This is a genomic window from Pseudomonas sp. EA_105y_Pfl2_R69, from assembly GCF_963970915.1.
GTDB lineage: Bacteria > Pseudomonadota > Gammaproteobacteria > Pseudomonadales > Pseudomonadaceae > Aquipseudomonas.
Window position 1 is genome coordinate 223,274 of record NZ_CAXAOO010000003.1, and the last position, 113,752, is coordinate 337,025.

At 57.5% G+C, this 113,752-nt stretch carries 102 protein-coding genes and 3 pseudogenes (1 of these 105 only partly in view); 37 read left to right on the plus strand and 68 right to left on the minus strand.

The window, feature by feature from the left end:
* Positions 1-179: the start of a polyribonucleotide nucleotidyltransferase gene (locus AACY13_RS10390; protein ID WP_339461269.1), read on the minus strand. The gene continues 241 nt to the left of window position 1, outside the view; only the first 179 of its 420 coding nucleotides appear in the window; it begins with the start codon at positions 177-179; its stop codon lies off the left edge, out of view.
* Positions 180-322: 143 nt separating this feature from the next.
* Between AACY13_RS10390 and AACY13_RS10395 the strand changes: the two are divergent.
* Positions 323-688 (plus strand): annotated as a pseudogene (locus AACY13_RS10395) (DEAD/DEAH box helicase); the annotation flags it as partial.
* A 194-nt stretch (positions 689-882) separates the two neighbouring features.
* On the opposite strand, the gene AACY13_RS10400 reads toward AACY13_RS10395, so the two are convergent.
* The 9 genes from AACY13_RS10400 to AACY13_RS10440 form a co-directional block, all read right to left on the minus strand.
* Positions 883-2,124 carry a three-Cys-motif partner protein TcmP gene (locus AACY13_RS10400; protein ID WP_339461271.1) on the minus strand — a complete coding sequence of 414 codons (1,242 nt, stop codon included), beginning with the start codon at positions 2,122-2,124 and terminating at the stop codon, positions 883-885.
* Between the two features lie 30 nt (positions 2,125-2,154).
* Positions 2,155-2,943: a DUF5131 family protein gene (locus AACY13_RS10405; protein WP_339461273.1), complete on the minus strand. Its 789-nt coding sequence runs from the start codon at positions 2,941-2,943 to the stop codon at positions 2,155-2,157.
* A 231-nt stretch (positions 2,944-3,174) separates the two neighbouring features.
* Positions 3,175-4,065, minus strand: coding sequence for an HNH endonuclease (locus AACY13_RS10410; protein WP_339461275.1), 891 nt, complete (start codon positions 4,063-4,065; stop codon positions 3,175-3,177).
* Positions 4,055-5,134 carry an AAA family ATPase gene (locus AACY13_RS10415; RefSeq protein ID WP_339461276.1) on the minus strand — a complete coding sequence of 360 codons (1,080 nt, stop codon included), beginning with the start codon at positions 5,132-5,134 and terminating at the stop codon, positions 4,055-4,057. Before AACY13_RS10415 ends, AACY13_RS10410 begins: the two co-directional genes overlap by 11 nt.
* Before the next feature lie 74 nt (positions 5,135-5,208).
* Complete coding sequence (locus AACY13_RS10420; protein ID WP_339461277.1) at positions 5,209-7,575, minus strand: AAA family ATPase; 2,367 nt, start codon at positions 7,573-7,575, stop codon at positions 5,209-5,211.
* Positions 7,550-8,221 (minus strand): ABC-three component system middle component 1, encoded by a 672-nt coding sequence (locus tag AACY13_RS10425; protein WP_339461279.1) that lies wholly within the window; start codon positions 8,219-8,221, stop codon positions 7,550-7,552. Before AACY13_RS10425 ends, AACY13_RS10420 begins: the two co-directional genes overlap by 26 nt.
* On the minus strand, positions 8,214-9,437 hold the full coding sequence (locus AACY13_RS10430; RefSeq protein WP_339461281.1) for an ABC-three component system protein: 1,224 nt from the start codon (positions 9,435-9,437) through the stop codon (positions 8,214-8,216). Before AACY13_RS10430 ends, AACY13_RS10425 begins: the two co-directional genes overlap by 8 nt.
* A gap of 140 nt (positions 9,438-9,577) precedes the next feature.
* Positions 9,578-10,225, minus strand: a complete 648-nt coding sequence (locus tag AACY13_RS10435; protein ID WP_339461283.1) for a hypothetical protein — start codon at positions 10,223-10,225, stop codon at positions 9,578-9,580.
* Between the two features lie 43 nt (positions 10,226-10,268).
* On the minus strand, positions 10,269-10,514 hold the full coding sequence (locus tag AACY13_RS10440; protein ID WP_339461284.1) for a type II toxin-antitoxin system CcdA family antitoxin: 246 nt from the start codon (positions 10,512-10,514) through the stop codon (positions 10,269-10,271).
* 68 nt (positions 10,515-10,582) lie between these two features.
* Here AACY13_RS10440 and AACY13_RS10445 point away from each other — a divergent pair, with 68 nt between their 5' ends.
* Positions 10,583-10,822: a hypothetical protein gene (locus AACY13_RS10445; protein WP_339461286.1), complete on the plus strand. Its 240-nt coding sequence runs from the start codon at positions 10,583-10,585 to the stop codon at positions 10,820-10,822.
* Positions 10,823-10,837: 15 nt separating this feature from the next.
* Positions 10,838-11,029 carry a hypothetical protein gene (locus AACY13_RS10450; protein ID WP_339461288.1) on the plus strand — a complete coding sequence of 64 codons (192 nt, stop codon included), beginning with the start codon at positions 10,838-10,840 and terminating at the stop codon, positions 11,027-11,029.
* 104 nt (positions 11,030-11,133) lie between these two features.
* Here AACY13_RS10450 and AACY13_RS10455 read toward each other — a convergent pair whose 3' ends face one another.
* Positions 11,134-11,802 carry a competence protein CoiA family protein gene (locus AACY13_RS10455; RefSeq protein ID WP_339461290.1) on the minus strand — a complete coding sequence of 223 codons (669 nt, stop codon included), beginning with the start codon at positions 11,800-11,802 and terminating at the stop codon, positions 11,134-11,136.
* 433 nt (positions 11,803-12,235) lie between these two features.
* On the opposite strand from AACY13_RS10455, the gene AACY13_RS10460 reads away from it, so the two are divergent.
* Positions 12,236-12,592: a DUF7673 family protein gene (locus tag AACY13_RS10460; protein ID WP_339461291.1), complete on the plus strand. Its 357-nt coding sequence runs from the start codon at positions 12,236-12,238 to the stop codon at positions 12,590-12,592.
* A gap of 101 nt (positions 12,593-12,693) precedes the next feature.
* Here AACY13_RS10460 and AACY13_RS10465 read toward each other — a convergent pair whose 3' ends face one another.
* Both AACY13_RS10465 and AACY13_RS10470 read right to left on the minus strand, forming a co-directional pair.
* Positions 12,694-15,738: a UvrD-helicase domain-containing protein gene (locus AACY13_RS10465; protein ID WP_339461292.1), complete on the minus strand. Its 3,045-nt coding sequence runs from the start codon at positions 15,736-15,738 to the stop codon at positions 12,694-12,696.
* Positions 15,739-16,095: 357 nt separating this feature from the next.
* A complete protein-coding gene (locus AACY13_RS10470; RefSeq protein WP_339461293.1) occupies positions 16,096-18,036 on the minus strand; it encodes a hypothetical protein in 1,941 nt (646 codons plus the stop codon).
* Positions 18,037-18,510: 474 nt separating this feature from the next.
* Between AACY13_RS10470 and AACY13_RS10475 the strand changes: the two genes are divergently transcribed.
* The gene (locus tag AACY13_RS10475; RefSeq protein WP_339461294.1) at positions 18,511-19,779 is read left to right on the plus strand and encodes a phospholipase D family protein; all 1,269 of its coding nucleotides are present in this window, start codon (positions 18,511-18,513) and stop codon (positions 19,777-19,779) included.
* 1,006 nt (positions 19,780-20,785) lie between these two features.
* On the plus strand, positions 20,786-21,580 hold the full coding sequence (locus AACY13_RS10480; protein WP_339461805.1) for an NYN domain-containing protein: 795 nt from the start codon (positions 20,786-20,788) through the stop codon (positions 21,578-21,580).
* A gap of 54 nt (positions 21,581-21,634) precedes the next feature.
* Here the strand turns inward: AACY13_RS10480 and AACY13_RS10485 are convergent, their stop codons facing one another.
* Together AACY13_RS10485 and AACY13_RS10490 are read right to left on the minus strand one after the other, a co-directional pair.
* Positions 21,635-23,482, minus strand: coding sequence for a UvrD-helicase domain-containing protein (locus AACY13_RS10485; protein WP_339461295.1), 1,848 nt, complete (start codon positions 23,480-23,482; stop codon positions 21,635-21,637).
* Positions 23,479-25,773 (minus strand): AAA family ATPase, encoded by a 2,295-nt coding sequence (locus AACY13_RS10490; RefSeq protein WP_339461297.1) that lies wholly within the window; start codon positions 25,771-25,773, stop codon positions 23,479-23,481. Before AACY13_RS10490 ends, AACY13_RS10485 begins: the two co-directional genes overlap by 4 nt.
* A 363-nt stretch (positions 25,774-26,136) precedes the next feature.
* Between AACY13_RS10490 and AACY13_RS10495 the strand changes: the two genes are divergently transcribed.
* The gene (locus AACY13_RS10495) at positions 26,137-26,766 is read left to right on the plus strand and encodes a hypothetical protein (RefSeq protein WP_339461298.1); all 630 of its coding nucleotides are present in this window, start codon (positions 26,137-26,139) and stop codon (positions 26,764-26,766) included.
* Between the two features lie 123 nt (positions 26,767-26,889).
* Here the strand turns inward: AACY13_RS10495 and AACY13_RS22690 are convergent, their stop codons facing one another.
* The 4 genes from AACY13_RS22690 to AACY13_RS10510 all read right to left on the minus strand — a co-directional run bounded on the left by AACY13_RS22690 (position 26,890) and on the right by AACY13_RS10510 (position 29,191).
* Entirely contained in the window at positions 26,890-27,075 is a 186-nt protein-coding gene (locus tag AACY13_RS22690; RefSeq protein ID WP_445262561.1) for an antitoxin VbhA family protein, read from the minus strand.
* A gap of 93 nt (positions 27,076-27,168) precedes the next feature.
* Complete coding sequence (gene umuC, locus AACY13_RS10500) at positions 27,169-28,440, minus strand: translesion error-prone DNA polymerase V subunit UmuC (protein ID WP_339461300.1); 1,272 nt, start codon at positions 28,438-28,440, stop codon at positions 27,169-27,171.
* Positions 28,437-28,877 (minus strand): LexA family protein, encoded by a 441-nt coding sequence (locus AACY13_RS10505; protein ID WP_339461302.1) that lies wholly within the window; start codon positions 28,875-28,877, stop codon positions 28,437-28,439. The genes umuC and AACY13_RS10505 overlap by 4 nt, the downstream gene beginning before the upstream one ends.
* 104 nt (positions 28,878-28,981) lie before the next feature.
* The gene (locus AACY13_RS10510; RefSeq protein ID WP_339461303.1) at positions 28,982-29,191 is read right to left on the minus strand and encodes a carbon storage regulator; all 210 of its coding nucleotides are present in this window, start codon (positions 29,189-29,191) and stop codon (positions 28,982-28,984) included.
* A 163-nt stretch (positions 29,192-29,354) separates the two neighbouring features.
* On the opposite strand from AACY13_RS10510, the gene AACY13_RS10515 reads away from it, so the two are divergent.
* A complete protein-coding gene (locus AACY13_RS10515) occupies positions 29,355-29,780 on the plus strand; it encodes a hypothetical protein (protein WP_339461304.1) in 426 nt (141 codons plus the stop codon).
* Between the two features lie 23 nt (positions 29,781-29,803).
* On the opposite strand, the gene AACY13_RS10520 is transcribed toward AACY13_RS10515, so the two are convergent.
* The 9 genes from AACY13_RS10520 to AACY13_RS10560 all read right to left on the minus strand — a co-directional run bounded on the left by AACY13_RS10520 (position 29,804) and on the right by AACY13_RS10560 (position 40,026).
* Entirely contained in the window at positions 29,804-30,805 is a 1,002-nt protein-coding gene (locus tag AACY13_RS10520) for a hypothetical protein (RefSeq protein WP_339461305.1), read from the minus strand.
* Between the two features lie 588 nt (positions 30,806-31,393).
* A complete protein-coding gene (locus AACY13_RS10525; RefSeq protein WP_339461307.1) occupies positions 31,394-31,750 on the minus strand; it encodes a histone-like nucleoid-structuring protein, MvaT/MvaU family in 357 nt (118 codons plus the stop codon).
* Between the two features lie 500 nt (positions 31,751-32,250).
* Complete coding sequence (locus AACY13_RS10530; protein ID WP_339461308.1) at positions 32,251-32,931, minus strand: hypothetical protein; 681 nt, start codon at positions 32,929-32,931, stop codon at positions 32,251-32,253.
* 103 nt (positions 32,932-33,034) lie between these two features.
* Positions 33,035-33,835, minus strand: a complete 801-nt coding sequence (locus tag AACY13_RS10535; protein WP_339461310.1) for a hypothetical protein — start codon at positions 33,833-33,835, stop codon at positions 33,035-33,037.
* 226 nt (positions 33,836-34,061) lie between these two features.
* Positions 34,062-34,475 carry a hypothetical protein gene (locus AACY13_RS10540; RefSeq protein WP_339461312.1) on the minus strand — a complete coding sequence of 138 codons (414 nt, stop codon included), beginning with the start codon at positions 34,473-34,475 and terminating at the stop codon, positions 34,062-34,064.
* A gap of 289 nt (positions 34,476-34,764) precedes the next feature.
* Positions 34,765-35,340 (minus strand): hypothetical protein, encoded by a 576-nt coding sequence (locus AACY13_RS10545; RefSeq protein WP_339461314.1) that lies wholly within the window; start codon positions 35,338-35,340, stop codon positions 34,765-34,767.
* A 433-nt stretch (positions 35,341-35,773) separates the two neighbouring features.
* Positions 35,774-36,655 (minus strand): hypothetical protein, encoded by an 882-nt coding sequence (locus AACY13_RS10550; RefSeq protein WP_339461316.1) that lies wholly within the window; start codon positions 36,653-36,655, stop codon positions 35,774-35,776.
* 807 nt (positions 36,656-37,462) lie between these two features.
* Positions 37,463-38,476 carry an HNH endonuclease gene (locus tag AACY13_RS10555; RefSeq protein WP_339461317.1) on the minus strand — a complete coding sequence of 338 codons (1,014 nt, stop codon included), beginning with the start codon at positions 38,474-38,476 and terminating at the stop codon, positions 37,463-37,465.
* 287 nt (positions 38,477-38,763) lie between these two features.
* Entirely contained in the window at positions 38,764-40,026 is a 1,263-nt protein-coding gene (locus AACY13_RS10560; RefSeq protein ID WP_339461319.1) for a hypothetical protein, read from the minus strand.
* A 415-nt stretch (positions 40,027-40,441) separates the two neighbouring features.
* Between AACY13_RS10560 and AACY13_RS10565 the strand changes: the two genes are divergently transcribed.
* Positions 40,442-41,146 (plus strand): hypothetical protein, encoded by a 705-nt coding sequence (locus AACY13_RS10565; RefSeq protein WP_339461321.1) that lies wholly within the window; start codon positions 40,442-40,444, stop codon positions 41,144-41,146.
* Positions 41,146-41,717 (plus strand): annotated as a pseudogene (locus tag AACY13_RS10570) (nucleotidyltransferase family protein). The gene AACY13_RS10565 and the pseudogene AACY13_RS10570 overlap by 1 nt, the downstream one beginning before the upstream one ends.
* A 26-nt stretch (positions 41,718-41,743) precedes the next feature.
* Here the strand turns inward: AACY13_RS10570 and AACY13_RS10575 are convergent.
* The 8 genes from AACY13_RS10575 to AACY13_RS10600 form a co-directional block, all read right to left on the minus strand.
* The gene (locus AACY13_RS10575; RefSeq protein WP_339461323.1) at positions 41,744-42,118 is read right to left on the minus strand and encodes an antitoxin Xre/MbcA/ParS toxin-binding domain-containing protein; all 375 of its coding nucleotides are present in this window, start codon (positions 42,116-42,118) and stop codon (positions 41,744-41,746) included.
* 55 nt (positions 42,119-42,173) lie between these two features.
* Positions 42,174-42,974, minus strand: coding sequence for an inositol monophosphatase family protein (locus AACY13_RS10580; protein WP_339461324.1), 801 nt, complete (start codon positions 42,972-42,974; stop codon positions 42,174-42,176).
* Between the two features lie 82 nt (positions 42,975-43,056).
* On the minus strand, positions 43,057-43,512 hold the full coding sequence (locus tag AACY13_RS22695; RefSeq protein ID WP_445262562.1) for a type II toxin-antitoxin system PrlF family antitoxin: 456 nt from the start codon (positions 43,510-43,512) through the stop codon (positions 43,057-43,059).
* A gap of 16 nt (positions 43,513-43,528) precedes the next feature.
* Positions 43,529-43,717 carry an AbrB/MazE/SpoVT family DNA-binding domain-containing protein gene (locus tag AACY13_RS22700; protein WP_445262563.1) on the minus strand — a complete coding sequence of 63 codons (189 nt, stop codon included), beginning with the start codon at positions 43,715-43,717 and terminating at the stop codon, positions 43,529-43,531.
* Between the two features lie 15 nt (positions 43,718-43,732).
* Positions 43,733-44,164 carry a DUF6957 family protein gene (locus tag AACY13_RS10585; RefSeq protein ID WP_339461326.1) on the minus strand — a complete coding sequence of 144 codons (432 nt, stop codon included), beginning with the start codon at positions 44,162-44,164 and terminating at the stop codon, positions 43,733-43,735.
* On the minus strand, positions 44,161-44,493 hold the full coding sequence (locus AACY13_RS10590; protein WP_339461327.1) for a helix-turn-helix domain-containing protein: 333 nt from the start codon (positions 44,491-44,493) through the stop codon (positions 44,161-44,163). Before AACY13_RS10590 ends, AACY13_RS10585 begins: the two co-directional genes overlap by 4 nt.
* Before the next feature lie 12 nt (positions 44,494-44,505).
* Entirely contained in the window at positions 44,506-44,886 is a 381-nt protein-coding gene (locus tag AACY13_RS10595) for a hypothetical protein (RefSeq protein ID WP_339461328.1), read from the minus strand.
* 13 nt (positions 44,887-44,899) lie between these two features.
* Positions 44,900-45,337: a hypothetical protein gene (locus AACY13_RS10600; RefSeq protein WP_339461330.1), complete on the minus strand. Its 438-nt coding sequence runs from the start codon at positions 45,335-45,337 to the stop codon at positions 44,900-44,902.
* A gap of 92 nt (positions 45,338-45,429) precedes the next feature.
* On the opposite strand from AACY13_RS10600, the gene AACY13_RS10605 reads away from it, so the two are divergent.
* Positions 45,430-45,723 (plus strand): helix-turn-helix domain-containing protein, encoded by a 294-nt coding sequence (locus tag AACY13_RS10605; protein WP_339461331.1) that lies wholly within the window; start codon positions 45,430-45,432, stop codon positions 45,721-45,723.
* 116 nt (positions 45,724-45,839) lie between these two features.
* Positions 45,840-48,359, plus strand: a complete 2,520-nt coding sequence (gene hrpB / locus AACY13_RS10610; protein ID WP_339461333.1) for an ATP-dependent helicase HrpB — start codon at positions 45,840-45,842, stop codon at positions 48,357-48,359.
* 194 nt (positions 48,360-48,553) lie between these two features.
* Here hrpB (AACY13_RS10610) and AACY13_RS10615 read toward each other — a convergent pair whose 3' ends face one another.
* From AACY13_RS10615 to AACY13_RS10630, 4 genes are read right to left on the minus strand one after another with little or no spacing between them, the layout of a single operon-like run.
* Positions 48,554-49,969, minus strand: a complete 1,416-nt coding sequence (locus AACY13_RS10615; RefSeq protein ID WP_339461334.1) for a tyrosine-type recombinase/integrase — start codon at positions 49,967-49,969, stop codon at positions 48,554-48,556.
* Between the two features lies 1 nt (position 49,970).
* Positions 49,971-50,567 carry a hypothetical protein gene (locus tag AACY13_RS10620; protein ID WP_339461335.1) on the minus strand — a complete coding sequence of 199 codons (597 nt, stop codon included), beginning with the start codon at positions 50,565-50,567 and terminating at the stop codon, positions 49,971-49,973.
* A gap of 4 nt (positions 50,568-50,571) precedes the next feature.
* Positions 50,572-52,644, minus strand: a complete 2,073-nt coding sequence (locus tag AACY13_RS10625; protein ID WP_339461336.1) for an integrase — start codon at positions 52,642-52,644, stop codon at positions 50,572-50,574.
* Complete coding sequence (locus AACY13_RS10630) at positions 52,631-54,886, minus strand: hypothetical protein (RefSeq protein WP_339461337.1); 2,256 nt, start codon at positions 54,884-54,886, stop codon at positions 52,631-52,633. Before AACY13_RS10630 ends, AACY13_RS10625 begins: the two co-directional genes overlap by 14 nt.
* A gap of 89 nt (positions 54,887-54,975) precedes the next feature.
* Here AACY13_RS10630 and hrpB (AACY13_RS10635) point away from each other — a divergent pair.
* Positions 54,976-57,144 (plus strand): annotated as a pseudogene (hrpB, locus tag AACY13_RS10635) (ATP-dependent helicase HrpB); the annotation flags it as partial.
* 130 nt (positions 57,145-57,274) lie between these two features.
* Here the strand turns inward: hrpB (AACY13_RS10635) and AACY13_RS10640 are convergent.
* On the minus strand, positions 57,275-58,021 hold the full coding sequence (locus tag AACY13_RS10640; RefSeq protein ID WP_445262564.1) for a substrate-binding periplasmic protein: 747 nt from the start codon (positions 58,019-58,021) through the stop codon (positions 57,275-57,277).
* Positions 58,022-58,138: 117 nt separating this feature from the next.
* On the minus strand, positions 58,139-59,230 hold the full coding sequence (locus AACY13_RS10645) for an endonuclease/exonuclease/phosphatase family protein (protein WP_339461339.1): 1,092 nt from the start codon (positions 59,228-59,230) through the stop codon (positions 58,139-58,141).
* A 111-nt stretch (positions 59,231-59,341) separates the two neighbouring features.
* Here AACY13_RS10645 and AACY13_RS10650 point away from each other — a divergent pair, with 111 nt between their 5' ends.
* Together AACY13_RS10650 and AACY13_RS10655 are read left to right on the plus strand one after the other, a co-directional pair.
* Positions 59,342-59,581: a CDGSH iron-sulfur domain-containing protein gene (locus AACY13_RS10650; protein WP_339461341.1), complete on the plus strand. Its 240-nt coding sequence runs from the start codon at positions 59,342-59,344 to the stop codon at positions 59,579-59,581.
* Between the two features lie 37 nt (positions 59,582-59,618).
* A complete protein-coding gene (locus AACY13_RS10655) occupies positions 59,619-60,458 on the plus strand; it encodes an SDR family oxidoreductase (protein WP_339461343.1) in 840 nt (279 codons plus the stop codon).
* A gap of 158 nt (positions 60,459-60,616) precedes the next feature.
* On the opposite strand, the gene AACY13_RS10660 is transcribed toward AACY13_RS10655, so the two are convergent.
* Together AACY13_RS10660 and AACY13_RS10665 are read right to left on the minus strand one after the other, a co-directional pair.
* Positions 60,617-61,051, minus strand: coding sequence for a VOC family protein (locus AACY13_RS10660; protein WP_339461345.1), 435 nt, complete (start codon positions 61,049-61,051; stop codon positions 60,617-60,619).
* Positions 61,052-61,080: 29 nt separating this feature from the next.
* Positions 61,081-61,743: a YciC family protein gene (locus AACY13_RS10665; protein WP_339461347.1), complete on the minus strand. Its 663-nt coding sequence runs from the start codon at positions 61,741-61,743 to the stop codon at positions 61,081-61,083.
* A gap of 421 nt (positions 61,744-62,164) precedes the next feature.
* Between AACY13_RS10665 and AACY13_RS10670 the strand changes: the two genes are divergently transcribed.
* From AACY13_RS10670 to AACY13_RS10685, 4 genes are all read left to right on the plus strand, one after another.
* Positions 62,165-62,644 carry an NYN domain-containing protein gene (locus AACY13_RS10670; protein WP_339461349.1) on the plus strand — a complete coding sequence of 160 codons (480 nt, stop codon included), beginning with the start codon at positions 62,165-62,167 and terminating at the stop codon, positions 62,642-62,644.
* 3 nt (positions 62,645-62,647) lie between these two features.
* The gene (locus tag AACY13_RS10675) at positions 62,648-63,265 is read left to right on the plus strand and encodes a 3'-5' exonuclease (RefSeq protein ID WP_339461350.1); all 618 of its coding nucleotides are present in this window, start codon (positions 62,648-62,650) and stop codon (positions 63,263-63,265) included.
* A gap of 119 nt (positions 63,266-63,384) precedes the next feature.
* Positions 63,385-64,713, plus strand: a complete 1,329-nt coding sequence (locus AACY13_RS10680; protein WP_339461352.1) for a mechanosensitive ion channel family protein — start codon at positions 63,385-63,387, stop codon at positions 64,711-64,713.
* 238 nt (positions 64,714-64,951) lie between these two features.
* Positions 64,952-66,289 (plus strand): DEAD/DEAH box helicase, encoded by a 1,338-nt coding sequence (locus AACY13_RS10685; protein WP_339461353.1) that lies wholly within the window; start codon positions 64,952-64,954, stop codon positions 66,287-66,289.
* 129 nt (positions 66,290-66,418) lie between these two features.
* Here the strand turns inward: AACY13_RS10685 and AACY13_RS10690 are convergent, their stop codons facing one another.
* The 4 genes from AACY13_RS10690 to AACY13_RS10705 all read right to left on the minus strand — a co-directional run bounded on the left by AACY13_RS10690 (position 66,419) and on the right by AACY13_RS10705 (position 69,948).
* Positions 66,419-66,796: a VOC family protein gene (locus tag AACY13_RS10690; RefSeq protein ID WP_339461355.1), complete on the minus strand. Its 378-nt coding sequence runs from the start codon at positions 66,794-66,796 to the stop codon at positions 66,419-66,421.
* Between the two features lie 374 nt (positions 66,797-67,170).
* A complete protein-coding gene (locus AACY13_RS10695) occupies positions 67,171-67,626 on the minus strand; it encodes a PAS domain-containing protein (RefSeq protein WP_339461357.1) in 456 nt (151 codons plus the stop codon).
* 4 nt (positions 67,627-67,630) lie between these two features.
* Positions 67,631-68,632, minus strand: a complete 1,002-nt coding sequence (locus tag AACY13_RS10700; RefSeq protein WP_339461359.1) for a response regulator — start codon at positions 68,630-68,632, stop codon at positions 67,631-67,633.
* A 74-nt stretch (positions 68,633-68,706) separates the two neighbouring features.
* Positions 68,707-69,948, minus strand: a complete 1,242-nt coding sequence (locus AACY13_RS10705; RefSeq protein ID WP_339461361.1) for a TIGR03862 family flavoprotein — start codon at positions 69,946-69,948, stop codon at positions 68,707-68,709.
* Between the two features lie 114 nt (positions 69,949-70,062).
* On the opposite strand from AACY13_RS10705, the gene AACY13_RS10710 reads away from it, so the two are divergent.
* On the plus strand, positions 70,063-71,196 hold the full coding sequence (locus tag AACY13_RS10710) for an aminotransferase class V-fold PLP-dependent enzyme (protein WP_339461363.1): 1,134 nt from the start codon (positions 70,063-70,065) through the stop codon (positions 71,194-71,196).
* Positions 71,197-71,382: 186 nt separating this feature from the next.
* On the opposite strand, the gene AACY13_RS10715 is transcribed toward AACY13_RS10710, so the two are convergent.
* The 3 genes from AACY13_RS10715 to AACY13_RS10725 all read right to left on the minus strand — a co-directional run bounded on the left by AACY13_RS10715 (position 71,383) and on the right by AACY13_RS10725 (position 74,095).
* The gene (locus AACY13_RS10715) at positions 71,383-71,826 is read right to left on the minus strand and encodes a DUF2846 domain-containing protein (RefSeq protein WP_339461364.1); all 444 of its coding nucleotides are present in this window, start codon (positions 71,824-71,826) and stop codon (positions 71,383-71,385) included.
* 128 nt (positions 71,827-71,954) lie between these two features.
* A complete protein-coding gene (gene ampC, locus AACY13_RS10720; protein ID WP_339461366.1) occupies positions 71,955-73,118 on the minus strand; it encodes a class C beta-lactamase in 1,164 nt (387 codons plus the stop codon).
* Positions 73,119-73,174: 56 nt separating this feature from the next.
* The gene (locus AACY13_RS10725; RefSeq protein WP_339461367.1) at positions 73,175-74,095 is read right to left on the minus strand and encodes a histone deacetylase family protein; all 921 of its coding nucleotides are present in this window, start codon (positions 74,093-74,095) and stop codon (positions 73,175-73,177) included.
* Positions 74,096-74,279: 184 nt separating this feature from the next.
* Here AACY13_RS10725 and tesB point away from each other — a divergent pair, with 184 nt between their 5' ends.
* The gene (tesB, locus tag AACY13_RS10730) at positions 74,280-75,149 is read left to right on the plus strand and encodes an acyl-CoA thioesterase II (RefSeq protein ID WP_339461368.1); all 870 of its coding nucleotides are present in this window, start codon (positions 74,280-74,282) and stop codon (positions 75,147-75,149) included.
* A 32-nt stretch (positions 75,150-75,181) separates the two neighbouring features.
* The gene (locus AACY13_RS10735) at positions 75,182-75,733 is read left to right on the plus strand and encodes an HAD family hydrolase (protein ID WP_445262571.1); all 552 of its coding nucleotides are present in this window, start codon (positions 75,182-75,184) and stop codon (positions 75,731-75,733) included.
* Positions 75,734-75,828: 95 nt separating this feature from the next.
* Here the strand turns inward: AACY13_RS10735 and cueR are convergent, their stop codons facing one another.
* Together cueR and AACY13_RS10745 are read right to left on the minus strand one after the other, a co-directional pair.
* Positions 75,829-76,227 (minus strand): Cu(I)-responsive transcriptional regulator, encoded by a 399-nt coding sequence (cueR, locus tag AACY13_RS10740; protein ID WP_339461372.1) that lies wholly within the window; start codon positions 76,225-76,227, stop codon positions 75,829-75,831.
* 16 nt (positions 76,228-76,243) lie between these two features.
* Entirely contained in the window at positions 76,244-78,631 is a 2,388-nt protein-coding gene (locus AACY13_RS10745; protein WP_339461373.1) for a heavy metal translocating P-type ATPase, read from the minus strand.
* Between the two features lie 151 nt (positions 78,632-78,782).
* Between AACY13_RS10745 and AACY13_RS10750 the strand changes: the two genes are divergently transcribed.
* Positions 78,783-78,995: a heavy-metal-associated domain-containing protein gene (locus AACY13_RS10750; RefSeq protein ID WP_339461374.1), complete on the plus strand. Its 213-nt coding sequence runs from the start codon at positions 78,783-78,785 to the stop codon at positions 78,993-78,995.
* Here the strand turns inward: AACY13_RS10750 and AACY13_RS10755 are convergent.
* Positions 78,982-79,626: a TetR family transcriptional regulator gene (locus tag AACY13_RS10755; protein ID WP_339461376.1), complete on the minus strand. Its 645-nt coding sequence runs from the start codon at positions 79,624-79,626 to the stop codon at positions 78,982-78,984. The genes AACY13_RS10750 and AACY13_RS10755 overlap by 14 nt on opposite strands.
* Positions 79,627-79,774: 148 nt before the next feature.
* On the opposite strand from AACY13_RS10755, the gene AACY13_RS10760 reads away from it, so the two are divergent.
* The 3 genes from AACY13_RS10760 to AACY13_RS10770 all read left to right on the plus strand — a co-directional run bounded on the left by AACY13_RS10760 (position 79,775) and on the right by AACY13_RS10770 (position 85,384).
* The gene (locus AACY13_RS10760; RefSeq protein WP_339461377.1) at positions 79,775-80,914 is read left to right on the plus strand and encodes an efflux RND transporter periplasmic adaptor subunit; all 1,140 of its coding nucleotides are present in this window, start codon (positions 79,775-79,777) and stop codon (positions 80,912-80,914) included.
* Between the two features lie 13 nt (positions 80,915-80,927).
* Positions 80,928-84,068 carry an efflux RND transporter permease subunit gene (locus AACY13_RS10765; RefSeq protein WP_339461379.1) on the plus strand — a complete coding sequence of 1,047 codons (3,141 nt, stop codon included), beginning with the start codon at positions 80,928-80,930 and terminating at the stop codon, positions 84,066-84,068.
* A gap of 107 nt (positions 84,069-84,175) precedes the next feature.
* The gene (locus AACY13_RS10770; protein WP_339461381.1) at positions 84,176-85,384 is read left to right on the plus strand and encodes a Bcr/CflA family multidrug efflux MFS transporter; all 1,209 of its coding nucleotides are present in this window, start codon (positions 84,176-84,178) and stop codon (positions 85,382-85,384) included.
* A 57-nt stretch (positions 85,385-85,441) separates the two neighbouring features.
* Here AACY13_RS10770 and AACY13_RS10775 read toward each other — a convergent pair whose 3' ends face one another.
* Together AACY13_RS10775 and AACY13_RS10780 are read right to left on the minus strand one after the other, a co-directional pair.
* Positions 85,442-85,618, minus strand: coding sequence for a hypothetical protein (locus tag AACY13_RS10775; RefSeq protein ID WP_339461383.1), 177 nt, complete (start codon positions 85,616-85,618; stop codon positions 85,442-85,444).
* A 111-nt stretch (positions 85,619-85,729) separates the two neighbouring features.
* The gene (locus AACY13_RS10780; protein WP_339461384.1) at positions 85,730-87,577 is read right to left on the minus strand and encodes a PAS domain S-box protein; all 1,848 of its coding nucleotides are present in this window, start codon (positions 87,575-87,577) and stop codon (positions 85,730-85,732) included.
* 245 nt (positions 87,578-87,822) lie between these two features.
* Between AACY13_RS10780 and AACY13_RS10785 the strand changes: the two genes are divergently transcribed.
* From AACY13_RS10785 to AACY13_RS10805, 5 genes are all read left to right on the plus strand, one after another.
* Entirely contained in the window at positions 87,823-88,209 is a 387-nt protein-coding gene (locus AACY13_RS10785) for a DUF2946 domain-containing protein (protein WP_339461386.1), read from the plus strand.
* A 222-nt stretch (positions 88,210-88,431) separates the two neighbouring features.
* Positions 88,432-89,805: a PepSY-associated TM helix domain-containing protein gene (locus tag AACY13_RS10790; RefSeq protein ID WP_339461388.1), complete on the plus strand. Its 1,374-nt coding sequence runs from the start codon at positions 88,432-88,434 to the stop codon at positions 89,803-89,805.
* Positions 89,806-89,893: 88 nt separating this feature from the next.
* A complete protein-coding gene (locus AACY13_RS10795) occupies positions 89,894-90,376 on the plus strand; it encodes a copper chaperone PCu(A)C (protein WP_339461390.1) in 483 nt (160 codons plus the stop codon).
* A gap of 132 nt (positions 90,377-90,508) precedes the next feature.
* The gene (locus AACY13_RS10800) at positions 90,509-90,880 is read left to right on the plus strand and encodes a DUF2946 domain-containing protein (protein ID WP_339461391.1); all 372 of its coding nucleotides are present in this window, start codon (positions 90,509-90,511) and stop codon (positions 90,878-90,880) included.
* A gap of 82 nt (positions 90,881-90,962) precedes the next feature.
* On the plus strand, positions 90,963-93,074 hold the full coding sequence (locus AACY13_RS10805; protein ID WP_339461393.1) for a TonB-dependent copper receptor: 2,112 nt from the start codon (positions 90,963-90,965) through the stop codon (positions 93,072-93,074).
* A gap of 101 nt (positions 93,075-93,175) precedes the next feature.
* On the opposite strand, the gene AACY13_RS10810 is transcribed toward AACY13_RS10805, so the two are convergent.
* The 9 genes from AACY13_RS10810 to AACY13_RS10850 all read right to left on the minus strand — a co-directional run bounded on the left by AACY13_RS10810 (position 93,176) and on the right by AACY13_RS10850 (position 102,759).
* Positions 93,176-94,123, minus strand: a complete 948-nt coding sequence (locus AACY13_RS10810) for an adenosine deaminase (RefSeq protein ID WP_339461394.1) — start codon at positions 94,121-94,123, stop codon at positions 93,176-93,178.
* Between the two features lie 172 nt (positions 94,124-94,295).
* The gene (locus AACY13_RS10815) at positions 94,296-95,264 is read right to left on the minus strand and encodes a 2-oxoglutarate and iron-dependent oxygenase domain-containing protein (RefSeq protein ID WP_339461395.1); all 969 of its coding nucleotides are present in this window, start codon (positions 95,262-95,264) and stop codon (positions 94,296-94,298) included.
* A 321-nt stretch (positions 95,265-95,585) separates the two neighbouring features.
* Complete coding sequence (locus AACY13_RS10820) at positions 95,586-96,668, minus strand: BMP family ABC transporter substrate-binding protein (RefSeq protein ID WP_339461396.1); 1,083 nt, start codon at positions 96,666-96,668, stop codon at positions 95,586-95,588.
* 197 nt (positions 96,669-96,865) lie between these two features.
* Entirely contained in the window at positions 96,866-97,792 is a 927-nt protein-coding gene (locus AACY13_RS10825) for an ABC transporter permease (protein WP_339461397.1), read from the minus strand.
* A gap of 96 nt (positions 97,793-97,888) precedes the next feature.
* Positions 97,889-98,986: an ABC transporter permease gene (locus tag AACY13_RS10830; protein ID WP_339461399.1), complete on the minus strand. Its 1,098-nt coding sequence runs from the start codon at positions 98,984-98,986 to the stop codon at positions 97,889-97,891.
* 11 nt (positions 98,987-98,997) lie between these two features.
* A complete protein-coding gene (locus AACY13_RS10835; RefSeq protein WP_445262565.1) occupies positions 98,998-100,569 on the minus strand; it encodes an ABC transporter ATP-binding protein in 1,572 nt (523 codons plus the stop codon).
* Between the two features lie 289 nt (positions 100,570-100,858).
* On the minus strand, positions 100,859-101,317 hold the full coding sequence (locus AACY13_RS10840) for an REP-associated tyrosine transposase (protein ID WP_339461809.1): 459 nt from the start codon (positions 101,315-101,317) through the stop codon (positions 100,859-100,861).
* Positions 101,318-101,495: 178 nt separating this feature from the next.
* Positions 101,496-102,080 (minus strand): IMPACT family protein, encoded by a 585-nt coding sequence (locus AACY13_RS10845; RefSeq protein ID WP_339461401.1) that lies wholly within the window; start codon positions 102,078-102,080, stop codon positions 101,496-101,498.
* A 13-nt stretch (positions 102,081-102,093) separates the two neighbouring features.
* Positions 102,094-102,759, minus strand: coding sequence for a TetR/AcrR family transcriptional regulator (locus tag AACY13_RS10850; protein ID WP_339461402.1), 666 nt, complete (start codon positions 102,757-102,759; stop codon positions 102,094-102,096).
* Positions 102,760-102,978: 219 nt separating this feature from the next.
* On the opposite strand from AACY13_RS10850, the gene otsB reads away from it, so the two are divergent.
* From otsB to AACY13_RS10865, 3 genes are read left to right on the plus strand one after another with little or no spacing between them, the layout of a single operon-like run.
* A complete protein-coding gene (otsB, locus tag AACY13_RS10855; protein WP_339461404.1) occupies positions 102,979-103,791 on the plus strand; it encodes a trehalose-phosphatase in 813 nt (270 codons plus the stop codon).
* Positions 103,788-105,584: a glycoside hydrolase family 15 protein gene (locus AACY13_RS10860; RefSeq protein ID WP_339461405.1), complete on the plus strand. Its 1,797-nt coding sequence runs from the start codon at positions 103,788-103,790 to the stop codon at positions 105,582-105,584. Before otsB ends, AACY13_RS10860 begins: the two co-directional genes overlap by 4 nt.
* Positions 105,566-106,951 (plus strand): alpha,alpha-trehalose-phosphate synthase (UDP-forming), encoded by a 1,386-nt coding sequence (locus AACY13_RS10865; RefSeq protein WP_339461407.1) that lies wholly within the window; start codon positions 105,566-105,568, stop codon positions 106,949-106,951. The genes AACY13_RS10860 and AACY13_RS10865 overlap by 19 nt, the downstream gene beginning before the upstream one ends.
* An 18-nt stretch (positions 106,952-106,969) precedes the next feature.
* On the opposite strand, the gene AACY13_RS10870 is transcribed toward AACY13_RS10865, so the two are convergent.
* On the minus strand, positions 106,970-107,890 hold the full coding sequence (locus AACY13_RS10870; RefSeq protein WP_339461408.1) for a LysR family transcriptional regulator: 921 nt from the start codon (positions 107,888-107,890) through the stop codon (positions 106,970-106,972).
* Positions 107,891-108,027: 137 nt separating this feature from the next.
* On the opposite strand from AACY13_RS10870, the gene AACY13_RS10875 reads away from it, so the two are divergent.
* The 3 genes from AACY13_RS10875 (at position 108,028) to AACY13_RS10885 (ending at position 112,169) form a co-directional block, all read left to right on the plus strand.
* Positions 108,028-109,374: an aspartate aminotransferase family protein gene (locus AACY13_RS10875; protein ID WP_339461410.1), complete on the plus strand. Its 1,347-nt coding sequence runs from the start codon at positions 108,028-108,030 to the stop codon at positions 109,372-109,374.
* 106 nt (positions 109,375-109,480) lie between these two features.
* On the plus strand, positions 109,481-110,977 hold the full coding sequence (locus tag AACY13_RS10880) for a CoA-acylating methylmalonate-semialdehyde dehydrogenase (RefSeq protein WP_339461411.1): 1,497 nt from the start codon (positions 109,481-109,483) through the stop codon (positions 110,975-110,977).
* 421 nt (positions 110,978-111,398) lie between these two features.
* Entirely contained in the window at positions 111,399-112,169 is a 771-nt protein-coding gene (locus AACY13_RS10885; RefSeq protein WP_339461412.1) for a gamma-glutamyl-gamma-aminobutyrate hydrolase family protein, read from the plus strand.
* Positions 112,170-112,285: 116 nt separating this feature from the next.
* Here AACY13_RS10885 and AACY13_RS10890 read toward each other — a convergent pair whose 3' ends face one another.
* Positions 112,286-113,062: a hypothetical protein gene (locus AACY13_RS10890; protein ID WP_339461413.1), complete on the minus strand. Its 777-nt coding sequence runs from the start codon at positions 113,060-113,062 to the stop codon at positions 112,286-112,288.
* Between the two features lie 98 nt (positions 113,063-113,160).
* A complete protein-coding gene (locus tag AACY13_RS10895; protein ID WP_339461415.1) occupies positions 113,161-113,709 on the minus strand; it encodes an REP-associated tyrosine transposase in 549 nt (182 codons plus the stop codon).
* Between the last annotated feature and the right edge of the window lie 43 nt (positions 113,710-113,752).

Sequence of the window (113,752 nt, forward strand, 5' to 3'; positions counted from 1 at the left end):
ATCAGGCCGGGGATCACATAGAAGAGGATGCCGATGGCATTCAGGGCCGCCACCGTCGGGTCGATCCGGCCTTCGATCTGGCCGCGGCGATCCGGAAAGAACAGGGTGCCGCAGGCGCTGAGTTGGGTGAGCAGGGTAACGGCCAGCAGGCCGCTGAGTACGCGCTTGTGGGTGGGCATCGAGCATCTCCTGAGAAAAACTGGCGCAACTATACAATCCCGGCATGGCAATAGCGCTATGCCATATTTAAGACCGCGGCAATGCTCTGCGGGTTCGCCGCTATAATCGGCTCCCCCGACTGGAGCCGTCATGACCGCCGCCTATCGATGCCCTGTTGCCCGCCCTGCGCGCGGCCCTGGCCAGCCGCCACGAAGCCGTACTGGAAGCACCGCCCGGTGCCGGCAAGACCACCCGCGTGCCCCTGGCCGTGCTGGATCAGCCCTGGCTGGCGGGGCAGTCGATCCTGATGCTCGAGCCACGCCGCCTGGCCGCCCGCGCCGCCGCCGAACGCCTGGCCAGCGAGCTGGGCGAACAGGTGGGGGAAACCGTCGGCTATCGCATCCGCCTGGACAGCAAGGTCGGTCCGCGCACCCGTATCGAGGTGGTCACCGAAGGCATACTGACCCGGCGGCTGCAGGACGATCCGGCGCTCGAGGGCGTGGGCCTGGTGATTTTCGATGAATTCCACGTTTTGCCACTTGCATAAAAATCCAAGAAGTATTGTCAATCCTTTACCCATAGATCCTAGCCGTGAGACCCCAGTCCTAGGGCCTGTCCCTGCTCCTATGGCCAAGGGTAGGTGGCCCTAAGGAATCCATCTTTCCTGTCTCGATACCCTGCTATCCATAGGTCAGTGATTGATGTCGGGTTTACCAAAGCCCACTAGGTCTTGCGCTGGAAGATCGGGAAGAAGCTCGTCTGGACTTTGAGCTTAATCGTGTCCTTGATGTCGATCTGATTCGCTTTACGCCTTGTTCCACCTGACGGAGTGATGATCTCGATGTCGGGGTTCTCAATCATTGTCACGTGAATGTCGTCGCTATGCGCAGGGGTGTGGTTGTAGATGCGGCTGTAGAACTCGCCCATATTCAGTGCGTCGCCAAACTCGGAAACTACCTTGGGTATGTCGTCGTGTAGTTGACCTTTAGCCTCGTCTCTCGCATTCATATCGAACAGATACAGCGTGCCTTCTTCCTGAGGGTCGTGAGCAAGCATGTTTAGGCCAGATCGGCCAAAGTGAGCCTGGGACTTGCTGTTCTTGTGCAGTACGTTGTTGTACACCTGCCGTGCCCGGTAAGAGCTGGCAAGGTGGATCAGCCAATAGCGCCATCCCTGAGGGTTGTTGATGGAGAAGGGACTGACAAACTGTGCGCACTTTTGGAAGGCAGAGAAAACGATATGTTCAGCCGTCCCAAGCCATTGGCGATTGCTCATCTGCTCGGATAGAAGGTCAAGGTCAAATTTGCTTATCGAGAGATGCGCGAGTTGTCGTGCGAGAACTTCTGGATTGTTTTTCTGCAGATAGGTCAGTAGTGCGGTAATCATGAAGGTGTAGAAAATCTCGGTCGAGTTGTCCGAACTCATGATGTCTCGCAATGTTTCAGTCGTGACGTGGCTGTGGCCGCATTGATCCAGATTGAACAGTACGTTTCGGAATCTACCCCTCTGTAAATACTCCTTAATGCGAGGGTAAATCTTCTCGAACTCATCGTTGAAGTATTCGATGTTGACTGTTAAATATTCGCTCGAGTCAACTTTTTCAACCAGAACTGGGGCAAGGTGAGTTTTTAGGAGCTCAAGAGCGGCAGGCTCATAGTCATTGAGTATCATCGTGCAATCAATGCGGATCGGGGCGAGGTTTTGCACAGCGCGATTTACATTGATGACATTGATTGCTCGGTTAAGCTCTTCAATGAATATCAAAGGAGAGCCTGGGGAGCCACATCTGTAGCGCCCTCCGCCCGCAAAGCCATCCACAATGGCTAAGCGAAAGCGCTCCATTCTAGGGGTCTGGCAGCGCGTTATGACGTACTCGTAGAAATACTCACGGAGGATTTGGTGCTTCATTCTCGAGTGATCGGCCAGTTCAGCACCGTCTTCCCACTCGTACTTCTTTCCTACCATCTCAATGTCCCTATCAAGTCGTTTGTATTTCTATAGGGAAGCAGCACCTACGATGTTGACTGGCATTTCATCCCAGGTTTTGCCTCGATACTCACGCCCATTCGCCTTCTTGGATCGGCGAATATTATCTTTTCCCCAGGTTCCCCATTGCTTGAAAAAGAATGCGGTATCACTTTCTAGGCATTGCGCATAGATCTCGTCAATCCACCCTTCCTTGACTTGGCGAGCCTTGTTACCGCTCTCGCCTCCAACAATGGCCCAATCTATGCCAGTTAGGTCGATTGCGCCAACAGGGCCAATCAAGGGCTCAAAAGAGATAAATCGGATATGGGCCGGCGTTTCCTTGATGTGCTGGGCTCTCTCAGCGGTCTCGCTGTTTTCAATCGAGGTGCCAAGCCAAACGTTAGGAAGAACTTCCTGAATGATGTCCTGAAGGATCTGTTTCATCCGCTCAGGACGCTTCGTTAGAATCTGGTAGTTATGCTGCGGGGTCTCCCGCATCACCTTCCAGACATCTTGGATGAAGCTATCGCTGACCTGCTCGTGGAACAGGTCACTCATAGAGTTGACGAACACCTTTCGCGGCTTTTTCCAGCGATAGGGGATCGCGAGCGACTCCCTATCCTCGATGACCTTGCCGTTCCAAACCACGCGCTTGTTTTTCTTACGAGTCAGGCCGGTGTATTTGGCCATCCCCATCGACTCCAAGCGTCGAGCCATTTCCATGGCGTAGCAGTTTTTGCAGCCCGCGCTGATGATTGAGCAGCCTGCCACCGGGTTCCAGGTGGAGTCAGTCCACTCGATCTGTGTTTCTGCCATGTCCTTGTCCTGCTCCCGTTCGTTGGCGTTCCTGGTTGGTGCACCTGAGACCCGAGCGGGTGAGATTTGGTAGCTATCTTAGAGAATGCCTGAGTGAAAAGGCAGGCCGTTCTGCGTGTTAGTGAGGTAGTCAGTACCATAGGTTGTGCTGTACGGATAGCCAGTATAGCCATTAATGCAACCTTTGTTGTGAGCGTTACTAGAGGGCTGCCCCTGATCGTGCCTTGTGCTCTACTCGTCTGACTCTTGAGCCCGAGGCGCAGGTAGACTAAGTGTTCGGTCATGCCCAATTGGCGTGTACTGCTCGTTAACACTTTTGGCGTAGAGTTCCAATGCAGCAGTAATAAATTTATTCATTTCGTCTTTCGGTAGAGTGTTGATGCCAGAGCTATTTTTCTGGTCGTCATCGCTCTCGCTAGTGGCTGCTTGCCTTATTAGGCTAATGAAGGTATCCAGGGGAATTGAATCGCCCTGGGCTATCGAAACCAGTGATGACTCGATGGCAGTTTGTGTGGATGTGCTTTGTGGCAAACCTTGTGCGGCATCAAACGAGTTGCATTCCAGCTCTCTCAGTTTAAAGAATTCGTACGTGAACTCTGTTTTGGCATCTTCTTTTCGCTTGTTGAATTTTACCAGTACCGAGGTGCCTTCTTGGAGCTGTGTTCTGCTGATAAAGTCTTCATAGACTTCGAAGTTAGGGTGGATTATCTTGTAGCTATCTTTGTCTTGGTGTGTGTCTTTGATTGTGGCCGGGTTGTGAAAAAGGCTGGTCTTGTTCTTCTTTATCTCCATGTTGCATCTTTTGCATGCAACTGAAAGATTGCTTATTTCATATGTCAGTGGCTTGCAGTGGCTTTTTGGAACGATATGCTCTCGATCAATCGTAAACAGGCCTCCGCCATAAAGATTACTTCTGCAGTAGCAGCATAGATTTTTCTGCCGCATCAGGTGGAAATATTTAATTCTATTCCTTAAAGCCTTTAGGGTGTCCCGAACTGGCTCCATTCCGACCTGCTCTAACTTCCATGAGTCATGTAGAGCTAGCGCGTGTTTGATTGCGTCAGTCTCCTCAGTTGTCAGGGCGAATTCTGAAAGAGGAGGATGCAATGGATCATGGCTCATTAGCTCTATCCTCATCTATCTTCTTCGCGAGGTTCTGGGCCGCACTGAGGAAGTTTTTCTGAGTCTCATCAAATGACGCTTCGCTGATGTTTTCAATGAATTCTAAAGTGTCATTGATTGTGGTCTTTCTTGACCACAGGTCATCAAGCTTGGTCGCTAGCATCTCACTTAGGAACCTGCTTGCAGGCGGCATTATCTCGAACTGCCCCCAGAGCAACTCTTCAATATTGGCTGTTGATGGAGGGACAACTTCTCCTCTCCTAGGATGGATGAAGCGTAGATTTGTTGCTTGGTCTAGTTGAGCGCCAGTTACGAGCAGAGGAGAGTGTGTGGCAATAAATATTTCCATGTCATAGTAGCTTATTAAGTCTAATAGAAATGGAACATACTCACGCTGCCATGATGGATGAAGGCTGTTTTCTGGTTCGTCAATGAGTAATAGTCTCGTCTCTTTTACTTCGCTTAACAGAAACATCATTGACGTGATAAGGCTGAGCTCGCCAGAGCTTGCGTTCTTGAGGGGGATGGGGCCAGTGTCTTCCTTGTAAAGAGTGAACTCTGCAGCGGTAACTAGCTTCCACTCCTTCAAGTAGTCTTCTTTGCTCAGAAAATTCATCAGTTGATGAATTTCGTGGAAGTCTATGCTTTCATTGAAATGAATGTCCGCAGATATCTCGTTTTTACCATAAAAGAGATCCTCGGCAGTCCTCACCGCTTCATAGGAGCGCGGCGAGTCTTTAAGCAGCTCTCTCATTCTGTCAAATTCATAAGCTGCTCTGATTGTGATGCTTATTTTTGGAAGATAACCGCAGTGCCTTAAGACCATTTCTATTTTGTGCAGCTCAGAATATCCCTCCAGAAGGAATTTTTTGATAACCGCACTCATGACTTGGTTTGGTCGGGAACCTCTCTTCTTCGCGGAGAATTTCTTGAGTCTGCTTAGATTTGGGGATTTATCATGAACAGTGTTGCATATAAATATAGCTTTCTCAGAGCGGTCTCTTGCGAGGTTTATCAGGTACTCGCTTTTTCCGGCGCCATTTCGGCCTACTACAAAATTTACGCTCACTACTCAGTTCCCATATGATAGTTGTCGTGCTGGCATAAATATTTATTAGCGATTTAGAGTGCCTTCACAAACCACTAGCCGTCTACTGATGGCTGATCCGTAGAGTCACTCGGAGGTGCAACAGTACGAGACAGAGACTGCATGTTGAGCGTCAGTGGAGGTAATCCTGCTCTAGCGAATCGATACCTCATATACGAAGAGATATCGTCTTCGTGTGACGAAACAATCAGCTGGCGATCCTTTAGCTCACAACGCAGCAAGTCCGTTAGAGACGCAATGTTTACTTCATCCAGAGACTGAGCAGGGTCGTCAATCATTATAATTGGAACGTCGGAGTAAACTCTATTCAATGAGAGGAAGAAGGCAAGGCTAAGCGCCGAGACTTGTCCAGAACTCATTGATAGCATGGCGTCATGTTCAGAGCGCTCGGCAGTGGCAAATCGAAGCTGATTTCCATCTTTGCTTTCAATAAATAACCCGAGACCACGCTGGTAATTTTGAATTAGTCGGCCACTGTAGATATGGAAGACAAGCTCGATTTCAGAAATCGTATGATCAGCATAGGATTTCTCTACGTTTTGCAAAACTTCGCGCAGCGACACTATTCGGTCTTTGACTTGTTTTGCTGCTTTAAGCTCACTGCGGAGTAGATTAAGTTTCTCTACGGCTGTCTTTAGCGCATTGCTCTGAGCTTCATTTGCCTTTAGGGCAATATACTTGAGCTTAGCCTGCACGCTCTGAGCCTCTAGCACATAAAAATCATTTTCGTGCTCGAATGATTCTTCGATAGCAGACTGCCAGCTATCAGGTAACTCAGCCGTGTCTTCTTTCTTCTGTGCTCGGAATAGCGAAATAAGCTCTTCAAACCGTTTTTCCTCTTCAAGAGGATCTACCGTGTGAGTATCGGGGTATGGGATTCCCTTTTGTTCGAGCTGCTCTCCTACGATTTTAATTCTTCCGATTTTCTCCTTGTGTTCAAGCAGCAATTCATGGAGTTCATGGTCGTAGTTTGATGTTTCTAATCTCAAGCTGTTCGTTAAGCGTTCAGCCAGTTTTTCTAAGTCCTTAGCAATCGCGACAGTTACCTCCAGCAGTCTCTTTCCATCTTCGCCCATCGAGTCTGAGACTTCATTTGACCTTTTTTCGATTGCATTGAGCAGTTCTTGATGTGTTCCCCAGTCTTGCGAGCACAGGGGGCAGGAGGCTTCAGTTGGGGTAAGTTTAAAGTGTTTTTCTAGTAGGTCGTTCTTAAGTCTATTCATCTCAGCTACAACTGTTGCATTCGCCGCTGCTGAGGAGCTTAATGTCATGCGCTTCGCAATATTTAGTTCGAGGTCTTTAAACTCATCAGGGTTCCAGTCTGGGATGGTTTGGATTTCTTGGAACTCAATATGAACAGCGCCTCTGTCCAGAACCCTAAGAGAAGCGGTCAGCGCATTGATTCTGGATTTATCAACTGAAAGCTCCCCTAGGCGACCAGTTGTTTTACCAACCTGAACCAATGCCCTAAGAAGATCATTTTTTGTACTAATGTAATTTTCTATATTTAAGTTAGATTTTCTAGTTTTGATTTCTTGCTTAAATGGAATTAGCTCAATAATTTTACGCGCGCCTTGGTTGTAGTTATCGTGCGCTTCTCTGCTATATGTAGTGAATAGTTCCTGCTTATCCCAGTTTGGTTGAATTTTTGCGGTGCTGAGTTTTTTGTACTCAACGCCTTCAAGACCTGACTCAAGCATTGCGCGAAGCGACTTAACTTGATCGTCAAGCTGAGTTTCCTCGGCGCGGCGCTCTTTGCTGAGCTTCTGAGTCAAGCGTCTTTCCAGCTTCCTGCATTTTTCTATTTCGGAAACAATGGCGCTGGATTGGAAGAGGCTTTCTAGTGCTGCTTTCCTGTCATCAAGGCGTGTTGCGAATAGATATTCGCTTTGGCCTTGCTCAAGATAGTTAAGGAATGAGTAATTTTCTTGAAAATTTTCTCCGAAATGCTCAGAAATAATGCTTTCGTTCGAGATTTCTAGATCATTGAAATTTACTTGTTCAAAATGGTTGAGTTCATAAAGTTTGAAAGGAGTGAAATCATTACCTCGGTTATTTTCTTTCGTCCATAAAACCTCGGGCGATGCATGTCTCGCAAGGATAAGAGATGTATCATCTTTCTTGAACTCGATCTTTATATATAGATCGTTGTTTCGGGATCGAATGTTCCAGAAAAGGTTGTCGTCGTACTTTCGCTTCCCTGCGGTCATCACGTTTTTGAACAGACGCTGAACCCTGGCGATTTTTCCGGTTAGCAACAATTCAATAGCATCAAAGATGCTGGTCTTTCCAAAGCCATTGGGGCCGTCTAAGGTCAAAAGTGAAGCGGAGTTAAGATCTAGCGATATGCTTCTGAAGGCCTTGAAGCTGGATATCTCAATTCTGGAAATTTTCCATTTCATTTTTAATCAGTTCCTTGACTAGGTCATCGAGCGCAGAATCTTCTTCTAACATGGCCTGCAGCTTTTCGTAGGTCGCACTTAAGTCAGCTTCTGTCACGGCGGTTTCTGCCTGGGCTTTCAATGGCACGAGCTCTCGAGTTTTATGTGGTAGCTCGAGGAATGGAAGCTTTATAAAAATTTTAGTTGCTAAGCTATACGCGGTTGCTGCTAGAGGCCTGCCTTTGTAATCGTCAAACTGACTTTTGTCTGAGATTGTCTCGGCCAGCTTTGCATAGTCAAATCCGTTTAGGGCCTGCTCTTCTGCTTCGCTATAATAGAGGATGTATTTTTTATAGTGATAGGCATTCTCCTCAATGGAGAATATCTCATCTTCTAGTTCTTTGAACTCTGCAAGCTTATCCAGCTTTAAGAGGCAAATTAGATCGCAGTTCTTTTTGAAAGCAGGGTTCTCGATAAAGTCTTTTGGGGCGGTCTGAGTTATTTCCTCGTTAAGCTCTTCTGGTGATTTCAGTTCACTCAGTTCATTTACAATTGCGAATCTAATCGCTTCGTCCTTGCGCCGGAGGTAATAGGAGGCTGTATCGGTTTTATGGGCTGATACAAACCCTTGTGCGATCAGTGCCTCATCAATTATCTGCTTAAGCATTCAATTTAGCCTCTGCGTCATCTCGCGTAATGATGGCTACATTCAGTTCTCTTGTGATCTTCCCGTCCTGGCTCTCTCCCTCATACCCTGGGTCAGAGCCGTCATTATCTGTGATCTTGGACTCAATGCTGAATGACTTGGGGGCTGTGTGCGCTATCAGATTTTTATATTCGAAGAGAAGGGGTAGAAGCTTTTCATTTTGCTTCATCTCAAACCTGATGTTGTCCACGCATGAGCGGCTTTCTCGCTCGCTAAGCAGAGCTAGTGCGGTGGGTAGGTAGAAGTTGTAATCGTTATCTAAATAGTGGGGGAGTCTTTCAAGGGTTGGCTCTATACAAAATTCTTGAATTAATACCGAATACCTTTCGATATCAGTACGCTGTACTTTTGAGAATCGCTCTGATGGTTTAATCAGTTGGCACAGATGCTTTAGGTCATCGGCGTGTAGATCATGAAGGTGGTCAAATAGGCCTCTCATGCGGAGGTATTCCGGATCAGTCATGTTCTCTAGAGTGGCATCAAGGAGTAACTCAAGGTACTCAAAAATGTTTTTTCGCAGCTCTATTGCGAAATACTCTACGTCGTCTTGCAATCCCTCGTTCAGGAGGTCATCTAAGAGTTCGGCAGAGCTTATGCGATTAGTATAGGCCGCTTCGTTTTCGGTCAATCCACCAACTTGGTTTTGCTTGTGGATATCTATCGCTTTGCTGCTAATTTTCTCAGATAAAAGGCAGTAGTTTTGCTCGGCAAGCTTCTCACTTGCTGGGTAACCCTTCCTGCCTTCATATACCTTCTTGAGAAGTGCCTTTGTTAGAGCCTCTATATCGCCGAGTCCGCAATACTTATTGCCGCCGTAGTCATAGAACTTAACCACTTCATTGTTAGCGTCTTTGTAGTCTGAGGAGTCGCTGATGTTTACGGAAACGTGGAAGTATCTGGCTGTTCCCTTTTGCCGGTCTCCAGAAATTTGCGCTGACTTCGTGAGAGCTTCGCTGTAATTGCTTCGATAAGATCCGATTTTTGCTTTTACTTGGTGTGCGCTGAGCAGCTTACCTTGTTGATAGATGGCAAAGTCATCAGTGCTGTCAAGCTGCAACTCAAAGTCAACTACATCATCTAAAATCAGTTTTAAGGAGTGATACAGCGCGACCTTCCCCTGGTAGACAAAACCGCTCCAAGATGAAATCGCGCTATCAGGATGACTTACTGTGTTCACTTCTGAGTCCTTCCATTCTGACTCGAATACTCAATTGTCGGTGATTCCAAAATGACACTGCTGACTAGATTGCCATCCGCTGCAGCGCTTGTCGAACAGGCCAAACGGATCCCAAGGGCTGCAAAGCAGCGCTTGCGCGCTTACTTTCGAGTGCGCGCGGCCCTACGTTCTTTGGCGTTGCTCAGATGGCATTCTTTGCAGACCGCTTGAAGCTGCGCGGTTTTATGCGCTTCAAATGTGTAGAGCATTGCAGGGCAGTTTTTAGAGAGCGCGAAGGGCTCTTCTTTCCACCAGTCGAAATTGGAGATGGCTTCATCCAAGTCCTCCTGCGTCATTGTGTCCATAGCATAGCGAGCGATCTCGGCGAACTCAGGACTCACGTGATCTATTTCAGTGGAAGGCGTCTGCCCACATTTCTCACAGACTGGAAATCTGGTTTTTCTCGCTGCGACGATGCTTTGCACCGCGTCGCGTAGGGCTGTCTCAATTATGTCCTCCCGGGTTTTGGGATCCAGGCATTGAGTCCAAGACACCTTGCGCCAATGAGAAGTCAAAAAGAGCCCCTCAAAGTCATAACCGTTAACACCGCTACCAGGCCTGAAGCGCTTTCTGAAGTGAGTTGGGCGCAGTGCGTTGATTGAGCAGTAATAGTGCTTCTGAGCAATGAGATCAGAGATCAACTCGTCCTCGAAGACTTCGTCTATCGCGTACGCCTTCAGCCTTTCCCGGATTTTTTCTCGCAAAGCGGTCTTCGCCAGTCCCGCAAAGAAAATGTCGCCGCGCCCCATTTGCTATCCCTTCTGCATGGTTAAGTAGAGGTGCTCTTAGCTTTCAAAAGTCCCGCAAGCCGTCGCTGAACACCCCGTGCTCTTCCACGTGTTCGCTGTACCCAGCTGTCGCTTCTCGGTTCTCCGCCACCCACGTCTCTTGCTGTTTATCCTTGATAACTTCAGCCAAAGCCTGCTCCAGGGTGCTTGAGAGGTTAATGCCCGATTCGCTGGCTTGGTCGAGCAGGTCGCCGTTAACTAGGAGGCGCAAGTGCTCTCTGGGCGCTTCAGGCTTGTCGGTGGCGGACATCGGCAATCTATCCACGGTTGACGATCACTGTGATGATACTGGGGCGGAAGATTACCAAGACGGCTGCGATGACTGGCGAAAAGAGAAACGTCGAAGAGTATGTACGAGCGCTCGCTTCGGCGCACGGCGTGACGCTTGATGAGGATGCCTATGACCGCTTGGCGCGGGTGCTTACTAAGCTTTCTGACGACAATGTCGAGCTTGATGAACTGGAGCGGCTGCTGGTTGCGCTAAAAAGAAAAGGAGTGATCGCGAAGACCGAGATGCTGATGTTGCAGCTTGAGTATCTTGAGGGCAAACGGGGCTAGCAATGGGAGAAAGGAATGACTGTCTACTGTGATCTCGAAATTGAGTCGGATACCGCACTTGAGTTGCTCCGCTTCCTCCAACTCCATCGAGCTTCGACGCCCGCGCTGGCACCGCTGTTCGATGAGATCGAGCGCCAAGTCACCGATTCGCTTGAGTACGAAGCCCGATTTGTCCCAGGAACACTGCGCAAATCAGAACGCCATTAATCGTAAGGCTCTTAGCCATGCAGCAGCTGCGTAAAGACAACCATTACGTGCCCAAGCTCTATCTGAAGCAGTGGGCGCAAGATGGGCTCATTCCTACCTACCGCTTATTCCCCATGCGAGATTGATTCGGATGGCAGTCCTGCAGGGCGGGGCGTCGATCTCAGCTTCGGCGTGCGGCTCACGGTAATGGCCCCATGGCAGTCAGCTGAGTAAGTCAGGTTGTATATCCCGTTCTTCAAGCCAAAATTTGGATGCTTGTCTTGCTCAATGTCGAGCCAGAGCGAAGCCGTGCGCTTGTGACCTGGGAAGGCATGAGAGAAGAAGAAAATCCAGCCGTTATCTGAGCGCTTGGGGTGCTTCAGGCGATAGTCCTCAAACTGAAAACGCTCGAAGGCTTTGGTGTTGAAGATCACCACCGGCTTGAGACCGCGTTGCGCTGATGCGTCAATGAAGGACTTGAGCGCAATCAAATCCAGTTTGTTAGCAAGCATCAGGGAAAGACGTTTCTCGGGATGGATCCCATCGAAGTCGACCCCACCTAAGCTGGCCTCCATCTCCCATTCACCTGAAGCGTGGTAGTGGCGTATCCAGCCGTACTGCCAGAACGTGGCTGTCTTGCGATAGCTGCAAGCTTGCCCAGGCTTATGGCTCCAATGCCATTCGTAGATATCGCCCTGTTTGGGTGTCAGCTGTTCGTTGCAGCTTGGGCAATGGCCGCTCTCATCGCGCGTTGCGGGGATCCGCCTACCATCTGTGGTGCGTGCTAGATACATTCGTTCGATCCGTCCCTGAGCCGAGTCACCGCACCAATCTATCACCGGTCGCTCAGCCCGGCCTAAACGGGTGTGCCTTGCAAATCATTCCTTCACGAGCGGTATCGCCGGCTTTTGTCTCAGCGTCCTGGCGGCACGGCTATTACCGTCTCCAGTGAAATTCGAAAGTGCAGAGAAACCGCCTGAGTGCGGTATTTATGCCTCTGGTTTTAGCATGGTTACTTCAGCAGTCTAAAAGTTGATAATTCATGTTGGCAATATACGAGATATTATTTTACGAAAATTCAAGGTGGCTAATTATTGGATGGTAAAGCTGCTTCGTTTATTGGCTCAATTATTTAATGACCATTAAAGTGCATATTTTTATTTCGGTACTTTTTGTTGTACGGTTATTGCTTGGGATGAGAGTTCATCTACGGTAGCCGAGGCGAAAATGAGTAAAGTTACAGATGCCACACTTGACCGAATATTCGCGGCAATACAACAAGACACCTCAACAGAAATGGATTCCGAAACACGCGCCGCGCTTGAGCGTCTGATTTGTGTAGCCCAAAGCGATACAGGCCAAAGCCGACATATTGCTGACCTACTCCTTGCCTGGTGGAGCACCAGCGAGAACGGCGGGTTCGACTTCACTTCGTTCTGGAAGATTGATGACAAGCTCGTCACAGACAGCCTCAAGCTGATCATGTGGATCAGCGACAACTGCTGTTACCCAGATGAGCTGGGGTATGGCGAACAGTTCAAGGCGATATGGAAACAGTGGCGCTCTGAGAAAACAGTCTCCTAAGCACCTTGGGCAGCTCTAACCGGTAACGCGATAGCCGCCGTTGGCGTATGGCCGATTCCCGAGAATAGCCGCTCAATACAGAGCCGAGCATGTATCTACTTTCAAGCTTGTTTTTGAGGGCGCTTCGGTAGCGCAATGTAACTCTCTTTATGCCGGCATGACCCTGGCTCCTCTCCCCGGTAGTGAGAGCAGCCCCAAAACTTTTTACCTCCGAAACCCGGTCGAAGAGATAGATCGCCGCCGCTGATCGGGCAGATGGGGATCGGCCATAAACAGGTTTTATTGCTGCAAATTCGGAAGCGCCCTTTGACTGTCATTGGAGAGAAGCAAATGGTGCAAACGCTCTCCGTATGCTCGCATCGGGGATAGTTTGAGCAGCCCATGAACCGCTGGTTCGTCGACCCATTTGTTCGGACTGAAAGCGTGCCCTGCTTGCAGACTGGGCAGTTCAGATTTTGAGCATTCAGTTGGTCTACTGATGTCGGAAACTCATCGCGCTCTAGCTCGTACTCGTTGCCGATCAGCTCATGCAAGAATCGGGAGGCCCTTGCCATATTTGCTACCAAATACACCCGATGCTTCGCTCTGGTGAGTGCCACGTAGAACAGTCGACGCTCCTCTGCGAAAGGGTGTGCTTCTCGCTGTGGCAGTAAGCTGTCAATCAGGGGATGGGTGACCATTTCTGATGGCAGACCGTGCTTACCTTGCCCCATACCAAGCACGATCACGTAGTCAGCCTCTTTACCTTTGGATGCATGAATACTGTCTGTTTTGATGCTCATGTTGGGATATTTGCGCTGCAGCTCTCCCACTTCATTTTTGTCAGGCAGGTCGAATCTGAAGCGAGCAAGAAGGTAGACGCTGGAGCCATGCTCAGCCAGCTGACAGATCCTCTCTAATACCTTGGTGACCGCGCTGAAAGTGGAGTCGGGAGTAGCGAGTAGAGAGACCGCAGGAGCGCTGACGAGCGTATGAGAAGTGATCGACTTTCGGAGTTGCTGCGGATTGACCATTACGAATCTGGACGCAGTGGCGTTGATGCTGCTGTTGAACCGAAAAGTTTTATCCAAGGCAATCGTTTGAGTCGCGCCGAAAAAATTGCTGAAACCAGAGGTCAGCTGAATGTCACTTCCGGCGAATCGGTAGATTGATTGCCAGTCATCGCCCACGCAGAACAGTGAGCCATCCGGCTGCTGACTTCGTAGGGCTTTTACGAGCTTTGCCCTCGGTCGAGAAATGTCTTGGAATTCGTCGACTAAGACAAAGCGCCAAGTGCCCTGGTATTGGCCGGACTCAACGTAGCTTAGGGCCTTGCCAATCATGTCATCGAAGTCGATCAGATCATCGCCAAGGAACTCAGCATAGCTTGCGGAAATCGGTGATAGGAGCTCCAGAGCGCATCGCAGTTGATCTGGCTGGGCGGCTGACGAAATTTTCGCATCAAGCTCCGATGGCGTGAGACTTGATCCCTTTAGGAGCGACAGCAGCTGACTTAGAACAGTCGCAAAGGTGCTTACAGCGCCAAACTCTCGAAGAGTCTCTAGTATCGCCTCTGGCGGCAAGGGCTCGAAAACCACTTGGGCAGCTCGCAGTCGCAGCTCGAGGCATTCCAGTAGATTCCCTTCTTGCTGTTCGTAGTGGAAAGTCTCAATCAGCGTAGTTTTATGTTCCTTGTGAACTGATCGCTTCCACCTCATACCTTCCTTGTATTCAACACTGTTGATGTAGGGTGCAGGATTTCCATCGCGCCCTACGCCAAAATGCTCGATGTAGATTTCATAGTCGGGAAGGAAGAAATCTGGTTTATAAGCGCGGTGGGTGGCTGACCTTTGAATAGGTTGGTAGGTAGCCTCGTACTGATAGTTCACTCCCATGCGAAACAGATAGTTTGCGATCACACATTCCGCAAAGCTTTTTACCTTTTCCCCTTTAAGCGTCCTGATGTCGTTGTCGTCGAGGAATCGGTAGTAATCGCCCAGTGACTTGAAGTCAAAAGGGTTTCGCTCGGGGTACAGCCAGTTGGTGAAGTATTTGAGCAGAAGCGCTCGATATGCTGGCTGCGCCTGGAGGCGTTGAAACTGTTCATTTACAAAGCTCGCCTTTGCCATTGGGTCTTCAGCAAGGTGAGTAATCGAGGGCTTTCTACCTTCTACCTTGGTGAGGATGTGTTGGCCCAGGGCATGAAAGGTGGTGGCCACCACTCCTTTAATACCTAAACGAGCCTCAAGCCTCTCTCTCATTTCCGCTGCTGCTTTATTTCCATAGGCCAGCAGGAGTATTTCTTCTGGTTTGGCTTGGCCACTACGGATCAAAAAGGCAACTCGGCCCATTATCGTGCTGGTCTTCCCGGTGCCCGCACCTGCGAGCACGAGGTTGTTGTCATCATCGATGACGCAAGCCTCACGTTGCTTTGCAGTTAGCGGCATCGTTTCGACCGTCTCAAAGAGGCTGGCGTACCGAGTTAATGCATCAGCTATGTAAGCTTGGCGGGATCTGTGGAGGTAGTCTTGAGGGGCTTTAACCAGAGCCCAGGCAGCGGAGAGAATTTCGATCTGCTCATTGCTCAATACCTCCCGCTCAGGAATAGGGGGCAATGTGGCACCCCAGGCCTGAAGGCTCCTGGTGAGTTCGGCCCACCTCGAGGTGCGGCAATAGCGAGCTTTTTGAATAGACAGATCAAAAGTCGTCAGGGACTTAGTTATTGCATCGACGCGCGGGGAGTACCACCCCTGATTTAGTGCCAGCAGAGCCGATCTAGCTACTTTTTTGCCGGTAAAACGAAGGTAGATATTTTTATTTATAGCTACAGGTACGCTTATTGTGTGGAGCAACCAGCCAAGGCGCAACGTTGGGTGCGATGGGATCTCAAGCCATCGAACTTGAGTGTGAGTTGCCTCTTTCTTCAGGTTCTCCTCTTTCCAAAAATCAAACTCAATATGCTGAGGTGTGAGACGCAAAGTCTTGATGCCGGCAGAAAACCATCGCCCCCAACCGGAGCAATTGAATGAGCTCATCTTTTGAACAACCGTCCCTGTCTTGGCTATAGAAAATAATGGCCATTCAAACAGACTTGGCTTGGTGGGCGCATCAACAAAAATGTCGCCCAAGCTGAACCGATAGAAGCAGTTCGGGACTTGTCGGCGCATAGGCGATTTTTATCGCGGTGAATCGTCCAGATTTCGTAGTGACTGGATGACCACCTCGGGTCGGAGGCCGCACATCGTTACTGGTTGCAATCGGCCGATTCTGTTGAAAAAGTCGGTTTCTGAGAAAGCTACTTTTCGACAGCTCAAAATACGCTCGATTTCGGCGTTGCTACTCAAAAACCAATACAGCTCCGCCTTCTGAGCGAACCAGATGTCAACGTCGCTCACGCTCTTTCATGGGCAAGAATCGCGGCGGGACTTTTTCAACAGAATCGGCCAAAGGGAGCCGTTCAGCGTGGTTGTTAGGAGGTCTTTTCGAAGCAGAGGTCGATTCAATGGGCCAGTCTGAAATCTTGTCTACGACTCGAAGATAGTTGATATATCAAGGCTGTTATTATCTCTGCCGTATGAACTGTCGGTCATCCAGCTGGGGATATAATCAGGTATTGCGTTGGGTAGTGGTACTCCTTCTTTATTGATACTGTGCGAGAGTTTGTTGCAGAGTTTACCCAGTTTAGTTAATCCCATAATTGCGCACAGCTTTTCGATACTTTCTAAACACCGCTGATGCATTATTACGATAAAGTCTCGTTTATGTTTTTGTATCACCACATCACAATAATCCGGGGACATGAACTCCAGATCAAATGGGTCTGTATGATAAGACTCGACATCTTCTAAAACAACACGCTGCCTATACATAACCTGCATTCTATGGTAGTCCCGAATGAGTCGGTCGAGGCTTTTCTCGTCAGGGAACTCTTTGTTAGAGCATGAAAGTAAAGCCGCGAGTTCGTCTCCGAAAAAATCAAAGTCTGACGCAGTGAAGTACATCAGGGCATCTTTCACATAATTAGGTGGAAAGTTTAGTGCTAACAAATTCTCGGCTATAAATTGCCGCTGTTTTTGGTCGAAGCTGGCAAGATAGTTTTCACCTAGGTTTAATGCGATAAAATCTACCAGTATTTTTGGAAGTATCGGGAGTTCAAAGCCAGACCTTCCTATGATCATCATGCTCTCTTCGTCATGTTTCTTTATATAAGTGTTTAAATTAAATTCATGATAAGTTGCTGCGCGCGACGGCGATTCAGCCAAAGCCTCGATGAATATTTTTACGGAGTCTGATTGGTGGTGCTCTATTGCGCCAATCATAAATAATTTGTGTAGTTTCTTTAGCTCAAAAAGATGCATCCCCCCAGAGTGGATGATGGAGGCCGATAAGTATCTGCGCATGCACTTTAAGAAGTGGTTTGTACCTTTGAGGTTGTCGTATTTAAGCGTTAAATAAAAGCACTCATATATATTCTGGGATATTTGGCAGGCATTGAAATCTAAGGGATTTCCGGATTTGGCAATTTTTGACGTATAAAGCCACTGTTGTTGAAATGATCCCTCCTTCGTGATGGCATGATCTTCGAGGAATAAAAGTATCTCAGATAGCTGTTTCGTGGTTAAATTATTTGTGGTAGAAGTCAGCGTATCCAGTCTTCTTTTTCGCCATTCGTCATGTGGTACATCTGGCGCTGGAATAGTCTTGGCTATCAATAAGTTTGGTGTAAGGAGTTTTAGCGCTTCATAGTTTGGTCTTGAATCAACAAAAATTTTGCTTCGCTTGTAATGAATGGCCGAGGCACGTTCCGTTGATTGAGATATTATGAACGAAATCGAGTCTGAATGAGAAAATGGCTTTCCGTTGTTTCCCGTCCACGGCTGGCTCCAGGAAGGAAAGGCTGACCTGATACTATTTCCTTGTAACTGAATCTGTATCCTCAATGCAGTCATAGGAGCATGCTGGTTAGCATATCCGATGATGTGATAATCACCATCTGAAGAGGCCAAATCGCCCGAGCTTTCAATATCTATCGCTTGCAGGGCTTGATCAATGCTGGAGATTATGTCTTCATTGCTAAAGCTCTTTGGAAATAAAGTTTTCCAGAGATATCCGGATTTATAATACGACTCTGGCATTTGAGTTATATTCGCGGCGCTCTTGTTGAATAGAATTCTCGGGAGCTTTACAGTTAGCACCTTATTTTGTAGCTCTCTCACATAGTGCCAGTCTTCGTCGTAAATGGGGTCGAAAGCATCAAGTGGTACTAGCTTTGGATGCCCTTGTAAAAAATTATGAAGTGCCCGATAGGTGTGCAAACCGCCCGCTAAAACACTAACGTCTTCTCGTTGATTTTTTGGTGATGCTCTGTCTATTCGAGTTACAAACTCTCCATCGACGATGTGTTTGAAGGCTCGCTCGTCCAGGGTGTACTCCCCATCTTTTCCTAGCCTCAGTGGAAATTTCATCCTTGCAATGCTCCATTATTGAAAAAGGTGTCGATGGGTTAGAAGTGGATGCGTGCGTGACGATTCGTGCGAGGCTTAAACCTATTTTGTCAGATGCCTAGACCCAACTATTATGGCTTCCCGACGAGTTAGGTCTGTAAATCTGAACTCTAACAACGTATTAGCCACCGTCGGAGTGGCCAGTCATAACTCAAAGCTCTTTGGGACATCGCCCAACACCTAACCAAGTATCAAGTTAGTATTGATGCTGACATGGCTGATAGCATACAACCAAACCGCACTGCTAGTCTGTTACGACAGAGTCGCGGCGCGACCCAGTATGCCAGCAGGAATGACGCGCTGAGGGCAAATTGCCGGTCTATTGTTAGACCTCCTGCTTTTGGCCGAAAGCTGAAGGTAGCGCGCTCTCTTTACATCCTTCACTGATTCCCCCCGGAACAGAGGCTTGGCAGGTTCGAGACCCGCTTCGCGTAAATGAGCCAGGAAGCTGCTGCTGGCCTATTCCTACTTATCGTGAACGACAACTTTGGGTCGATGGCTACGCCCCAAGAATATGAGGATATTATGAAGCTCGTCACTGCTGGTTCAGCATTCAAGGCACATCTCAAGCGCCTCATAACGGGCTACCCGAACATTTCCTTTGGAGTGGCGTGGGCGTCAGCAGGAACAGAACCTTTTGATCTTCTAATTGAGCACAAAGCCAAGGTTAAGATTGGGGTCATCGGTATTCATTTCTATCAGACACATCCCGATGTGTTGGATGCCTTTATTGGCTCTCAATCTGTAAAGTTTGTTCTCCAGCCTAGAGGCGTCTTTCATCCAAAGGTTTATCTCTTCTGGGATGAGAATCGCTGGGAAGCCATCATTGGAAGTGCCAATTTAACCCAGGGTGCAATGAACACAAACACGGAGCTTGGCACTCTTCTCTCTCATGAAGATGGCGATCACCTCCAAGACATACGGGCTCTCCTAGAAAATTATTCCGCCCAAGCGAAGTTTATTACCAAAGATGATGCCCAAAACTACCGTAGTCTCTGGGCGGCCAAAAAACCTGATCGCGAAAGATTATTGGATCAGTACGGTGACAAACCCGCCAAGAAATCAGCAGTTGAGAGTGTTGTCATGGGCATGGACTGGCCTACCTTTCTAACGCGGATTAAGCAGGACAAGACCCACGGCTTTAACGAGCGTCTCACTTTGCTTTATCGAATACAGCGGGAGTTTGCTACCACGCCACACTTCAAGGATATGAGTGAGCAAATCAGAAGAGGTATAGCTGGTATACAAAATACTGCTATAGAAAACTCCGCTTGGTTTGGTTCCATGATTGGGGCAGGAAAATTCAAAAATGTGGTCATCAGTAATCACCCAGCTATATCCAATGCTTTAGACGAAATTCCTCTCACGGGCACCGTTACTAAACTTCAGTACGACGCTTACATTTCTGAGTTCATCACTGCTTTTCCCTATGGAAGGGATGGCATAGGAACTGCGACCAGGCTACTTTCCATGAAGAGGCCGGATCAGTTTCTTTGCGTTGATAGCGCGAATCTCAATAGGCTGTCTAAGGATGTTGGATTTATAAAAAGTAACTTGAGCTATGAACGGTACTGGAACGAAGTTGCTTTGAGGATCATGGATGCCCCTTGGTGGAAATCTCCTCCTCCCAAGAACCCTGAAGACCTAAAGGCCTGGAAGGGAAGAGCAGCCATGCTGGATGCCATCTTCTATGAAGAAAAATGAAACCAGTGCGATGTGTCTAGGAAGTCATGGACGATTCAGGAGGAAGGTTGATTAGAGGGGCACATTGCTCGCAGTGTAATTGCTTGCTGTAGTACATCGTTGAGCTGCAATGTACGTCTCGTATCCGGGGCGGATGATAGTGGCTCTTGATGCACTGAGCCGGAATATCGTGCTGTACCACATAGCAAGGTGTTGATGACATTCTCAATGGCCGCCTTGCTCTGAGTTGGCCCCACTCGGACAGGATGCACCTAGCAAGAGCCCGCCTTTCGACTTTCGAGAACATTTCTATCGGAACGTCGACCTCGAGTACCGTGGGGATTCCAAAGTTTTTTAAGCGCTGCCGGTAGTCCTCATCGCAGTAAACACCAGTCCCAAGATGTGCCGCTAATGCGAGTAGATACTCGCTTCCGTGGATCATGTAATGGCCAAAGTCCCTGACCATTTCTTCGTCGTCCGCCGATAGCCAGATACGGCCCCGTTCAGCCGCTCCGCGATGCTGCATTTTCTGAATTGCACTATCGACATCCTGTCTCGGAACGTCGGAAAAAATCGACCTAAACGTCTCTATTATTCGTTCAGGCCTCTGACCTTGAAGCCCCAGCTCGTGATAGGTGGCTAGACTCTCTGGTCGGCAGCCATGAAATGCTTTCAGATGGCTGTAATACGAGCTCATTTGGTCGGTGAACGCAGCCAGTAAGCGCTCGTGATCCGGCAGCCAGTTCATGACATCCGACCAGCACTCTGGTCTCCGAATCTCTAGTGTCGTGCGAATTTCGGGCGTCAGTAAATTACCTGCATAAACCCGAATCGCGCTCAGCCAAGCGCGCCGATTACGCCAGTCAAGAACCCGTTGAGTCATAGCAACCCCTGTAAAAGTCTCATCAAATTTATGTCGTTAGTCAGCTATGAGTGCCTGTCTAGTCGTGAGCAAAGGCAGGTTGCTCAATCGTCATATATCGCCGAAGCTGCGCCCCTACAGCAGCTACAAGAAGTGGGAACAAGGATGAGCATTGGTGGAGCCGAAGCACGAGTCGCGGTACTGGTTGATTGCGATAACACTAGGCCTGCGATCCTGGAGCATGCGCTACGAATCGCCGCGCAGTTTGGTCGTGTAGTTGTGAGACGTGGCTATGGTAACCACGGAACCCTCACAAAGAACTGGCAGGAGTCGCTTGTGAACCTGGCTTTTTCTCCTTGCCTTCAGTACCAGTATGCAGCTGGCAAGAACACCTCCGACATTGCTCTCGCCCTCGACGCACTTGAAGCCATGTTTGATGGCAGAGCAGACACATTCTGTTTGGTAACAAGCGATTCAGATTTTGCTTATGTGTGCCGCAAACTTCGCGAACGAGGCGCAGTCGTTTACATAGTCGGCGAAGCTAAAAGTCCTGGTGCTTTACGCAATGCATGCGATCAATTCTTCGAATGGGTGCCAGAGGAAAACGCCGCAGCTGTAGTCGCGGGAACACCTCCTGAAGCTAGCCCATCCAAACCAGAGGCGGCGGTGAAAGCTGAAGCGCTGAACCCAGAGCCTCAGCGGCCAGCGATAAAAAGACGTCCTAAATTCATCGTCGACGCGGTTTCGCTTCTTGTGGCAGGTACCTCAGAGGGCAAAGTTCAGCTTGGGGAGCTAGGCCAGTATTTAAAGCGAACCGATCCGGCATTTACTCCCAATACCTATGGGCACTCTGGTCTCCTCAACATGATCAAGACGTACGACCTTTTGGCAACAAGCGAAGAGGCTGGTGGGTGGTTCGTCAGCATGGTTCAAGCGGAAAACCTTGCCCCGCAAAGATAACAGTGATTATTCAGAAGTGACTTACGTGTGTTGCTTCGTGCATGGCTGCCAGTATCAGAGAATTTCAATCTCGTTTTCTTTTAGCCAACCAGCAGCAATGACATTCTGCTTGGCTAGGGCAGGTTGGGGGGTATAGACGACAATCGCCAAGCTCTTTTCGGCCCGACTGCACGTCACGTAGAGCAGCCTACGAGTGCGTGCTAGTGCGTTATCCTTACCCTCTCTTTCATTGTCTCGATCAGTTTTTGTGGGTTCTTTCACGCCCAGCAGTTTGTCGTAGCTAAATAGAAAACCGCCTGCCTCTTCATCGTTGATTACTACCATGACTCGTGGGAACTCCAGTCCCTTTACGCCTTGGTGCGTACCGTAGGGTGAAAGGCCATTCGCATAGCTTGCAAAGGCTGCTAGCTCCGAGAATGGCCGCTGAAGGAAAAGCTGGTAGGCGTAGCTGGTCAGCGCATTCGTATCTTCCGGATCCGGAGCTTCGCTCGGAGCTTCCAAAACCATCGCTCCTACAAGACTTTCAGGGACTTCAAGCAACTGCGTTTGCAACAGAAGCGCTGCAACATTGCTTAGTGTTGGATCGTTACTCTCAAAAAGAGAGAGCAGGGTATGCGTCGCATCCTGGACACGTTGCATGTGCGCTAACTGATCCCCGGTTGATTGCATTGCCTCCTTACTTAGCAGCGGAGAGCGGGAACGTACGGCTTCCAACAGAAGGAAGTGATCATCCTTTGCGGCAAGGATGGGAAGAACGCCTTCGCTGAATACGCGAAGTGCAGGCAGGGTTCCATCCAGCAAACCAGTTTGAAGATGCTCTACTGCATATAGTGGGGCGAACAGCTTTTCGAATCCCATCCTCCGACCAGCCATCTTATGTTCGAGGATCAAGGTTTTTCGGCCTTCAGGGCCGGTTGCCCAACTCCCGTCATGAGTGATGCTGGCCATCGTCTGGGCGATGTCGTCCTCAATGTTGGGCGCTTGCTCTTGGCTTTGACCAATGCAGAACATGCGCACCACACCCTCAATTGCATCGGGCTTTGGATCCTGCTGATGGTCATCTGCAGAGCTACGGATCACATTGATGAGCTCTACAACTCTACGAGGGCAGCGACGATTAACTACCTTTTCAGGTTTCAGCCAGTCACCCGGTATTGCTTTATCAAGGCGTGTTACTCCATGGCCGTATATCTGTTGCATTGTGTCGCCTAGTAGCCCCAAGCAGAACCGTGTCTGCGCCAATTGCTGGACTCTCAGGAACGCTTCCATCACCGGCGCGTGGGTGTCTTGGCTTTCGTCGATCAATACAACGGGGTACCGGTCTACAATCACATCAAGCAGAGGGCGCTCAGAAGCGAATGCCGCAGTAATCTTGATGACCTCATCGTGATTGAGTGCTTGCCGCTCTCTGTTGTCACCTGTGGGGCTGTAGATGAACTTCGTGATGTCGTCGAGAGCCACTAGCCTGCGTGTTTTTCTTTGCAGCTTTCGTTTGTTGCCTCGAGAGGTTTTATTGTCACCTTTCGAGCGTGCTAGCTCGCCTTCAATCTTCACGATGTCTTGGGCTAGCTTGATTCTTAGCCATTCTCGGATCTCGTTGTCGAATCCCTGAATTAGTCGCCAGGCGAACGCGTGAATGGTCGAGACTTCTACTAGAGGATCAAACTCCAGCCTCCGAAGAATCTCGTCGCAGGCGGCGTTCGTGTAGGTTATCACCGCAATGCGCCGGCCCTCGAACGTCAGCCGCTCTCGCTCGCGGTTTTTGAGCTCGCGGATTGCCTCTACAAGTGAGTGGGTTTTTCCTGAGCCAGCACCTGCGTAAAGGAAGAAGCTCTTTGGGTCTTTGAGGTTCAGGCAGGCCTGCATAATGGTGTCGGCATCTGCAACAGCTGCTTCGCTCATGGCGTCACCTCCGCGACCTCGTGCGGAATTACCAGAAGCTCCTTCTGTTTGCTTCGCAATTTGGACTCAAGCCAGGTGAGACCTTCACTGATGTATTCAGGGATTTCGAGGCTGCGAAAGTTTTTGTCGCCCAAAACGAGTAACACAAACTCTGCCTTCTTGCCTTCGCGTAATTCGTTGAAAAAACCTTCCCCGACGGCTTCCGATGTTTGCGCTTCATTCAAGACTTTTACGAAAGCTTTCATCAGACCAGTGCCGCCTGTCTTCGCCGCAAAGTGACCAGCGTTGCTGAGCACAAAGCTGTCTTCAAAGGTATTTGGAAGAGCTTGAATTACTTCTCCAGTAGTGGGTAGGTGGGTGGTAACAGGCGTTTGATAGGCGATGCGTACGGAGTACAGGTCGTCAATCTGATGCTCTTTTTGGATCGCCGGCAGCTCAAGCAACTCATCCACTGTGCTGCCCAGATGCATCAGTTTCATCCAGCTCCGCAATGTCGGATTGTTCGTAATTTGCTCTGCGTTTCTTTGCACCGGTTTTGCGGCTTTATTAAGCCCTGCATCGAGGTCTGTGATTACCAGGGTGAGGATGCCAAGCGCGTCGATCAAAGGCCTTAGTCGGTGCGCATGACTGCCACCGATATCGAGGGTTGTGATGTAGCAGCGGTCAAGGAAGGGAAACTTATTCCGCAAAAAATGCGGCAACATCATCCGTTCTGCTGAACCCTCTACCAAAATGACAGCATCTGCGAAGAATATGTCTGCGTGCTGTGCCCGCAGATACCTGGTTACGAACTCCTTCGTCTTTGTTCCACCGCCGAACACGTTAGAGAGATTAGAGACCGTCGACACAGGTACGCCGATGCCATACATCCCTGCTGGGAGTCGTCTGAAATACCTAAGGGTTTGGTACTCCACTTCATGAGTTACATGGCTGGAGTGGGTGCTCACCAACAGCTGAGTCTTCAGATTTGGGTAGCGCTCAAGCAAAGCGTCGCGGCATAGCACTTGGTACGCGTGCCGCACAAACACTTGTTGCACTTGAACATGAAGGTGGGCTTCAGGCTCTTCAATGAGCACGAGGTGGATGGGCTCGATGCGGTCTATTGCTTCCGGACTAGCGGCCCTGGTTTTTCTTAGCCACTCATCCCTAAAACCCATCAGGCGGAATATCATATATATCAGGTTTTGATATCCCAGTCCGTTAGAGGTTTCTGGGAGATGAAGGGGCGGGGCTCCTGGGGCACCCTGAATTGAATCCAACTCAAACAGAACAGCCGCTTCATGGTTCATGCCGTCAGTTGCTGCCAGCCGACTTGCGACTTTGATGCGTGGGTCATTGCGACCGGGATAGCCCAACCCCTCAACTTCTCTAATAGCAGATTCGAAGCTGCTGCTTAGCCTGGTATCGAATGCCGACTGGGCTGCTTCAATTGCTCGCAACGCTTCAAGATCTGAAATATCGGGGCTGTCACCTGGATCAAGATGTCTGGAGTAATAGGATCTGAGTTGTTCCGAAAGTTTCCGAGCTCCGCTGGGTTTGGGATTGTCGCCTTGATTGTCGTCCGAATGGTCGCCAAATCCCCGCTGTGCATTGATCTCATGTACCCGAATTAGTCCGCTGAGGGGATTGCTTTCCAGGGGTAGGGCAGTAGGGCTCAACAGCTGCATTTGAGCCATTCGAGACGACTTATCAGGCTTTTGAAGTTGATGCGGATCTAGGCGGTACCAACGAACCTTGAATTTGTCTCCCAGTCGACGGTTCAAGTAATCATGAAGGCTCTGCGGCCATAGCGTCAGCGGGCTGCCAGGTGGGTCTTCGCGGCCTAGCGCTTCTTGAAGCTCTTCGACCCTTGCGCGTTCCTTGCGATAGTCCGTGTACAGGGCATTCATATCATCCGGTTCAAGCAGGAAACGCATTCCCACAAGCCCCCCGCGCCACGCAAAGCTGGGTATGAGATCGCGAATGTAGTGGAACTCTCCTTGGTCTGCCGACACCCAGATATCCAGGCTAGGGAGCCAATCAGCCCAGTCCTTGGCTGTAGGCATTTCAAAGTTTGCTGGTGGGTTCTCCCACTCCTTACCAATCCCGTCCAGCTTCGTTAGATGACACAGGGTCAGATCTTGGAGTCGAAACGCGGATGCCTTCGAAACCAAAAATCTCCTCAGGGCCAGCATGGCGGAAGATTTGCCGCTGTTGTTTGCACCTACGAGCAACGTGGTCTCGTCGGCAAAATCAATACGCACAGAAAGCAGCTTTCTGAAATTTGATATCTCTACGTGCTGGATGCGCATGGATCGTCCTTGAAGGCGTGGGGTGTCAATTTGCTATCAATGTAGCTAGCTGCTCTGGACAAGCCAATGAAAGAATCAGGAGGAGGGTGAACCGCCCCGGTTTTCCTGGGGATCTCGAAGCCTCAAAAGGAGGCAAGCTCAGGCAAGGTTTGTTCAGTCCGTTTTTGGCCGCTAGCGGTATGTCATCAAGACAAGAACACAGATAGCGGCTTGTTCGATTTAGACTTGATGACACCTCTTCTGCATGTGTGCGTATATTCGGTTGGTCTCATAGTCATCTGGCATCCCATCTTGAACAGACTTTTCCGATGCTTGGCCCGAGCGGCCTCATTTCTGAAACGCATGGTTTTCATTGCGTTGTCCTTGGCCGTTCTTTACTACGGTTTACGCACCAGTTATCGCCTGCTCGATGACGCCATGATTGAAAGCAGCGACTTCGTTACGCTGGTCATAACGGTCGTTGTCTCAAGCTTTGTCCTGGCCTTCCTAGGCGAGCTTACCGAAGTGTCTATTGGGGGCTACGTCATCAAGCTTCGAGAGGCAAAGCATGAGGCTGAGGTGACTATCAGCCAATTGCGCACGCTGCTGGTTGCCACATTCGAACCCCAGTTGGAAATGGCTATGCAGGTGGGCGGCGGATTTAGTGATGCTCGCGGGGCAAGAGATCAGCGAGTTGACCGTTTTTCACAGCTGCTTGAGTCCATTGAGAAAGCAGGCGCGACAGAGTCTCTAAAGCCGAAAATACGAGAAAAAGCCACGATCCTTGCCAAGTTCCAGTACAACCGGATCGCCGGCCTCACCAAGGCAGAGTCCATTCGATTTGAGCCTGACGCCCCTCTACCCACACCAGCAGAAACGAAAGCGGGAATGTTCAAAGAGGCGGCCCTGAGCACAGTGGCTGACGTGTACGGCGTAAGCTCTACGAAAATGCAGGAGTTGGCCGACGACTCCTTAGCTGCCTACACCAAGCTCTATGAGATCGCACACCTATAGCGAGCAGATGCAATGCTGCTAGGTGGGCTCTAACTGACTTTTTAGGAGGGCGGACAAATTGATTAGATAGGCTGGGCAGTAGAGAGGGCCAGGAGTGCCATGGCTTAGAAGATTTCGATTCGCTCAGTCATGGATTCCGTAGTGAGCCTTTGCGGCTGCTACAAGTTCAGCCGAGGAAAGACGGCCCTTCACATAGTCAGCCAGTTTCGAGGACATGAAAGAGCTCATTCGAGCGCCCGAAAGGTTGTTGGTGGCATGGACATGTGCCACGTGGGAGCGACGTTGAGTTTCTTCGAGCACCGGCATCATTTAGATCACCAAAAAGGGTAAGCGGACTTTATACGGGTAGACGCTTCAGCAACAAGATCTATGGCTGGACGAAGACCAGCAGCTTCACCAAGCCTAGCCTCGGACGCCTATAACCTCGTCCCAGCGCGTGGTGTATCGCGGGCTCAGCATTTCTCGACGCATAGCCCAAACCGGTGCCGCCGGCACCCGGCCAATGTGCACCATGCCTCTTCCTTCTCGCTTGTTAATTTGGTCGACAACCTCCATCAGCCGCTCGGATCCTGGGCGTGGTTTGGGTGCAAATAGATCCGGTGTCAGCTCACCCCGCTGGCTCAGATCCATCAGCAAAATGGAGCACTTAGAAAAGCGATAACCCGGTCGATAAATCTGGCTTAAGCCGCGTTGTGCGAGCGCCAGAATTTCGCGCGTGTCGTCTGTAGGTGCTGGCAAAGCCAGGGTCACAGCATTGGCATAACGCGGGCCATCTAGCTCCGCGAGCTGGGTCTGCAGGCCAACCTGGATGGTGCTGCAAAGCGATGCTTGGGTGCGCAGTTTCTCTGCTGCCCGGCTCACGTATGCAGCCAGCGCTTCACGGATCGGTGGCAGCTCTGTTTGGCGCACCCCAAACATTTTGCTGGAGCAAATGGCTTCCTTCGGCGGCGGCCCATGGTGAAAACCAATGCAACTCACACCACGCAATTCACGCGCAGTGCGCTCCATCGTGATGCCAAAGGTTTTTCGCAATGTACCGACATCGAACTGCGACAAATCCCAGGCGGTAGATATGTTCAGGGCCGCCAACTTGGCAGCCGAGCGATGCCCCACCCCCCATACCTCGGACACCGGAGCCAAGCGAAGCAATTTCTCCTGGCGGACAGGGTCAGTCAGATCGAGCACACCACCAGTGCCTCGCCACCTCTTCGCGGCCCAGTTGGCGAGCTTGGCGAGGGTTTTGGTACTACTGATCCCTACCCCGACCGGCATGCCAATTTCACGCGCTAGGCGCTCGCGAATGCTTCGGCCTAGCTCTGCTGGGTTAGTAACACCGGTCATGTCTCCCCATGCTTCATCGATGGAGTACACCTCGATGCCTGGCAGCATCTCGGCCATTACTCGCATCACTCGATTGCTGATGTCCGCATAGAGGGTGTAGTTGCTGGAGCATGCCACCACCCCCTGGCGACGAATCTCATCACGCACCTTGTAGTAAGCGGCACCCATACCGATTCCCAGGGCTTTGGCCTCGGCTGAACGGGCGATTACGCAACCGTCATTGTTCGACAGCACCACGACAGGCCGACGCTTTAAAGCTGGCTGACAGATGCGCTCACAGGAGCAATAGAATGAGTTGCAGTCGATCAGCACGAACACACGGGCAGTAGTCATGGCGCAACACGGCTTACCACCCACGACACGACACCCCAGACCTCAACGATCTCCCCGCCATCCAGCTGTACGTCCGGAACGATGGGGTCGGCTGCCTTCAGCCAGCGGCCTCCGAACAAGTCACGCTGAATCAGCCGCACCCGGTAGCCATCGCCACCAAGGTCTACCACCACCAGCATGTCGTCCAGGTGACTGGCCGCCCGGTTCACGATCAGTCGATCCCCCGGAAAGATACCGAAGCCGACCAAGCTATCGTCCAGTACCTGCACACCCCACATGTGCGGAGCACCAAGGCCAGTGAGACGGTCGAGAGAAAGGCCTTCCTCCTTTTCGTCCTCGGCAGGTGACTGAAATCCGGTGATGCGCAGGTCGGTGGCTACGTCGGTGAGCAGGCGTTCTCGCAAGCGCTCACCACGAGCAAGAATGGAAAGAGACATCTGAGCACTTCCGCAAAATATGTATATGCATACAGTATTCGAGAAGACTAGGATTCGGTCAACCAAAGACCAGGACAACACCGACAGGAGGTGCCGTCCGGCGATCAGGCGTCGATCAGCTCATCGCGGAGGATCAGTACCTGCTTGGGTGCGTCAATGCTGATACGCACCTGGCTGTGGCCCTGGATAGCGCCCACATGCACGGTGATCCCATCGCGTAACAGCTGCTTGAGGAGCTTCTCGGTGTCCACGCCGGGGTCGATGGTCAGGCGGATCATCTCGCCTTCTCGGCGAGTGACAGTCAGATATCCCATGAGGCAAGTCCTTTGCTGATTGGGTGAGTGCGCATCCTGCACAGCTAGTCTAGAACAAGGTGGCGCGCAGCGTGAGGAGCGAGATATGTGCGGAGGAGTAGAAGCCCGAGAGGCGGACAAGATATGGAAGATTTACTTCCCGAACCCTAAGGCGGCCCTCCCTGTGATGCTGGAAGATAGCGGCCAGCTGGATTGGATCACGTGGGGCCGGCGCAAGGAGCAGCAAGGCTATGAGCCCCAGGGCGGCTGGGCGAAGCTCAGCACGGTGCAGGCAGGTGGCTGGGATAAATACAGGCCCCGCCGTGGCTTCGGCATGGTGCAGCGTTTCATGGAGAAGGAAGGTCAGCCAGGCGAGAAGGGGCGTGTATCACACTGGTTCGATGTGCCAGAGGATTGTGCGCTGGAGTGCCTAGTGATTGGTGAGGGCGAGCAACAGCGGGTCTATGTGGTAACCACCGAGCCGCCAGTGGAGTACGCCTGGATCCATGACCGATGGCCTCTGCTTGTAGAGCTTCCAGTTGCATCCCTAACGGTATCGCCCACCGAAGGGCTCACTGTTCGGAGCGCTAGACGGGGTAAAGGAGCCTGACATAAGCCAGGCTCCTAAAGGCATCAATCTGCTGCCTCTCGGTCGTAGTGCGCTTTGATTTCCGCAAGTGCACCCTCGCTAAAGGCGGCTGTGGCGGCCAGAATCTCAGAGCTTGCGATGTCCGGGTCTCCAGCCACATCACCTACCTCAGTTATCCCTACGGATAGCTGGACGGCAACGTCGTCACTAGGAATAGCCAGAATTGCCGAACGATCTCCAATAGGTGAAGCCAAAGTCGCTCCCTCTGGCTTAGAGACGACCTTTCCTCCGAGCGGAACGTCCTTAACGGTCAACGTTGCGGTGCCGATATCGCGGAGCTTGATGTCGTTTTCTGGTAGCGTCACCACGGCTGTTCCGGTGACCGCTACGGAAATATTGATCTTCCCTTTTTCGCGCCCCAGTAGGCTGCAATCCCCTGTGCACTTGGTAAGGGAGATGCTGTTTTTGGCCATGGCGTAAATAGGCACAAGCTGCAACGTATTCAGCTTCTTTTCAACCTTCATCACGACAAGGACGTTGGGCTTTGGATCCGGCCTTGTATCAGCGCCATCTGCATCTTTTCCGGTGGGTGAAACCCCACTGCCATCGGCATGCAGCTCAATAGAGGGGCCACGGTAAGCAATGAGGCAATTAGCCGCTTTCAGATCTTTGCCTGTTACTACCGACTTGAACGCCGTCGATTTCGATGACTGGGCTTTGATTTTCTTCACGTAGTCCGCTGCCGCTTTGCCAGCCGCATCAATAACGACACGCGCAGCAATTGGGGCCCAAATAGCCGCAGATGCAGCGGCTATCGCTTTTGGAGGAGCGCAAACGTTAGCGACTTCCGAGTCGACAAGTATTGGACTCTTGTCGTCGCTTGCCGTTGGCCAGACTGGGTAGATCCCCTGCGTACCACCCACAAGTTGGAGGATTCCCACATCTGTTTTTGGTGCTGTGGGTTCAATCTTCGTGGTGGTGAGAATTTTCATGGTCTCACAGCCCGTTAGTGGTAACAGCGCGAAAAGTAGAACGATCAATCTCATGGGAAGCACTCCTTGCTGGTATCTAGGAGTCCTGAGAGTAGATTCTATGGAGGCTATGTGCCATCCAGCTCGGATTAGCTCTCTTTGTGGACGCTTTCCATGTCTATAGGCATTCGTCTCGAGCTACTGCTCATGCTTGTAGGCATGAGTCCGACCTCAAAAGCGGGCTCACATCCCAAGCTCGAGCTCCAACTTAATCTTCAGCAACTCATGCGGGACAAGTGCAGCGGGCAAGTCTGCCAGGAGGGAGAGTCCTAGTGGTTTGCGGAGATGTAGCAGTGCACGAAAATGCTCGCGGTTCATGTTGCGAAGTGTCCCAAGCGATGAGGGGGCTCCAGCTTCCATTTCGCTCAGCAGGAGCCCTACAAGTTGTGCTAACCCTTCCGCACTCACTAGAGAGGGGAGCTCCTCGCGCAGTTCGCCTTGCAGTAGCGCATTCAGGAAACCTAAGACTTTCTGTTCTAGAGACTGAGCTCCGTACTCCATCAGCCCTATGGCCCAGAGCCCTCTTTCTTCATCTCGTGTCATGTCTTGATCCGGAAACAACAAGGGCCGCGAATGCGGCCCTTCCGTATAGTTTAAACCTGCTTATTGCAGCCAGCTCTCAACCTTCTCAGCGCCGTACTGCTCTTTCCAGGCTTTCAGCACTTTGTGGTTGCCGCCTTTGGTTTCCACTACGTCACCGTTGTGCGGGTTCTTGTAGCGTTTCATAGCGCGCTCACGGCGAGCACCTTTTACAGGGGCCGCAGCACCTTTGCCGGCACTTGGGTCGAGCAGAGCGATCACGTTCCGCAGGGAGTAGTTGTAGTCAGCCAGCAGGGCACGGAGTTTGGTTTCAAATTCAATTTCGCGCTTGAGCTTTTCGTCGCCTTTGAGGAGTTCAAGGCGCTTCTGCTGCTCGGCAATTTGGGCTTCAAGGGCTTTGTATTCTGCAATGATCGACATGGCGACTCCTGAGTTGGGATTAAGTGCTTCTAGGATACATAAGTAGACCGACAGGATTCGACTAAAATAGAAAAAAACGCTAAGTCTCTGGTCGGGCCGTGACAGTTTAGATTCGCGGATGAGTAAGTATGGTGAACCGAAAAACCACTCAATGCGTTGAGTAGGTTCTCCGGTGGTGGTCGTGCCTAAGTTCAGGCGAGCTGAAAAATACGAATTTTTCAACAGAGTCGGCCTTTAGCTGCCAGCTCCTAGATTCTTCTTCAGGCCCGGATAGCTACGGTCTTCTCGACCGACGCCAGCTGGTGAACGCAAGAAATTTATCGGCTTGCTATGATGCACCAAAAGGCAGTTAGGCTGCTCTAGAATGGAGTTTATAGGCTTTTATAGTTAACTATAGAGCGATTATAGAATCTCATACTGTACGCATTATTTACGTTGTGCGCTTACGGCCAGTAGCGGTCGTTCGGAGTTTTCTACGAAGTCCGGGGCAATTCAGGGAATTACAACTGTCTAACCATGGCTTTAAGTCTATCTGACCGCAATTTTTCTACATTACCCGCAAGCTTCGGGTGGATTGCAAGCGTGAAGTAGAAAATCGACGCGTCTTGGCTAGACGCATAAATAATCGTGTCACCTTCTTGGAACACATAATGCCCCTCACTTAAAGGACGCAAAGCCGGAGTGTGGGGGGCGAGATAGACCTTCCCGTCTTTCACCAAGTCTTTATGGAAAACATAATTCGAGCGTTTATATTTCTCGTTAATACCATTAAGAACATCAACCCATCGGTCACGGTCAATAAATACTTTTGTTGCAGCGAGCTTATCGTTCTGATCAAAGTGAAAAAGGGCTTCTCGAATTAGTGGGGCTCGTGACTTATTCAAATATGTGAAGAATGGCCCGCCTGTATGGCTGTTCTGGTGTCTGTCAGCTGCTGGCAGAGTTTTCTCCATGTCACTGACCGTAGCCTGACCAAGCTCAAGGCCGAGAGGCGCGGGATCTGCTGAGACTGGAGCGCAAGCTACAAAAATCAATGTGGCTATGATTTGCCTCGCAATAGACATGATGATGTTTTCGTTCTTCACTGCTGTTCCCTTTTTCTTACATAGTCTGTCGGATAATTTAGTCATGTAGGATAAGTTGTAAATGTATTTTTGAATCGCCCCTAATTTCGTAGTCACTCGATGGCTGCTTCTGGCCGCATTGAGCCTGTCGTAACAGGCAGGAGTCGGCCAATAGCGGTCATCAAGCGCCTACAAAGGCATGGACTCTTTAGTGCCGCCTCTATACATCTATTAATTCGCCGCAGTAAATATTTTCATCCAGACTAATAAATTTAACGTTCACTCTATTCCAGAGGCGTGTCCTGATATTTCTTGTGATTTGATTTTTAGACATGATTATTATCTTAGAACGTAAAAATCCAGGCACCACCTGCTTTCGATCGACATATACAAATAGCCGCCCATTTATCCTTTCCAACTTCCTCTCGCCCTGGGCCTGCTGTAACCACCGAATTGAGTTTCCGGCGAGATTTCTTACAAAAACTCTTCCAATACTTCTTATTTCATGCTCAATGTACTTTTCAGACAAAACAATCTCATCAGGAATTGAAATTATTACGGCAAGCTCCCCGGTCTTTTCATTCACTGAGGCGGAGGAAACAATGTAAGAATCAATCCAGTCCAGATTAGCGCCTTCCAAGCCTCTTGATTTTTCTTTCAGATATTCCTTAACCCCCTCTGGCGTTCCAAAATCTATATAACTAGAACGCTGCGAGGTTAAGACTATGCTTTTCCCATCCCTGGCGAAGGAAATTTTATTTTCATTTTCCCCGTATAGATGCATAGAAGCTTCCAATGGGTATTCAGTAATTCCTCTCCGCAACTTGCTCCCGGCGAACCTCTGAAATATATCGTCCGACTTATAATATATAAGCACCCCCGTAAAAAGCATAACAGGCAGGGCTCCGTAGGGAAAAAATATAATGCCAGCCGCCGCCACCATGCCGCCAATCAAAATATATACGACCCACAAAAAGTAGCCAAGCCCAGCTGCTAAGCTAAAAGCATTACTAAGTTTCATTGTTTTCTCGCTCTTATTCAGAAAGGTGGCTAGAGCAATAATCTAGCTAAATGTGCAGAAACTCAAGCGCCACCCCAGCCACCTCGTTAATCAGATTCCCCCTCGCTCACGGCAATTATTTCAGAAACTATATTGGCTACGGAAAGTCCGTGAGTTTTAATTACCGGCTTATCACCGCTTAGTCTAGGCACCAGATTTCCACAAACGAAGGTTACCCTGAACCCATCTATCTCGATGCTTGGGGGAACTCATATTCCATTTTAGATGACACTGCTAGTGCCGTGGAATTTACCCCAGCAGCTAATGCCCCCAAAACCACAAAAGTGACTAATACCATATACCATCCACGATAAATTCGGCTGACCGAGAAACGATTTCTCATTTTCTTTGCAGTCAATGATATCAATACATGAGGAAGAGGAATGATGATAGCAAATAGACACGCGACTATAATGTTACCTAATTCCAACCAACCACCCGCAGCCAGGATCTCAAAGTGTGACTTGTTACGAGGTGACTCACCAACAGCTAGCAACCATAGGACAGCAACACTTCCTAAGACATACCACGCCACGGTGGCTTTTAAAGGAAAAATTTGCTTTTTTATGGCATCCGCGCCGAGCCTGCAAGCTTCACTCATTTATTTTTTCCTTTCCGCTATATGGGTTTTTTGCGACAAAATATAGTTGCACTAATCCACTACTAAAAATGCGGATAGCGCCGATCTCCCAGCTGCCATTAACTTAACACACATCAATTCCTGCCTCCGTCATGTGCTGTAAACAACGAATATATAGCAGGCTTTTTATTAATGTGCTTATTTTAATCCAAGCACGCATCCTGTTGCGTCAGGCTGTAGTCCACGAAGAACACACTCTGAATTTTTTAACCAGATCATTCGGCACTAATGTTATTTGTCTTTAAGTACCCTAAATATTGTTCACCCACGCTTTCGCTTCGAAATCGTACTCATAGTTAGCGAAGCCATCACCTGCAACTGAGGGGATAGCCAGGCGCGGTCGATTGTCACGCACTAAATATGAGATATCAGGCTGAATGATGGCAACTCGTACCGCCGGCAGTTCAACAAGGTATCGTGGGCTAAGCTCTGCCAGCGTGTCCGGGTAGTTGCCAGTGTCATTTTTGTACTGCTCGATGGCCTTCGCGATAGGCGTTGCCATGCTCGGTGTTAGCTTATCGGTCTGCATTACTACGGCAAGAGAAACCGCTGACACCGCCCCAATCACAACGACCCGCCTACACAGCCGGCTTCGCCACACCCTATCCTGAGTAAAGAGAAATGCAGCCAACACAGTCGGGAGTCCAAACACTACAGAAGCCAACAGCACCATCACTGATAGCGCAGAAGCGCCGAAAATCACAGCAGGTACTGTGACCACAAGCACTACCAGAGCCCACGTGAAGCGGATCTCTTTTACCCAGCGTTGCCACATATCAGCCTGCTTTCGATGTCCATCAAAATTTACTGACTCTTTCTCTCTCATTACATCCCCTTATTTATGGCACCTGCATCACCAGCAACAATGCTATCTCGTCTTACTCATATTTCTCACGCCTAATTTTGTGCAAGGCGACAGGCCGCTTTTTCTGGCTGACTCCGGGCTTTCATGACCGGTAGCTGTCGGCCGATTCTGTTGAAAAAGTCCTGTTGCGATTTTTGCCCATAAAAGAGCGTTAGCGACATTGAAATCTGATTCGCTCGGAAGACGGAGCTGTGTTGGTTTTTACGTAGCTACGCCGAAATCGAGCGATTTTTGAGCTGCTCAAAAGCAGTCCTATCAGAAACCGACTTTTTCAACAGAATCGGCCAAAAGCAGCCAGTGGCTAACGGCATAGTTGTGAGCAACGGCAGTGTTTTATATGGACTGAGTACACAAAAAACCGCCCCCCGGAGGCGGTTTTTCACTTCTATCACCCTCAGTCGAAGGTTTCTCCTCCTGCATCCTCGTCGTACTTGTACACCGTAGTCTGCGTTATCTCTGCCGCGTCCGTGAGGGATAGGTTCAACTGGTCATTGTAGGTCTTGAGTTCGGCCCAAAGCTCACTCTCGGGTAGGGGGGGGAGGTTTCTGATGTGCTCAATCTCTCTACCCTGTTCATCGCACTTCATAAGAGCATGTGGATTCTGCGCATCATCACTACCAACCAAGCAATAGCCCTTGCGATTGAAGGGCTCTGCCCCAGTAATCGTCTCAACAATGCTGTTGTGTATAGGCTTGTGCGAGGCACCGTTGAAGTAAATCGGTGAATCACTCAGGGCGTAGAAAGTGACAAGCCAGAGGGTCAGCTTGAAGGAAAGCTTTCCTGCCTGATCAGCGAAAGTCACCACGATAGGGGTGTGGTTCTGATGGCAGTAACTGATGTCATTGGGGTCAAGCGGCTCTCTGTGCTCGGTGTACTCGCCGACAGCGCTGCTAAAGCCAAAGGTGATGAATCTGGGCTTCTGAGCCACCACAGGGTCAGGCCTGGTGTAGCTGGTTACCCCATACCCGTTGGGGTTCAAGGATTGGGCGATCAGGTAATCACGAACCACCAATGGCATATTCCAAGGCGCGGCACGCCCCTGTGCCAAAAACGTCATTGGTGTTTGCCCAGGAATCTCAACCAAGGCGATCGCTGCCGCAGTTTCCTCGGGGATCGTCTCTGGAAGGCCAGCACTTGCCGCATTCCAATTACGGTAGCCCAGCAAATGGCTGAGTTTTTCTTGATGTGCAGATAGCTTGCTGCTTTGACCAAGGGCTTTGGTCGTTGAATGCAGGATTTTCGCTAGTTCAAGGATTTGCTTGCGAGATAGGGCCATACCGGGCTTCCTCAGATCTGGTTTGCATCTGCTCCCCCGTTCCAGACGATTCAAAGATCGTAGGATTGAACCAATGTATGGTTTGACGCGATCCGCTGACGCGGAGAAAGGGAGGCATTCACCGTGGCGCAAGTTGCGCTGGGGAAGGGCAGGGGCTTCCAGAACCTGCTCTCAGGTTATGTCCTACCCGACAAAGATGCAACTGCGTTACTGCCCCATCGAGATGGCCTGCTGAATAATCGGCGCAACCGTCGCCTCAGTGATACCGCGCTCCTGACAGTATCTCGAGCCAAGCCATGCCGATACTGACTTCTGCCCTTTGCTGGCGTTGCAGCCACGGCAACAGAGAGCAATGTTTTCTCTGGTGATGATCGATGCGTCGTTGATGATGTGTTCCCAGCTCGGGGAGAGCTTGGCTGATTCCTTCGGGGACAAGAAATCAGTGCTGCAGTACACGCATCTCGTATCCCTGGCCCTGACTTCCTTCTCAAGCCAGCCTGGGATGTTCCAGTTGTTTGCCACTTGGTGCCTCAGAGAGTTGGAATGCTTCCAGACTAGCCGATGACCTGAAAGGAGGGCGTGCTGATTTTTGTATAATTCAGGCGGGTTTTAGCCGATTTCAGGCTACTGAGACAGGCTCAAAGCGGCCAAGAGCAATCATTGAGCCTGCCATTTGAAAATGTGGGCTGTATTCCCGCGCTACAAAAATCGGGGGAGGCGGCTCAATGGCTGAGGCGATTCAGCTGAATTCCTCATATATTAATAGTTCTGCATTATATGGGTTTATTAATATATAACTTTGGCTGACTACCAATCCTGTATTGCGGCCAGGGCAAGGGACGCCCCTTTCTTACGATTACAACGCCAGCATAAAGCTTGCAAGTTATCCTCGGTTGTAGTTCCGCCCTTGGAGATTGGAATTACATGATCAATCTCAATTAGCAAATTTGGTTCTTCGGTAACAGATACTCCGCACTGTTGGCAGGTATTTTTGTCTCTCTTTTTTATCTTTTCACGAAGCTGCGGAGTCATCAATGCTCGCTGGCCTTTGGCGCTATTTTTGAAGCGCAGCATGTCGCCAAGGTACTTAATGAATTTCTCAAGATTTTCCATGTCAAGGATAATAGAAACCTCGTAAGAGCTATTGCCGCCCGATGACACATACTGAAACTTGTAGGCCTGGAAATTAATATCAACTAGGCGTATTGGTTCAAACCCAAGCTCTTTTGCTAAACGACTCTTGTTCAGCATGTAAAAAAAGGAAGGCAGCGGGTCTGTGAGGGTCTGCATGAGGCGATTTCTCTCTTGCTCAAGCAGTTCCCATCCTTGGTACGCGGCAAGGTAGTTATTCAGTGCTGCCTCAAGATGTGAAAGTGTTTCTTCGTTGACATCTATGTCGAAGTATTTGCAGAGATACTTGAAAGGCTGGTCGTTAGCAGCTTTGCATATAGATGCCGAGCAGTTATGAATTTTGGCGTCTCTCTTGGTTCTGGCCCATTCGTTTCTTTTGAACTTATATCGACTGGTGTCGTAACGATCTCCAAGGCCGTAGTCGTAGGAGTTGATGTCAAGCTGGGTGCTCTTCAATTCTTCGATGTGGTGATTTAGATCATTGCAGTCCGCAGTGTGATCTTTAATTCCATTTTTCAGCTTGATAAATTCTTCGTTATGGAAATACCAGAGCGCATATATTTCCCACGCAACTATTAAAAATGTCGCCAAATAAAGAGCAATTTTCCCCTCAATCGAAAGAGAAAAACTTGGATGACCAGCATTAAGAATAATTGCAATAATCAGAAATACGAGAACAAGCCTGAGCATTCGTGATCTTCCATGCCTTATTATCCTGGCCATCGTAAGCGATGCCGGTGATTTATGTCTCAAGCAATGAGTGAATGGCCCCTGAAAGCGCAGACACATGCGAACCTCAATGCTGGAGGCTGATCCACTGCGAATCAGTACGCTATTGGCCGACAGCTCTCTCCTATGACCGGTAGCTATCGCCATTAGCCGACCTCCCCTAGAATCAAAATGTCCCGTTAGCACGAAAGACTTAGGCCTTTTGGCAAGCTAGTCGAAACGCGGCGGAGCGGTTAATCCGAGCGGCTTTATCGAAGTGGAGCTATGGCTGGATCGATCTCGCCGAATCGGATTTCGACCCAGTCGTCGTTATGCTCCTCGTCAGTCTTGATGATCTTGATAGACTCCGGCAGGCGGCCAGCCATCAGATTGCGCCGTACGATGGCCTGCAAGTGATTCGGCTCCTGGGGCAACTTCCGCGCCGCGTCGACATATTTGGCACCATCGTCCTGAAGAGTCCGAAGACCCGCGAATATCTCCATGAACTCGCGCAGACCGAGGCGTACCACATTTGATCCAGACATAGAGTAGCCTCCGTGATGACCAAGGTCGTAATGGTCTTCGCGAGCCCGAAGCGCGCCGTTGACGGGCATCATCGCTGGCTTCGGGAAGTTTTTGATCATGGCCTGAAACAGACTGAACAATTCAGCACGGGCATCACAGCCATCGCGAACAAATAAGCTCGCATCGTTCTGTAGCACTGGCGGCGGGTAAGGCGCCCACCCTTGTCGACTTTCACGAACACTCAGGAGCAGGACGAAGTCGACTGATGAGAATTGCCGGAAGAACTCGCTGATGATCTGACCGACCGGCAATTCGCCCCAACTCGCCGACCGCCCCGAGAGTGCGAAACAATCACCGTCCCCAACAATGATTCCAGTAATACCGTCTGCGCCAGAGAGTTGATCGGCTTTGGCATCGAGCGCGTTATAGAGCGGATTCCGATCCTTGATCTGGGGCAAATCATACGAAGCAAAGTTAGCTGAATTGATGGGCGACTTTGTCGGGTCGATGGTGATGTCAATTCCCACATCCTCATCGTCGATTGCGATGCACAGCGGGAACACCTTGGCAGCCATCTGCTCGCGCAGCTGCGGTACGATCGTCTGTCGAACGAACTCTTGCAGTTTTCCCCGAGGTGGCAGCAGTAGTACCGTACGGGTTCCACGTTTCGTGCTTGCGCGCTTAGATCGGATGCGTAGATCGAGGCCGCCGATGGGCAGCTTTAGCTTGTTCTTGGCGGCTTCAATCAGTTCGCTCAACTCCTGATAGGGGTTGTCCTTGTCGAGACTTTCGTCCGAAACCGCCGTCACATCGGCAGTCAGCCGCATCGAACCCTGTTCGAAAAGGATATCAGGCCGACGCCGGGACGCCAGAGGCAGCTCGCTCTGGAGGAGGCCGCATTTCGACAAGCCATGAAACACGACCAACTCCCACATCGCCGCAACTCGATCCTTGCCTGGTCGGTTGAGGCGCACTGCCAGATCATCGACCGCTTCATCATCCAGCACGCCGCGAAGCTCATGGAGGCGGCGCTGAAGAGCCCGTCTCCGGTAGATCATGCCGACGGGCCCGAGCCTGTCGTGTAACAATCGGCCAATTCGCCGAGGATTCTCTCATTGTCCATGCGTAGCTCCTGGAATGGATTGATTGTCAGGCCAGAAACACGACATGAGGCGAGGAAAAAACAACGTGGCCTATTGCAGATTACGAAGTCGTTAACAGCATGTCCATGGGCTGCATTTGGCCGAAGTCGGACGCTGTGGCGCTCAAGAAAGATTAGCCTGGATCCAAAGCACCTGTGACTAGGTTGCCAGAGGCGACAGGCTGCTTCTTGCCGTCGAATGCTTGCCGTATCGATCATGGCAACTGAAACTCGCAATCGTGTATCGCGAAATGCCACCTACAGGCTACGGAAAGCAGTAAATGATCGGTAATTATGAAGGCTATCTTGATGACTCATTTGATGATGCACTAGCGGCTCTACCATTGAACTGGTGGCCATGGGTTGGTAGTAATTACCTGGCATCAGAGCTGAAGACCATTGTTCTGGGTGAAAGCATCTATCTCTACGATGGCGAATTAGGCAGCCAGAAAATCTTGCACAGAGACAGCCTTAGAAAGCGACACCTAAACCACGGCATTTTGGCTAAGTACAAAAGCCGTTTCTTACGTAACTTTGAACGTGCCGTCTTCCATAAGAAACACCCAGATGCTGCTGAACGAGCGTGGCTTTGGACAGGGGTGATTTACCACAATCTCGTCCCGCGCGTGATGGAGTCACTGCGAGACCGGCCTACTTATAATGACTACCGGACAGGCTGGAATGATTTTCTTCAGCTAGCCTTCGTTGTAAAGGCGCAGCAATGCATCGTTTATGGGTTGGAGCCCAAAAAAATTGGTGCTCTACTCGATGTGCTAGCCTCTCAGAGCACTAAGGTTATTCGGGAAAACCTCCCTGCAGTGGGGAAAAATACCCCCTGTATCCTCACCTTCCAGCACAACAATCAATCATTGAAATTGCTGTTCATTCGCCATCCAAGTGCGTTCTTTGCATGGCGTGAATGGGCAGTGATACTTCGCGAGTCGGGAGTGCTCCCTTTAGAAGTAAAAACGCTAAAGCCGCTCTGATGATTACCCAGCTCTCGCAGATACAAACCATCATCGCTGTCGACCCGGTACGTTGGCGGATACTCCGCCTGGTGCAAGAGCTAGAGCTTCCAGATTGCTGGATTGCTGGATTGCTGCGGGCTTCGTGCGTAGCGCTATATGGGATCACCTGCATCAGCGAAACGCTTCACCGCTACCTCCGGATGTCGATGTGATTTGGTTCGATAACGAGCGGTGTACTACAGAGGTGGATGCTGAGATTGAAGCAACTCTGCGGGCCATGGACAGTGCGCACAACTGGTCTGTAAAGAACCAGGCGCGCATGCATCTCCGCAACGGTGACCAACCTTATACCTCAGCAGTAGATGCCATGACTCACTGGCCGGAAACGGCTACCGCCGTAGCTGTCAGGCTTGGATTAAACGATATGATCGAGGTCGCGACCCCACTCGGCCTAGACGATCTCTTCAACCTAGTTGTCCGACCTACACCAAAGTTCCAAGCAGATAAGCAGCAGATCTATCTGAACCGCCTTCGTTCAAAGAGCTGGCTCGCAACCTGGCCTAACCTAAAAATTACCCCGGTAGGCTGATGCTCTTCACAAGGCTGCGATCTAACTTAACCTACAGCGCGTGCCGCATCGAGATATAGAAGAAGGCCATCAAGTCCACCCTGCTGGGTGAGCAAATCAATAGGCTGCCCCCCTAAAGCCAAGTTCTCGCTGCTAAGCCATCGCCTGGCCTCGTAATCATTACTCACCACACACAGCAGCCCTTCATAGATCCGCACCAACATCAGGGCATTCCGCCACTGTTCCGCCTCAGGCTCAAGCAGATGCAGACCTTTCCGCAATGCACGCAGTTTGGCTACGTCGACTGCCAGCAGCGTGGCTAGCAAGGAGTCAGGCAGGCCCAGTCGATCCCCTGCTTTAACGGCGGCTTTTCCTAGCACTAAGGACTCAGTGCTGGTGGAGCTGAGATCGGATTCTTTCATTGCCACCCTATCTGGTTGGTCTGGTACATGAGGCAGCATTGAGGTAGAGCTGTACCTATCTCGACACTAGATTGCTCCACGGGCGCACCAACAGGCTGCGACAAGCCACTGGCTCACCGCCAAAGCACCGCTCTACAGGTTCACTGAACTCCGCAGATGTGGTGTAGCGAATTGGCTTTCCGTCTTGATCAAACAGATCCCCGCCCACAGCCCTGAGCAATGCGTGGCTGGCTACTACGTCATGGGGTGATACGGGGTACAGCGAAACCCCAGCAATCCCGTCACCAGATGCGGCACGAGCCAATCGATAGGCGATGCTAGGCATCGGCTCGCAAACTGCCGGGGCACACAATAGGTCGTTCTCTGCACGCCTATAAGCCGCCGCCAAACTGACAAATACAACCGAGCCACGTAGGTCTCTATTCTTGATGGCAGGGGCGATGACCTGTCCATTGCGTAGAATCGACGACATGCCTTCCTGCCAAGCAATGCAGTCCGGCCCTCGCGGCGAGGCCGGTGCGTAAACTACGCCCAGCACGGGCTCAGCCCCATCTAGAAGCCCAACCGAAATTGCAGAGCCAGGTCGACCGGCAAGGAAGTCTGCAGTCCCATCATTGGGGTCTACCACCCAGCAATAGCGATGCCCTGACTGATGTTTGCCGGTCTCCTCACCTACAAAATCACAGCCGAGAATATGCTCAAGGCCGCGACGCAGCATGACTTCGATCTCAAGATCAACGTCGGCCTTGTAGTCGTATCCCCGTGGCCCGTTCGGTCGCTGAAGCTCTGAGAGGATTAGCGCCCCGGCCTCAACCACTAAGTCGGCTACCTGGTAAACGATCCCTGCGTCGAGCATTTATCTATTACCTCTATAGGGTTGGCCTGATGACTGACATCTAGGGCAGTAAGGGCAGTAAGGGGGGCGGTCAAAGCTGTGGCTAATGTTCCGGGGGAAGTGGAGCGCTGAGTTCTACATCGCATGTGCCCACCAACGCTTTGATACGGGCGATAAGCTCAGCAGTTAGCGGGGCTACACGATCCGGGCGTGTTTGGATGTCGCGCTCCAAGGCGTCCAGGAACATGGATAGCGTCGCTTCGCGCTCCGGTGGTGAGTCAGCAGCTGGGACTCGACCGAAGTTTTCCAAGTCGTCCTGAGTGTCATAAAACATCGTGTGCACCAATCGGTCGCGGCGCAGATCTGCAAGGCACCGCATGAAGCATCCATCGCAAAGGACGACTCTGTATCTGTCGTTAGGGTAGAACGGACTCGACACAAGAGCTCCGCAGGGCCCATTTCCAGAGTCCACGGCGGGGCTATCGCAGATGCTGCATAGCTGGGCTGGATTGTTCATCGCGCGCTCGCTCCTTCCGGCGTATCGCCGGGCTAGGCACATACTCTGGTGGTAGCAGCTAGGAGTCCGGAGGGGCACCCCGGCATGGAGTCAGCGCTAGCCCCCCGTCGACGATCTCCAGCTCTACCTTGTCCCCTATTCGCAATCCCATCGCTGAAATGACCAGTGGCGGGATCTCCACGATTAGGTCGCCGCTGCCATCACCGGCGTCATGACAAATCGCAGTTCTGAGCTCCTGCGTGGGCATGGTTAGCGAACGCAGCTAGGGTCGAATGCTGTAGGCAATGTCTTCCCGCAATTTCTTATGACGGCCATCCCCAGTCAGCACATAAATCGTGCTTTTGGTCTCGAAAAATCCATCGTTTTCATACTTCAGCTGAAGGGACGTTCGCACCCACCAGCCCGATGAAAAGCGACCAGCGGAGTCTTCGATCACTTCGTGGGCATGGACAAACTGAGGCGTAAACCCTTGTGCCTCAATCTGCTGGCGAGACTCCTCTGGGATGTCGAGCTCAACTAATACCCAATCCTTCACGATGCAAAATTGCTTCTTGGGATTTCGCCGTCGCAGCTCATCGAGAATCTCGTCTCGGCTCAGATTGGTACCGGTGATGACAGGAGCAGTGCCATAGAGGAAGTCCACTATCTCGCGCACTTTTTGATTTTCACTAATATCCAGAAACTGCGCTTTCATGGGTATTTCTCGCGATGATTTGTCATGATCCCTGTCTGGAGATAGGTCTCAGGGGCAGGGTGGGTAGACCTGATGAAGCGGGTAATTCCAGCTTGGAAACCAAACGGAAAAAGGATCCTGTTGAGAGTTAGAACGTCGGGGACGGACTGATTGCTTTCGATTGCCCGCAGCGTTTCCAGGGGAAGCCTCAGCATCGCGGCAAATCTGCGTTGGCCGAAGCCAGTGCAAGACCGAAGAGAGCGGACTGCAGCCCCAAAATCCGTAAGCTCTCCAGTGGTGAGCGCGGCTTCAAACTCATCAAAAAAGGCCCCGCGTTCGCTAACGCTCATCCTCTTTTTCATTCAGTGAAGCTGACTTGATGCGAAGACAATCGTCGACTTCATGAGATGCTGAAGCGCTATGAGCGATGGCTTGCCGACGTGACGTTTAAAGGTCACAACCATATAAACTGAGTTCTGCGTCCTAATCAGCCAGCGCCCTTTAAACTGCCGAATATTCAAGATATCGGAAGTTCTTATGAGATGGCCGTCAGCAAAACGTCCGGTGCCGTCTCGAAGGGCATGTCGGTAAACGATCCCGACAGCAACGTTCGCAACAACAAACGCATCGACCAGATAACCCGTCACCGGCATTGGATAGTCGGCCTTCAAAGCATTCGCCAGATGGCGTCTCGCGTAAGAGGAGATGACCCGAGGGGCTTGAGGAACCAGTTCTGTGCTCAACAAGAGTTCTACCTCAGCTCAGATCTGCGTGATACACGGTGCGCTGGTTCGTCAGCTCCCGAAGTTCAGCCAGTGTCCGCGAGGGGTCGCAGTAGGTCTTTCCGCTCTCAGTTAGGTAGATGTGGATCATCTCGTCATCAGCGGACAAGGCAGTGTCAATTTGTCTAATTGGTTCGAGCAGCCATCGCTCTGCGCCGTTCATCCAGGCTGGACTCATAAGCTGGAGTTCGCTTACGCGGGCACCCGAGTCTTTTGCGTTGGCTACCTCTAGAAACGTGTGCAAGTCACTGGGCATAACCGTGCTGGCATACTCAACATCGTCCTCGGTCACCAGCATCGTCGCGTGCAGCCATGGGGTTGCGATCTCGCGCTCAATCATCCGCCAATGGTGATGGCCAGGCCCGAATACCGATGCCAGGTCTTGATAGGCGCTCTCGTGTGTTTTGAACATTCATCGACTCCCGAAAATGCGTGCAATAGCACGTAGTGCTATTGCACGCATTCTGTCTTCATCCTTTCTTTTCTGCAACGGGAAGAATTGGGATGGATTACAGGCAAGCGCTGGGTTCGAGTATGCGAAAAATTCGCAAGGCTCGCGGGCTCAGCCAGGAGTCGTTTGCGGACGTTAGCAGCCGTGGGCACATCTCAGAGCTTGAGAGAGGAGTAATTGGGATAACGGTCGAGAAGCTGATAGAGCTGGCTGAGGTTATGCAGGTGCATCCCATGACCGTTTTGCTCGATTCATTCAGCCAGTATGACGACGTTATGCCGGCGAGACTTTTGGAACAAATTGCCGAGGAGCTCAAACAGGTTGGCGGAAAAGAGTCCGAGGCTTGATGCTGTTTGAGAGCTCGTCTATCCGCGAAGCGGCTATTTCTGCTTCTGGTTGAGAGCCAACTGCTTTCGTCTACGCAATGATCCACATTAGCCCCTATTTGTGATTCCAAATTCACATGACATTTCTACCAATCGATGATGCTCTACCTGCACTCCGCTCCGCGCTGACAGAGCGTAATGAGGCTGTTCTTGAAGCTCCACCAGGGGCCGGCAAAACCACACGTGTGCCCCTAGCTCTGCTCAACGAACCCTGGCTAGGAGAACAGACCATCCTGATGCTTGAGCCTCGTCGTCTGGCTGCTCGAGCTGCTGCTGAGCGTTTGGCTAGCGAACTTGGTGAGCGAGTAGGGGAAACGGTTGGCTATCGGATTCGACTCGAAAGCAAAGTCGGGCCTCGCACACGTATTGAAGTGGTTACCGAAGGTATCTTGTCACGACGGCTGCAAGAGGATCCCGCACTAGATGGCGTAGGACTCGTTATCTTCGATGAGTACCACCTTCGAACACTGGATGCTGATCTAGCCCTGGCGCTATGCCTTAATGGCCGTGAGCTTTTAAGAGAGAAAAACCAGCCTCTAAAGATCCTTCTAATGTCTGCAACGCTCGAAGGGGATCGTCTTTCGAAGCTCTTGGATGGCGCGCCAATAGTGAGCAGTGAAGGCCGCATGTTCCCAGTCTCTACGTCATGGGGCCGACCGTACCAACTAGGTGATTACGTTGAGCCAAGAGTGGTTCAGACCTGTATGCAAGCTCTCGCTGACCAAAGCGGAAGCATCCTGGTCTTCCTACCTGGCCAGGCTGAAATACGTCGGGTACACGATCAACTGAAGGAGCAGCTGGAAGGGCAGAGCAGCGTCATGCTGTGTCCGCTCCATGGTGAGCTCGACCTATCTGCGCAGCGCGCCGCCATTGAACCTGCACCGGCTGGTAGGCGGAAGGTGGTACTGGCAACCAACATCGCCGAGACAAGCCTTACCATTGAGGGTGTGCGAGTAGTGGTGGATGCAGGCCTGGCTCGAGTTCCGCGCTTCGATCCAGTCAGCGGCATGACCCGTCTCGATACCCAAAGAGTTTCTCGTGCAGCTGCAACACAGCGTGCCGGTCGGGCAGGGCGACTCGAACCTGGTGTGTGCTATCGACTGTGGTCGGAGTCCCAGCATGATCAGCTTGCTGCCTTCGACACTGCAGAAATCCTGCAAGCGGATCTCTCTGGCCTCGCTCTGCAACTCGCACGGTGGGGGGTAGAGCCCAATGAACTCGCATGGTTAGACGCTCCGCCTGCTGCTGCATTTGCCCAGGCCCGAGACTTGCTCCTTCGGCTCGGCGCTCTCGATAAGCGTGGCTCCATCACCGCTCACGGACAGGCGATGGCTGAGCTGCCGACCCATCCGCGAATTGCTCACCTGTTGCTTCGTGGGCAGGCTCTCGGTCTTGGACGCCTGGCTTGCGATGTGGCCGCTCTTCTCGGTGAGAAGGACATATTGCGTGGTGCCGGTGCCGACCTTCATGACCGCATCACCGCAATGGGCCATGAGTCCAGCTCTCGAGCTAGTCGTGGAGCAGTACAGCGTGCGCGTCAGCTCGCAAGGCAATTCCGAGGCTACCTAGGAGGCGCAGCATCAGAACCGATTGCCGACCCTGATCATCCTCGCTGGTTGGGTGCTCTCCTGGCATTTGCCTATCCGGATCGCGTTGCACTTCAGCGTCGTGACAGCGGGGGCAACTACAGGCTTGCGAATGGTCGCGCTGCACAGTTTGGTGAGCCAGATGCGCTGATGAAAGAGCCCTGGCTCGTGATCGCAGATTTGGGGAGCCGACAAGGCCAGCGTGAAGAGCGCATCTACCTTGCGGCAGCGCTTGATGCTTCTCTCTTCGACACTGTTTTGGCAGAGCAGGTAACTCAGCGAGACGAGCTCGAATGGGACGAGCGTGAAGGCGTGCTCAAGGCGGAGAGACAACGGCGAGTGGGCGAGCTTGTTCTCAGTCGCGCAGCACTGCCTGGCCTGGATGAGGAAGCTCGATCAAAAGCATTGACCGGCTTGGTTCGCCGTAAAGGAATTGAGCTGCTGCCGTGGACACCAGAGCTCCGGCAGTGGCAGGCGCGGGTGGCTCTTCTGCGCAAGCTAGACCTGGAGCAGAAAGGTGAGAGCGAGTGGCCTGATCTGTCCGATGCTGTGCTATTGGGTTCGTTGGAGGAGTGGCTCGCTCCATACCTAGGAAAGGTGAACCGTCTCAGCCATTTCGCCAATCTGGATCTGCCGAGCATCCTGCTGGGCCTGTTGCCCTGGCCGTTGCCGCAACGTCTCGATGAACTGGCTCCGCGCAGCGTCGAGGTGCCGTCGGGCTCACGCATTGGGTTGGACTATTCGGAGCATCCACCTGTGCTCGCTGTTCGCTTGCAGGAGCTGTTCGGGCTGGCCGAGACGCCGCGTATCGCAGGTGGGCGTCAGGGCGTTCTACTACACCTGTTATCGCCCGCGCGGCGGCCTGTGCAGGTGACCCAGGATCTAGCGAGCTTCTGGGCGAACACCTACGCCGAGGTGAAGAAAGATCTGAAGGGCAGGTACCCGAAACATTGGTGGCCGGATGACCCAATGGAGGCCGAACCGACCGCTCAAGCTAAGCCAAGACGCTGACCTTTAAGTGCTAAGCAAAGTTGTCTTGAGCTTTCTTACACTAGAACCTGAGCAATCTATCCCTTAGTTGGCTCACCAACCCAATTTATTGCATACGCCGATGTGAAGAAAGGTCTGGGGGCCGAAGCATTGGCAACCGGACGATCCGATGGAGACTGAGCGTATTGCTAGCGCAACGTCACGAGAAAGTGAGCCTAGGACTCCCGCTCACTAGCTATCAGGAGGTCTTCGTCCCTTAACCTCACCAGCTCATCGTATCGGCTTTTGTACTCCGGAACGGGCATGCCTTGCTCCAGCTGCCGTAGAAGCTCTTCATGCTTCTGGTCAAAAATCTCAAGCACTTTTGACCTGTTGATTGAGGCCATGACATTCGTGAAGCCTGACAGCTGTTTAAATGCCAAGTGGATGTACGGGACGAGCGACCAAGGATCTTTATGGCCTGTTATTTGCCGAATCTCCTCGAAAAAGATGGCATTCATGATCATCTCGTGTCGAAACGCACTAGCGTTCTCGAGGTGATGTCTAGTGATAAGCGCTATGAAAAGATTGGTGATGAAGGTATGTCGGAACATATGAGCACATGCTTGCTCTTCAATTTTTGCACGGTGACGCATTAGCCCCATCTCATTCGTGAGATAAGCCATTGTTAGAGGCTTTCCTGTTGTCTCGGAGATCAACAAGAAACCATGGTCAGGTTGTCGATGACGTCTAATTATTGCTGCTCTGTAAATGTCAATGTATCTAATGCCTTCACTTAAGAGTAGCTTGGTAACGGGTATTAGTCTTTCTGCGGGATTTCCTCGTTTAAGTGTGATCATTCTCAACTTGGGTTGCTTCATTCGAATGGCAATTCGAATGTCTGAAACAGTGAGGTTCGCGATTTCTCCTCTACGTGCTCCGGTATGCTCAAGCAAAGATATGAATAGGGAGCGCCTATTTTTAATGTGAGAGCTCTGCGTGAGCTCTGCTGCTGCAGCGCGCAGCATTGAGATTCTCGTAGGCGTGATGGGGTTTCGTGTATGCGTTCGAGCGGTAGCTCCAAAAGAGTGATGATCTAAGCTGTAGCCTCTTAAGGGGCCAGGTGAATTCTTCGAAGCTGGGAGCCGACGCTTTGTGATACTGATAGTCCCATGCTCCGCTACGAAGTTATCATCCCCGTAAAACTTGCCAACAAATTCTAGGAATTCAAGGCATGCCTTTCCAACAGCTATCACGTTGTTTGGTGTGGTTTGTTCTCGCTCAGGAAATCTAGTGGATTTTTGAGTCCTGAGCTTGTGGATGAAGTCAGTGAAGTTGCTATCGGTGAGGTCTATGACGGCAATTTTTCTATGGTAACAATAGTTAAGCAGTTGGCCGAACTGAAGGGCATATTGTCCTAGCGTTCCGCATTTGCTACCTGTTCTCGAAAGCTCACCACCGCCTCTGCCTCTCCTCTTGAGCAGCTGAAGAATATAAAGATTTGCAACTAGGCAGGGGACGCCGTCTGGCCAGCTGATAAAGGGGATGTTATCGCCGTTTTTTGTGTGTAGTTCATCCGCTGAAAAGAAATCATAGATACGAAAATTTCTTAAAGGAGTGAAAAGTTGCTTGTGCTGAAGCGTAGAGTCCATGTTAACGGCCTATGATGGGAGTGACATTTGAGTTGTCTGGGAGCTCGTCATAAGGCGTGGAGTTCATGCTGACAATGGCGCGTATGGTCTTTATGTATTCATCGGCTCTTTTATCTTGCAATTGTTTTGTTGATGCATTTCTAATGCTGGCAATTGCAGTGAGCGACTGTGACAGTGCTTGAAGGAGTATGAAGTTAGCTTTCCTGCTTTTGTCTAGGGTATCTTCAAGCTCTTGAATTCTTAGGTTCATGCCTTTTAGCGTGCGCTTGTTGGATGTGTCCGGGCGAGTCTGCGCGACGGTGAGGGCATCCAAAGCTTCTTTTCTTAAAGTGTCAAACTTTCTGAAACCGCCAGTAATGTTGAGGTCACAGTAGTGCTTTAGCGTATTTAGACTCATTGGTGTAGAGGTGGCGTGAACGCCGTTAACAAACCAGGAGTGCCTAAGCGACGCAAGTGTGCCTTGGCGTTTGAGTGCTGCTTGAAGAAGGCTGTCATCCGAATGTGCTGTTGGGTTTGAAGCTACTTCTCTCAACAGCTCATAAAGCTGGATCACTGCTTCACCAAAATTACTCTCAACATTAGAGGGTGCGTCCGTCATATTATCATTCCTTAATGATAACGATAATTTTAACGTATTCCCCATCGCCAGCTTTGAAGAAGATAGGTTCGACTTCGACTCTACCTTCCTCAATTAGCTGGAAAATGGAATTCTCTAGGTCAGTCGTGTCGACAAGAGAGTGACTGTCCACACCATATTCCGCCCGGATGAGTTCTGCCAGATCTTCGTATGCGCTGCCATGATTCGGATCGGTCATCACTTCCGCGATGTGCTGCGCTTCGGCACCACATATTGTCGCTCCGTCAACATTCTCTTGGATGTAGCGCCAGACTTGGCGCAGTTCGGTGTGTCCAAGCATCCAGCGCAGTGTATCCAAACCTGCAAAGTTGTTGCACTTGAAGAATAGAAGAGCAAAGAACCTGCGGAACTGATGCTGGCGAACGTAGTAGCGACGCCCTAACGAGTCCAGTGGTGTCTGAGTGTAGTCACAGAACAGGTCGAGATTTCGATTGAATGTTGTGGCGCTGGCCTCAATGAAATGGAAGCTGCTTTTGTGAGGAGAGGAAAATAAAGACTTCATTCTTCTTCTGCTGATTTTGCATAAATGGCTGTGGAAGTAAATAAGAGTCTCAATCATCTCCGCCGCTATAGGCGGAACTGGTCGGGCTTCTTCTGCACGTATTCCATGAAGGGATTTCGTGCTTTTTCTAAGTATAAAAATTAGCCATGATTTGGTTTCATCTAGGCAGTCGGCTAGAAGCAAGTCAATGAGTTCGCCAATTCTGCGAGCACATAACATTCCCACAGTTATTTGAACACATGCTATATATATTCTTAGCATCTCAATAAGGCCGGCGTTTCTTCTTAAGTCATCGAAATAGCTGGCTCTACTCCCCTTTAATGTCGTATGAAATTGCCCAGAAGTTCTTGCGGATAGCCCAATCTTTGAGAGTCCGACTTCAACTGCGTCGGGCTGATGAGTATTTAGTTTTGCATAAGTTTCCTCATTAAGTGTCGAAACTTTTGTTTGAAATACCTCGCAGTACAGAGAGATCCTCTTGATGTGTAATTTTAAAGTTTCAGCGTGCTGATAGTGGAATTCAATAGCATTCCGAAGTGAGCTGAATGCTACCTCGGTTGGAAGCGTGCGAAACCTGCCGGTGCCGGAGTGTTCAAATCTAATTCGGGAAATTTCAGTAAGGCATTCCATAGGCGGAACAGGAAGGTTGTAATCATGCAGGATTGCTAGGTTAGAAAGAGCTCGCTGATAATTACTAAACGCGCTGGGCCCCATTGGTGTGCGAGCCCCGGTTGTTACGGGAACTGCCTCGTACTCACGCTCAAATGGTTCTGCGTGCAAAAAGAAGCTCAACGATGGCGCGTTAGGTTTCGCATCCATGCGACCGGAAAGAGTATTCGTATATAAGCGCTCTGAGATTTTAACTGAGTTGATCTTATGCTCGCTGCGATCTGGGCGTCTATAAAGGCCAGCTGCGAATAGGCAGGCCCTGACTGTAGATAACAGTTCAATCGGGAAGTTTAAGTTGTGCTGCTCGGCTTGGTCTGGCGTCACGACAAGAATTTCTGGGTACTTCGAATGAACGCTTTCTATTATTGCGGTTGGGGTGTTCTCAACAAGATCCATACAAAAGCTGCCAAGACTGGAAGTCCAGGAATAGATGGACTCGCAAGTGTTCTTATCTGAGGAAATTTTCTTGAGGATCGATTTTAGGTCGTCCGAGGAGAGACCCTCGATTCCATATTTGTAGAGCGCATACTTTGCGTCGTTAATAAGTAAATAGTCGATCAGCTTAAGTGTGCATCTGAACTGAACGTGCTGTGTCTTGATGGCATTACTGGTTAGGCCGCGAGCGCTGCAGTTCATGGTAGAAACAATGAGGAAAGAGCGGAGTGTATTTAATGTCTGAGCGTGCTGAGAATCAGTCAGCAGGGAGCCATCGTTGAGTCGAATGTTCCAGTTGAAAGATCGTACTTTCTTGTGGAATTGATACTTCCAAATCGTAGTGTAGAAGTCGCTCTTAAGCCACCAGCTGGACGTGATGTCTACCAAGTCATGGATGTCATTCAAGAAGCTCAAGCTATCAGAAAGACTCATAGATGATCTGATCCATTTGTTTTGGAGTTATGTTTTTGAGTGCCTCTGAAAGATGTAACTTTAGTTGGGTTTCATTGCCGGCTTCGATCTCTCGCACTAAGTGCTTTGCAAAGCTAGTCCAGTAGAGCGCCTTGGATGAAATTTTTCTATTTGTATTCGATGTCGCCGATTCAACTGCCTTCTGAAGTGAAATAAGTATAGAAAGAGTGGTTGGGCTAACGCTAATGTAAGCAAGGCTCGGGTTTTCGCTGGCTTCCGTAAAGTCGTCTCGCCCCGATAAATTAGTTGGTATGTCTTTTAGGGCATATAGTGATAGGAACTCATGCAACTCATCCATGCTTCTGAGCTTCGTTGCGTCCAATAGATGAGGGCTGTTTCCCATGGCGGCACAGATCATCGCGGTTTGGAAAGCCCGAATGTATTTCGATTGAAAAAAGTTCAGAATTTCAGTGGGCAAGTAGTGTGACAGCAAGCGAGGGGTGTAATTGGTGTGTCCAAGATCTTGGGCTAGTAGTTCTGGGTTTTTGTGTTCTATATAGCGAGCTATTGCGCTGGATACCCGAATGGATGATAGAGATACCCTGTTGAGTAGCTCGAAGAGATCATGGCCTTTTCGTGTAGTGTGTGGGGCAAATTGTGCAGATAAGCGTTTGGTTGTATTCTTATATAAGAATGTTGAGTAGTTCCAGCGTGCAATTCTAGGAAGGGAAGGCTTTCCGTAAGCTCTGCTGGATGATAAAAATAAATACCTCCACTGGTCATTGTTATTTTGCTTTAAATATTCCCTCATCGGTCTTGTTAGCTCGATGAGTTCTTGAATAAGTAAAGTTGTTTCTGGTGTAAGATTGATTTTCTGTTCGGAGCCTTTGCTTTTCTTGCGGTCTTTAAATCCAATCAATTGGTACCCGCTATTTGTTTGGACGAATCCTGATAGATGCCCCTGATTGTTATAGAGCTCGAATTTATAAAAGAAGCCTGCTGTGAGAATGGGGTGTTTAGCAACTAGCAAGCACTGGAATGGAAAAAGATCTACGCTGCTTGGAAGTGCTAGTATTTTTGCTATTTGCCCTTTGTTGAATTTAAATCCAAATTTGCCATAGAAGTATTTATGGTCGGGTCTGTAGCCATCACTCAAAAAAGTAGCGCATACATTATTAAGCCCAAGTTCGTCTAAGCTTTTCCCCCCAATTATGCTTTCGATGGGGGTGCCGCTGCCGGCCAAACGATCTCGATTTTTCCTGGCGTCAATCAGTTTGTTGGCTTCAGTTGTGGCCCAGTTGATAATAATTTCAAGCTCTTGCTCAATGTCTCTGAAGAGTAGGTCGAGTGCCTGCTTGTCAGTTATGTGTAATGGAATTTCTGTGATGAGCTTTGTGCTTACTTCTTTACCGTTAGTTTTAGTTTTAATGCGTGTTTTGGATGGGTCTAGCTCGGCTGTTGGGGCCAGGGGTAATACTTGGTACGGTGTTGTCCATGCAGTGGAGGCGATGAAGCAAGTATTAATGTTGTCTAGAAAATTATTCCAAAGCTTTTTCTGTATTTCAATTGCTAGGTGGCGGTCTGCTGCGCGCAGGAAGAAATGCTCCCTCAGTTTGACGAAGAATCTCCATATCGCGCGCGAGTCACTAAATGTTTGAACTGGCCAATCGAGGTGATTGGCAGAAATAAACTTCAGCATTATTGCGAAAGGGGATTGCAGTGGCCTGGCTTGGGTTGCAAAGAATTGCTTGATGCTTGTGTGGAGTGATAGCGTAAATTCTTTCCCGTGCGTGAGATACACCTTTGGGAAAGGCAGGTAAATATTCTCTTTCTTTCGGCTGGTTACAGACCAGTCGTGCCAGTAATTTAGCATGTGCCGAGATATAGGATATTCCCTCCAATACAAGGCATGTAGGTCTGGAAGGTCAGGTGTCCAATTAATCTCCTCCTCATCATCAGTTTCCAAGTTAAGTTCGTTGTAAATGCTGACGATGTGTCGAGCGTAGCTGAACCTTGTGAGTTTGATTGAGCTGACAAGCGACTGGTCGCTCAGCGCCCCAACGAACCTCAGTACCGTGATGCGAAGGGTCTTTGGTTTGTTGAGGTCGACATTCGTCAGGTCGCAGTAACACTCGAAGAGCTTCAGCGTGGTCTGCTTCGTGGAGTTCTCAGGTTGTATTTGCAATAGCCGCTGAATGAGGGCGCGAGGAAGCACGCGGTAGGGAAAGTTCCGCAAGGACGCAGTGGAGTTGATGATTGTCATACAGATTGTCGCCTCGTTGAGCCTGCTAACCTCAGGCTAGGTCGTGGTTTTCTTGTGTGTGACAAAAAGCGACGAATGGCAAAAAAGCTGAGCGCAGCCTGGATGCCGATCTGGCCCTGGCCCTGTGCCTCAACGGCCGGGCGATGTTTCGCGGCGAGGACTCCGGCGAGCCGCCGCTGAAGGTCTTGCTGATGTCGGCAACCCTGGAAGGCGAGCGTTTGGCCGGCCTGCTCGACGATGCGCCGGTGCTGCGCAGCGAAGGGCGCATGTTCCCGGTGGAGATCCGCTGGGGGGCACCGTTCCAGCCCGGCGACTGGCTCGAGCCACGGGTGGTGCAGACGGTGCTGCAGGCCCTGGCCGACGAGCCGGGCAGCCTGCTGGTGTTTCTCCCCGGCCAGGCGGAGATTCGCCGGGTCGCCGAACAGTTGGCTGCGGCGCTGAATGGGCGCACGGATATTCTGCTCTGTCCGCTGCATGGCGAGCTGGAGCTGAGCGCCCAGCGCGCGGCCATCGAGCCGGCCCCCGCGGGACGGCGCAAGGTGGTGCTGGCGACCAATATCGCCGAAACCAGCCTGACCATCGACGGCGTGCGGGTGGTGATCGACGCCGGTCTGGCACGGGTGCCGCGTTTCGACCCGAACAGCGCCATGACCCGCCTGGATACCCAGCGCATTTCCCGCGCCTCGGCCACCCAGCGCGCCGGTCGGGCCGGCCGTCTGCAGCCGGGTGCCTGCTATCGGCTGTGGTCCCAGGCTCAGCACGAGCAGCTGGCGGCCTACGCCGCGGCGGAAATCCTCCAGGCCGACCTGGCCGGGCTGGCGCTGCAGCTGGTTCGCTGGGGCGTGCAGCCGGCCGAGCTGGTCTGGCTCGATCCACCGCCGGCGGCGGCCTATGCCCAGGCCATGGAGCTGCTGGCGCGCCTCGGCGCGGTGGATGCGCTGGGTGTGCTGACTGCTCACGGCCAGGCCATGGCCGAGCTGCCGACCCATCCGCGCATCGCCCATCTGCTGTTGCGCGGCCAGGAACTGGGGCTGGGGGCATTGGCCTGCGATTTGGCTGCGCTGCTTGGCGAGCGCGACATACTGCGCGGTGCGGGGGCCGATATGCACAGCCGCCTGGCCCTGCTGGCGGGTGAGTCGCGAGCCGCCCGCGGGTCGCAGCGGGGTGCCGCTCAGGGTGGGGTGCAACGCGCGCGGCAACTGGCCCGGCAGTTTCACGGCTACCTCAGGCACCGGCCCAGTAGCCATGCCGTCAGCGACCCCGAGCATTCGCGCTGGCTGGGCGCGCTGCTGGCGTTTGCCTACCCGGACCGGATCGCCCAGCAACGCCGCGAGGGCGGCGCGGAGTATCGCCTGGCCAATGGCCGCGCGGCGCTGTTTGCCGAGGCCGATGCGCTGATGAAGCACGCCTGGCTGGTGGTGGCCGACCTCGGCAGCCGTCAGGGCCAGCGCGAAGAACGCATCTATCTGGCCGCCGAACTCGATCCGCAGCTGTTCGACAGCGTGCTGGCCGAGCAGGTCGGCGACCTCGATGTGCTCGACTGGGACGAGCGCGAAGGCGTGCTGCGGGCCGAACGGCAGCGCCGGGTCGGCGAACTGGTGCTGGCCCGTGAGGCCCTTGCCGGGCTGGATGAACAACGGCGCAGCCAGGCCCTGCTCGGCCTGGTGCGGCGCAAGGGCCTGGCGCTGCTGCCCTGGACCCCGGAGCTGCGCCAGTGGCAGGCGCGGGTGGCACTGTTGCGCGGGCTCGACCTGGCAAGCAAGGGCCAGAGCGAATGGCCGGATGTCGGCGACGCGGCGTTGCTGGCTAGCCTGGAGCGCTGGTTGCAACCCTATCTGGGCCGGGTCACCCGTCTCAGCCATTTCGCCAGCCTGGATCTATCCGGGCTGCTGCACAATCTGCTGCCCTGGCCGTTGCCGCAGCGCCTGGACGAGCTGGCCCCGCGCAGCCTGCAGGTGCCCTCCGGTTCGCGCATCGGCCTGGATTACAGCGAGCAGCCACCGGTGCTGGCGGTGCGCCTGCAGGAGCTGTTCGGCCTGGCCGATACGCCGCGCATCGCCGGTGGTCGCCAGGTGGTCAAGTTGCACCTGCTGTCGCCGGCGCGCCGCCCGGTGCAGGTGACCCAGGACCTGGCCAACTTCTGGCGCAGCACCTACGCCGAGGTGAAGAAGGATTTGAAAGGGCGTTACCCCAAGCATTATTGGCCGGACGACCCGCTGATCGCCGAGCCGACGGCGCGGGCCAAACCGCGCAAGTAGAAGCGCGTGGCGATCAGGCTGCGTGTACAGGGCTTGTGTCAGGTGTGGTCGTGCAGGGCGTCTTGAGCGTGAGCGGCCTGGGTCGCGACCGTGTGACGAGGGCAGGTTGTATCGGCAACGCAGCACTGCACTAGGGCAGGTGCAGGTCCTCGCCGGCTGCCTGCAGCTCCTCGTAGGCGCGGTCCAGGGCGTCGCGCAAGGCTTCGGCCCCGGGCGTGTGGCGCGAGATGATCAGTTTCAGGGGGATGCGCTGCAACTGGATAAATGGCAGCTCGCCCATGCCCAGGCGTCTGCGCGCCTGCTCCACCGGGGTCTGGTAGTCGAGCAGATAATCCGCGCGGCGGCGCTGGAGCATTTCCAGGGCGGCGGTGTGGGTGCCGGTGCGATGCTGTTTGATGGCCAGGTGCGGGTCGTTGATCATTCGGTTGATCGGTTCCCAGTAAGTGTAGCCGGTGATCATGATCACCCCGTGGTTCTTCAGGTCATCGGGCAGGCGTGGCAGCAGGGTGTCCTTGCGAAAGTACAGATTGAGGGCGATTTCACCGACCACGGCGCGGGTTTCCAGGGTGTGCTCGAGCAACTCGGCCTTGCCGGGGGCACCCGGCCAGATATGCACGCTGCCGTCCTGCAGGCCGCTGTACAGCCGCGCGCTGGGGTAGGCGCGGGTGGCGACGGCATAACCGGCGTGCTCCAGCAGACGCTTGGTCAGGCGCAGGATGGCCCCGCTGGGGCGCCCCCGGCCGTCGCTGTAGGAATAGGGCGGAAATTCGTAATAGCCCACCTGCACCAGGGGTTGTGCGGTGCGGGCGGGCGCGTCGGCGTGGCTTGTCGCAGACCAGAACAGGGCGACAAGCATGAGGCAGAGCAATCTTGGCATCAAATAGGCACGTACTGCGGCGTTATGCCGTCTGTTCGTTTTTTTTTGGTTTAGTGCTGTCACGGCCAAGCATGGCTAAGGGCCGCTGACTTTGTCCAGTTGCATTGCGGCTACAGGTTAGTCCAATGCCGGCAGCAGCAGACGGGCCTGCAGCGGCAGGTGGTCGGAAATCTCCAGGGTGTCGTGCTGCCTGACCTGGGCGTCGAGCAGCGTCAGTTGCGGGCTGTGGAACAGGTAATCGAGGGTGCGGTCGGCCCGTGGTGCGCCTGGGCTGTTGGGCGCGTGGGTGTACCAGGCGGCCTGAGCGGGGCCGCTGGCCTGAGCCGTGCTGGGGATCATCGGGTAGCGAGCGGCCAGTTGCTGCAGTTCGCTGCGGGCGGCATACCAGCCGCGCTGTTCGGCGGGCAGGCGCTGGTACTGGCCGGGCGGCAGCAGGTTGAAGTCGCCGCCGAGTACCCAGGGCGTGCTCCGGCCTTGCAGCTGGTCGAGCAGGCGGCCGGTCATGGCCACCTGTTGCTGCATGGTGTCGTCGCCCTGGGCGAAGGCATCGAGGTGGGTGTTGATCGCCGCCAGCTCGCCGCCGCCACGCAGCGGCAGGTAGCTGACCAGAAGGGCGCGCTTGAGGTTGAACAGGCGGCTGATCGGGTTGCCGGGCATCTGTGGCAGTTGCAGGCGCTCGGCGTGCTCGATCTGGTAGCGGCTGAGGGTGGCGAGTTTCATGCCGACGCTGCCGAGAATCTTCGGGTGTGGGACGAACCCGGCTTTCCAGTAGAAGGCCTGGGTGCTGCAGGGGTAGAGGTCGCGCAGGCGCGTCTGGAGCAGGGCCAGCTGGTCCTGGTAGTCGCTGGCCCGGGCCCCGTCGTGCAGTTCTTGCAGCAGGACGATATCCGCCTGTTCGTCGCGCACCACCCGTACCACCTCATCCAGGGTAAAGGCCAGGTCGGCGCTGCTGGGACGCAGGTCCGGGCCGCTGCCGCCTTCCAGGTCGTACCAGAACACATGGTTCTTGCCGGCCAGGTACTGGATATTCCAGGTCATCACCTTCAGTGCCTGGCCCGGTTGCAGCAGTGGGGCCTGGCTCCGGCACTCGACGGCCGGGATCTCTCGCGGTGCGGGTCGCCAGGTCAGGACATAGACCAGCGCGGCGAGGATGCAGAGCAGGCTCAGCAGGCTGAACAGGGCAATGGGCAAGAGGCGAGAGAGGGGCATGGGCGGGTCGGGGCGCAGGGGCTTGGACTATGCTGAAGTCATCGAGCATACCCGAGATGCCCCCGGGTGCCGATGTTCTTCCAGTTGGCCCAGCTACTGCGGGAGGTAGGCATGAGCGAACCGATCATTGCCCAGCGTGGCCCCTATGAGGTGGCCGTGCAGGCCGGGCAGGATTATTTCTGGTGTCGCTGTGGCCGCAGCGCCGCCCAGCCGTTCTGCGATGGCAGCCACAAGGGCAGCGACATCACGCCCCTGCGTTATCGCGCCGAGGCGGACGGCAAGCTGTTCTTCTGCGGCTGCAAGCACAGCCAGACGCCACCCTGTTGCGATGGCAGCCATAAAAGGTTGTAGTAGCGGCTTTGCCGTCAGCCGCGCGTAAGGGACAGCCATGTATCGCAAGGTATTCGCCAACAAGGTATTCGACCGCAAGGTCGTGGTTATCACTGGCGGCTGTGCCGGCATCGGCCGCGCGCTGGCCGTGCGTCTGGCCCAGGCCGGTGCCCGCCTGGTGATCTTCGACCTGCAGCAGCAGGCCCTGGACAGCCTGGTGCAGCACCTGGCCGATCACCACAACGCCGAGGCCCTTGGCGTGCTGTGCGACGTCGCCGATGCCGCGGCGGTGGAGCGCGCCATGGCCCTGACCATTGAACGTTTCGGTGGCATCGATGTGCTGGTCAACAACGCCGGCATCACCCACCGCAGCAGCTTCGCCGATACCGAGCTGGCGGTGTTCCAGCGGATCATGGCGGTCAACTATTTCGGGGCCCTGCATTGCACCAAGGCGGCCCTGCCCAGCCTGATCGCCCGGGGCGGGCAGATCATCGTGCTCAGTTCGCTGTCCGGCTTCGCGCCGCTGCTCTACCGCAGCGCCTACAACGCCAGCAAGCATGCCCTGCACGGGCTGTTCGAAACCCTGCGTTATGAACTCAAAGGCTCGGGGGTCAACGTGATGCTGGTCTGCCCCGGTTTTACCGCCACCGACCTGCGCAAGAATGCCCTGGTGGGAGATGGCTCGGTGGCCGCGCAGCCGCCGCTGGCGATGGGCAAGGTGGCGTCGCCGCAGGATGTCGCCGAAGCCATCTACCACGGGGCCTTGAAGCGTCGGCGCTTGCTGGTGCTGTCCAATGTCGACTGGCGGGCGCGGGTGCTGGCGCGGTTCTTTCCGCGGCTGTTCGAGCGGGTGCTGCTGCCGCGGCTGTCCGGGTTGAAGCCGCGCCCAGGCGGCTAACAGGCCGTTGAAAAACTACCTACGTTGCCCCTCTTCTTGCAAGACAGGGGCGTTAAAAACAGGCCGGCTGCCTCGGCTCGGGCTTCCTGCTTCGCTCTACCTCCTGCATCCATGCAGTCGTCGCCTACATTTTTCAACGGCCTGTATAAACGGCGTTGTCAGTGTTCGTGGGGTTCGATATAGAGTTCGTAAACCATTTCCAGGTCCCAGAACGCCGCCTCGATCTTGTGCCCGTCCAGGTCGCGGACAAAACAGCCGTAATAGGGTTCGCCGTATTCGGCGCGGGGGCCTGGCGCGCCTTCGTCCGAGGCTCCGGCGTCCAGCGCGGCGCGGTAGAAATCATGCACGGCGGCCTTGTCCGCAGCGACAAAGCCAAAATGGCTGCCGTTGCCGATACTGGCCGGTTGGCCATTGATGGGCGTCTGCACCCAGAACTCCGGGTATTCGCGGCCGTAGGCGACGGCACCGGGGTGGCTGAGGATGCGTTTGCAGCCGAGGGGGGCCAGCACCTGATCGTAGAAGGCGATGGCCCGCTCGAAACTGTTGGTGCCGATGGACACATGGGACAGGATGCTGGGGTTGGCGTCAGCCATGAGCCGTCCTCCTTGAGGTGTAGCTGCCTTCACTCGATAGCGGGTTGGGTGCTGCGCAGCATAAATAATCGAAATAGCACGACGCTTGAGAATAGCTGCAGAAAGCGATTCATGCTGCTCAGCAGCAGATTGGCGAGGGGCTCGGCATCCAGCCCGGCACTCTCCTGCACCCAGGCTTCGAATAGCCACAGCGGCAGCATCACGCCGAGCACGCACAGCAGGATCGGCCAGAAGTAACCGCTGGTCATCTCGAAGCTCTCACGCAGGGCCTTGAGCGGGCCGAGGCCGCGCAGCACCAGCAGGTATTCGGCAAAGGCCAGCTTGATCATCAGCCACAGCCCCGGCAGCACGAACAGCGAGGCCCCCAGCAGAATCGCCAGGGTACTCATGGCGGCCAGCAGGGCAAAACTCGGCCACAGGCGCAGGCTGAACGCCAGCAGGTCGCGGCTGCGGGGCGTCTGGCCGTTACTGCGGGCATCGAGAAACAGGATCAGCGCGGCGGCATACAGCGGGTAGAACAGCAGGCCGGCGAGAATCCGCCAGGCCGCGGCCGATTCGCTATCGACCAGGCTGCTCACCTGCTGCAGGAACAGGCTCTCCAGCACGATCAGCGGCAGGCACAGACGGGCGATGGCCGGCAGGTTATGGCTGAAGAAGAACCAGGAGTCGCGGAGCACGTGGAGCGGATTCATCGAGGGACGGCGTCATGTCGAAGGGCAGGCCGCCACTTTAGCAGGCCGTTGAAAAACTACCTACGTTGGCCCTTTTCATTGAAAAGACAGGGCGTTAAAAACAGGCCGGGGCGCGGCGTCTCGTATGCGAGCCCAGTCCGCTTGATGCGCTTCGCTCACTCTGCGGGCCAGCCGTTGGCTGTTACTCCGCTTCGCTGCATAGCGCCTTGTCTTGCCTGCCTCGGCTCGGGCTTCCTGCTTCGCTCTACCTCCTGCATCCATGCAGTCGTCGCCTACGTTTTCAACGGCCTGCTCGCCGATTGGCGGGTACGGCTCCAACGCAGCGCTGTCTGCGCGATCGCCGGCTTGGCCTTTTGCGGCCGGGGCGCTGCGCCTTCTGGCATACTGCTCGGCGCTCAATGCATAGCCACGAGGATTGCCGGTGAAGAAGATCGCCGTATTCGCCGATGTACAGAACCTCTATTACACGGTGCGCCAGGCCTATGGCTGCCACTTCAACTATGCCGCGCTGTGGGCCGATATCAGCCAGCACGGGCAGATAGTCGAAGCCTATGCCTATGCCATCGACCGTGGCGATGCCAAGCAGCAGCAGTTCCAGCAGATCCTGCGCAACCTGGGTTTCACCGTGAAGCTCAAACCCTATATCCAGCGCAGCGACGGCTCGGCCAAGGGCGACTGGGACGTGGGCATCACCATCGACATCATGGACGCCGCGCCACGGGTCGATCAGGTTGTGCTGGCCTCTGGCGATGGCGACTTCGACCTGCTGCTGGAGAAGATCCGCCACAGCCACGGCGTCGAGGCGGTGGCCTACGGCGTACCGGGGCTGACCGCTCAATCGCTGGTGCGCGCCGCCAGCCGTTACGTGCCGATCGAAGGCAGCCTGTTGCTGAGAAACTGATAAATGCTTGCCGATTCCATTGCCGTACTCGACTTCGAAACCACCGGCCTGTCGCCGGCGCAACAGGCCCGCGCCACCGAGGTCGGCGTGGTCATCGTCGAGGGCGGGGAGATCGTCGCCCGCTACCAGAGCCTGATGAACAGCGGCACCTGGGTGCCGCCCTTTATCGAGCAGCTCACCGGCATCAGCAACGCCATGCTGCGCAGCGCCCCGCCGGCGGCCCAGGTGATGAACGAGGTGGCGGACTTCGTCGGCGAGCGGCCGTTGCTGGCGCACAACGCCAGTTTCGACCAGAAGTTCTGGGACGCCGAACTGGCGCTGATCCGCCGTCGCCGGGCGCAGCCGTTCGCCTGTTCGCTGTTGCTGGCGCGGCGTCTGCTGCCGCAGGCACCGAGTCACAAGCTCGGCACCCTCAATCGCTGGGCACAACTGCCGGCCACCGGCCAGGCCCACCGCGCGCTGGCCGATGCGGAAATGGCGGCCAACCTGACCTGCTTTATGGCTGCGCTATTGCGCGAGCGCCACGGCATCGCCGAGGTGTCCCATGCCTTGCTCTGCAGCCTGCAGAAGGTGCCTGCGGCGAAGATGGCGCAGGCGCTGCAACGCTTGCGTGAGCAGTAACGAGCTTGCTTTAAGTACGCTGGGCACTCGAAGCATGGCCCGACAGCAATACTTGAGTGGTCTAAATTACCCAGCATATGGTCTGGATGCCTTTTAGGCAGAGCCTGAGGTTGTGAGAAATGAAACTGGATGAGCTCATTCGGCTAGTTAGGGACAATGCCGATAAGGCACAGGCCACATTTTCCCAAGTGGAAACCTATGCGCAGATGGGCGTTGTTCTGGCTATCTACCTCGTTGCCTGGGTGCTGGCTAATCGCATCAGGAAATATGCCCCGTTTCTCGATATTAAGCAGGGCGAGGTCGTCGCTCACCCATTGCGCAGGTTTATTGGCAAGTTGGGCGGTCTGATTTTTCCTGTGCTCGCGATCTTGATGTTGCGAATCTCCGTCGAGGTAAGTGAGCGTGCATTCAGCCAGGGCTGGCTGGTGCAAACAGCGCTGACGGTCGCCTTGTTGCTGCTGTTTTATTCGGTGATTCGTGACTTCGTGCAGAACCAGGTGGCGGCTGGGTTGTTCAAGTGGCTGGGCATGCCGTTGTTGTTTCTACACCTGCTCGGCGTCTTGAATGGCTTGATCGCCATACTCGAGTCGATATCGGTAAGCGTCGGGAACATTGAAATATCCGCTTATGGTATCGCCCGCGTTGCCATTTTTGGTTCGCTGCTGTTCTGGCTCGGACGCATCAGCAGCAAAACCGGCCGATCATTTATCAGCCATCAGGAAAACCTCGATATACGCACCCGCGAAGTGGCCGCGAAACTGTTCGAGGTGGCGATATTCTTCCTGATCTCCCTGCTGATACTGCAGGTCATGGGCATTAACCTCACCACGCTGGCGGTTTTTGGCGGGGCGATTGGTGTTGGTGTTGGCTTGGGTTTGCAGGCTATCGCGTCCAACTTTATATCCGGGATTATTATTCTGCTGGACCGCTCTGTATCCATTGGCGATTACGTTGAGCTCGACGACGGCCGCACCGGCGTAGTGCGTGAGTTGAATATGCGCTCTACAACGCTGGAAACCTTCGATGGCAAAGATATTGTGGTGCCCAACGAAAAGTTCATCGCCGAAATATTTACCAACTGGACGCACAAGGATAAGAGCCAGCGTTACCGGGTTGATTTCTCGGTCGCCTATCACTCCGATATCAGGAAGCTGGTCGAAATCATCAAGGCTGTAGTGGCCAGTCATCCCCAGGTGTTTAGCGGCGATTCGGTGCCATTCGAGGAGCGCCCGGATTGTGAAATAGACAGCTTTGGCGATTCCGGCATCAACATGTTCGTCGAGTTCTGGATGGAAGGCATCGACGATGGCAAGAACCGTGTCGGCGGTGATCTTCTGCTGATGATCCTCGAAGCGCTGCAAGAACATGGCTATGAAATCCCCTTCCCGCAGCGCGAAGTGCGTGTGGTGAACAAGGACTTTTCAATCACTACCAAGCGCGGCGATTAAGCGCCAACGCTGCTGTCCTTTTTTGCCTTTCGAGCCGGCGGCAGTGCCTCGCTAGCTGGGGCCACCTGGGGCTTGGGCGGCGCAGCGGCTGAGTGGTCGGAACCTACAGCCAGAGGCTGCCCGAAGCGGAATAGAAGCGGTATAGCAGTCGCCGAACAACTGAAACGCGATGACGGGCCGCAGGCAAGGTAAACTGCGCGCATTCGCACATATGTGTCTCAGGCCCTGGTTACCCCCCATGACGTTCGCCTCCCTTGATCTGATCGAGCCGCTGTTGCGCCGTCTCGACGACCTCGACTACCGCACTCCGACGCCGATTCAGGCTCAGGCCATCCCCGCCGTGCTCAAGGGCCGCGACCTGATGGCCGCGGCGCAGACCGGTACCGGCAAGACCGCAGGCTTCGCCCTGCCGCTGTTGCAGCGGCTGATGATGGAAGGCCCGCAGGTTGCCAGCAACTCGGTGCGTGCCCTGGTGCTGGTGCCCACCCGCGAGCTGGCCGAGCAGGTGCTGCAGAGCTTTATCACCTATGGCCAGCACCTGCCGCTGCGCAGTTATGCGGTGTATGGCGGGGTCAGCATCAATCCGCAGATGATGAAGCTGCGCAAGGGCCTCGACGTGCTGGTGGCCACCCCGGGCCGCCTGCTCGACCTCTACCGGCAGAACGCGGTGAAGTTCAATCAGGTGCAAACCCTGGTGCTCGACGAGGCCGACCGCATGCTCGACCTGGGTTTCGCCAACGAGTTGGAGAGTGTGTTCCGCGCACTGCCGAAAAAGCGCCAGACCCTGCTGTTCTCCGCGACCTTCTCCGACGCCATCCGTGCCATGGCCGGCGAGATGCTCAATGATCCGCTGAGCATCTCGGTCACCCCGCGCAACGCCGCCGCCAAGTCGGTCAAGCAGTGGCTGATCCCGGTGGACAAGAAGCGCAAGAGCGAGCTGTTTCTGCATCTGTATCAAAGCAAGCGCTGGAGTCAGGCCCTGGTGTTCGTCAAGACCCGCAAGGGCGTCGACGAGCTGGAAGCCGAGCTGCAGCGCCATGGCATCAGCGCCGACTCGATCCACGGCGACAAGCCCCAGGCCACCCGCCAGCGCGCCCTGCAGCGCTTCAAGGATGGCGAGGTCAAGGTGCTGGTGGCCACCGATGTGGCGGCCCGCGGCCTGGATATCGACGACATGCCGCTGGTGGTCAACTTCGATCTGCCGATCGTCGCTGAAGACTATGTGCACCGCATCGGCCGCACCGGTCGTGCCGGCGCGGTGGGGCAGGCGGTATCGCTGGTCTGCGCCGATGAAGTGCAATTACTCTCGGCCATCGAAACTCTGACTCAGCAAGTGCTGCAGCGCGTCGACGAACCGGACTTTATTCCCGACCACCGCGTGCCGCAGACATTGCCTGGCGGCCAGGTGGTGAAAAAGCCGAAGAAGGCCAAGAAGCCGAAAGTGGTCGGCGGCGGCAAGGGTGGCAGCCTGGGACGCTGGATGGAGGCAGATGAGCCGGCCGCCCCGGCGGTAAAGGCCGTGCGTAAGGTGCCGAGCTTTGGCGGTAAACCGGGCAAGGGCGGTAGAAAGCCGTAGTCCGGACCTATAGATCCCGGTTGTTCTTTCAGATCAAGCAAAGCTCGCGGGCAAGCCCGCTCCTACACAGGCAACGCAGGCCCTGTAGGAGCGGGCTTGCCCGCGATGAGTATTGGCGGATCACCGGTATTATTCGGCCAGGCGCTCGGTGTTCTGCGCAATCCGCCAGAGCACGCCGCTGGGATCGAAGATCACGAAGTCGCGCATGCCCCAGGATTGATCCTGGGGCGGTACCAGGCGCACGTCGAAGCGCTCGCTGAGCTGCTCGTCCATCACCTTCCGCCACCAGGCGTCGACATCCTCCACCAGCAGGTGCATGACGAAGTTCTCCGCCTGCTCCTTGACGTAGAAGTTCTGCAGCAGAAAGGCGCAGTGCTCGCCGTGGCTGAAATAGGCCAGGTCATCGCCGACCCAGCCTGGCTTGAAGCCCAGCGCCTGATAGAACGCCTGGCTCAAGGCGAAATCGCGGGCCGGCACGAAGGTTTTCAGTTCAACGCTTTGCAACATCGGGTGATTCCTGCTTTAGGGTCTGTTGCCGTTTCGTCGCGAGCCGCGTTGCCGCGAAAAATCTCGCCAGGTTAGGCGGAGGACGCAGGTAATGGTTATTCCCTTGCCAAGTCCTCCAACACCGCATGGCGAGATTTTTCGCGCAACCTAGGCGGCCCCACCCGAAGGTCCGGGCCTGTTTTAGCGCGATGCTGCGTTTCTCGATGGCTCATTTAGCCAGCTAAACTTCGCATCTCGTGCCTTGTCTCGTGCCTTGTCTCGCGCCAAAACAGGCTCCGGCGTGGCCGCGAAGAAGCGGTAACAGACCCTAGAGTTGTCGAGCTGGCTGATAACGGTTGCGCCGGCCCTCTGCGGGGCCTGGCGAAGGGCAGAGATTAACGACTGGCCTGCATCGCTGCCAGCTGCTTCTTGTGGGTGGCGGCAGCGGTCATGTCGTAGATCACCACGCATATATGCTCGACGCTGCCCTGGCCGCCGGCGAGCGGTAGCAGGGTGACGTTCTGGTACATAAAGTCTTCCTGGCCGGTGATCGGCTGATAGTTCTTGAAATGCATCAGATAGGGGCGCTGTTCCCACAGGCTGAACGCCCGGATGCCCAGCTGCACCACGGTATCGACCTTGCGCCGTAGCCATGCTTCGTCGATTTCCGGGAACAGCTCGAACAGCGGTTTGCCCTGCACTTCATCCGGGCCCATGCCCGAGTGGTTTTCCATAAAGCTGTTCCACACCTCCACCCGGTACTGGCGGTCGAGGACGATCACCCCGACATCGATGCACTGCACGATATCGAGCAGCCAGTGCACTTCGCGCATATCTATCTGTGCCGGCATGGGCTTAGCTCATCAGGTAGTTGATCTTGTGGGTCAGGCGTTTGATCGAGTCTTCGGTGAACAGCAACAACAGGTCGAAGTGGATATTCTGCGCTTCCAGGCTGTAGCTGATTTCCACTGCCAGGGTCTTCTTCCAGCGCCGCTGGTTGATATGGATCAGTCGCTCGATGGAGGCATGCTGGCCCAGCAGCAGGGGATGACCCTGGGAGAAGCGCACGTCGATCTGCTCGGCGATCCCGGCCAGGCAGGCACCGATCAGGATGCTGGCCAGGTCGAGAAGCATTTCCGAAGTTTCGTTATCGTCCTTGGGCTGCCAGCCGAGCAGGCGCGCCATATCCGCGGTTTCCGAATCGTGGAACAGCAGCAACGCCTCGCCGGCGATGCCGTCGCCGATAAAGCCCTGGCACACCGCGCTCAGGCGCTCGCCGCGCATGGCGTCGGTGAGGGTCATATGCAGTTCGCTGACCTCGAAGATATTCACCTGGGGCAGCGGCAACTGCACGAACACCCCCAGCACCTTGGCCAGCAGCGCGGCGGCGCGGCCCATGGCGACGTTGCTGACCTCGCGCAGGGCATCGCGGAAATTCACCTGCAGCTCGCTTAGCACTGCGGCCTGGGTCATGACCTCGGGCGTGGCTTCGGGGTCGAACAGACCGAGTTCGAGCAAGGTGCTGCGCAGTATTCCGGGGTCGGCGGGCTTCTTGATAAAGGCCAGTGCGCCGAGGGCCTTGACCCGGCGCAGGGCTTCCTCCTGCACGTCGCCGGAAACCACCAGCACCTTGCAGGCCAGGCCTTCGGCGCGCAGCGCGGCGAGGGTTGCGTAGCCATCCAGCACCGGCATGGTCAGGTCCAGCAGCATCACCTGGCCCAGGCCCTGGCGTATCGCGGCCAGAGCTTCCTCGCCGTTGCCGGCCTGGCTGATGGTCACCGGCCATTCGGGCGGCAGGGCGCGGATCAACTGCTTGCGCGCCATATTCGAGTCGTCGCAGACCACTAGAGGGATCACTGCTGGGAATTACCTGTGCACGTGGGGGCATTTCCAACCAAGCATAGCCCTTGAGGTTTAGCCGTGGTGGCTTATTACACGGAGCGCTGCAGCCATTCGAGCACGCCCTGAGCGGCGCGCCGGCCGCTGGCAAAGCAGGCGGTCAGCAGGTAGCCGCCGGTTGGCGCTTCCCAATCGAGCATTTCCCCGGCGCAGAAGGTCCCGGGGAGCGCCTGGAGCATCAAATTGCCGTCCAGCTGCTCGAAAGGCACGCCGCCGGCCGTGCTGATGGCTTCATCCAGCGGCCGTGGGCGCACCAGTTCGATGGGCAGGGCCTTGATCGCGCCGGCCAGCTGCACCGGTTCGTTGAAGGCCGCAGCGCTGGCCAGCTCGCGCAGCAGGGCGGCCTTGACCCCGTCGATGCCGGCCTGGCGATGCAGGTGCTTGGCCATGGACTGCGAGCCGCGCGGTTTGCTCAGCGCGGCCTGCAGCTTGGCCAGCGGGGTCTGCGGCAGCAGGTCGAGGTGGACGGTGGCGCGGCCATGCTGGTTGATCGCCTCGCGGATATCTGCCGACAGGGCATAGACCAGGCTGCCCTCGATACCGCTGGCGGTCAGCACAAACTCGCCCAGCCGCGGCGCTGCGTTGGGCAGGTTAAGGCTCACATTCTTTAGCGGCGCACCGGCGAACTTGCCCTGCAGAAACGGGCTCCAGGCGCTGACATCGAAGCCGCAGTTGCTCGCCTGCAAGGGCGCGATTTGCACGCCACGCTCTTGCAACAGGCTGACCCAGGCTCCATCCGAACCCAGCCGCGCCCAGCTGCCGCCGCCCAGGGCCAGCAGGGTGGCGTCGGCCGCTACCCTGTGTTCGCCGGCGGGCGAGGCGATCCGCAGTGCACCGTCGTTATCCCAGCCCAGCCAGCTATGGCGGGTGTGGATCTGCACACCCAGCTCGCGCAGGCGCTTGAGCCAGGCGCGCAGCAGCGGCGCGGCTTTCATATCGCTGGGGAATACCCGGCCCGAAGTGCCGACAAAGGTGTCGATGCCCAGGTCGTGAATCCAGGCGCGCAGGGCGTCGGCATCGAAATCCTGCAGCAGCTCGGCCACCTCGCTCTGGCGCGCGCCATAGCGGGCGACAAAGGCCGGCTTGGCCTCGGAGTGGGTGATATTCATGCCGCCGACCCCGGCCAGGAGGAACTTGCGTCCCACCGAGGGCATGCCGTCATACAGTTCGACCCGCATGCCGCCCTGGGCCAATACCTCGGCCGCCATCAGCCCGGCGGGGCCTCCGCCGATAATGGCAACGCGTGGGGCGGGCTGTTGGGCGGTCGTGGTCATGGCGATATCGGCTGGGGAGTAAGGGCGTGCATTCTAACCGAGCGGGTCACGGCCTTGTTATTTGCCCGGGCTTCGGGCAGGGTCGGGAGGAGACTTTTCTGCCTGGAGCGCCTTATGTCTGACCTCTACCCCAGCATCGACCCCGACGGCCTGATCGAATACTCGGTGGTCTACACCGACCGCTCTCTCAACCATATGTCGCAGTCGTTTCAGGGCGTGATGAAGGATATCTCCAGCACCCTGAAACAGGTCTACAACGCCCATGCCGTGGCTATCGTGCCCGGTAGCGGCACCTATGGCATGGAAGCGGTGGCGCGTCAGCTGGCCACCGGGCAGAAGTGCCTGGTGATCCGTAATGGCTGGTTCAGCTACCGCTGGACGCAGATTTTCGAGATGGGCCAGATCCCCTCGGAATCGATAGTGCTCAAGGCCCGGCCGATTGCCGAGGGCAGTCAGGCGGCCTTTGCGCCGCCGCCCCTGGCCGAGGTACTGGCGACCATTGCCGCGGAACAGCCCCAGGTGGTGTTCGCCCCGCACGTGGAAACCTCCTCGGGGATGATCCTGCCGGATGGCTACCTACGCGCCGTGGCGGATGCCGTGCATGCCGTGGGCGGCCTGTTCGTCCTCGATTGCATCGCCTCCGGCACGCTCTGGGTGGATATGCAGGCCTGCGGAATCGACGTGCTGATCAGCGCCCCACAAAAAGGCTGGAGCGCCTCGCCCTGCTGCGCCCTGGTGATGCTCAGCAAAGCCGCCCAGGCCCGCGTCGAAGCTACCCAGAGCACCAGCTTTGCCTGCGACCTGAAGAAATGGCTGCAGATCATGCAGGCCTACGAACAGGGCGGCCACGCCTACCACGCCACCATGCCCAGCGATGCCCTGGCGCGTTTCCGTGACGCCATGTTCGAGGCCGAGACCATCGGCTTTGCCGCCGTGCGCAACCAGCAGCAGGAACTCGGTGATCGCGTGCGCGCACTGCTGGCCAGCAAGGGCTTTAACAGCGTCGCCGCCGAAGGCTTCGAAGCCCCCGGTGTGGTGGTCTGCTACACCACCGATGGGCAAATCAAGAACGGCAGCAAATTCGCCGCCCAGGGCCTGCAGATCGCCGCCGGCGTGCCGCTGCAGTGCGATGAGCCGGCGGACTTCCAGACCTTCCGCCTGGGCCTGTTCGGGCTGGATAAGCTGGGCAATATCGAGCGCACCGTGGCGACCCTGGAGCAGGCACTGGATAAGGTGTTGGCGGGGTAACGGGGTTGGGCCCCGGAGGGACTGATGGGCATTGCCCATCGAGTCGGCTGTTAAGGCCATGCCACCGTCAGTGGCCGTGAGCGCTGCAGGAGCGGCCGGGCGGTGTAACGCTCAGCCGCTAAATTTGCAGGGATCTCTCCACATGTGAGGTGGGTAGAACCTTTTTGCGCTGTCCCCTGGGGGCAACTATTTAGCCAGTTCACATTTCTGCAGATGCGCCTGGGCGGTTGCTTCCGGAACAACCTCCAGCTTTGCGCCGCCTACGAAAACGCCCATCTTGATCGATTGGCGCACGTAATGGTTCTGACCGGCGACGGCCAGCAGATTGAGGCTGTTGTCGCTGAACTCGGATTCGGTAGCCAGAACGTGGTTACCCGGGCTGATAAGGCGATAGAAGTAGGTTCGGTTGGCCGTCTCGCCTATCACTTCACCATCGATCTTGACCGTTTTCTTCAGGCCTTGGCCGGCAAAGCTGTCGCGGTAGATATAAAGCCCGGCTTTGTCAGCTGCAGGCGCGGCGAAGGTTTTCAGTGCGCTGTCTGCTTCGGGGGTCTCCATGGGAACGGAGGCGCAGCCCGCGAGAACGGCAAGGCCGAGTGCGCTGACAAACAGTTTGAAGCGATTTTGCATGGGAAGTCCTTTTCACTTTAGGTCTGGACGGTTTATGAGGCGCTGCCTAACGGCTATCGCGGGGCGATTATGGCACATTGATATCGCGTCTCGCGATGCTCGGCGTCATCCTACGCACTGGTTCGCATTTATTGCTCGGATGCGCTCGCGGACTGGTCCAGCGCCGTCAATATGGCGTGCGCGGCCTTGATCCTGGCCGCGTTGGGGTAGTTCTTGTTGGCCAGCATGACCAGACCCAGTTGCTGGCTGGGGGCAAACAGGGCGTAGGCACCGAAACCGCCGGTCGAGCCGGTTTTATTGAACAGGCTGTCGCCCGGCTCGAACTCGGGAGGCAGCAGGCGCGTGGCCGGTTGCGCTTGCAGGGCCATGGCCGGGGAATTGCCGGCCTGCAGGCGCTCCAGGCTGATCGGGTAGGGGTAGCGTTCCCAACCGAGGCCCTGGGTCATGTCGCCGACGCGGTAATAGCCGGTGTGGGTCATGGCGATGGCGCGCTGCAGCTCAATGTTCAGGCCGGCAGGATTCAGGTTGGCCTGGACAAAACGCAGCAGGTCCCTGGCGTTGGTTTTCACCCCGTAGGCTTCGGCGTCGAGCATCCCCGGGGTAACCCGCAGCGGCTGGTTGTCTTTGCTGTAGCCGTAGGCGTAGCGCGGCATCTGCGCCGCTGGCACCTGGATATAGCTATGTGTCATGTCGAGCGCGGGGAACAGCGTGCCCTCCATCAGCGTGGGGAACGGCTGGCCCATGCTGCGCGCGGTGAGATAGCCAAGCAGGCCGATGCTGGGGTTGGAATAGCGTCTATGGCTGCCGGCGCTGTATTCAGGCTGCCACTGACGGTAATAGGCGAGCATGCTGGCCGGATCGGTCACCTGGTCGGGGAACTGCAGCGGCAGCCCGCCGGCGGTGTAGGTGCCGAGGGCGAGCAGGCTGGCGTGCTCCAGTTGGCTGCCGCGCAGCTCGGGCCAATGCTGGCCGGCGCTGTCCATCAGGGTCAGCTTGCCGGTGGCCTGGGCCAGGGCGGCGAGGGTGGCGGTAAGCGGTTTGCTCAGCGAGCCGATTTCGAACAGGGTGTCGCTGGTCACGGGCTGCTGGTCGTCCAGGCGCGCCACACCATAGTTGAAATGCTGCGTCTGGCCGTTGTGGCTGATCGCCACGGCCATGCCGGGGATATCGTATTCCTCCATCACTGGGCGGACGCTTGCGTCCACCAGCGTCTGCAGCCTGTCTGCTGCCTGGGCGGCGGTGCAGGCAGTGAATGCGAGTGCGGTCAGCAGTGTTTTGAGTCTTCCGTGCATAGGGCGAAGTTCCTGGGTCGTGGTGATGGGCGATATGACCGCGCCCGGTGCTGGTTTTATCCCAACCCGCGCGCTTGCCAGACCTTGGCCGCGCTGTGATGCAGTATGCCGTGGCGTCTGGCCAGGGCGTGGCGGTCCTTGTCATAGCCGCCGCCGATCAGCCCGACCACCGGGATGTCGCGGCCCAGGCAGTGGTTGAGTACGGCTTGGTCACGGGCGGCGATGCCATCATCCGTGAGGTTGAGGTAGCCGAGGGCGTCGTCCCGATGGACGTCGACGCCGGCGTCGTAGAGCACGATATCGGGCTGATACAGTGGCAGCAGGTAGTTGAGGCTGTCGTCCACCACCTTGAGGTAGTCGGCATCGCCCATGCCCCTGGGCAGAGGGATATCCCAGTCGCTGAGCGCCTTGCGCGCCGGGTAATTGTTCTCGCAGTGCAGGGATACGGTGATCGCCTCCGCGGTGTTTTCCAGCAGGCGTGCGCTGCCGTCGCCCTGGTGCACGTCGCAGTCGAAGATCAGCACGCGCTGGGCCTTGCCGCTGGCCAGCAGGTACTGGCTGATCACCGCCAGGTCGTTGAAGATGCAGAAGCCAGCCGGGTGATCGTAATGGGCATGGTGAGTGCCGCCGGCCAGATGGCAGGCCAGGCCATGCTGCAGGGCCTGTTCGGCCGCCAGCAGCGAGCCGCCCACGGCGCGAATGGTGCGCTGCGCCAGGGCGGCACTCCAGGGCAGGCCGAGACGGCGCTGCTCTTCATAAGCCAGTTCGCCGCTGGCGAAACGCTGGATATAGGCCGGGCAATGGGCCAGGGCCAGCACCTCGGTTGGGCATGGCTCGGGGCGCAACAGCTCGGCATCGGTGCTCAGGCCGCTGGCGACGATGTGGTCACGCAGCAGGCGAAACTTCTCCATGGGGAAGCGGTGGCTGGCCGGGAAGGGCGGGCTGTAATCGTCGTGGTAGACCAGCGGCAGGCGCATGGTGGCGGGCTCGAACGGAGGTGGCCGAAGTATGGCGGCAGGCTTGGCCGACACTCAAGCCCAGCGGTCTATTGGCTAGAATGCTGCCATTATTGTCCGCATCCATCTTTCAGTCGGGCCGACAAGCGCCGGCAAAGTCTTTACCATCTCGCCCCTAGTCAGATGCGTTAACCGGAGAGCATGCATGAGTCAGGTGTTGAATGAGTTGGTCGCCCTGCTGACCCTGGAAACCATCGAGGAAAATCTGTTTCGCGGGGTCAGCCAGGACCTCGGCTTTCGCCAGCTGTTCGGCGGCCAGGTGCTCGGCCAGTGCGTCTCGGCGGCCAGCCAGACGGTCGACGCGGCGCGCCATGTGCATTCCATGCACGGCTACTTTCTACGCCCCGGCGATGCCACGCTGCCGGTGGTCTATCAGGTGGACCGGGTGCGCGATGGCGGCAGCTTCAGCACCCGCAGGGTGACGGCAATCCAGAAGGGCAAGCCGATCTTTACCTGCAGCGCGTCGTTCCAGTTCGATGAAGAGGGCTTTTATCACCAGAACCTGATGCCGGAAGTGCCGGGGCCCGAAGAGCTGAAGTCGGAAACCGAACTGGCGCGCATGGTCGAGGTGATGATTCCCGAGCGTATGCGCGAGCGCGCCACCAGCGACAAACCCATTGAGATTCGCCCGGTGACGCGGATCAACCCCTTCGCCCCCGAGCCCTGCGAGCCGATCAAGCATGTCTGGTTCCGCGCCGCCGGCGAGCTGCCGGACGAGCCGCAGCTGCACAAGCTGCTGCTGGCCTATGCCAGCGACTTCAACCTGCTGACCACCTCGATGCAGCCCCACGGCGTGTCGGTGTTCCAGAAATTTATGCAGGTGGCCAGTCTCGACCACTCGCTGTGGTTCCACGCCGACCTGCGTATGGACGACTGGCTGCTGTACAGCATGGACAGCCCCTGGGCCGGCAATGCCCGGGGTTTCTCCCGCGGCAGCATCTTCAACCGCCAGGGCCAGCTGGTCGCCTCGGTCGCACAAGAGGGGCTGACCCGCGTGCGTGAGGATTGGAAGTGAGTCTGAGCAGTGCGAAATATTGGGTGTTCGATATGGATGGCACCCTGACCCTGGCGGTGCACGACTTCGAAGCGATCAAGCGAGCGCTGGATATCCCCCTGGAGGACGACATCCTCGGCCATCTGGCGGCGTTGCCCGAGGCTGTGGCCGCCGCCAAGCACGCCTGGTTGCTGGAGCATGAGCGCGAACTGGCGCTGAGCGCCGAGCCGGCTCCCGGGGCCATCGAGCTGGTGCGCGAGCTGCACGGACGGGGCTGCCGCCTCGGTATCCTCACCCGCAATGCCCATGAACTGGCGCTGCTGACCCTGCGCGCCATCGGTCTGGATGACTGCTTTGCCGTGCCTGACGTGATCGGCCGCGACGAGGCTCCGCCCAAGCCCGACCCCGGTGGCCTGCTGCATTTTGCCCGGACCTGGCAGGTGGCCCCGAGCGAGCTGGTGATGGTCGGTGATTACCGCTTCGACCTGGAATGCGCCCGCGCAGCCGGGGCACGCAGCGTGCTGGTCAACCTGGCGGAAAACCCCTGGCCGGAGCTGGCCGACCATTTCGCCGTGGATTGCCGGGCGTTGCAGCAGGCGTTGTAGGGTGGCTAGGGGCGCGTAGCTGACGCTCTTTTCATCCACCATGGGGTAGCAACTGGTGGATGGGTGAGGCGTCATCCACCCTACGGGTTGGCTGTTCAATGGCAGCTGCCGGACTCCAGGTCCTTGAGGATCGGGCAGTCCGGGCGGTCATTGCCTTGGCAGCTGTCCATCAACTCCTTGAGGGTGTCGCGCAGGCCGCTCAGCTCGCTGATCTTGCGTTCAAGCTCGGCGATATGCCCGGCGGCCAGGGCCTTGACGTCGGCGCTGGCGCGCTGGCGATCCTGCCACAGGGCCAGTAGCTGGCTGACTTCTACCAGAGAAAAGCCCAGATCGCGCGAGCGCTTGATAAAGGCCAGGCGATGCAGATCCTGCTGGCTGTACTGGCGGTAGCCGCTGTCGGTGCGCCCGGCGGCGGGCAGCAGGTCGATGCTTTCGTAGTAGCGGATCATCTTGGCGCTAAGGCCGGTTTGCTTGGCGGCTTGGCCGATATTCATCAGGTGCTCCTACGGGTTATTTGTGTGCTCGCGGTTTCCAGGTTTTCAGCAGCAAGGCATTGCTCACCACGCTGACACTGGAAAGGGCCATGGCCGCGCCGGCGAGCATCGGATTGAGCAACCCGGCCGCCGCCAGTGGAATGCCGATCAGGTTGTAGGCGAAGGCCCAGAACAGATTCTGGCGAATCTTGCTGTAGGTACGTTTGCTGATGTCCAGCGCGTCGGCCACCAGGCGCGGGTCGCCACGCATCAGGGTGATGCCGGCGGCGTGCATGGCCACATCGGTGCCGCTGCCCATGGCGATGCCGACATCGGCGGCGGCCAGGGCCGGGGCGTCGTTGATGCCGTCGCCAACCATGGCCACCACTGAGGTTTTCTTCAACTCACTGATGATTGCCGCCTTGTTCGCCGGCAGCACCTCGGCATGTGCGACGGTGATGCCCAGCGCTTGCGCCACGGCGTGTACGCTGCCTTTGTTGTCGCCGCTGATCAGGTGGCTGTCGATGCCTTGCGCGGTCAATGCGGCAATGGCCTGCTCCGCGCCGTCCTTGAGCGTGTCGCCAAAGGCAAACAGGCCGAGCACCTGCGGCTGTGGCGCTAACTCCGCCAGCCAGGACAGGGTACGGCCTTCGGCTTCCCAGGCCAGCGCTTCGGCGATCAACGTCTGGTTCTGTAGCCAGTGTTCTTCCAGCAGGCGCTTGTTGCCTAACGCCAGCTCTCGTCCGTCGATCTGGCCGGCAATGCCTCGCCCTGCCAGGGCTTTGCTATGGCTGACTTCGGCGAGTGTCAGGTTGTCTGCTGCGCATTGGTCCAGCACGGCTTTTGCCAGCGGGTGTTCGCTGCCGCGTTGCAGGGCCCCGGCCAGTTGCAGCAGTTGTGTGGTATCGCCGTCGACGGCTTGCATGTGAGCGATGCGTGGCGAGCCAGAGGTCAGTGTGCCGGTTTTGTCGAAAGCCACCAGGTTGACAGCGTGAGCCACTTCCAGGGCTTCGGCGTCCTTGATCAGAATGCCGTGGCGCGCCGCTACGCCGGTGCCGGCCATGATTGCGGTGGGGGTGGCTAGGCCCAGAGCGCAAGGGCAGGCAATCACCAGCACCGCCACGGCGTTGAGCAGGACGGTTTCGATACCTGCGCCTGCCAGCAGCCAGCCGAGCAGGGTGGCCAGGGCGATCAACAGCACGCTGGGCACGAATATCCTGCTGACTTTATCCACCAGCTTCTGGATCGGTGCCTTGGCGGCCTGGGCGTCTTCGACCAGACGGATAATTCGCGCCAGCACTGTTTCCGTACCCAAGGCCGTGGTTTCTACTAGCAGGCGGCCCTCGCCATTGATCGAGCCTGCGGTTACCGGGTCCCCCGGCTGCTTGGGTTGCGGCAGGCTCTCGCCGCTGATCAGCGCTTCGTCGGCGTGGCTCTGACCTTCCTGTACCACGCCGTCGACTGGGAAGCGCTCGCCCGGCTTGACCACGATGCAGTCACCCAGTTGCAGTTCGCCGAGGGCGACCCATTGTTCAGTGCCACCCTGCAGGCGCAGGGCGCGCTCCGGGCGTAACGCCTGTAAGGCGCGGATGGCACTGCTGGTCTGGCGTTTGGCGCTGCTTTCCAGGTATTTGCCGAGCAGGATCAGCGCGATGATCACCGCCGAGGCTTCGAAATACAGATGAGCCATCTCGCCGGCGGGGGTGACCGCCCACTGATACAAACTCAGGCCATAGGCGGCGCTGGTGCCGATCGCTACCAGTTGATCCATATTTCCCGCACCTGCGCGCAGGGCATTCCAGGCCGCGCGGTAGAAGCGTGCGCCGAAGACGAACTGCACCGGTGTGGCCAGGGTGAACTGCAGCCAGGCTGGCAGCATCCAGTGCAGGCCAAAGGGCTCGACGAGCATCGGCACCACCAGCGGCAGGGTCAAGAGCATGGCCAGGCCCAGTGCCCAGCGTTCACGCCGCAGCTGGCGCTCGGCCCCTGCCTGCGCGGGGTGTGCGGCGTCCACCAGGCTGGCACCGTAGCCGGCCTGCTGCACCGCGCTCAGCAGCGTTTGCGGGTCGAGGTCGCGGACAACCTGCAACTGCGCGCGCTCGCTGGCCAGGTTGACGCTGACCGAGAGCACGCCGGGCTGCTGCGCCAGGGCGCGTTCGATGCGTCCGGCGCAGCTGGCGCAGGTCATGCCGCTGAGGGCCAGCTCCAGGCGGGTGCTGGGCACCTGGTAACCGGCGCTTTCGACGGCGCGCACCAGGCGTTCCAGGCTGTCGGCAGGCGCTTCGATGCGCGCCTGCTCGCTGGCCAGATTGACGCTGACCGTGCCGACCTCGGCCACCTTGGCCAGGGCGCGTTCGACGCGTCCGGCACAACTGGCGCAGGTCATGCCGCTGATCGGCAGGGCGAAGGTGGTAAGACTGGGCATGGGGGTGTCTCCATTGAACTCCGGCACAGGATCAACCTTGCCATGCTGGCAAGGTCAAGCCGTTTTTACCACTTGACCTTGACCATGGGGCAGGGTCGACACTGCGCACCTGCCGCCGAGCATGGCGGTTCATTTATTCAGGAGGTTGTTTATGCAGGTATCTCAGGTTCACACATTTCGGGTCGATGGCATGACCTGCCAGCATTGCGTCAAGACCATTACCGAGGCGCTGTTGGCCTGCGACCCGGCGGCCGAGGTCAAGGTCAAGTTTCCCGGTGGCGAAGTACGGGTGAGCAGCAGCGTGGCGGTGGACCAACTGATGGTCGCAATCGTCGAGCAGGGCTACGGCGTCAGCCTGGCGTAGGCGTTGCGGCACCCGGCCAGTCGCGGATCAGCCCGCGAAAGCAGGCATCGACCATGGGCGCGGTGTCGCTCAGCGGGTCGAACAGCTTGGGGTCGCGCGACCAATCGTGAAACAGACCGATCAGCAGTGCATGCACGGTGCGCGCAGCCAGCCGTGGCGTCATCCCGGCATGCAGGCGCTGCCGGACTGACGGCGTGTTGAACTGCTGCTCGCAGAGTTCGATAAACAGGTTGATAAAGGCCTCTTGGCGCTCTTCGGCTTCGCGCAGTTCTTCGGTGAATTCACAGCGGCGCAGCAGAATGGTGAAGATCCGCTGTTTCTGCGGGTCGCGGGCCAGGTTCTCGATGGCCTCGATGCACAGCCCGTGCAGGGTCAGCAGCGGGTCGTACTTGGGGCAGCCGCGCATGCGTTCGGTCAGCTGTTCGGGCGGCAGACGCACCTGGCTGAGCATGGCGTTGAACAGATCGGCCTTGTTGGCAAAGTGCCAATACACCGCGCCGCGCGTCACCCCGGCGTGGCGGGCGATATGTTCCAGGCTGGTGTGGGCCACGCCTTTTTCCAGAAACAGGGTCTCGGCGGCAGCCAGGATGGCGCAGCGGGTTTGCTCGGCTTCTGCTTTGGTTCGGCGCATGGCGGCGGGCTGATTTCTGGCTAGGCTCAAGGCGTTGGTGCACAAAGTGTAATGAATATAAGGGTAATGTTCTATTTACAAACGCTTGTGTATGTAACTAGCATTGCCGGTCTCAAATGAAGCGCCCCGCTTTGCCCCGGAGACACTCATGTTTTTTTTCCGTCATTTCCCCGCTACCCTCGGGGCTTTGCTGTTCGCCTCCCTCGCCTCGGCGCTGCAGGCCGCCGATGCGCCGCCTGCACCTGAGGTGCTGGTGGAAACCGTCAAGGTCGAGGCGTTGCCCCTCGAATTCGAATATTCGGCGCGGACCGCCGGTTACCGCGAGGTACAGGTGCGTGCCCAGGTTAGCGGCATCCTGCAGGAACGGACCTATCTGGAAGGCAGTCAGGTCAAGCAGGGCCAGGTGATGTTCCGTATCGATCCGCGTACCTACCAGGCCGCACTGAGCCGCGCCAAGGGCGCGCTGGCCCAGGAACAGGCGCGCTACCGGCAGACCGAGCGCGACCTCAAGCGCATCCGCGAGCTGCAGAAGAAGGGCTTTGCCAGCGAGAGCGAGCTGGATAACGCCATCTCCAACTTCGAACAGAGCAAGGCCAATATCCAGGCCGCCGAGGCCGAGGTGCAGTCCAAGCAGATCGACCTCGACTACACCACGGTAAAAGCGCCGATTTCCGGGATCACCAGCAAGGAGACGGTGTCCGAAGGCAGTCTGATGGTGGCCGGTGACCCGAATGCCAGCCTGCTGAGCAATATCACCCAGCTGGATCCGATCTACGTCAACTTCGCCGCCCCGGATTCCGACGTGGAAAGCGTGCGCAGCGGCCTGCAGGCCGGCAGTCTGGTACTGCCAGAAGACGGCAAGATGAGTGTGCGGATCACCCTCGGCGACGGCTCGGTCTACCCGCTGGAAGGCAAGGTGGACTTCACCGACAGCCTGATCAACCGTGGTACCGGCACCGTCAGCGCCCGCGCCGTGGTACCCAACCCCGAGCAGAAACTGCTGCCTGGACAGTTCGTGCGGGTGCGGGTGTTGGGCCTGAACATACCCAATGCCATGACCCTGCCTGAACGGGCGGTGGCCCAGGGGCCAGGCGGCACCTTCGTTTACGTGGTGGATGAAGGCGGCGTGGCGCGCATGCGCCAGGTCACCACCGGGCATACGGCCAAGGGCCGCTGGGTCATCGTCTCCGGCATCAGCGCCGGCGAACGGGTCATCGTCGAGGGCCTGCCCAAGGTGCGCCCGGACAATCCGGTAAAAGTTGTCGCCCCAGCCGCCAGCCAGTCCTAAGGAGCGTCCCCAGGTGATCTCACGCTTCTTTATCGACCGCCCGGTATTTGCCGCGGTCATTTCCATCGTCATCGTGCTGGCCGGCCTACTGGCCATGCGCGCGCTGCCGATTGCCCAGTACCCACAGATCCTGCCGCCGCAGGTGTCGGTCAGCGCCAGCTACGCCGGTGCCAGCGCCCAGGTGATAGCCGAGACGGTGGCCGCGCCTTTGGAGCAGTCGATCAACGGCGTGCAGGGGATGATCTACCAGCAGTCCAACTCCGGCGGCAACGCCATGAGCCTGTCGGTGTACTTCGAGGTGGGCACCGACCCGGATCAGGCCACTATCGACGTCAATAACCGGGTGCAGGCGGCCCTGGCCAAGTTGCCGGAAGAAGTCCGCCGGCAGGGCGTCAAGGTGCAGAAGAAGTCCTCGGACATCCTCCAGGTGGTGACCCTGTATTCGCCGGATGGCTCGCGTGATCCGGTGTATATCAGCAACTACGCGCTGATCAACGTCATCGACGAGCTCAAGCGCCTGCCCGGCGTCGGCGATGTCAGCCAGTTCGGCTCGAAAGACTACTCCATGCGCATCTGGCTGCGCCCGGACAAGCTGGCGCAGTACAACCTGACGCCCACCGATGTGGTCAGCGCGATTCGCGAGCAGAATTCGCAGTTCGCCGCCGGCAGCTTCGGCCAGCAGCCGCTCAAGCAGGAGCAGGATTTCACCTATACGGTGACCACCCAGGGCCGCTTCACCGACCCGAAAGAATTCGAGAACGTGATCCTGCGTACCGATGACACCGGTGCCAGCCTGCTGCTCAAGGATGTCGCGCGGATTGAGCTGGGGGCCCAGGACTACTCGCTGATGACCTCGCTCAACGGCCAGCAGAACGCCGCCTTCGGCGTCTACCTGCAGCCCGGGGCGAATGCCCTGGACACCGCCGATGCGGTCAGCACCACACTGGCGCGGCTGTCGAAGAACTTCCCCAGCGGCATGACCTACAAGGTGCCTTACGACACCACCAAATTCGTCCGGGTGTCGATCGAGGAGGTGATTCACACCTTCTTCGAGGCCCTGGTGCTGGTGGTGCTGGTGGTGTTTATCTTCCTGCAGAACTGGCGCGCCACGCTGATCCCGCTGCTGGCCATTCCGGTCTCGCTGGTCGGTACTTTTGCCGGCATGTATATGCTCGGGTTCTCGATCAACCTGCTGACCCTGTTCGGCATGGTGCTGGCCATCGGTATTGTGGTGGACGACGCCATTGTGGTGATCGAGAACGTCGAGCGTTCAATGAGCGAAGACAAGCTCGGCCCGCGCGAGGCGTCGATCAAGGCCATGGAGGAGGTCACCGGGCCTATCATCGCCACCAGCCTGGTGCTCTGCGCGGTGTTTATTCCGGTGGGTTTCCTCGGCGGCTTGGCCGGGGAGATGTATAAACAGTTCGCCATCACCATTGCCGTGTCGGTGGCGATTTCCAGTCTGGTCGCCCTGACCCTGAGCCCGGCGCTTTGCTCCGTGCTGCTCAAGCCCGGCCAGCATGAGCCGGCGGCACCCTTCCGTGCCTTCAACCGCGTGTTCGATCGCCTCACCGCAGGCTATACCGCCGGCGTGCGCTTCTTCCTCAAACGCTCGCTGGTGGGGGTGTCGTTGTTCGCGCTGATGATCGCGCTGACACTGGTGCTGTTCAGCCGAGTGCCCAGTTCCCTGGTGCCCAATGAGGACCAGGGCTATGTGATCAACGCCTACTTCCTGCCGCCGGCGGCGTCCTTGACCCGTACCGAGAAACTCACCAGTGATGTGACCCAGCAGTTGATGGCGCACCCGGCGGTGCAGGACGTGGTGACCTTCGCCGGTTTCGACGTACTGACCTTCGGCACTCGCAGCAACGCCGGTGTGTCCTTCGTGCCGCTGAAGGACTGGAGCGAGCGCACCACCCCCGAGCTGGATGCGCGCAACCTGACCGGCGAATTCATGGGCATGGGCGCGGCGCAGAAAGACGGCCTGGTGATGAGCTTCAACCCACCGCCGATCACCGGCATGAGTACCACCGGCGGTTTCGAGGGCTATATCCAAGACCGCAGCGGCGGCACCACCGCGCAGCTGGCCGAAAAGGTCCAGGCCTTTCTCGCCGCGGTGAACCAGCGTCCGGAGTTGGGTGGGGTACAGAGCACCTTCAGCGCCAACGTACCGCAGTATTTTATCGACCTTGACCGGACCAAGGCGCGCGCCCTGGGGGTGCCGGTGAACGATGTGTTTACCGCCATGCAGGCCACGTTCGGCAGCTACTACGTCAACGACTTCAGCCTCTACGGTCGTACCTTCCAGGTCAGCCTGCAGGCCGAAGCGGAGTTCCGCAGCAAGCCCGAAGACCTGTCCCAGGTCTATGTGCGCGCGGCCAGTGGCGAGTTGGTGTCGCTGGCCAGCCTGGTCAAGGTCGAGCGGATCCTCGGCCCAGACAGCTATGCGCGCTTCAACGTCTACCCGGCGGCGAAGATTCTCGGCGGGCCGGCACCCGGATACAGCTCCGGCCAGGCCCTGAGTGCGATACAGCAGGTGGCGGATGAGGTGCTGGGCAGCGATTACAGCATCGGCTGGACCGGCTCGGCCTTCCAGGAAGTGGCGTCCCAGGGCTCGGGCAGCAGCGCCTTCGTCTTCGGCCTGATCATGGTGTTCCTGATCCTCGCCGCGCAGTACGAGCGCTGGACCCTGCCGCTGGCGGTGGTCATCGCGGTGCCGTTCGCTGTGTTCGGCGCGATTCTCGCGGTGTGGCTGCGCGGCATCGAGAACGACCTGTACTTCCAGGTCGGCCTGGTCACCCTGATCGGTCTGGCGGCGAAAAACGCCATCCTCATCGTCGAGTTCGCAGTGCTCAACCGGCAACAGGGCATGGGCGTCTTCGAGTCGGCGCTGGAGGCTTCGCGCCTGCGTTTCCGCCCGATCATCATGACCTCCCTGGCCTTCGTCCTCGGCGTTATGCCGCTGGTCACCAGCACGGGGGCCGGCTCGGCCAGCCGCCACTCGATTGGCACCGGGGTGCTCGGCGGCATGCTGGCGGCGACCTTCCTGGCGATCTTCCTGATCCCGATGTTCTACCTGCTGGTGGAGTCGCTGGCAGAGAAAGTCGGCAAGGGGCGCAAGAAGGCCGAGGCGCTGGTGGAACCGCCGCAATAGTCAGCGCGTAGCCCGGACCTTGTCCGGGCTACGGCGGCTCCCATGGCCTGAGGTCTATGGGGCAAACCCGATCAATCAATGGCCTTGGCCAATCTGCCTGGACATCCATGCCGTTACGTATTCTGTTGATCCTTGGCGCGCTGAGTGCCTTCGGGCCGCTGGCCATCGATTTCTATCTACCGAGTTTCCCCACCCTGGCGCGGGTGTTCGCTACCGATGTCGAGCATGTGCAGCTGTCGCTGTCGGCCTACTTCGCCGGTCTGGCCATCGGTCAGCTGATCTACGGGCCACTGGCCGACCGTTTCGGCCGGCGCAAGCCGCTGCTGGCCGGGGTGCTGCTGTTCAGCCTGGCCTCACTGGCCTGTGCCCTGGCCCCGAGCCTGGAATGGCTGATCGCAGCGCGCTTCGTCCAGGCCCTGGGCGGCTGCGCCGGCATGGTGGTGTCGCGGGCGGTGGTGCGCGACCTGTGCGATCCGATCAATTCGGCCAAGGCGTTCTCGCAGCTGATGCTGGTGATGGGCCTGGCTCCCATTCTCGCGCCGCTGGCGGGCGGTTTGCTGCTCAGCACCCTGGGCTGGCCGTCGATCTTTATCTGCCTGGCCCTGTTCGGCACCCTGTGCCTGCTGGCAGTGGCCTTGTGGCTGCCGGAAACCCTGGCCAAGGACGTACCGCCCGCACCTTTGCGCGGGGCCCTGGGCGAGTACCGACGGCTGTTCGGCGACTGGCCCTTTCTCGGCTATGCCCTGACCGGCGGTTTCGCCATCGCCGGGATGTTTGCCTATATCGCCGGTTCGCCCTTCGTCTTTATCGAACTCTACGGCATACCGGCCGAGCATTACGGCTGGCTGTTCGGCAGCAATGCCCTGGGCTTTATTCTGGTGGCGCAACTCAATGCCTGGCTGGTGGCCCGTCACGGTCCGGGTTACTGGCTGCGCATTACCGTATGGTTCTACCTGGGCGCGGCCCTGGTCCTGGTGCTGGTGGCAAACGCCAGGCCGCCGGCGCTCTGGCCCCTGCTGATCCCCCTGTTCGCCTGCATCGCCAGCCTGGGCATCCTGCTGCCCAATGCCTCGGCCTGCGCCATGGCCGGGCAGGGCCGCCACGCCGGCAGCGCCTCGGCGCTACTCGGCAGCCTGCAGTTCGTGATTGCCGCCAGCGCGGCGGCCCTGGTCGCCGCGTTGCATGACGGCAGCGCCTGGCCGGTGGCGGTGGTGATCTTCGGCTGCGGCCTGCTGGCCGTGCTGTTCTCGCGCCTGACCCTTTGGGCCGAACGGCGCGAGTTAAGGGCACTCGCGCGCAGTCGGGCGGACGCTTAGCAACGCGCTTTACCGGCTATGCCCCGACGAGACGGGGCGGCCTTCTAAAGCGATCTGTTAGCTGGCGAGGCGCTGCCGCTCCCCGGGCAGGCTGTGGGGCGCTTGCAGGCGTGCCTGCAGGGTGGCGACGAACTGACGGGCCTCGGCTTCGCTGCGAAAGGTCACGCGGTGCTGATCGAGACGTACCTGCCAGCAGCCCTGGGGCTGGTTTAGCGGCTGTATCACAAGATTCATGGGCGCTTTCTCCGCTAGGGGGCCCCCAGTCTAGTCGGCGAATATGAACGTTCCCTGACCGGGATCAATTGTCCGCCCGGCAACCTGCCGTTGCTCCGGGCGCGCGCTCGCTCAGTAATTGCATTGCTGCTGCACGGCCAGGCCGGCCAAGCGGGTGAACTCGGTGACCAGGGCAATATCCTCCTCGCTCGGGCGTGTGCAGTGGTGGTAGTAGATGCCGAAGGTGCCCAGCACCGCATCGCTGTCATCCTTGAACGGCAGTGACCAGCAGGCGCGCAGACCGGCGGCCTGGGTCAGGTCGCGAAAGTCGCGCCAGAAGGGGTGCTGGCTGAGGTCTTCGGCGATCACCAACTCGCCGTTGCAGACTGCATGCCCGCACGAGCCCACTTGCGGTGCGGCCTGCAGGCCGTCGATGGCCTGGCAATAGCTCTCCGGCAGGCTGGGCGCGGCTCCGAGATGCAGGCGTCGCTGCGGGTCGAGGAGCATGATCGATACCAGCATATGCGGGTTGAGGCCCTGTAGCCGGCGGCTGATATTGTCGAGGATATGCGGCAGTGGGCGACGCGCCAGCAGTTCATCGAGTACCGCATTGCGTGCGCTCTGCAGCTCCTGGGTCTGGAAGCGCTCGTGGATATCGCGCAGGCAGCCGCGCAGGCTGTTATCCGGCTGGCTACGGCTCAGCTGCAGTTCGACTTTGCGCAGTTGGCCGTTACGGGTCAGTAACCGGTACTCGCTACGCAGGCTGGTCTGTTCGCCCCTGGCCAGGGCGCTGATCTGCTCGGCCAGTTGTTTGCCGTCTTCGGCATCGAGAAACTGGGTCAGCGGCCGCCCCAGGCTTTCATCGCTCAGATAGCCGCTGAGTTTCTCCCAGGCCGGGTTGTAAAAGGTCAGCTGACCGCGGGCATCGGCGAGGAAGATCACATCGCTGAGCTGCTCGACCAGCTCGCGAAAGCGCTCTTCACTGGCCAGCAGTTCGCCGTAGACCTGCTTCTGTTCGCTGAGATCGATATCGATGCAGTACAGCTCCAGCTGGTCGCGGCAATTACGCAGCATTGAGTGGCTGGAGTAGACCCACACCGAGCTACCGTCCTTGCGTTGCAGACACAGTTCCGCAGCGGGAATGGCGGGGCCGCCGAGCAGCCAGCTCTGGACGGCCCCCTTCACCTGAGTGCGCATGGTGGGTGGGATGATCAGGTCTTCCAGGCGCTTGCCCATCGCCTCCTGCAGGCTGTAGCCATACAGCTGGGTACTGGCCTGGTTCCAGTAGATCACCCGGCGCTCGCGGTCGTAACCCTGCACGGCGATACGCTGGGTTTGCTCGAACAGCTGGCGAAAACGCTGTTCGCTTTCGCGCAGGGCGCTTTCGTCGTGCTTCTGGCTGCTGATGTCCTGCAGGGTGCCGAGAATGCGCCCCTGTTCGTTGACTTCGCCGTGCAGCAGCAACCAGGTGGCCTGCAGCCGGTGCGGCTGATACAGGCGGGCGCTGTGGGTCAGGGGCTTGCGCTCGTGCAGCAGCGCCTGCAGGGCGCGTTGCGCCGCGGGGCGATCGGCCGGGTGCAGCCAGCTGAGCAGGCGTTCCAGGCTGCACTGGCGGCTGACGAGTTCCTCGTCCCGGTCGTGGCCGAGCAGGGTCAGGGCTTCCGCCGTCCAGGTGAAGCAGGTGCTGTACTCCCAGCTGCCGAGGCCGGCGTGGCGTTGCGTCTGCTGCAGCAGGCTGGTGCTGTGGGTCAGCTCTTCGATCAGTCTGCGCTGGGCCAGGCGGTCGCGGTAGCTGACGACGAAGATCAGCAGGGTGCTGAGCAGAATGAACAGCATGCCCTTGGCGGTTTGCAGGCCTGCCGTCAGCTCGCTGTCCTTGACCATTGCGTGCAGCAGGCTATCGCTGCCGAAAATCCACAGGCTGCTGAACAGGCTATATACGCCGGCCAGGCGCAGTGGACCTTGAAGTTCGGGTCGCATCCCTTACCACCGCCTATGCCAAAAAGGCTCTGGAGCATGTTTTCAATGTCGCCCGGCGCTGCCCGCCAGGGACGGCAGGCCATCATGTGAGCGGGCCTGTAGCGGAAAAATCGCAGCGCAGGGTGTCGCCCTGAGATAGAGGCAGTTTAGCTCGCGGCGTAACAATTGCCTGCAAAGGGGGGCTGCGGCAATCGGTCAGGGCGTCGCGCTTGGCGAGGTGCTGGCGTACTGCTAGAGTCGCGGCAATGAAACCGACCCCGACCCACCGCACGCTGCTGGCCTGGATGCTGTATTTCAGCGTGCTGTTCAGTGCGTTCGCCTGCAGTATCGGCCATGGGCAGATGGCCGGTTTGCAGTTGAGCGGCCTGGACGGTCAGTACTGCTCCTTTGAAGGTAACTTCGGTGCCGGTGCCGACCTGGATGGCTCGGGCGTCGTCGCGGCCAATCCCGCCACGGGTTCCGGCTGCTCCCTGAGCTCCACCTTCAGCGCCATCATCCTCGCGGCGTTCTTCGGCCTGCTCGGCCTGCTGGCACCCAACCGCGCGCCGCTGCTCAGCTTCTTCTTCACGCCTCGAGCTGTTCGCTACCTCTGGCCCTCGGCCAATCCCCGCGCGTCCCCCGTTCTGGCTTGAGTTGCATTGCTGCGGCCGCGTTTGCCTGCCGCGCCTACTACTTGAGACCAGATAAAAAAACTGTGTCTGTCGGTGCCTGAGGGCAGCCAATAGGCCGAAGTTGGGGAAATTCATGCGTCAGATATCCGTAGTTAGCCAGCTCAAACTGCAGAGCCGCAGCGTGCTTGGCCAGCAGCCCACCGCACTATTAAATCCCTGGATGACTACCGACGGAGCAGCTCAATGAAGCAGCCGACCCCGTCGTTCTACAATCTGGCCTGGCGCTGGCATTTCTATGCCGGGTTGTTCGTCATTCCGTTTCTGATCCTGCTGTCGGTCACCGGGATCATCTACCTGTTCAAGCCGCAGCTCGATCAGCTGATGTATGCCGAGCTGCTGCAGGTCACGCCTGCTGCGTCGGCGATCTCGGCGGATCAGCAACAGGCGTTGGTGCAGCAGGCTTATCCGCAGGCGCTGATCAAGCAGTACCTGCCGCCGGTGAGTGCCGAGCGCAGTGCGCAGTTTGTGGTCGAGGCCGAAGGTCGGGGGCTCAACGTATTTGTCGACCCCTATCGCGGCGTATTGCTGGGCAGCCAGGATGCGCAGAGCAACCTGCAGGCCATCGCCCGCCAGCTGCACGGCGACTTGATGATTGGCACGGTGGGCGACCGCCTGATCGAGCTGGCCGCCGGCTGGGGCATCGTCCTGGTGGTGTCCGGCTTGTATCTGTGGTGGCCGCGCGGTCGCTCCGGGGCGGGTGTGCTGTGGCCACGGTTGAGTGCCCGTGGCCGTTTGCTGTGGCGTGATCTGCACGCAGTGACCGGGTTCTGGGGCTCATTGCTGCTGCTGTTTATGCTGCTCACCGGGATGACCTGGACCGGGTTCTGGGGCGCGCAGTTTGCCGGGGCCTGGAACCACTTCCCGGCGGCGATGTGGGACGAGGTGCCGCAGTCCGGCAAGCTCACCGGCAGCCTTAACGACAGCAGCCAGCAGACCGTCGCCTGGGCGGTGGAAACCACGCCGCTGCCGGCTTCCGATCCACATGCCGCACATAACGGCCATGCCGCCAGCACGGCACCAAGCGCTGCCGCTCAGGTCAGCCTGCAACAGGTGGTCGATACGGCCAGCGTGCGCGGCGTGCAACCGGGTTACAGCATCACCCTGCCCAAGGGCGAGACCGGGGTGTACAGCATTGCCCTGTTCGCCGATGACCCGCGCCACGACGCGACCCTGCATATCGACCAGTACAGCGGCGCGGTGCTCGCCGATGTGCGCTGGAAGGATTACGGCCCTGTGGCGAAAACCGTGGAAACCGGGGTGATGCTGCACGAAGGCAAGCTGTTCGGCCTGGCCAACCAGTTGTTGATGCTGGCGGTCTGTTTGCTGGTGCTGCTGAGCGCGGTGAGTGGTCTGGTCATGTGGTGGCAGCGCCGCCCGAGCGGCACGTTTGGCGTACCGCCGCTGCGTCACGACCTGCCGCGCTGGAAGAGCGCAATTGTCATCATGGGCCTGCTCGGCGCGGCCTTCCCGCTGGTGGGGGCGTCGCTGCTGCTGATCTGGGCGCTGGACTGGCTGCTGCTGTCGCGCCTTGCCGGGCAGCGTCTGGTCAGCGGTTGAAAGGAATTGCCGGCGCGGGCTTGGCCCGCGTCAATGCTTCGCGTTACAAGGTTCGTCTGGACAGTCAGTCCCACTACAGGAGAGCACCATGTTGCTGAAGAAGACCCTGCTGATCGCCGCATTGCTGAGTCCCAGCCTGTTTGCCAGCGCCCATGAATACAGTGCCGGCGACATTCATATCGAGCACCCCTGGTCGCGGGAAATGCCGCCGGTGGCCCCGACGGCTGCCGCCTATTTTGTGGTGCACAACAAGGGCAGCGAGGCCGACCGTCTGCTCGGCGTCGCCACCCCCCATGCCGGCAGGGCCGAGTTGCATGAGCATATCCATGCCGACGGCCTGATGAAGATGCAGCAGGTCCCGAGCGTGGCCATACCCGCCGGCGGCGAAGTGAAGTTCGCGCCCATGGGCTACCACGTGATGCTGTTCAACCTGAAGCAGCAGGCCAAGGACGGCGAGCGCTTCCCGCTGACCCTGACCTTCGAGAAGGCCGGGGCGGTCGAGGTGGAAGTGGCGGTGCAGAAGGATGCGCCCGTGGTCGAGCCGCCCCAGGGCGAAGCGCATGGGCACTGATGGAGGGTTATTCGCCCCGCTGCTGCGCAGTGGGGCGAAATCTTCTTCGCTATCTATCCCGAAATTGATTTTCGTCAGCTGCCCTGCGCGCAGCCGTGGCCATAATCGCCGCAGGATTCTTGAGTTGCCGTGATGCCCCGCAATCGTTCCCTGACCGCCCGCTACCGCGCGAGCTGGCTGGCCCTGTTGGCCATGCTGCTGCTCAGCGTCGGGCCGTTAGGGTCGCAGCTCGGCCAGCCGGCCGAACCGGCCTGGCTGACCGAGCTGGCCTGCGCCGAGCACACAGACAGCCATAAGCCCCCGCTGGACCACGAAGCGCTGTGGGCCAAGTGCGGCTATTGCACCCTGCTGCTGAGCAGCCCGGCCACCGGCTGCACCTGCCCGACGCTGGCGCTGGCGGCTAGCGCACCTGCGGACCGGCGTAGTGCGCCGGTGCGCCGCGGGGTGGCCCGCTCGGCCATCTTCCCCGGTTCGCGCAGCCGCGCCCCGCCTGTTTATTCCTGAGTCTTATCGCCCTGTTGCCTGTGTCACTGCCGCCTGAGCGGCACTGGCCATTCCCTGGTGTTGTCTCGATTCTGGAATACCCATGTCTACTCGTTCGCTATTGATAAGCGCCGTACCTTTTCGTCTGGCCCCGCTCTGTATCGGCCTGCTCTGGGCTGCCCAGGGGCAGGCCGAGCAAGCGCCTGCACCGTCGCTGCTGGAGCTGCCGCCCCTGGTGGTCACCTGGGTCGTGCAGCGCTCGCCGGTCACCGTGGTCACCGACCCCAAGCAGCCGCGCCAGCCGGTGCCCGCCGCCGATGGTGCGGATTACCTGAAGACCATTCCCGGCTTCAATGCCATCCGTAACGGCGGTGCCAACGGCGACCCGCTGTTTCGTGGCATGTTCGGTTCGCGCCTGAACATCCTTATGGACGGCGGCCAGATGCTCGGTGCCTGCCCCAATCGCATGGACGCGCCGACCTCCTACCTGGCACCGGAAAACTTCGACCTCCTGACCGTGATCAAGGGCCCGCAGAGCGTGCTGTGGGGGCCGGGGGGCTCGGCGGCGACCATCCTCTTCGAGCGCGATACGCCGCGCTTCAACGAACTGGGCGGGCGCATCGATGGCAGCGTGTTGGGCGGCTCCAATGGCCGCTTCGACCGCCGCCTGGATGCCACGGCCGGCGGCAGCCAGGGCTATATCCGCGTGCTCGGCAACACAGCTCAAGCCGATGATTACAGGGACGGTAATGGCGATACGGTGCCGTCGCGCTGGGCGAAGTGGAACGGCGATGTGCTGCTCGGCTGGACGCCCAATGACGACAGCCTGATCGAACTCAGCGCCGGCCGTGGCGATGGCGAAGCCCGCTATGCCGGGCGAGGCATGGACGGCAGCCAGTTCCTGCGCGAAAGCCTCGGCCTGCGCGTGCGCCTGGACAACCTCGGCGAGGTATTCAGCGGCCTGGAAGGGCAGGTCTATTACAACTATGCCGACCACGTGATGGACAACTTCAGCCTGCGCAGCCCCGATCCGCAGAGTGTGATGGCGATGATGCGCCACCCCATGGCCAGCAACGTCGACCGCCGCACCCTGGGTGGTCGTCTGGTCGGCACCTGGGACTGGCAGGCGGTTGAGCTCAAGGCCGGGGTCGATGCCCAGCGCAACGAGCACCGCAAGCGCGCCTCCAGCTTCAATATGATGACCCTGGCCTACAGCGACTATGACCAGTTCCGTTGGGACAAGGATGCCGTCTTCCACAATTACGGGCTGTTCGGCGAGCTGACCTGGCAGCTCAGCAAGCGCGAACGTTGGGTCGCCGGTGCACGGCTGGACCGCGCCTCGGTCAAGGACTACCGGCAGACCCTCGGCAGCGGCATGACCCTGCGCGCCAACCCGACTGCCGAGCAAACCCGCAGCGACACCCTGCCCAGCGGCTTTCTGCGCTACGAGCAGGACCTGTTGCGTATGCCTGCTACCTGGTATGCCGGCCTCGGCCACACCCAGCGCTTCCCCGATTACTGGGAGCTGTTCTCCGCCAGCCCCGGGCCGATTGGCTTCGTCCAGCCGATGCAGAGCCTCGACCCGGAGAAGACCACCCAGCTGGACCTGGGCTTCAACTACCGCGGCAAGAAGCTCGAAGCCTGGGCCTCGGCCTATGCCGGGCAGGTGCGCGATTACATCCTGTTCAGCTATGGCCCGGGGATGATGCCGGGGCACGTGCGTTCGCAAGCCAGCAATATCGATGCGCGGATCATGGGCGGCGAACTGGGTCTGAGTTATCGCCTGGACAGCAACTGGAAAACCGACGCCAGCCTGGCCTATGCCTGGGGCAAGAACAGCTCTGACGACCGCCCGCTGGCGCAGACCCCGCCGCTGGAGGCGCGCTTCGGTCTGGTCTATGAACAGAGCGACTGGAGCGCCGCAGCCCTGTGGCGCGTGGTGGCGGCGCAGAACCGGGTGGACGAGGGCAAGGGCAACGTGGTCGGCAAGGACTTCGACAGCAGCAGCGGCTTTGCCCTGTTCTCGCTCAACGCGGCCTACCGCCTGAGTTCGCAAGTGAAGGTCAGCACCGGGGTCGACAACCTGTTCGACAGGGCCTACAGCGAGCACCTGAACCTGGCCGGCAATGCCGGTTTTGGCTTCGCCATGGACGACCCGCAGGCCTTCAACGAGCCGGGGCGAACGCTGTGGACCAAGCTGGATTTCAGCTTCTGATCCGGCCGGGGCGACGTCTCTAATTAGGGGTAGAACCAATCGCGGCTAAAGCCCCTCCCGCGGGACGCGTGCGGGGGGCACTTTAGCGGCGACGTTTGGGCTCAGACCAGCCTTGCATCCAGGCTGTTCTGCGCCAGGCGTTGGGCCTGCTCCTTGGTCATGCCCAGGCTGGCGTGCAGGGCGGCGAAGTTCTCGGTGACGTAGCCGCCGAAGTAGGCCGGGTCGTCCGAGTTCACCGTCACCTTCACCCCGCGTTCGAGCATCTGCAGGATGTTGTGCTGGCGCATGTCGTCGAACACGCAGAGCTTGGTGTTGGACAGCGGGCAGACGGTCAGCGGGATCTGCTCGTCGATGATCCGTTGCATCAGCCGCTCGTCTTCGATGGCGCGCACGCCGTGGTCGATGCGTTCGATCTTGAGCAGGTCGAGGGCTTCCCAGATGTACTCGGGCGGACCTTCCTCACCGGCGTGGGCGACGGTCAGCAGGCCTTCGCTGCGCGCCTTGTCGAACACCCGCTGGAACTTGCTTGGCGGGTGGCCCATCTCCGAACTGTCCAGACCCACGGCGATAAAGGCATCGCGGAACGGCATGGCCTGTTGCAGGGTGTTGAAGGCTTCTTCCTCGGACAGATGGCGCAGAAAGCTCAAGATCAAACCGTGGCTGATGCCCAGCTGTTTCTCGCCATCGATCAGCGCCTGCTTGATGCCGCGCAGCACCACCTCGAAGGGAATGCCCCGGTCGGTGTGGGTCTGCGGGTCGAAGAAGGGTTCGGTGTGGATCACGTTCTGCGCCTTGCACTTGAGCAGATAGGCCCAGGTCAGGTCGTAGAAGTCCTGCTCGCTGCGCAGCACATCGGCACCGGCGTAATACAGGTCGAGAAATTCCTGCAGGTTGTTGAAGGCGTAGGCGCTGCGCAGCGCTTCGACGTCGTTCCAGGGCAGTTTGATCTTGTTGCGCTCGGCCAGGGCAAACAGCAGCTCGGGCTCCAGCGAGCCTTCCAGGTGCAGGTGCAGTTCGGCCTTGGGCAGGGCGTTGAGCCAGTCGTACATGGTCAGGTCTCGTGTTCAGGCGTGGTCGTGACAAGTTTAACCGCTTGGTCAGATTTAGCCGAATCGGCCTGTGTAGGGTGGACATCGCTTTTATGTCCACCAGCGAGCAGCGTAGTACCGCAGGTGGTGGATGATAAAAGCGTCATCCACCCTACCTCCCGCCAGACCCCAGCTAAACCTGAGCCTGCTCTTCACGCCGATACGCATAGGTGTCGGCAAAGCGCGACAGCAGGTACTCGGCGCTGCTCACGCTGGGGTACTTGGGCGGGTTGGCGGCGTCCGAGCAATTGGGCAGGCAGCTGATCTCGGTGTCCGGATGCGGCTCGGCGAAGAACGGCATGGCGTAACGGTCGACGCCCAGCGGGCTGACCACCCGGTGTGGGGTCGAGGTGTAACGATCGTTGCTCCAGCGCGCGAGCATGTCGCCGATGTTCACCACAAAGCTGCCGGCAATCGGCGGCGCGTCGATCCACTGGCCGTCGCGGTGGCGCACCTGCAGGCCGCCGGCGTCGTCCTGATAGAGCAGGGTGATGCAGCCGTAATCGGTGTGCGCCCCGGCACCCTGCTGTTCGGCACTGCTGGCGGTGTGGCGCGGCGGGTAGTGGATCATGCGCAGCACGCTGATCGGTTCATGGAAGCGTGTGTCGAAGAAGTCGCGCTCGATCCCCAGTGCCAGGGTCATGGCGCGCAGCAGGGTTTGCGCCAGCGCCTGCATATCGGCGTAGTGCTGCTCCATCAACGCAGCCCAGCCGGGCATATCCGGATGGCGGTTGGGCCCGCGCAGTGGCTTGCCGGCCAGTACCTCGGGGTGATCGGCGGGCATGTGGAAACCCATGTCGAAGGTTTCCTTGAGGTCGCTGGGTTTGCTCGGGTCCAGCTGCTCGGTGGCGATGGCCCCGTAGCCGCGGTGATGGGCGGTCTGGGTGATATCGATCTTGAGCTTTTCCTGCGTCGGCAGGGCGAAGAAGGTCTTGGCCGCGCCCAGCAGTTCGGCGATGCGCGCCGGGCCGATCGGATGGCCAGTGATATAGAAGAAACCCCAGTCGCGGCAGGCGCGGTCGATCTGCTCGGCCACGGCGGGCCAGGCGGCTTGGTTGTCGCGGTAGAGCGGGGCGATATCGATAATTGGTAGGCTGTGCATAGCGGCTCCGGGTGGGGCGGTGCTGCGAGTCTTCTCGTACTAAGGAGCCTGTCGAACTCAACACTGTTCTGCTGCGGAAAATCCGGATTTGGCCATTTTTGCGGCTTTCCCTCGTTAAATAGCGCGCTATTCGCGGGGCGGCCACCCGCCTCGGTAAACCAGCAAAACTGTCTCAAACCGAAATGTCGGACCACGGCCTTTCCCTCGCGACGAACGGTTGAGCCCGACAGGCTCCAGGCAGCGAAAAAGGGTGCCCCGTTTACGGGGCACCCTTTTGATGCGGTTCTGCCTTAGAGGCAGGGACGGCATCGGTGTGTGAAGTTACTTCGGCAGTTCAGCCTTCACGTTTTCCACGTAGTAGTTCATCGAGGCCAGCTCGGCGTTGGTTGCCGCGACGCCGGCCGGGATTTTCTCTACGCCGCTCTGGTCCTTGATCGGACCGGTGAACGGGTGCAAGGCGCCGCTCTTGATGTCGGCGATGATCTGCTCGGCTTCGGCTTTCACCTCGGCCGGTACCAGGTCGCTGATCGGCAGGCGGATGGTGTCTTCCGTCAGGCCGCCCCAGAAGTCCTGTGGTGCCCAGTTGCCGTCGATTACTGCCTGGGTGGATTTGACGTAATGCGGGCCCCAGTCGTTGACGATCGAGGTCAGTACGGCTTTCGGCCCGAAGTGCGCCATGTCCGAGGCGTAGCCCACGGAGTAGACGCCGCGGCGCTCGGCGGTCTGGATCGGTGCCGGGCTGTCGGTGTGCTGGAACACCACGTCCACGCCCTGATCGATCAGCGCGTTGGCGGCATCGGATTCCTTGCCCGGATCGAACCAGGAATTGACCCACACCACCTTGATCTCGGTGCCGGGGTTGTACTTGTCCAGGGCCAGCTGAATGGCGTTGATATCGCGGATCACTTCCGGGATCGGGAAGGAGGCGACGTAGCCGATCTTCTTGGTCTTGGTCATCTTCGCCGCGAGAAAGCCGCCGACGTAACGGCCCTCATAGGAGCGCGACAGGTAGGTGCCGAGGTTCTTGTCCTGCTTGTAGCCGGTGGCATGCTCGAAGGTGACCTTGGGAAATTGCTTGGCCACTTTCAGCGTCGGGTTCATATAGCCGAAGGAGGTGGTGAAGATCAGGTCATAGCCGCCCTTGGCCATGTTGCGGATAACGCGCTCGGCGTCTGCACCTTCTGGTACGTTTTCCACGTAGCTGGTCTCGACCTTGTCACCGAGCTGCTTGATCACCGCCTGGCGGCCCTGCTCGTGCTGGTAGGTCCAGCCGTGGTCGCCAATCGGGCCGATGTAGACGAAGCCGACCTTCAGCGGGTCGGCGGCAACAGCGCTGAGGGTGGCGCTAAAACCAAGGGCGGCAACGAGGGCGCGCAGCAGGGGTTTTGTACTCTTCTCGAACATGGTCGGTGGGACTCCAGTGTGTGTTGGCTATGGCCTGTTAAACAGCTGTCGGTTGAATTGCAAAAAGCTGACCAACTGGACAATTAGCGCGCTGCGCCGCGCTAGAACGCAGAACCCCGCCGGAGCGGGGTTCTGCGGTGGTGCTGTGCTGGTGCGTAAGGTAAAGGTCGTGCTGCCTGCTGGTGCGTAGACGTGGATCAGTGCCCCGGCTGCCAGGGCTTGCCCAGTGACACCGGGGCGAACAGGCGGGTCTTGATCGCATCGCGCGAGAGCAGGACCAGCACCAGAATCGTCGCCACATACGGCAGCATCGCCAGCAGGTTGGAGGGGACCGACAGGCCGATGCCCTGGGCAACCAAATGGATGATGCTGGCCAGGCCGAACAGGTAGGCCCCGAGCAGCACGCGCAGCACCCGCCAGCTGGCGAACACCACCAGCGCCAGGGCGATCCAGCCGCGGCCGGCGGTCATGTTTTCCGCCCACATCGGTGTATAGGCCAGCGACAGGTAGCCACCGGCCAGCCCGGCCATGGCCCCGCCGAACAGCACCGCCAGGGTGCGTACGCGCAGCACCGGCAGGCCCATGGCGCTGGCCGCATCGGGGTTCTCGCCAACCGCCTGGATGATCAGGCCGATGCGGCTTTTCAGCAGCACCCAGGCCACCAGGGCGAACAGGGCGAAGGACAGATACACCAGCACGTCCTGGGCAAACAGCATGCGCCCGATCAGCGGGATGTCGCTGAGCAGCGGAATGGCGATGGGTTCGAAGCCGGCCAGTGGTTTGCCGACCCAGGCCGCGCCGACAAAGGTCGACAGGCCGACGCCGAAGATGGTCAGGGCCAGGCCGGTGGCCACCTGATTGGCATTGAAGCCCAGGGCCACGGCGGCGAACAGCATCGATAACAGCATGCCGGCGCTCATCGCCAGCAGCACGCCGAGCCACAGGTTGCCGGTGCTCAGGGCGACGATAAAGCCGATCACCGCGCCAAACAGCATCATGCCTTCCTGGCCGAGGTTGAGTACGCCGCTCTTCTCGCAGATCAGTTCACCCAAAGCCACCAGCAGCAGCGGCGTACCGGTGCGCACCATGGCGTAGAAGATATTGCTTAACAGGTCGAGATCCATCGGAAGTTCCTATGTGTATGCCTTGTGTAGGAGCGAGCTTGCTCGCGATCGGTGTCGCCGCGGATCGCGAGCAAGCTCGCTCCTACAGGTACGTTGTCAGGCCAGTGCTTCGGCGTTGGTTGTGCGCTGCGCCCATTTCCACTTCAGTCGTGGCCGATAAAGAATCAGCACGTCGCAGGCGAGCAGGAAGAACAGCATCATCCCCTGGAACAGTTGGGTGATCGCCTGGGGCAGGTTCATGGTCATCTGCGCGTTCTCGCCGCCCAGGTAGAGCAGCGCCATCAACAGGCTGGCGAAGACGATGCCGAGCGGATTAAGGCGACCGAGAAAGGCCACGGTAATGGCCGCGTAGCCATAGCCGGGCGAGACCTGCGGCACCAGTTGGCCAATCGGCCCGGCCACTTCGCCAACCCCCGCCAGCCCGGCCAGGCCGCCGCTGACCAGCAGGGCGAACCAGACCAGGCGCTTCTCACGGAAACCGACAAAGCCGGCGGCACGGCGGTCGAGGCCGAGCACCTTGATCTGGAAGCCGAGAAAGCTTTTCTGCAGCAGCACCCACACCGCCACCAGGGCCAACAGGGCGAAGTACAGGCCGCCATGCAGACGACCGTCCTCACTCACCAATGGCAGGCGGCTGGCATCGCCGAACATCGCCGACTCGGGGAAGTTGAAGCCGGCTGGGTCCTTCAGCGGGCCATGCACAAAGAACAGCAGCAGGTTCAGGGCGATGTAATTGAGCATGATGCTGGTGAGGATTTCGTTGGCGTTGAACTGGGTGCGCAGCCAGGCGGTCAGGCCGCCCCAGGCCGCGCCGGCAGCGATGCCGGCGAGGATGACCCAGACCAGCGCCCAGCGACTGTCCCAGTCGATAATCTGAATCGCCATGGCGCTGCCGGCCAGCGCGCCGAGCAGCAGCTGGCCTTCCGCGCCGATATTCCAGATACGCGCCTGGTAGGCCACCGCCAGGCCGAGGGCGCAGAGCAGAATCGGCAGCGCTTTGACCAGCAGTTCGGAGACGCCGTACCAGTCGGCCAGCGGTGCGATCAGCAGGGTGTGCAGGGTGTCCAGCGGGTCGTGACCGAGCAGGGTGAACAGCAGTGCGCCGCTGGTAAGGGTGAGCGCGGCGGCGAGCAGCGGCGACAGCCAGAGCATGGCGCGCGATTGCTGACCGCGTGGTTCGAGGGATAACAACATCGGTAACTCCGTCAGCTCAGGCTGGCAGCAGGCGCTGCTGGGGTAGTGGTAAGGGCAATGGGGGCAAATTCGCCCGCCATCCAGCGGCCGACTTCAACGGCTTCGGTCTCGGCGGTAGCGGCAAGGGGCGAGAGCTTGCCGCTGCACAGCGCGCCGATGCGGTCGCTGATCTGCAGCAGTTCGTCGAGGTCTTCGGAGAGCACCAGAATCGCCGCGCCGGCATCGCGCAGGGCAATCAGCGCACGGTGAATCGCCGCTGCCGCGCCCACGTCCACGCCCCAGGTTGGGTGCGCCGCCACCAGCAGTTTTGGCTGCTGCAGAATCTCGCGGCCGAGGATAAATTTCTGCAGATTGCCGCCCGACAGGCTGCGTGCGGCCGTATCGGCATCCGGGGTTTTTACCGCGAAGCGTTTGATGATCTCATCGGCCAGGGCGCGCACCTTGCCGCGCTGAATCAGGCCCTTGCTCAGCAAGCCTTGCTGAAAGGCGGTGAGCAAGGCGTTATCGGTCAAACTCATGTCCGGCACTGCGCCATGGCCCAAACGTTCCGCCGGGACAAACGCCAGGCCCAGCTTGCGCCGCGCGTCCGGGTACAGATCGGCAATCGGCTGCGTGTCCAGGCTGATGCGTTCACGCTCGTTACGTGGCAGGCGGGTTTCCCCGCTGAGCAGGGCCAGCAGTTCGTCCTGGCCATTACCGGCGACCCCGGCGATACCGACGATCTCGCCGCTGCGCACTTCCAGGCGCAGGTTGTGCAGGTCGCTGCCGAAGGGATCGGCATTGCGCCAGCTGAGGTCATCCACGCGCAGGCGCGGCAAACCGCCGGTGACCTTCGGGTAACTGCTTTCCAGGCCTTCGGCGTCGCCGACCATCAGCCGCGCCAACTCCAGGTCTGAGCATTCGCTCGGCACACAATGACCGGACACCTTGCCTGCACGCAGCACCGTGGCGCTCTGGCACAGCGCCCGTACTTCGCTGAGTTTGTGGCTGATAAACAGAATGCTGCAGCCCTCGCTAGCCAGGCGGCGCAGGGTCACAAACAGCTCGTCGGCCTCTTGCGGGGTGAGTACCGAGGTGGGTTCATCGAGGATCAGCAGTTTGATGTCTTGCATCAGACAACGGACGATCTCCACCCGCTGCCGTTCGCCAATGGACAGGCTGTGCACCAGCCGGCCCGGCTCCAGGGCCATGCCGTAACGCTGCGAGACTTCGCGGATTTTCGCCTCCAGCTGTTTCGGCGTGCCGGCTGCCGCGCCCATGGCCAGGGCGATGTTCTCCGCTACGGTGAGGGTCTCGAACAGCGAGAAATGCTGGAACACCATGCCCACACCGAGGCTGCGGGCCATGGCCGGGTCACGCATTGAAAGCAGCTCACCGTGCCAGCGGATTTCGCCGCTGTCGGGTTGGGTAACGCCGTAGATGATCTTCATCAGGGTGCTCTTGCCGGCACCGTTTTCGCCGAGCAGGGCATGGATCTCGCCAGCGGCGATGGCTAAGTCGATACGGTCGTTGGCCAGACAGCCGGGGTAGCGCTTGCTGATACCGCTTAGCTGCAAGCGCGGGACAGAAGGGGAACTGGACATGGGCAGAGGCTCAAGAATGACAACTGCCCTGGCTAAAGCAAAAAGCTGGCCAGTGAGTCAGAAAAAGCCAGCGGCCCGCGCCAGCCTAAGCCCCGCCACAACAGCATGCTTGTTTGAGGCTCCAGCTTGGTGCGCAGTCTTGATGGTTGGTGCGTTTTGGCGCATCGCGGGCAAGAACTGGGCGTCCCCCCCGCTCCTACAAAAGCCCGCAGCGCCAGGTAGTTGCTGTTACACCGCTATCCCTGTAGGAGCGGGCTTGCCCGCGATAAATCCTGAGACAGGCGCGCACTTACAGCCAAACCGCATCCCATAGCGGGTAATTGCCAATGCGTTTTACCAGGCCGGCTCGTAGCGGATTGGCGACGATATAAAGAGCTGCCGATTGCAGGCCTTCATCCTTGCGCAGCGCGCGGTCGTGATAACCCTGCTGCCAAATTGGGCCCTGTGTGCCGAGGTACTGATTGATCTGCCGTGCGCTTTTGCTTTTGATGCGCCGCATCAGTTGTTCCAGCGAGCCAGTTTGCAGTTGTACAAGCCAGTGCAGATGATCGGGCATAACCACCCAGGCCAGAGATGCAACTTGCTGTTGCTCATGGGCTACGCGTAGTTCTTTTACCAGTAACCGTGCCAATGCGAAGTCATTGAACAAAGGGCGGCGCTGCAGCAGGACACTGGTCAGCAGGTAAAGGCGTTCCGGCTCTGAGTAACGGCCGCGCCGCAGGTTGGAGCCGTGGGATTTTGCAGGCATTCCATTGCCTCTTGTGGTGTATCCGAGATTGATCGCGGGCAAGCCCGCTCCTACAAAATAGTGCAACAACTGCCATTCCGGTCACGCTGCAACCCCTGTAGGAGCGGGCTTGCCCGCGATAATGTGTTAAATAGGCTGCGGGCCCACGGCCAGAATTAAGCAGCGTAGTGCATGCGATCTAGAGCGGCAGTAACTCAACCCGCCCACGACTGATATCAGCCAGCAGCCGCTGCAGTTCGGCGAGGCGTGGGGCGGGGACGGCCAGGTGCAGCTCGGCACCCGTGGCGTCGTAGTTTTCGCCTTCCAGCAGGCAGTCGAGTTCCGCCAGGCGCGCCTTGAGCAGCGGCAGTTCGGCGAACAGGCAGTGGCAGCGATAGTGCTCGCGGGCCACCAGCTCAACGTGCGGGGCGGCTTGCAGGCACTTGTTGGCGCTGCCGCCATAGGCGCGGGCCAGGCCGCCGGTGCCGAGCTGGATGCCGCCGTAGAAGCGGATCACCAGCACCGCCACCTGATCCATGTCCTGGGCCTCGATGGCCGCGAGTATCGGCCGGCCCGCGGTGCCGCCGGGCTCGCCATCGTCGCTGAAGCGGTACTGTTGGCCAACTTTCCAGGCCCAGCAGTTGTGGCTGGCGCTGGCGTCGCTGTGCGCCGCGATAAACGCCTGCGCCTCGGCCGCGCTGGCAACCGGCGCGGCGAGGGCGGTAAAGCGGCTTTTGCGGATTTCCTCGCGGTAGTCGCAAGGGCCGAGCAGGGTAAAAGGCATGGGGCAGGGCCGCTCAGGCGCTCGGTGGCGTCAGGCCGCAGCCCTTGAGGATGATGCGGATCAGGTTGTCGCCGGCCACTTCGTAATCCTGCTTGGTCAGGCGCGAGGTGCCGGTGACGCGGCAGATCTGTGAGGAAAAGTCAGCGTAGTGCTGGGTGCTGCCCCACAGCAGGAAGATCAGGTGCACCGGGTCGACCGGGTCCATCTTGCCGGCAGCGCTCCAGGCCTCGAACACCGCGGCGCGGCCACGGAACCAGGTCTGGTAGTCCTGGCTGAGCATCTGCGACAGGGTTTCGCCGCCGCTGATCACTTCCATGGCGTAGATGCGCGAGGCTTTCGGGTGGCGGCGGGAGAATTCCAGCTTGGCGCGGATATAGCGGGCCAGGGCCTCGGCCGGGTCGTCGTCGACAGTCAGGTTGTTGAAGGTGCTGTCCCACAGTTCGAGGATATTGCTCAACACCGCCTGGTACAGGCCCAGCTTGTTGCTGAAGTAGTAGTGCAGGTTGGCCTTGGGCAGGCCGACGTTCTGCGCGATGGTGTTCATGCTGGTGCCCTTGAAACCGTGACGGGCGAACTCCTCCTCGGCGGCCTTGATGATCGCTTCTTCGTTTTTCTGCCGAATCCGCCCGGCGGGTTTGGCGCTCGGGTCGGTACAGTGGGCGAGTACTTCAACAGTCATGGGCGCTTCCGCAGTGGTCAGGTTTTCGGACGACTGCACTGATAACCCACAGTCGCCGAGGTGACAAGCGCAAGGGGTAAAAAAACCAAGCGGCGTGCGCCAGGCGGTCCGGTCCTGGCCTGGCGCTACGAAGGCACAGGGGTATGATGAACCCTGGGGACTTTCGCCAGTGTCGCCATAGATGGAGGGCGCGCCGCTGGTGCAGATGGAGATCGCTCGATGACTTGTTCGCTTTATCAGGGGCAAGCCGGCGCGGATCATGCCGCGTGCGGAGATGCCTCGGCGAGTACCCGGCTCAACCTCTGGCTGGGCGCGCGCGGGCAACCCTGCGCGCTGTTCCTCGATGTCGACGGCACCCTGCTGGATTTCGCCGAGTCGCCGACTGCGGTGCAGGTGCCGGGTGAGCTGCGCAACGCCCTGGATCGCCTGCATCGACTGCTCGGTGGGGCTCTGGCGCTGGTCAGCGGCCGCTCGGTGGCGGTCCTCGATCAACTCTTTGCGCCCCTGCGCCTGCCTGCCTGCGGTGGCCACGGCGCGCACTGGCGGGTGCACGCCGAGGAGCCGCTGCACTATGCGTCCGACGCCGGCCTCGCCGATTCCATGCGCCAGCGCCTGCAGGCACTGGCCGAGCGCCACGCCGGGGTGCTGGTCGAGGACAAGGGCAGCAGCCTGGCCCTGCATTACCGCGCCGCGCCTGCTGCCGGGCCGCTGTTGGCGACGGCGCTGCGCGCGTTGCTCGCCGGCACTGGGCTGCGCCTGCTGCCGGGGAAGATGGTGCTGGAGGTGATCGGCCATGAGGGTGACAAGGCCCAGGCGATCCAGCGCTTCCTGCGCCTGCGGCCGTTTGTCGGGCGTCGGCCGCTGTTTATCGGCGACGACGTCACCGACCAGCCTGCGCTGGCGCTGATGCCCGCCCTGGGTGGCCTGGCCCTGTCGGTCGGCTGCCTGCTGCCCGGTGCCCAGGCCGCCTTCGCCGATCCGGCGGAGGTGCGGGCCGCACTGATTGGTGCGGCGGCGAGGCTGGGGCAATGATTCGCCACCAGGGCGCGCTCGAACTCGGCCTGATTGGTAATTGCCGGGTCGCCGCACTGGTCAATACCACGGGGCGGCTGGTGTGGTGGTGCTACCCGCACTTCGACGGCGACCCGGTGTTCTCGCGCCTGCTCGCCGGCGATGATGAGAAAGGCTTTGCCGACTGCCTGCTGGCTGGCCAGAGCGCCAGCCGCTCGCACTATTTGCGCAACAGCGCGATCATCAGCACCACCCTGGAGGATGCCCAGGGCAATGCCGTGCGCATCACCGACTTCGCCCCGCGTTTCCAGCAGTACGGTCGCAACTTCCGCCCGGCGCAACTGTGTCGCCTGATCGAACCGGTGCACGGCCTGCCCCGGGTGACCCTGCGCATCCGCCCCACCCATGGCTATGGCAAGCCCTGCCACGCCGTTGCCGGGTCCAGCCACATCCGCTACCTGGGCGGCGCCGACACCATTCGCCTGACCACCGATGCACCCCTGTCCTACATCCTGCGCGAAACGCCGTTTGCTCTCACCCATCCGATCAGCATGGTGATGGGCGTCGACGAGCCGCTCGACGACGCCCCGGAAGAGGTGGTCAAGGGCTTCCTCAAGCGCACCTGCGCCTGCTGGCACGAGTGGGTGCGCGCGCTGGCCATTCCCTTCGAGTGGCAGGAGGTGGTGATCCGTGCGGCGATCACCCTGAAGTTGTGCAGTTTCGAGGAGACCGGCGCGATCGTCGCGGCCATGACCACCTCCATCCCCGAGGCCCCGGCCTCGCAGCGCAACTGGGACTACCGCTACTGCTGGCTGCGCGATGCCTATTTCGTGATCCAGGCGCTCAACCGCCTGGGTGCGACCAAGACCATGGAGCGCTACGTCGATTTCATCACCACGGTGGCGGCGGGCGGCACCGACCTCAGGCCGCTGTACGGCATAGTCCCCGATCTGGACCTGCACGAGCGCGTCGAGCTCAACCTGGCCGGCTTTCTCGGGCATGGCCCGGTGCGGGTCGGCAACCAGGCCGCGGAGCAGAACCAGCACGATGTGTTCGGCTCGGTGGTGCTGGCCGTGGTGCAGAGCTTCGTCGACCAGCGCCTGCCCAACCCGGGTGACGAAGGCATGTTGCGGCTCCTCGAGCCGTTGGCCACGCGGGCCGCCAGCCTGGCCTTCGAGGCCGATGCGGGGATCTGGGAATACCGCGGCCGGCGACGCGTGCACACCCATTCGGCGCTGCTGTGCTGGGCCGCCTGCGACCGTGTCGGGCGCATCGCCGCGCGTCTCGGCCTGAGGTCGGCGACCGCCACCTGGCAGGTAGAGGCGCAGCGCCTGCGCCAGCGCATCCTGTGCGATGCCTGGAGCGAACGTCGGCAGTCCTTTACCGGTTCCTTCGGTAGCGATGACCTGGACGCCAGCGTGCTGCTGATGAGCGAGCTGGGGCTGATCGATGCCCAGGACCCGCGGTTTATCGCCACGGTCGAGTGCGTGGGCCGTGAGCTCAGTGTCAACGGCCATCTGCTGCGCTATGCCCGGGCCGACGACTTTGGCGTACCGGAAACCGCCTTTCTGGTGGTGAAGTTCTGGTACCTGGATGCCCTGGCCGCGATCGGCCGCCGCGACGAGGCCCGCGAGCTTTATGCCGAGCTGGTCGTCGCACGCAATGCCTACGGCCTGCTGGCTGAGGACCTGCATCCCTTTACCGGCGAGCTGTGGGGCAACATCCCACAGACCTATTCAATGGCCGGCTTGGTCAACACGGCAATGCGCCTGTCGATCAGCTGGGAGGAGGGGTTATGTCGCGGCTCGTGGTGATTTCCAACCGGGTAGCGATACCCGATGAACAGGGGCACCCGGCACCCGGCGGCCTCGCGGTGGCGGTACACGCCAGCCTGCAGGACCGGGCCGGGCTCTGGTTCGGCTGGAGCGGGCAGGTGGCCGAAGCGCCCGCGGCACCGGCGACGCTCGACGATGGACGGCTGTGCTATGTGCTTACCGATGTGCGCCCGCAGGATTTCCAGGAGTACTACAACGGTTTCGCCAACCGGGTGCTGTGGCCGATCCTGCACTACCGGGTCGACCTGGCCGAGTTCAAGGAAGCCGACCTCAAGGGCTATCTGCGGGTCAACGAGTTCTTCGCCGAGCGGCTCGGCCCGCTGATCGCCGAGGACGATATCCTCTGGGTGCACGACTACCACCTGATCCCCCTGGCCGTGGCCCTGCGCGCGCGCGGCCACGGCAACCGCATCGGCTTCTTCCTGCATATCCCCATGCCGCCGCCGGAGCTCTTGGCGACGCTGCCGCACCACCGCGAGGTGCTGGGCGCGCTCAGCGAGTACAACCTGATCGGCCTGCAGACCGCCGGCGACGTGAGCAACCTGGGCCGCTACCTGACCCAGGTGCTGGGCGCGAGCAGCAGCGACGGCGAGCACTACCATCTGGGCAGCCAGCACTTTCGCCTCGGTGCCTTTCCGGTGGGGATCGACGCCGAGGGCTTTCGCAAGCTGGCGGAGCAGACCGCCGACGGTGCGCTGGCCGAGGCGCTCGGCAGTAGCCTGGAAGGCAGAGCGCTGCTGGTGGGGGTGGACCGGCTGGACTACTCCAAGGGCATCGGCAACCGCCTGGAAGGCTACGAGCGCTTCCTCGAGTTGCACCCCGAGTGGCATGGCCGGGTCAGCTACCTGCAGATCGCGCCCAGCAGCCGCAGCGATATTCCCGAGTACATCGAGATCGATGCGGCGGTCAGCGCCAAGGTCGGGCATATCAACGGGCGTTTCGGCACGGCCTCCTGGGTGCCGCTGCGCTACGTCAATCGCAACCACAGCCGCGAGGACATCGCCAGCATCATGCGCCTGGCGCGTATCGGCCTGGTCACGCCGCTGCGCGACGGCATGAACCTGGTGGCCAAGGAGTACGTCGCCGCGCAGAACCCGGCCGACCCGGGGGTGCTGATTCTCTCGCAGTTCGCCGGTGCCGCCGCCGAGCTGGACGCGGCCCTGATCGTCAACCCGCACGACCGCGATGCCCTGGCCGAGGCACTCGTGCGCGCGTTGCAGATGCCCCTGGCGGAGCGCTGTGCGCGCCATCAGGCGTCGTACGAAGTGTTGCTGGCCAACCCCATCGGCAGTTGGGGAACGAATTTTATCGAGGCCCTGATGCCCGCCGAAGTGGGTCTCGTCTAGGCGGCCCTGGGTCGCGCCTCAGGCACAGGCCGCCAGGGCCTCGAGAAAGCTTTCCAGCACCAGGTGCGGGCGGCGGCCCTTGCGCGTCACCGAGGCCAGGCTGACATCGTAGAAACGGCTGTCGGGCTTGAGCACGCGCAGGCGGCCCTGCTGCACCCAGGCCTGGGCGTAGTGGTCGGGCAGGTAGCCGATATAGCGCCCGGTGAGAATCAGAAAGGCCATGCCTTCGCGGTCAGAAGCGCTGGCGGTGCAGTTCAGCGCCTGGTAGTGGCTCTGCACCTCGGGCGGCAGGCGGAAGGTCGGCGCGATGGCTTCCTGGCTGTCCAGGCGGGTGTCTTCCAGTTGCTGGTCGTCGACATAGAACAGTGGGTGGCCAACTGCGCAGTAGAGCAGCGAGCGCTCGTCGTACAGCGGCTGGTAGTCCAGCCCGGACAGTGCCGTCACCTGCGGCACCACGCCGATGTGCAGGCGGCCGTCGAGCACGCCTTGCTCCACTTCGCTGGGCGGGGTCATGCGGATATGAATGCGTACATCCGGGCCGCGCTCCTTGAGCCGTGCCAAAGCGTGGGTGATGCGCATATGCGGCACCGTCACCAGGTTGTCGGTCAGGCCGATATTCAGCTCGCCGCGCAGGTGCTGGTGCAGGCCGTTGACCTCGGTGCGAAAGCTCTCCAGCGCCGCCAGCAATTGCTGGGTGCTCTGGAACACCTCGCGGCCTTCCTCGGTCAGGGCAAAGCCGGCGCGGCCGCGTTGGCACAGGCGCAGCCCGAGGCGCTGTTCGAGGTCGCTCATCTGCTGGCTGATCGCCGAGCGGCCAATCCCCAAGGCGCTTTCCGCGGCGGAAAAACCGCCGCATTCCACCACGCTGCGGAACAGCTTGAGCAGGCGGATATCGAAGTCGCTGACCTGGGCCAGTGGGTCGGGGCGGCGAGCGCTCATTGTTTATTGATCATTGTTTAGTGAGTGGTTAACTAAAGATATGAAGAGTCGTGTTTTCACGACTCTAAGCCCGTGGCACCTTTGCTGGCAACTGCTTCTCTATCTAAGAACACCGCCCTTCCTTGCGAGGCCGCACCATGAACATGCCGCAGACCGAAACCCCGTCCCTGGCCAGCCAGCTCAAGCTGGATGCGCACTGGATGCCGTTTTCCGCCAACCGCAATTTCAAGCGCGACCCACGTTTGATCGTGGCTGCCGACGGTAACCACTTTATCGACGACAAAGGTCGGCGCATCTTCGACAGCCTGTCCGGGCTGTGGACCTGCGGTGCCGGGCACAACCGCAAGGAAATTCAGGACGCGGTGGCCAAGCAGCTCGGCACCCTGGATTACGCGCCGGGCTTCCAGTACGGCCACCCGCTGTCCTTCCAGCTGGCCGAGAAGATCGCCGAGCTGACCCCGGCCGGCCTCGACCACGTGTTCTACACCGACTCCGGCTCCGAGTGCGCCGACACCTCGGTGAAGATGGCCAAGGCCTACTGGCGACTGAAAGGTCAGCCGAGCAAGACCAAATTCATCGGCCGCGCCCGTGGCTACCACGGCGTCAATATCGCCGGCACCAGCCTCGGCGGCATCGGCGGCAACCGCAAGATGTTCGGTCAGATGATGGACGCCGACCACCTGCCGCACACCCTGCAGGCGCACCTGGCGTACACCAAGGGCATGGCCGAGACCGGCGGCGTCGAGCTGGCCAACGAATTGCTCAAGTTGATCGAACTGCACGACGCCTCGAACATCGCCGCGGTGATCGTCGAGCCGATGTCCGGTTCCGCCGGCGTGCTGGTGCCGCCAGTCGGCTACCTGCAGCGCCTGCGCGAGATCTGCACGCAGCACAATATCCTGCTGATCTTCGACGAGGTGATCACCGCTTACGGCCGCATGGGCAAGTGGACCGGTGCCGAATACTTCGGCGTCACCCCGGACATCATCAACACCGCCAAGCAGATCACCAACGGTGCGATTCCCCTGGGCGCGGTGATCGCCTCCAGCGAGATCTACAACACCTTTATGAACCAGGCGATCCCCGAGCATATGGTCGAATTCGGCCACGGCTACACCTACTCGGGCCACCCGGTGGCCTGCGCCGCCGGCCTGGCGACCCTGGAGCTGCTCAAGCGCGACAACCTGATCGAACAGTCGGCTGCGCTGGCACCGATCTTCGAAGACAAGCTGCACAGCCTCAAGGGCAGCAAGCACGTGGTCGACATCCGCAACTGCGGCCTGGCCGGCGCGATCCAGATCGCCCCGCGTGACGGCGACCCGGTGATCCGTCCCTTCGAGGCCGGGATCAAACTGTGGAACGCCGGTTTCTACGTGCGCTTCGGCGGCGACACCCTGCAGTTCGGGCCAACCTTCAACACCACGCCCGAGCAGCTGGACTCCGTGTTCAACGCCGTCGGCGATGTGCTCAACAGCCTGGATTAAGCCACCACTATTTCCTGTAGGAGCCAGCTTGCTGGCGATGCTTTTAACGCTGATCGCCAGCAAGCTGGCTCCTACAAAAAAACAGATCCGTTATTAAGGAATTGCCATGACCACCGTAAACCACCTGATCCACGGCGAAATGACCGCCGGTACTGGCCGTAGCGCCGACGTGTTCAACCCGTCCACTGGCGAAGTCAGCAAGCAAGTTGCCCTGGCCGACCGCGCCACCATGCAGCTGGCCATCGACTCGGCCAAGAGCGCTTTCCCGGCCTGGCGTAACACCCCGCCGGCCAAGCGTGCCCAGGTGATGTTTCGCTTCAAGCAATTACTTGAACAGCACGAAGCCGCCATCTCCAAGCTGATCAGCGAAGAGCACGGCAAGACCCTGGAAGACGCCGCCGGTGAACTCAAGCGCGGTATCGAAAACGTCGAATTCGCCTGCGCCGCCCCGGAAATCCTCAAGGGCGAGTACAGCCGCAACGTCGGCCCGAACATCGACGCCTGGAGCGACATGCAGCCGATTGGCGTGGTCGCCGGCATCACCCCATTCAACTTCCCGGCCATGGTGCCGCTGTGGATGTACCCGCTGGCCATCGTCTGCGGCAACTGCTTTATCTTGAAGCCGTCCGAGCGTGACCCCAGCTCCACCCTGTACATCGCCCAACTGCTGCAAGAAGCCGGTCTGCCGAAAGGCGTACTCAACGTGGTGCACGGCGACAAGGAAGCGGTGGATGCGCTGATCGAAGCGCCGGAAGTCAAAGCCCTGAGCTTTGTCGGCTCCACCCCGATTGCCGAATACATCTACAGCGAAGGCACCAAGCGCGGTAAGCGCGTACAGGCCCTGGGCGGCGCGAAGAACCACGCCGTGCTGATGCCCGATGCCGACCTGGACAACGCCGTCAGCGCCCTGATGGGTGCGGCTTACGGTTCCTGCGGCGAGCGCTGCATGGCCATCTCGGTGGCCGTCTGCGTCGGTGACCAGATCGCCGATGCGCTGATCGAGAAGCTCACCCCGCAGATCAAGGCACTGAAAATCGGTGCCGGCACCAACTGCGGCCTGGACATGGGCCCACTGGTTACCGCCGCCGCGCGTGACAAGGTCAAAGGCTATATCGACGCCGGTGTTGCCCAGGGCGCAAGCCTGGTGGTCGACGGTCGTGACCTGGTAGTGGCCGGCCATGAGAATGGTTATTTCGTCGGCGGCACGCTTTTTGACAGAGTCACACCTGAGATGACCATCTACACCGACGAAATCTTCGGCCCAGTGCTGTGCATCGTCCGCGTCGGCAGCCTGGAACAAGCCATGCAGCTGATCAACGACCATGAATACGGCAACGGCACCTGCATCTTCACCCGCGACGGTGAGTCGGCGCGGCTGTTCTGCGACGAGATCGAAGTCGGCATGGTCGGCGTCAACGTACCGCTGCCGGTACCGGTGGCCTACCACAGCTTCGGCGGTTGGAAGCGCTCGCTGTTCGGCGACCTGCATGCTTATGGCCCGGACGGTGTGCGTTTCTACACCCGCAAAAAAGCCATCACCCAGCGCTGGCCGCAGCGCGCCAGCCATGAAGCGGCGCAGTTCGCCTTCCCGAGTAATGGCTAACAGGCCGTTGTAAAACTACCTACGTTGCCCCTTCTAATAAAAGAAAGGGGCGTTAGAAACAGGCTCGAAATGCTCATTTACACCAGTAAACTCCGCTTTCTCGCCTGTTTCTGCCTTGTCTCGGCTGCCTCGGCTACGTTTTTCAACAACCTGTCGTAACACCCAAGGGGGCTGATCGCAGGATCAGCCCCCTTTTTTGAGTTTCTGAGCGCCGTAGGATGGGTTGAGCGCAGCGATACCCATCAAGCAACAACAGCTTTACGCAACAAACCAGCCGCGCGGGCGCGGCGTTGGTGCAGTGACCGCAGGTTACGGCACCCCTTGGGTGAGCGGGTTCAGGGTTTTCCTGGCCTGCAAGCCCGCTCTCCCAAGGGCAGCCCACTTCAAACCATTATGAAGAGGACTCCCTATGACAAAACCCATGATTGGCCTTCCCCTGTGCCGCTGGCAGCTGACCGACCGCGATATCGGCTGGTTTCACCTGGTCGGTGAGAAGTACATCAGCTCGGTCACCGGCTTCGGTGCCTTCCCGCTGATGATCCCGGCCTTCGGCGACGAGCTGGATATGGACACCGTGCTCGATAGCGTCAGCGGCATCATGTTCGGTGGCTCGCTGTCCAACGTGCACCCCAGCTTCTATGGCGACGAGCATCCTGGCCTGGGCCTGGCCGACAAACCGCGCGACACCACCGTGCTGCGGCTGATGCGCGCCTGTCTGGAGCGCGGCATTCCCTTTCTCGGCATCTGCCGCGGCGTGCAGGAGATGAACGTGCTGTTCGGCGGTACCCTGCACCGTGAAGTACATGAGGTTGAAGGGCGTCTCGACCACCGTGAAGTGAAGGGCGTAGCGGATGACGTGGCCTACGGCCCGATGCACACCGTGACGCTGACCGAAGGCGGCGTGCTGCATTCACTGCTCGGCGAGCGGCAGATCAAGGTCAACTCGTTGCACGGTCAGGGGATTGATCGCCTGGGCGAGGGGCTGCAGGTTGAGGCGGTGGCCGAGGATGGGCAGATCGAGGCGGTCAGCGTGATTGGCACCAAGGCGTTTGCCGTTGGGGTGCAGTGGCATCCCGAGTATCGCTATTGGGAAAAGGCGGATTACAACGCGCTGCTGGAGGCGTTTCATCAGGCGGCGAGGGAGTATCAGGTGAAGAAGCTTGAGCGTCGTAGCGAGGCTGCGCTGGTCTGATCCAAGTGCTGAGTTGAACGGTGATTTAAACAAAAGGCCCGTCGATTGACGGGCCTTTTGTTTTGAGAGTTGATGGGTATCGCTGCGCTCAACCCATCCTACGGGCTATCGGCTGATTAAAGGCCATGGATAAGAGTGAACTCAATAAAGGCTGGCCCGGCTTTGTTAACAATGAAACGGGCGCTCTTGAATGCATATTCTTCGCCCTCGAAGTAGTCAAGTACTACGTCTTGAGTGAATAGTGGTCTGGCGAGTCCGTTACTTGTAAATTCTTTGTAGATAAATCTAATTTGCCCGCCGGATATCCCGGAATATATGAGTGCTTGCTGTGGGGATTGATGCTTTCCTGTGGATATGCTCTGCTCTACGGTGCTGGTGTCGATAGTTAGTTGGTTTGATAAAGGTGCTGTGTAATAAGTATCGTTTCTAGATGATGCGAGCCAATTCCAGTATATTTTTGTTGCTAGGTGAGGCGATGTTTTAGGAACCATCAAGCCGCCATAGGACTGAACATTGTCTCGCGATAAAAATGGTTGAGGGTACTTGTAGAATAGATAGTTGTTGGAGGAGCCCTCTAGCGTAAGATTGCTAGGAGGTAGATTGAAGTCTATTTGTTTTAACTTGTGTTTGATGTGTGCTTTCGCTTCTGCTGCCATCGTAGCTATCTGGATAGACTTTTTTGTTGGCGTAGTCGAGTACTCGCCAGCTGTCAGCATTTCCTCACCTAAAGCCGCCCTTTGTTTTATTGGGGTGGTGATGGTTTTCCCTGGGATAATGGTTCCGTGGTTTCTATTTGTTATTGTCTCTGTGATTATGTCCGATGCGCACCCACTTAATGTAATGCCTATTGTTATCGCAATAAGTATTTTGATTTTTACTGGTGCCATGATCATGTGTCTACTCGCCGTGAGTGTAATGGGCTTGAATTGGTTGGCCCGAGGGGGGGAGACCCGTAGGATGGGTTGAGCGTAGCGATACCCATCAATAATGGCTATCCCGGTTTCTGCTTGTTGCGTTCACCCACTGTAATTTCCATTTCCTCTCCGCCCGCCCAATCCCCCGGCAATAACCCCGCTCGCACATACCGATGAAACGATGACCACGGCCAATCGGCTACCCGCTGCACATGCCCATGCTTGCGCGGGTTCTGGTGGATGTAATCGACGTGCCGGTTGAAATCGGCCTGGTCGCGGATGCGGTGTTCCCAATAACGGCGCTGCCAAATTCCGCGCTCGTCTTTGCGCTGGCGACTGGCGGATATGCATTCACCATAGGGCAAGGCGCGGGAGAACCCGGTTTTGATCAAGCGCCAACGCACGGCGAAATCGGCATCGTCGGATGGCAAGGTACATAGAGCATGTAGGTGGTCTGGCAGGATTACGATTGCGTCGATTTGCCAGGGATGTTGGCGCATGACATGGCGGAAGCTGGCGCGCAGCAGGTCTATTTGTTCAGTCAGTAATGTCTGGCGGCGGTCGGCTAGGTTTAGGGTGAAGAACCAGCTGGCGCCTGGGGTCTGGTCGCGGCGGTAGTTGGTCATGGCTGCAGTCCTTTGCAGTGGTGTGGTTGGCTGAGTGTAGTTG

Excerpts from the sequence above, each read along its gene's own strand:
- AACY13_RS10400 (WP_339461271.1), bottom strand. The coding sequence starts at position 2,124 with ATGGTAGGAAAGAAGTACGAGTGGGAAGACGGTGCTGAACTGGCCGAT.
- AACY13_RS10405 (WP_339461273.1), bottom strand. The coding sequence starts at position 2,943 with ATGGCAGAAACACAGATCGAGTGGACTGACTCCACCTGGAACCCGGTG.
- AACY13_RS10410 (WP_339461275.1), bottom strand. The coding sequence starts at position 4,065 with ATGAGCCATGATCCATTGCATCCTCCTCTTTCAGAATTCGCCCTGACA.
- AACY13_RS10420 (WP_339461277.1), bottom strand. The coding sequence starts at position 7,575 with ATGAAATGGAAAATTTCCAGAATTGAGATATCCAGCTTCAAGGCCTTC.
- AACY13_RS10425 (WP_339461279.1), bottom strand. The coding sequence starts at position 8,221 with ATGCTTAAGCAGATAATTGATGAGGCACTGATCGCACAAGGGTTTGTA.
- AACY13_RS10435 (WP_339461283.1), bottom strand. The coding sequence starts at position 10,225 with ATGGGGCGCGGCGACATTTTCTTTGCGGGACTGGCGAAGACCGCTTTG.
- AACY13_RS10440 (WP_339461284.1), bottom strand. The coding sequence starts at position 10,514 with ATGTCCGCCACCGACAAGCCTGAAGCGCCCAGAGAGCACTTGCGCCTC.
- AACY13_RS10445 (WP_339461286.1), top strand. The coding sequence starts at position 10,583 with ATGACTGGCGAAAAGAGAAACGTCGAAGAGTATGTACGAGCGCTCGCT.
- AACY13_RS10450 (WP_339461288.1), top strand. The coding sequence starts at position 10,838 with ATGACTGTCTACTGTGATCTCGAAATTGAGTCGGATACCGCACTTGAG.
- AACY13_RS10455 (WP_339461290.1), bottom strand. The coding sequence starts at position 11,802 with ATGTATCTAGCACGCACCACAGATGGTAGGCGGATCCCCGCAACGCGC.
- AACY13_RS10460 (WP_339461291.1), top strand. The coding sequence starts at position 12,236 with ATGAGTAAAGTTACAGATGCCACACTTGACCGAATATTCGCGGCAATA.
- AACY13_RS10465 (WP_339461292.1), bottom strand. The coding sequence starts at position 15,738 with ATGCGCCGACAAGTCCCGAACTGCTTCTATCGGTTCAGCTTGGGCGAC.
- AACY13_RS10470 (WP_339461293.1), bottom strand. The coding sequence starts at position 18,036 with ATGAAATTTCCACTGAGGCTAGGAAAAGATGGGGAGTACACCCTGGAC.
- AACY13_RS10475 (WP_339461294.1), top strand. The coding sequence starts at position 18,511 with ATGAGCCAGGAAGCTGCTGCTGGCCTATTCCTACTTATCGTGAACGAC.
- AACY13_RS10480 (WP_339461805.1), top strand. The coding sequence starts at position 20,786 with ATGAGCATTGGTGGAGCCGAAGCACGAGTCGCGGTACTGGTTGATTGC.
- AACY13_RS10485 (WP_339461295.1), bottom strand. The coding sequence starts at position 23,482 with ATGAGCGAAGCAGCTGTTGCAGATGCCGACACCATTATGCAGGCCTGC.
- AACY13_RS10490 (WP_339461297.1), bottom strand. The coding sequence starts at position 25,773 with ATGCGCATCCAGCACGTAGAGATATCAAATTTCAGAAAGCTGCTTTCT.
- AACY13_RS22690 (WP_445262561.1), bottom strand. The coding sequence starts at position 27,075 with ATGATGCCGGTGCTCGAAGAAACTCAACGTCGCTCCCACGTGGCACAT.
- umuC (WP_339461300.1), bottom strand. The coding sequence starts at position 28,440 with ATGACTACTGCCCGTGTGTTCGTGCTGATCGACTGCAACTCATTCTAT.
- AACY13_RS10505 (WP_339461302.1), bottom strand. The coding sequence starts at position 28,877 with ATGTCTCTTTCCATTCTTGCTCGTGGTGAGCGCTTGCGAGAACGCCTG.
- AACY13_RS10510 (WP_339461303.1), bottom strand. The coding sequence starts at position 29,191 with ATGGGATATCTGACTGTCACTCGCCGAGAAGGCGAGATGATCCGCCTG.
- AACY13_RS10520 (WP_339461305.1), bottom strand. The coding sequence starts at position 30,805 with ATGAGATTGATCGTTCTACTTTTCGCGCTGTTACCACTAACGGGCTGT.
- AACY13_RS10525 (WP_339461307.1), bottom strand. The coding sequence starts at position 31,750 with ATGTCGATCATTGCAGAATACAAAGCCCTTGAAGCCCAAATTGCCGAG.
- AACY13_RS10535 (WP_339461310.1), bottom strand. The coding sequence starts at position 33,835 with ATGAAACTTAGTAATGCTTTTAGCTTAGCAGCTGGGCTTGGCTACTTT.
- AACY13_RS10540 (WP_339461312.1), bottom strand. The coding sequence starts at position 34,475 with ATGAGTGAAGCTTGCAGGCTCGGCGCGGATGCCATAAAAAAGCAAATT.
- AACY13_RS10545 (WP_339461314.1), bottom strand. The coding sequence starts at position 35,340 with ATGAGAGAGAAAGAGTCAGTAAATTTTGATGGACATCGAAAGCAGGCT.
- AACY13_RS10550 (WP_339461316.1), bottom strand. The coding sequence starts at position 36,655 with ATGGCCCTATCTCGCAAGCAAATCCTTGAACTAGCGAAAATCCTGCAT.
- AACY13_RS10555 (WP_339461317.1), bottom strand. The coding sequence starts at position 38,476 with ATGCTCAGGCTTGTTCTCGTATTTCTGATTATTGCAATTATTCTTAAT.
- AACY13_RS10565 (WP_339461321.1), top strand. The coding sequence starts at position 40,442 with ATGATCGGTAATTATGAAGGCTATCTTGATGACTCATTTGATGATGCA.
- AACY13_RS10575 (WP_339461323.1), bottom strand. The coding sequence starts at position 42,118 with ATGAAAGAATCCGATCTCAGCTCCACCAGCACTGAGTCCTTAGTGCTA.
- AACY13_RS10580 (WP_339461324.1), bottom strand. The coding sequence starts at position 42,974 with ATGCTCGACGCAGGGATCGTTTACCAGGTAGCCGACTTAGTGGTTGAG.
- AACY13_RS22695 (WP_445262562.1), bottom strand. The coding sequence starts at position 43,512 with ATGTGCCTAGCCCGGCGATACGCCGGAAGGAGCGAGCGCGCGATGAAC.
- AACY13_RS22700 (WP_445262563.1), bottom strand. The coding sequence starts at position 43,717 with ATGCCCACGCAGGAGCTCAGAACTGCGATTTGTCATGACGCCGGTGAT.
- AACY13_RS10585 (WP_339461326.1), bottom strand. The coding sequence starts at position 44,164 with ATGAAAGCGCAGTTTCTGGATATTAGTGAAAATCAAAAAGTGCGCGAG.
- AACY13_RS10590 (WP_339461327.1), bottom strand. The coding sequence starts at position 44,493 with ATGAGCGTTAGCGAACGCGGGGCCTTTTTTGATGAGTTTGAAGCCGCG.
- AACY13_RS10600 (WP_339461330.1), bottom strand. The coding sequence starts at position 45,337 with ATGTTCAAAACACACGAGAGCGCCTATCAAGACCTGGCATCGGTATTC.
- AACY13_RS10605 (WP_339461331.1), top strand. The coding sequence starts at position 45,430 with ATGGATTACAGGCAAGCGCTGGGTTCGAGTATGCGAAAAATTCGCAAG.
- hrpB (WP_339461333.1), top strand. The coding sequence starts at position 45,840 with ATGACATTTCTACCAATCGATGATGCTCTACCTGCACTCCGCTCCGCG.
- AACY13_RS10615 (WP_339461334.1), bottom strand. The coding sequence starts at position 49,969 with ATGGACTCTACGCTTCAGCACAAGCAACTTTTCACTCCTTTAAGAAAT.
- AACY13_RS10620 (WP_339461335.1), bottom strand. The coding sequence starts at position 50,567 with ATGACGGACGCACCCTCTAATGTTGAGAGTAATTTTGGTGAAGCAGTG.
- AACY13_RS10625 (WP_339461336.1), bottom strand. The coding sequence starts at position 52,644 with ATGAGTCTTTCTGATAGCTTGAGCTTCTTGAATGACATCCATGACTTG.
- AACY13_RS10630 (WP_339461337.1), bottom strand. The coding sequence starts at position 54,886 with ATGACAATCATCAACTCCACTGCGTCCTTGCGGAACTTTCCCTACCGC.
- AACY13_RS10640 (WP_445262564.1), bottom strand. The coding sequence starts at position 58,021 with ATGCCAAGATTGCTCTGCCTCATGCTTGTCGCCCTGTTCTGGTCTGCG.
- AACY13_RS10645 (WP_339461339.1), bottom strand. The coding sequence starts at position 59,230 with ATGCCCCTCTCTCGCCTCTTGCCCATTGCCCTGTTCAGCCTGCTGAGC.
- AACY13_RS10650 (WP_339461341.1), top strand. The coding sequence starts at position 59,342 with ATGAGCGAACCGATCATTGCCCAGCGTGGCCCCTATGAGGTGGCCGTG.
- AACY13_RS10655 (WP_339461343.1), top strand. The coding sequence starts at position 59,619 with ATGTATCGCAAGGTATTCGCCAACAAGGTATTCGACCGCAAGGTCGTG.
- AACY13_RS10660 (WP_339461345.1), bottom strand. The coding sequence starts at position 61,051 with ATGGCTGACGCCAACCCCAGCATCCTGTCCCATGTGTCCATCGGCACC.
- AACY13_RS10665 (WP_339461347.1), bottom strand. The coding sequence starts at position 61,743 with ATGAATCCGCTCCACGTGCTCCGCGACTCCTGGTTCTTCTTCAGCCAT.
- AACY13_RS10675 (WP_339461350.1), top strand. The coding sequence starts at position 62,648 with ATGCTTGCCGATTCCATTGCCGTACTCGACTTCGAAACCACCGGCCTG.
- AACY13_RS10680 (WP_339461352.1), top strand. The coding sequence starts at position 63,385 with ATGAAACTGGATGAGCTCATTCGGCTAGTTAGGGACAATGCCGATAAG.
- AACY13_RS10685 (WP_339461353.1), top strand. The coding sequence starts at position 64,952 with ATGACGTTCGCCTCCCTTGATCTGATCGAGCCGCTGTTGCGCCGTCTC.
- AACY13_RS10690 (WP_339461355.1), bottom strand. The coding sequence starts at position 66,796 with ATGTTGCAAAGCGTTGAACTGAAAACCTTCGTGCCGGCCCGCGATTTC.
- AACY13_RS10695 (WP_339461357.1), bottom strand. The coding sequence starts at position 67,626 with ATGCCGGCACAGATAGATATGCGCGAAGTGCACTGGCTGCTCGATATC.
- AACY13_RS10705 (WP_339461361.1), bottom strand. The coding sequence starts at position 69,948 with ATGACCACGACCGCCCAACAGCCCGCCCCACGCGTTGCCATTATCGGC.
- AACY13_RS10710 (WP_339461363.1), top strand. The coding sequence starts at position 70,063 with ATGTCTGACCTCTACCCCAGCATCGACCCCGACGGCCTGATCGAATAC.
- AACY13_RS10715 (WP_339461364.1), bottom strand. The coding sequence starts at position 71,826 with ATGCAAAATCGCTTCAAACTGTTTGTCAGCGCACTCGGCCTTGCCGTT.
- ampC (WP_339461366.1), bottom strand. The coding sequence starts at position 73,118 with ATGCACGGAAGACTCAAAACACTGCTGACCGCACTCGCATTCACTGCC.
- AACY13_RS10725 (WP_339461367.1), bottom strand. The coding sequence starts at position 74,095 with ATGCGCCTGCCGCTGGTCTACCACGACGATTACAGCCCGCCCTTCCCG.
- tesB (WP_339461368.1), top strand. The coding sequence starts at position 74,280 with ATGAGTCAGGTGTTGAATGAGTTGGTCGCCCTGCTGACCCTGGAAACC.
- AACY13_RS10735 (WP_445262571.1), top strand. The coding sequence starts at position 75,182 with ATGGATGGCACCCTGACCCTGGCGGTGCACGACTTCGAAGCGATCAAG.
- cueR (WP_339461372.1), bottom strand. The coding sequence starts at position 76,227 with ATGAATATCGGCCAAGCCGCCAAGCAAACCGGCCTTAGCGCCAAGATG.
- AACY13_RS10745 (WP_339461373.1), bottom strand. The coding sequence starts at position 78,631 with ATGCCCAGTCTTACCACCTTCGCCCTGCCGATCAGCGGCATGACCTGC.
- AACY13_RS10750 (WP_339461374.1), top strand. The coding sequence starts at position 78,783 with ATGCAGGTATCTCAGGTTCACACATTTCGGGTCGATGGCATGACCTGC.
- AACY13_RS10755 (WP_339461376.1), bottom strand. The coding sequence starts at position 79,626 with ATGCGCCGAACCAAAGCAGAAGCCGAGCAAACCCGCTGCGCCATCCTG.
- AACY13_RS10760 (WP_339461377.1), top strand. The coding sequence starts at position 79,775 with ATGTTTTTTTTCCGTCATTTCCCCGCTACCCTCGGGGCTTTGCTGTTC.
- AACY13_RS10770 (WP_339461381.1), top strand. The coding sequence starts at position 84,176 with ATGCCGTTACGTATTCTGTTGATCCTTGGCGCGCTGAGTGCCTTCGGG.
- AACY13_RS10775 (WP_339461383.1), bottom strand. The coding sequence starts at position 85,618 with ATGAATCTTGTGATACAGCCGCTAAACCAGCCCCAGGGCTGCTGGCAG.
- AACY13_RS10780 (WP_339461384.1), bottom strand. The coding sequence starts at position 87,577 with ATGCGACCCGAACTTCAAGGTCCACTGCGCCTGGCCGGCGTATATAGC.
- AACY13_RS10785 (WP_339461386.1), top strand. The coding sequence starts at position 87,823 with ATGAAACCGACCCCGACCCACCGCACGCTGCTGGCCTGGATGCTGTAT.
- AACY13_RS10790 (WP_339461388.1), top strand. The coding sequence starts at position 88,432 with ATGAAGCAGCCGACCCCGTCGTTCTACAATCTGGCCTGGCGCTGGCAT.
- AACY13_RS10795 (WP_339461390.1), top strand. The coding sequence starts at position 89,894 with ATGTTGCTGAAGAAGACCCTGCTGATCGCCGCATTGCTGAGTCCCAGC.
- AACY13_RS10800 (WP_339461391.1), top strand. The coding sequence starts at position 90,509 with ATGCCCCGCAATCGTTCCCTGACCGCCCGCTACCGCGCGAGCTGGCTG.
- AACY13_RS10805 (WP_339461393.1), top strand. The coding sequence starts at position 90,963 with ATGTCTACTCGTTCGCTATTGATAAGCGCCGTACCTTTTCGTCTGGCC.
- AACY13_RS10810 (WP_339461394.1), bottom strand. The coding sequence starts at position 94,123 with ATGTACGACTGGCTCAACGCCCTGCCCAAGGCCGAACTGCACCTGCAC.
- AACY13_RS10815 (WP_339461395.1), bottom strand. The coding sequence starts at position 95,264 with ATGCACAGCCTACCAATTATCGATATCGCCCCGCTCTACCGCGACAAC.
- AACY13_RS10820 (WP_339461396.1), bottom strand. The coding sequence starts at position 96,668 with ATGTTCGAGAAGAGTACAAAACCCCTGCTGCGCGCCCTCGTTGCCGCC.
- AACY13_RS10825 (WP_339461397.1), bottom strand. The coding sequence starts at position 97,792 with ATGGATCTCGACCTGTTAAGCAATATCTTCTACGCCATGGTGCGCACC.
- AACY13_RS10830 (WP_339461399.1), bottom strand. The coding sequence starts at position 98,986 with ATGTTGTTATCCCTCGAACCACGCGGTCAGCAATCGCGCGCCATGCTC.
- AACY13_RS10835 (WP_445262565.1), bottom strand. The coding sequence starts at position 100,569 with ATGTCCAGTTCCCCTTCTGTCCCGCGCTTGCAGCTAAGCGGTATCAGC.
- AACY13_RS10840 (WP_339461809.1), bottom strand. The coding sequence starts at position 101,317 with ATGCCTGCAAAATCCCACGGCTCCAACCTGCGGCGCGGCCGTTACTCA.
- AACY13_RS10845 (WP_339461401.1), bottom strand. The coding sequence starts at position 102,080 with ATGCCTTTTACCCTGCTCGGCCCTTGCGACTACCGCGAGGAAATCCGC.
- AACY13_RS10850 (WP_339461402.1), bottom strand. The coding sequence starts at position 102,759 with ATGACTGTTGAAGTACTCGCCCACTGTACCGACCCGAGCGCCAAACCC.
- otsB (WP_339461404.1), top strand. The coding sequence starts at position 102,979 with ATGACTTGTTCGCTTTATCAGGGGCAAGCCGGCGCGGATCATGCCGCG.
- AACY13_RS10860 (WP_339461405.1), top strand. The coding sequence starts at position 103,788 with ATGATTCGCCACCAGGGCGCGCTCGAACTCGGCCTGATTGGTAATTGC.
- AACY13_RS10865 (WP_339461407.1), top strand. The coding sequence starts at position 105,566 with ATGTCGCGGCTCGTGGTGATTTCCAACCGGGTAGCGATACCCGATGAA.
- AACY13_RS10870 (WP_339461408.1), bottom strand. The coding sequence starts at position 107,890 with ATGAGCGCTCGCCGCCCCGACCCACTGGCCCAGGTCAGCGACTTCGAT.
- AACY13_RS10875 (WP_339461410.1), top strand. The coding sequence starts at position 108,028 with ATGAACATGCCGCAGACCGAAACCCCGTCCCTGGCCAGCCAGCTCAAG.
- AACY13_RS10880 (WP_339461411.1), top strand. The coding sequence starts at position 109,481 with ATGACCACCGTAAACCACCTGATCCACGGCGAAATGACCGCCGGTACT.
- AACY13_RS10885 (WP_339461412.1), top strand. The coding sequence starts at position 111,399 with ATGATTGGCCTTCCCCTGTGCCGCTGGCAGCTGACCGACCGCGATATC.
- AACY13_RS10890 (WP_339461413.1), bottom strand. The coding sequence starts at position 113,062 with ATGATCATGGCACCAGTAAAAATCAAAATACTTATTGCGATAACAATA.
- AACY13_RS10895 (WP_339461415.1), bottom strand. The coding sequence starts at position 113,709 with ATGACCAACTACCGCCGCGACCAGACCCCAGGCGCCAGCTGGTTCTTC.